Annotated in this window: 91 protein-coding genes and 1 pseudogene (2 of these 92 cut by a window edge); 54 read left to right on the top strand and 38 right to left on the bottom strand. The window is 60.1% G+C overall.

Annotated features, from left to right (window positions below; genetic code table 11):
- Together treS and BT204_RS18910 are read right to left on the bottom strand one after the other, a co-directional pair.
- Positions 1-930: the beginning of a maltose alpha-D-glucosyltransferase gene (treS, locus tag BT204_RS18915; RefSeq protein WP_072447872.1), read on the bottom strand. Its footprint begins 2,418 nt before the window's first position; the window shows 930 of its 3,348 coding nt (coding positions 1-930); the start codon lies at positions 928-930; its stop codon lies beyond the left edge, outside the window.
- Between the two features lie 166 nt (positions 931-1,096).
- Complete coding sequence (locus BT204_RS18910) at positions 1,097-3,085, bottom strand: alpha-1,4-glucan--maltose-1-phosphate maltosyltransferase (RefSeq protein WP_072447870.1); 1,989 nt, start codon at positions 3,083-3,085, stop codon at positions 1,097-1,099.
- 203 nt (positions 3,086-3,288) lie between these two features.
- On the opposite strand from BT204_RS18910, the gene BT204_RS27920 reads away from it, so the two are divergent.
- Together BT204_RS27920 and BT204_RS18905 are read left to right on the top strand one after the other, a co-directional pair.
- Complete coding sequence (locus tag BT204_RS27920) at positions 3,289-3,447, top strand: hypothetical protein (RefSeq protein ID WP_164919357.1); 159 nt, start codon at positions 3,289-3,291, stop codon at positions 3,445-3,447.
- A gap of 184 nt (positions 3,448-3,631) precedes the next feature.
- Positions 3,632-4,669 (top strand): M10 family metallopeptidase C-terminal domain-containing protein, encoded by a 1,038-nt coding sequence (locus BT204_RS18905; protein WP_072447868.1) that lies wholly within the window; start codon positions 3,632-3,634, stop codon positions 4,667-4,669.
- 6 nt (positions 4,670-4,675) lie between these two features.
- On the opposite strand, the gene BT204_RS18900 is transcribed toward BT204_RS18905, so the two are convergent.
- Positions 4,676-5,173 carry an MgtC/SapB family protein gene (locus BT204_RS18900; protein WP_034127637.1) on the bottom strand — a complete coding sequence of 166 codons (498 nt, stop codon included), beginning with the start codon at positions 5,171-5,173 and terminating at the stop codon, positions 4,676-4,678.
- A 123-nt stretch (positions 5,174-5,296) separates the two neighbouring features.
- Between BT204_RS18900 and BT204_RS18895 the strand changes: the two genes are divergently transcribed.
- The 3 genes from BT204_RS18895 (at position 5,297) to mapR (ending at position 8,699) form a co-directional block, all read left to right on the top strand.
- Positions 5,297-5,536 (top strand): DUF3203 family protein, encoded by a 240-nt coding sequence (locus BT204_RS18895; protein WP_054921427.1) that lies wholly within the window; start codon positions 5,297-5,299, stop codon positions 5,534-5,536.
- Between the two features lie 184 nt (positions 5,537-5,720).
- Complete coding sequence (gene ccoG / locus BT204_RS18890; protein ID WP_034127668.1) at positions 5,721-7,130, top strand: cytochrome c oxidase accessory protein CcoG; 1,410 nt, start codon at positions 5,721-5,723, stop codon at positions 7,128-7,130.
- A gap of 159 nt (positions 7,131-7,289) precedes the next feature.
- Entirely contained in the window at positions 7,290-8,699 is a 1,410-nt protein-coding gene (mapR, locus tag BT204_RS18885) for a GntR family transcriptional regulator MpaR (protein WP_054898710.1), read from the top strand.
- On the opposite strand, the gene BT204_RS18880 is transcribed toward mapR, so the two are convergent.
- The 7 genes from BT204_RS18880 to tpx all read right to left on the bottom strand — a co-directional run bounded on the left by BT204_RS18880 (position 8,696) and on the right by tpx (position 21,771).
- A complete protein-coding gene (locus BT204_RS18880) occupies positions 8,696-9,442 on the bottom strand; it encodes an SDR family oxidoreductase (protein WP_034127640.1) in 747 nt (248 codons plus the stop codon). The two genes, mapR and BT204_RS18880, sit on opposite strands and share 4 nt — an antisense overlap.
- A 54-nt stretch (positions 9,443-9,496) precedes the next feature.
- Positions 9,497-11,590: a putative bifunctional diguanylate cyclase/phosphodiesterase gene (locus tag BT204_RS18875; RefSeq protein WP_072447866.1), complete on the bottom strand. Its 2,094-nt coding sequence runs from the start codon at positions 11,588-11,590 to the stop codon at positions 9,497-9,499.
- A 368-nt stretch (positions 11,591-11,958) separates the two neighbouring features.
- The gene (locus tag BT204_RS18870; protein ID WP_057977224.1) at positions 11,959-13,386 is read right to left on the bottom strand and encodes an efflux transporter outer membrane subunit; all 1,428 of its coding nucleotides are present in this window, start codon (positions 13,384-13,386) and stop codon (positions 11,959-11,961) included.
- Between the two features lie 152 nt (positions 13,387-13,538).
- Positions 13,539-16,646 (bottom strand): efflux RND transporter permease subunit, encoded by a 3,108-nt coding sequence (locus tag BT204_RS18865; protein WP_072447864.1) that lies wholly within the window; start codon positions 16,644-16,646, stop codon positions 13,539-13,541.
- On the bottom strand, positions 16,643-19,744 hold the full coding sequence (locus BT204_RS18860; protein WP_014718694.1) for an MdtB/MuxB family multidrug efflux RND transporter permease subunit: 3,102 nt from the start codon (positions 19,742-19,744) through the stop codon (positions 16,643-16,645). The genes BT204_RS18865 and BT204_RS18860 overlap by 4 nt, the downstream gene beginning before the upstream one ends.
- Positions 19,741-21,039, bottom strand: a complete 1,299-nt coding sequence (locus BT204_RS18855; protein WP_054921437.1) for an MdtA/MuxA family multidrug efflux RND transporter periplasmic adaptor subunit — start codon at positions 21,037-21,039, stop codon at positions 19,741-19,743. The genes BT204_RS18860 and BT204_RS18855 overlap by 4 nt, the downstream gene beginning before the upstream one ends.
- Before the next feature lie 231 nt (positions 21,040-21,270).
- Entirely contained in the window at positions 21,271-21,771 is a 501-nt protein-coding gene (gene tpx / locus BT204_RS18850) for a thiol peroxidase (RefSeq protein ID WP_003190967.1), read from the bottom strand.
- A 159-nt stretch (positions 21,772-21,930) separates the two neighbouring features.
- Here tpx and BT204_RS18845 point away from each other — a divergent pair, with 159 nt between their 5' ends.
- From BT204_RS18845 to BT204_RS18790, 12 genes are all read left to right on the top strand, one after another.
- Complete coding sequence (locus BT204_RS18845; protein ID WP_072447861.1) at positions 21,931-23,220, top strand: glycosyltransferase; 1,290 nt, start codon at positions 21,931-21,933, stop codon at positions 23,218-23,220.
- Positions 23,221-23,292: 72 nt separating this feature from the next.
- Positions 23,293-24,222, top strand: coding sequence for an AraC family transcriptional regulator (locus BT204_RS18840; protein WP_034127646.1), 930 nt, complete (start codon positions 23,293-23,295; stop codon positions 24,220-24,222).
- Positions 24,223-24,553: 331 nt separating this feature from the next.
- Complete coding sequence (locus tag BT204_RS18835; RefSeq protein ID WP_139271530.1) at positions 24,554-28,732, top strand: dermonecrotic toxin domain-containing protein; 4,179 nt, start codon at positions 24,554-24,556, stop codon at positions 28,730-28,732.
- 146 nt (positions 28,733-28,878) lie between these two features.
- On the top strand, positions 28,879-29,313 hold the full coding sequence (locus BT204_RS18830) for a hypothetical protein (RefSeq protein WP_072447857.1): 435 nt from the start codon (positions 28,879-28,881) through the stop codon (positions 29,311-29,313).
- Positions 29,314-29,747: 434 nt separating this feature from the next.
- Entirely contained in the window at positions 29,748-31,070 is a 1,323-nt protein-coding gene (locus tag BT204_RS18825; protein ID WP_072447855.1) for an ABC transporter substrate-binding protein, read from the top strand.
- Positions 31,071-31,246: 176 nt separating this feature from the next.
- Entirely contained in the window at positions 31,247-32,137 is an 891-nt protein-coding gene (locus BT204_RS18820; protein WP_034127650.1) for a carbohydrate ABC transporter permease, read from the top strand.
- A gap of 10 nt (positions 32,138-32,147) precedes the next feature.
- The gene (locus tag BT204_RS18815) at positions 32,148-32,978 is read left to right on the top strand and encodes a carbohydrate ABC transporter permease (protein WP_005788583.1); all 831 of its coding nucleotides are present in this window, start codon (positions 32,148-32,150) and stop codon (positions 32,976-32,978) included.
- Positions 32,979-33,000: 22 nt separating this feature from the next.
- Complete coding sequence (gene ugpC / locus BT204_RS18810) at positions 33,001-34,104, top strand: ABC transporter ATP-binding protein (RefSeq protein ID WP_072447853.1); 1,104 nt, start codon at positions 33,001-33,003, stop codon at positions 34,102-34,104.
- An 18-nt stretch (positions 34,105-34,122) separates the two neighbouring features.
- Positions 34,123-35,604, top strand: a complete 1,482-nt coding sequence (locus BT204_RS18805) for a mannitol dehydrogenase family protein (RefSeq protein WP_072447851.1) — start codon at positions 34,123-34,125, stop codon at positions 35,602-35,604.
- 138 nt (positions 35,605-35,742) lie between these two features.
- Positions 35,743-37,224, top strand: a complete 1,482-nt coding sequence (gene xylB / locus BT204_RS18800) for a xylulokinase (RefSeq protein WP_072447849.1) — start codon at positions 35,743-35,745, stop codon at positions 37,222-37,224.
- A gap of 12 nt (positions 37,225-37,236) precedes the next feature.
- A complete protein-coding gene (locus tag BT204_RS18795) occupies positions 37,237-38,175 on the top strand; it encodes a carbohydrate kinase family protein (RefSeq protein ID WP_072447847.1) in 939 nt (312 codons plus the stop codon).
- Positions 38,176-38,318: 143 nt separating this feature from the next.
- On the top strand, positions 38,319-40,919 hold the full coding sequence (locus BT204_RS18790; RefSeq protein ID WP_072447845.1) for an autotransporter family protein: 2,601 nt from the start codon (positions 38,319-38,321) through the stop codon (positions 40,917-40,919).
- A 70-nt stretch (positions 40,920-40,989) separates the two neighbouring features.
- Here the strand turns inward: BT204_RS18790 and BT204_RS18785 are convergent, their stop codons facing one another.
- Positions 40,990-41,259 (bottom strand): DUF1652 domain-containing protein, encoded by a 270-nt coding sequence (locus BT204_RS18785; RefSeq protein ID WP_034127656.1) that lies wholly within the window; start codon positions 41,257-41,259, stop codon positions 40,990-40,992.
- A 368-nt stretch (positions 41,260-41,627) separates the two neighbouring features.
- On the opposite strand from BT204_RS18785, the gene BT204_RS18780 reads away from it, so the two are divergent.
- On the top strand, positions 41,628-41,828 hold the full coding sequence (locus BT204_RS18780) for a ParD-like family protein (protein ID WP_003190946.1): 201 nt from the start codon (positions 41,628-41,630) through the stop codon (positions 41,826-41,828).
- Entirely contained in the window at positions 41,828-42,598 is a 771-nt protein-coding gene (gene map, locus BT204_RS18775; RefSeq protein WP_072447843.1) for a type I methionyl aminopeptidase, read from the top strand. Before BT204_RS18780 ends, map begins: the two co-directional genes overlap by 1 nt.
- 37 nt (positions 42,599-42,635) lie before the next feature.
- On the opposite strand, the gene sfnG is transcribed toward map, so the two are convergent.
- Positions 42,636-43,760 carry a dimethylsulfone monooxygenase SfnG gene (gene sfnG, locus BT204_RS18770; RefSeq protein WP_054897460.1) on the bottom strand — a complete coding sequence of 375 codons (1,125 nt, stop codon included), beginning with the start codon at positions 43,758-43,760 and terminating at the stop codon, positions 42,636-42,638.
- Positions 43,761-44,423: 663 nt separating this feature from the next.
- A complete protein-coding gene (locus BT204_RS18760; protein ID WP_054921460.1) occupies positions 44,424-45,209 on the bottom strand; it encodes a sulfite exporter TauE/SafE family protein in 786 nt (261 codons plus the stop codon).
- Positions 45,210-45,402: 193 nt separating this feature from the next.
- Here BT204_RS18760 and BT204_RS18755 point away from each other — a divergent pair, with 193 nt between their 5' ends.
- From BT204_RS18755 to BT204_RS18745, 3 genes are all read left to right on the top strand, one after another.
- A complete protein-coding gene (locus tag BT204_RS18755; protein WP_054897462.1) occupies positions 45,403-45,924 on the top strand; it encodes a DUF3455 domain-containing protein in 522 nt (173 codons plus the stop codon).
- Between the two features lie 86 nt (positions 45,925-46,010).
- A complete protein-coding gene (locus BT204_RS18750; RefSeq protein ID WP_072447839.1) occupies positions 46,011-46,541 on the top strand; it encodes a sigma-70 family RNA polymerase sigma factor in 531 nt (176 codons plus the stop codon).
- Entirely contained in the window at positions 46,538-47,212 is a 675-nt protein-coding gene (locus BT204_RS18745) for an anti-sigma factor (protein ID WP_054897463.1), read from the top strand. Before BT204_RS18750 ends, BT204_RS18745 begins: the two co-directional genes overlap by 4 nt.
- Here BT204_RS18745 and BT204_RS18740 read toward each other — a convergent pair whose 3' ends face one another.
- Together BT204_RS18740 and BT204_RS18735 are read right to left on the bottom strand one after the other, a co-directional pair.
- Positions 47,213-48,514 carry an ATP-binding protein gene (locus tag BT204_RS18740; protein ID WP_072447837.1) on the bottom strand — a complete coding sequence of 434 codons (1,302 nt, stop codon included), beginning with the start codon at positions 48,512-48,514 and terminating at the stop codon, positions 47,213-47,215.
- 3 nt (positions 48,515-48,517) lie between these two features.
- Positions 48,518-49,219: a response regulator gene (locus tag BT204_RS18735; protein ID WP_003190934.1), complete on the bottom strand. Its 702-nt coding sequence runs from the start codon at positions 49,217-49,219 to the stop codon at positions 48,518-48,520.
- 171 nt (positions 49,220-49,390) lie between these two features.
- On the opposite strand from BT204_RS18735, the gene BT204_RS18730 reads away from it, so the two are divergent.
- From BT204_RS18730 to BT204_RS18715, 5 genes and pseudogenes are all read left to right on the top strand, one after another.
- Entirely contained in the window at positions 49,391-50,533 is a 1,143-nt protein-coding gene (locus BT204_RS18730; RefSeq protein WP_072447835.1) for an efflux RND transporter periplasmic adaptor subunit, read from the top strand.
- A 6-nt stretch (positions 50,534-50,539) separates the two neighbouring features.
- Positions 50,540-53,629 carry an efflux RND transporter permease subunit gene (locus BT204_RS18725; protein ID WP_072447833.1) on the top strand — a complete coding sequence of 1,030 codons (3,090 nt, stop codon included), beginning with the start codon at positions 50,540-50,542 and terminating at the stop codon, positions 53,627-53,629.
- A gap of 22 nt (positions 53,630-53,651) precedes the next feature.
- Positions 53,652-53,738: pseudogene (locus BT204_RS28185) on the top strand (outer membrane lipoprotein carrier protein LolA); the annotation flags it as partial.
- Positions 53,739-53,777: 39 nt separating this feature from the next.
- Positions 53,778-54,419, top strand: coding sequence for a DUF1345 domain-containing protein (locus BT204_RS18720; protein WP_072447831.1), 642 nt, complete (start codon positions 53,778-53,780; stop codon positions 54,417-54,419).
- Positions 54,420-54,558: 139 nt separating this feature from the next.
- Positions 54,559-55,902: a carbohydrate binding domain-containing protein gene (locus BT204_RS18715; protein ID WP_139271528.1), complete on the top strand. Its 1,344-nt coding sequence runs from the start codon at positions 54,559-54,561 to the stop codon at positions 55,900-55,902.
- Positions 55,903-55,977: 75 nt separating this feature from the next.
- On the opposite strand, the gene BT204_RS18710 is transcribed toward BT204_RS18715, so the two are convergent.
- From BT204_RS18710 to BT204_RS18700, 3 genes are all read right to left on the bottom strand, one after another.
- On the bottom strand, positions 55,978-58,233 hold the full coding sequence (locus tag BT204_RS18710) for an autotransporter outer membrane beta-barrel domain-containing protein (protein ID WP_345769713.1): 2,256 nt from the start codon (positions 58,231-58,233) through the stop codon (positions 55,978-55,980).
- A gap of 229 nt (positions 58,234-58,462) precedes the next feature.
- Entirely contained in the window at positions 58,463-60,457 is a 1,995-nt protein-coding gene (locus BT204_RS18705; protein ID WP_072447827.1) for a hypothetical protein, read from the bottom strand.
- A gap of 154 nt (positions 60,458-60,611) precedes the next feature.
- Positions 60,612-62,561: a hypothetical protein gene (locus BT204_RS18700; protein ID WP_072447825.1), complete on the bottom strand. Its 1,950-nt coding sequence runs from the start codon at positions 62,559-62,561 to the stop codon at positions 60,612-60,614.
- 247 nt (positions 62,562-62,808) lie between these two features.
- Between BT204_RS18700 and BT204_RS18695 the strand changes: the two genes are divergently transcribed.
- The 5 genes from BT204_RS18695 to BT204_RS18675 all read left to right on the top strand — a co-directional run bounded on the left by BT204_RS18695 (position 62,809) and on the right by BT204_RS18675 (position 68,012).
- Positions 62,809-63,888 carry a LacI family DNA-binding transcriptional regulator gene (locus BT204_RS18695; RefSeq protein ID WP_275668964.1) on the top strand — a complete coding sequence of 360 codons (1,080 nt, stop codon included), beginning with the start codon at positions 62,809-62,811 and terminating at the stop codon, positions 63,886-63,888.
- 95 nt (positions 63,889-63,983) lie between these two features.
- Positions 63,984-64,766: a sugar phosphate isomerase/epimerase family protein gene (locus BT204_RS18690; protein WP_054897472.1), complete on the top strand. Its 783-nt coding sequence runs from the start codon at positions 63,984-63,986 to the stop codon at positions 64,764-64,766.
- Positions 64,759-65,700 carry a sugar kinase gene (locus tag BT204_RS18685; RefSeq protein WP_054897473.1) on the top strand — a complete coding sequence of 314 codons (942 nt, stop codon included), beginning with the start codon at positions 64,759-64,761 and terminating at the stop codon, positions 65,698-65,700. The genes BT204_RS18690 and BT204_RS18685 overlap by 8 nt, the downstream gene beginning before the upstream one ends.
- Before the next feature lie 45 nt (positions 65,701-65,745).
- Positions 65,746-67,038 carry an MFS transporter gene (locus BT204_RS18680; RefSeq protein WP_034127684.1) on the top strand — a complete coding sequence of 431 codons (1,293 nt, stop codon included), beginning with the start codon at positions 65,746-65,748 and terminating at the stop codon, positions 67,036-67,038.
- Positions 67,035-68,012 (top strand): 2-hydroxyacid dehydrogenase, encoded by a 978-nt coding sequence (locus BT204_RS18675; protein ID WP_034127685.1) that lies wholly within the window; start codon positions 67,035-67,037, stop codon positions 68,010-68,012. The genes BT204_RS18680 and BT204_RS18675 overlap by 4 nt, the downstream gene beginning before the upstream one ends.
- A gap of 639 nt (positions 68,013-68,651) precedes the next feature.
- Here BT204_RS18675 and BT204_RS18665 read toward each other — a convergent pair.
- Positions 68,652-70,277, bottom strand: a complete 1,626-nt coding sequence (locus BT204_RS18665) for a methyl-accepting chemotaxis protein (RefSeq protein ID WP_020301098.1) — start codon at positions 70,275-70,277, stop codon at positions 68,652-68,654.
- A 233-nt stretch (positions 70,278-70,510) separates the two neighbouring features.
- Between BT204_RS18665 and BT204_RS18660 the strand changes: the two genes are divergently transcribed.
- Complete coding sequence (locus BT204_RS18660) at positions 70,511-71,941, top strand: nucleobase:cation symporter-2 family protein (RefSeq protein WP_072447824.1); 1,431 nt, start codon at positions 70,511-70,513, stop codon at positions 71,939-71,941.
- A gap of 12 nt (positions 71,942-71,953) precedes the next feature.
- A complete protein-coding gene (locus tag BT204_RS18655; RefSeq protein ID WP_003190908.1) occupies positions 71,954-72,415 on the top strand; it encodes an LEA/WHy family protein in 462 nt (153 codons plus the stop codon).
- Between the two features lie 117 nt (positions 72,416-72,532).
- Here the strand turns inward: BT204_RS18655 and BT204_RS18650 are convergent, their stop codons facing one another.
- Entirely contained in the window at positions 72,533-73,459 is a 927-nt protein-coding gene (locus BT204_RS18650) for a carbon-nitrogen hydrolase family protein (RefSeq protein ID WP_057977527.1), read from the bottom strand.
- Positions 73,460-73,550: 91 nt separating this feature from the next.
- On the opposite strand from BT204_RS18650, the gene BT204_RS18645 reads away from it, so the two are divergent.
- On the top strand, positions 73,551-74,471 hold the full coding sequence (locus tag BT204_RS18645; RefSeq protein WP_072447822.1) for a LysR family transcriptional regulator: 921 nt from the start codon (positions 73,551-73,553) through the stop codon (positions 74,469-74,471).
- Here the strand turns inward: BT204_RS18645 and BT204_RS18640 are convergent.
- On the bottom strand, positions 74,443-74,697 hold the full coding sequence (locus tag BT204_RS18640) for a hypothetical protein (protein WP_072447820.1): 255 nt from the start codon (positions 74,695-74,697) through the stop codon (positions 74,443-74,445). The two genes, BT204_RS18645 and BT204_RS18640, sit on opposite strands and share 29 nt — an antisense overlap.
- Positions 74,698-74,861: 164 nt before the next feature.
- Here BT204_RS18640 and BT204_RS18635 point away from each other — a divergent pair, with 164 nt between their 5' ends.
- The gene (locus BT204_RS18635) at positions 74,862-75,182 is read left to right on the top strand and encodes an ElaB/YgaM/YqjD family protein (RefSeq protein ID WP_019817806.1); all 321 of its coding nucleotides are present in this window, start codon (positions 74,862-74,864) and stop codon (positions 75,180-75,182) included.
- A 31-nt stretch (positions 75,183-75,213) separates the two neighbouring features.
- Here BT204_RS18635 and BT204_RS18630 read toward each other — a convergent pair whose 3' ends face one another.
- Entirely contained in the window at positions 75,214-76,248 is a 1,035-nt protein-coding gene (locus BT204_RS18630) for an Ldh family oxidoreductase (RefSeq protein ID WP_072447818.1), read from the bottom strand.
- Between the two features lie 170 nt (positions 76,249-76,418).
- Between BT204_RS18630 and BT204_RS18625 the strand changes: the two genes are divergently transcribed.
- Positions 76,419-81,560 carry a dermonecrotic toxin domain-containing protein gene (locus BT204_RS18625; protein ID WP_072447816.1) on the top strand — a complete coding sequence of 1,714 codons (5,142 nt, stop codon included), beginning with the start codon at positions 76,419-76,421 and terminating at the stop codon, positions 81,558-81,560.
- 19 nt (positions 81,561-81,579) lie between these two features.
- On the opposite strand, the gene BT204_RS18620 is transcribed toward BT204_RS18625, so the two are convergent.
- Positions 81,580-81,849, bottom strand: coding sequence for a PepSY domain-containing protein (locus tag BT204_RS18620; protein WP_014718736.1), 270 nt, complete (start codon positions 81,847-81,849; stop codon positions 81,580-81,582).
- Between the two features lie 148 nt (positions 81,850-81,997).
- Between BT204_RS18620 and BT204_RS18615 the strand changes: the two genes are divergently transcribed.
- The 7 genes from BT204_RS18615 to BT204_RS18585 all read left to right on the top strand — a co-directional run bounded on the left by BT204_RS18615 (position 81,998) and on the right by BT204_RS18585 (position 88,002).
- Entirely contained in the window at positions 81,998-82,996 is a 999-nt protein-coding gene (locus BT204_RS18615) for a FecR family protein (protein WP_072447814.1), read from the top strand.
- A gap of 314 nt (positions 82,997-83,310) precedes the next feature.
- Positions 83,311-83,769, top strand: a complete 459-nt coding sequence (locus BT204_RS18610) for a hypothetical protein (protein ID WP_054897482.1) — start codon at positions 83,311-83,313, stop codon at positions 83,767-83,769.
- Positions 83,769-84,320 carry a hypothetical protein gene (locus BT204_RS18605; protein ID WP_054897483.1) on the top strand — a complete coding sequence of 184 codons (552 nt, stop codon included), beginning with the start codon at positions 83,769-83,771 and terminating at the stop codon, positions 84,318-84,320. The genes BT204_RS18610 and BT204_RS18605 overlap by 1 nt, the downstream gene beginning before the upstream one ends.
- A 68-nt stretch (positions 84,321-84,388) precedes the next feature.
- Entirely contained in the window at positions 84,389-85,123 is a 735-nt protein-coding gene (locus tag BT204_RS18600; RefSeq protein WP_003190893.1) for a hypothetical protein, read from the top strand.
- A 60-nt stretch (positions 85,124-85,183) separates the two neighbouring features.
- On the top strand, positions 85,184-85,864 hold the full coding sequence (locus BT204_RS18595; RefSeq protein ID WP_019817800.1) for a C39 family peptidase: 681 nt from the start codon (positions 85,184-85,186) through the stop codon (positions 85,862-85,864).
- Positions 85,865-85,901: 37 nt separating this feature from the next.
- Positions 85,902-86,645 carry a hypothetical protein gene (locus tag BT204_RS18590; protein ID WP_034127715.1) on the top strand — a complete coding sequence of 248 codons (744 nt, stop codon included), beginning with the start codon at positions 85,902-85,904 and terminating at the stop codon, positions 86,643-86,645.
- A 49-nt stretch (positions 86,646-86,694) separates the two neighbouring features.
- Complete coding sequence (locus BT204_RS18585; RefSeq protein WP_034127716.1) at positions 86,695-88,002, top strand: hypothetical protein; 1,308 nt, start codon at positions 86,695-86,697, stop codon at positions 88,000-88,002.
- 277 nt (positions 88,003-88,279) lie between these two features.
- Here the strand turns inward: BT204_RS18585 and BT204_RS18580 are convergent, their stop codons facing one another.
- Positions 88,280-89,602: a sigma-54 dependent transcriptional regulator gene (locus BT204_RS18580; protein ID WP_072447812.1), complete on the bottom strand. Its 1,323-nt coding sequence runs from the start codon at positions 89,600-89,602 to the stop codon at positions 88,280-88,282.
- Between the two features lie 344 nt (positions 89,603-89,946).
- Between BT204_RS18580 and BT204_RS18575 the strand changes: the two genes are divergently transcribed.
- A complete protein-coding gene (locus tag BT204_RS18575; protein WP_034127718.1) occupies positions 89,947-90,207 on the top strand; it encodes a hypothetical protein in 261 nt (86 codons plus the stop codon).
- A 66-nt stretch (positions 90,208-90,273) separates the two neighbouring features.
- Here the strand turns inward: BT204_RS18575 and BT204_RS18570 are convergent, their stop codons facing one another.
- From BT204_RS18570 to gnd, 3 genes are read right to left on the bottom strand one after another with little or no spacing between them, the layout of a single operon-like run.
- Positions 90,274-91,098 (bottom strand): Cof-type HAD-IIB family hydrolase, encoded by an 825-nt coding sequence (locus BT204_RS18570; protein WP_057977519.1) that lies wholly within the window; start codon positions 91,096-91,098, stop codon positions 90,274-90,276.
- Complete coding sequence (gene zwf, locus BT204_RS18565) at positions 91,095-92,618, bottom strand: glucose-6-phosphate dehydrogenase (protein ID WP_034127720.1); 1,524 nt, start codon at positions 92,616-92,618, stop codon at positions 91,095-91,097. Before zwf ends, BT204_RS18570 begins: the two co-directional genes overlap by 4 nt.
- On the bottom strand, positions 92,615-93,598 hold the full coding sequence (gnd, locus tag BT204_RS18560; RefSeq protein WP_019817573.1) for a phosphogluconate dehydrogenase (NAD(+)-dependent, decarboxylating): 984 nt from the start codon (positions 93,596-93,598) through the stop codon (positions 92,615-92,617). Before gnd ends, zwf begins: the two co-directional genes overlap by 4 nt.
- 259 nt (positions 93,599-93,857) lie before the next feature.
- Between gnd and BT204_RS27915 the strand changes: the two genes are divergently transcribed.
- The 4 genes from BT204_RS27915 to BT204_RS18545 all read left to right on the top strand — a co-directional run bounded on the left by BT204_RS27915 (position 93,858) and on the right by BT204_RS18545 (position 98,653).
- Positions 93,858-94,034 carry a DUF6026 family protein gene (locus BT204_RS27915; RefSeq protein WP_254914296.1) on the top strand — a complete coding sequence of 59 codons (177 nt, stop codon included), beginning with the start codon at positions 93,858-93,860 and terminating at the stop codon, positions 94,032-94,034.
- A gap of 157 nt (positions 94,035-94,191) precedes the next feature.
- Entirely contained in the window at positions 94,192-95,934 is a 1,743-nt protein-coding gene (locus tag BT204_RS18555) for a phosphoethanolamine transferase CptA (RefSeq protein ID WP_032892095.1), read from the top strand.
- Positions 95,935-96,062: 128 nt separating this feature from the next.
- Positions 96,063-98,300, top strand: a complete 2,238-nt coding sequence (locus BT204_RS18550; protein ID WP_054897792.1) for a TonB-dependent siderophore receptor — start codon at positions 96,063-96,065, stop codon at positions 98,298-98,300.
- Positions 98,301-98,440: 140 nt separating this feature from the next.
- Positions 98,441-98,653, top strand: coding sequence for a hypothetical protein (locus BT204_RS18545; RefSeq protein ID WP_034127722.1), 213 nt, complete (start codon positions 98,441-98,443; stop codon positions 98,651-98,653).
- A gap of 101 nt (positions 98,654-98,754) precedes the next feature.
- On the opposite strand, the gene BT204_RS18540 is transcribed toward BT204_RS18545, so the two are convergent.
- From BT204_RS18540 to BT204_RS18515, 6 genes are all read right to left on the bottom strand, one after another.
- Positions 98,755-99,246, bottom strand: coding sequence for a GNAT family N-acetyltransferase (locus tag BT204_RS18540; RefSeq protein ID WP_034127723.1), 492 nt, complete (start codon positions 99,244-99,246; stop codon positions 98,755-98,757).
- Between the two features lie 165 nt (positions 99,247-99,411).
- Positions 99,412-100,518: a cell division protein ZapE gene (gene zapE / locus BT204_RS18535; RefSeq protein ID WP_072447890.1), complete on the bottom strand. Its 1,107-nt coding sequence runs from the start codon at positions 100,516-100,518 to the stop codon at positions 99,412-99,414.
- A gap of 429 nt (positions 100,519-100,947) precedes the next feature.
- Entirely contained in the window at positions 100,948-102,399 is a 1,452-nt protein-coding gene (locus BT204_RS18530; protein ID WP_072447810.1) for an efflux transporter outer membrane subunit, read from the bottom strand.
- Entirely contained in the window at positions 102,396-105,572 is a 3,177-nt protein-coding gene (locus tag BT204_RS18525; RefSeq protein WP_072447808.1) for an efflux RND transporter permease subunit, read from the bottom strand. Before BT204_RS18525 ends, BT204_RS18530 begins: the two co-directional genes overlap by 4 nt.
- Positions 105,569-106,735, bottom strand: coding sequence for an efflux RND transporter periplasmic adaptor subunit (locus BT204_RS18520; protein ID WP_072447806.1), 1,167 nt, complete (start codon positions 106,733-106,735; stop codon positions 105,569-105,571). The genes BT204_RS18525 and BT204_RS18520 overlap by 4 nt, the downstream gene beginning before the upstream one ends.
- A 317-nt stretch (positions 106,736-107,052) precedes the next feature.
- On the bottom strand, positions 107,053-107,490 hold the full coding sequence (locus BT204_RS18515) for a DUF3995 domain-containing protein (protein ID WP_034125683.1): 438 nt from the start codon (positions 107,488-107,490) through the stop codon (positions 107,053-107,055).
- Between the two features lie 93 nt (positions 107,491-107,583).
- On the opposite strand from BT204_RS18515, the gene BT204_RS18510 reads away from it, so the two are divergent.
- Entirely contained in the window at positions 107,584-107,973 is a 390-nt protein-coding gene (locus BT204_RS18510; protein WP_034125684.1) for a DUF2946 domain-containing protein, read from the top strand.
- A gap of 91 nt (positions 107,974-108,064) precedes the next feature.
- Positions 108,065-110,191 (top strand): TonB-dependent receptor, encoded by a 2,127-nt coding sequence (locus tag BT204_RS18505; RefSeq protein ID WP_072447805.1) that lies wholly within the window; start codon positions 108,065-108,067, stop codon positions 110,189-110,191.
- A gap of 157 nt (positions 110,192-110,348) precedes the next feature.
- Here the strand turns inward: BT204_RS18505 and BT204_RS18500 are convergent, their stop codons facing one another.
- Together BT204_RS18500 and BT204_RS18495 are read right to left on the bottom strand one after the other, a co-directional pair.
- Positions 110,349-111,356 (bottom strand): ABC transporter substrate-binding protein, encoded by a 1,008-nt coding sequence (locus BT204_RS18500; RefSeq protein WP_072447803.1) that lies wholly within the window; start codon positions 111,354-111,356, stop codon positions 110,349-110,351.
- 131 nt (positions 111,357-111,487) lie between these two features.
- On the bottom strand, positions 111,488-111,937 hold the full coding sequence (locus tag BT204_RS18495) for a hypothetical protein (RefSeq protein ID WP_052199932.1): 450 nt from the start codon (positions 111,935-111,937) through the stop codon (positions 111,488-111,490).
- Between the two features lie 394 nt (positions 111,938-112,331).
- On the opposite strand from BT204_RS18495, the gene BT204_RS18490 reads away from it, so the two are divergent.
- The 3 genes from BT204_RS18490 to BT204_RS18480 all read left to right on the top strand — a co-directional run bounded on the left by BT204_RS18490 (position 112,332) and on the right by BT204_RS18480 (position 113,259).
- Positions 112,332-112,607 carry a phospholipase A2 family protein gene (locus BT204_RS18490; protein WP_032872432.1) on the top strand — a complete coding sequence of 92 codons (276 nt, stop codon included), beginning with the start codon at positions 112,332-112,334 and terminating at the stop codon, positions 112,605-112,607.
- A 110-nt stretch (positions 112,608-112,717) separates the two neighbouring features.
- Complete coding sequence (locus BT204_RS18485) at positions 112,718-112,948, top strand: hypothetical protein (RefSeq protein ID WP_034125688.1); 231 nt, start codon at positions 112,718-112,720, stop codon at positions 112,946-112,948.
- Between the two features lie 68 nt (positions 112,949-113,016).
- On the top strand, positions 113,017-113,259 hold the full coding sequence (locus BT204_RS18480) for a DUF2789 domain-containing protein (RefSeq protein ID WP_034125689.1): 243 nt from the start codon (positions 113,017-113,019) through the stop codon (positions 113,257-113,259).
- Here BT204_RS18480 and BT204_RS18475 read toward each other — a convergent pair whose 3' ends face one another.
- From BT204_RS18475 to BT204_RS18465, 3 genes are all read right to left on the bottom strand, one after another.
- The gene (locus BT204_RS18475) at positions 113,260-113,463 is read right to left on the bottom strand and encodes a hypothetical protein (RefSeq protein ID WP_034125690.1); all 204 of its coding nucleotides are present in this window, start codon (positions 113,461-113,463) and stop codon (positions 113,260-113,262) included.
- A gap of 157 nt (positions 113,464-113,620) precedes the next feature.
- Positions 113,621-114,025, bottom strand: a complete 405-nt coding sequence (locus BT204_RS18470; RefSeq protein WP_003191666.1) for a TraR/DksA family transcriptional regulator — start codon at positions 114,023-114,025, stop codon at positions 113,621-113,623.
- Positions 114,026-114,458: 433 nt separating this feature from the next.
- Positions 114,459-115,343, bottom strand: the 3' portion of a protein-coding gene (locus BT204_RS18465; protein WP_003191668.1) for an ABC transporter permease. Its footprint extends 138 nt past the window's final position; 885 of the gene's 1,023 nt are visible here — the last part of the coding sequence; its start codon lies beyond the right edge, outside the window — the gene reads right to left on this strand; it ends in the stop codon at positions 114,459-114,461.

The following is a 115,343-nucleotide window of genomic DNA, read 5'->3' as shown; positions in this document are numbered from 1 at the left end:
CTCCGGGGTCTGGCGCAGAATGTCCGTGATGGGGAAGCGATCTTCCTGGGCCAACGCCATGTACATGCGCGGCATCAGTGGAAAGTGGAACGCCATGTGGCATTCATCGCCGTCATCACCCTTTCTGTCGCCAAAGTACAGCTGCGTGTCTTCGGGCCACTGGTTGGCTTCGGCCAGCAGCATGCGGTCGGGGTAATGGGCGTCGATCTCGGCGCGGATCTGCTTGAGGACGTCGTGGGTTTCCGCCAGGTTTTCGTTGTTGGTGCCGTCCCGTTCGATCAGGTAGGGAATGGCGTCCAGGCGCAGGCCGTCGATGCCCAGGTCGAGCCAATAGCGCATCACCGACAGCACCGCTTTCATGACCTGCGGGTTATCAAAGTTGAGGTCGGGTTGGTGCGAGTAAAAGCGGTGCCAGAAGTACTGGCCGGCCACCGGGTCCCAGGTCCAGTTGGACTTTTCGGTGTCGAGGAAAATAATGCGTGTGCCGTCGTATTTCTGGTCATCATCCGACCACACGTAGAAGTCCCGTGCGGCCGAGCCTGGCTTGGCCTTGCGCGCGCGTTGGAACCAGGGGTGCTGGTCGGAGGTGTGGTTGATCACCAGTTCAGTGATCACGCGCAACCCGCGTTGGTGGGCTTGGGCAATAAAGCGCTTGGCGTCGGCCATCGTCCCGTAGTCGCTGTGCACGCCGCGGTATTCGGCAATGTCGTAGCCGTCATCACGCCGGGGAGACGGGTAGAACGGCAGCAGCCAGATGGTGTTCACGCCGAGGTCGGCGATGTAGTCGAGCTTGGCGATCAGCCCGGCAAAGTCACCAATGCCGTCGTTGTTGGAGTCGAAATAGGATTTGACGTGAACCTGGTAGATCACCGCGTCTTTGTACCAGAGCGGGTCTTTGATAAAGGTGGCTGCCTTGGGTTTCTTGGCCATTGCAAACTCCTGAAAATACAAAGTTCTCGAGGATCGTTCCCACGCTCCGCGTAGGAACGCAGCCCCGGACGCTCCGCGTCCCAAGCGCGACGCAGAGCGTCAAGCGAGGCATTCCCACGCAGAGCGTCAAGTGAGACGTTCCCACGCAGAGCGTGGGAACGAGCACTCAGGATGTACTGATGCGCCAGATCCCGAACGGCATCTGCGGCTCCAGCCGGGTCCATTGGGTCTTGCCGTACCAGGTCCAGCGGTGGCCGTTCATCAAGTCTTCGCCCTGGGTCTGGGCATCGTCGGGCAAGCCCATCTCCCACAGCGGCAATTCAAAGTGGGCTTCCTGGACGTTGTGCGGGTCGAGATTGACGGCGACCAGAATGAAATTGCTGCCGTCTTCGCTGCGCTTGCCGAAATACAGAATGTTGTCGTTCCAGGCGTTGTAGAGCTTGAGCCCCAGGTGCGTGTGCAACGCCGGGTTCTGGCGGCGGATGCGGTTGAGCTGGGCGATCTCGGCGATGATGTTGCCCGGCGCGGTGAAGTCCCGAGGTCGGATTTCGTACTTCTCCGAGTCCAGGTATTCCTCTTTGCCCGGCACCGGCGCGGCTTCGCATAACTCGAAACCCGAATACATTCCCCACAGGCCCGAGCCCATCGTGGCCAGCGCAGCGCGGATCAGGAAGCCTGCGCGACCGGACTCATGCAGGAAACCCGGATTGATGTCCGGCGTATTGACGAAGAAGTTCGGGCGGTAGCACTCACGCCAGGGCGACTGGTTCAGTTGGGCAAGGTACTCGCTCAGCTCAGCCTTGGTGTTGCGCCAGGTGAAGTAGGTATAGCTCTGGGAATAGCCGACCTTGCCCAGGCGCGCCATCATCGCCGGTGTGGTGAAAGCTTCGGCGAGGAAGATCACCTCCGGGTACTTGGCACGCACGTCGCTGATCAGCCATTGCCAGAACGGCAGCGGCTTGGTGTGCGGGTTGTCGACGCGAAAGGTCTTCACGCCCTCTTCCACCCAGCCCACCACGATGTCACGCAGCTCGGTCCACAGGCTGGGGATGGCATCGGCCGCATAGAAATCGACGTTGACGATGTCCTGGTACTTTTTCGGCGGATTTTCCGCGTATTTGATCGTGCCGTCCGGGCGCCAGTTGAACCAACCCGGATGCTGTTTGAGCCACGGGTGGTCCTGGGAGCACTGGATGGCGAAATCCAGGGCGATTTCCAGGCCGTGGTCGGCAGCAGCCTTGACCAACCGGCGGAAATCATCGCGAGTGCCCAACTGAGGGTGAATAGCCTCGTGACCGCCCTCCTCACTGCCAATGGCGTAGGGGCTGCCAGGATCATCAGGGCCGGCGGTGAGTGAGTTGTTCTTGCCCTTGCGGTGGCTACGGCCGATGGGGTGGATCGGCGGGAAATACAGCACGTCGAAGCCCATGTCGTGAATCATCGGCAAGCGTGCGTGCACGTCGTTAAAGGTGCCGTGCCGCGCCGGATCGTCGGTGATCGAGCGGGGAAACAGCTCGTACCAGCTGGCAAATTGTGCGGCTTCACGTTCCACGTCAATCGGGTAGGCGGGGCTGACGCTCAAATAGGCGCGATGGTCGGCCTGGGTCATCAGGTGTGCACTGTCTTCGTGCAGGAACAACGCCACCTGCTCGGTTTCCAACAGGCCGGAAAGCTCATGGTGCAACAGCATCAAGCGGTCACGCAGTTCGTTGTCACTGCGTTCGGCGGCCTGCAGCACCAGGCTACGGCCCTCCTGCAACTCCAGGCTGACCGGCACGCCAGCTTCATGCTTCTTGCGCAGTTCGTAACAGAAGCTGGCAAAGGCGTCGATCCAGGCTTCGATGCAGTACTCATGGCGGCCTTGGTGGGCCACGGTAAACGCGCCCTCCCAACCGTTGTTGCCGATATCCAGCATGACTACGCTGTGCCAGCTTTCGTCTCCCAGGGCGCGCCAGCGGATCAACACCGCCAGTTTATCGTGGCCATCGGCGAACACTTTGCTGGTGACATGAACCCGCTGGCCCACCACCGCCTTGACGGCAAACTCCCCGTTGTCGATGACCGGCATGGTGCTTTCGATCGCGATCCTGGGTAGCAGCAGCGCCTGCGACAACGGCAGCACGGAGTCTTCTGGAACCAGTGTTTCGGCAGTCATCGAGCAGCTTCCCCTTACGCCCTTTGGACGCTCTTTGCTTGATACGAATTCAGGTACGGCGACGCTATCCTTGAGCTGGGCCGTTTAAAGTCCGAGCCTGGGCGCTGCCCAAAAGTTCAGGTGGATATACCACCCTTGGGCGGGAATCATTTCCAGCAGGCAATGGTCCACCGATAGAGCAAAGCACAAACGAGGCCATACCCATGAGCATCCCGACACCTCCTGAAACCGAAGATCCGAATATCGACGCCCCCCCATTGCCTCCGCCCGAACCGGAACGCGATCCTGAACAGGAGCCGCCTGAAAACCAGCCGCCACCGGTGCAGGAACCGCCCACGACGATGCCGCCGGTTATTGCCTGACTCACAGACACGCAAGCACTTGCCCGTGAAAGTATCGCGGGCAAGCGCTACTGAGCTTTCCTACTTCAATCACCGACAATACCGAGATCCCGCTCTTGATGAACAAGATAGATTCAGTCTCCCGTACGCTGCCTCGCCCCCTTGCCGGCCGCAGACTATCTTGTCCGTTAAGCGAGTACCTTCTATGCGCACCTCACTACTGCCCCCGTTCTCGGCTGTTCACGGCATCCAACAACCGCCAGTCAACGATCATCGGGAAAAACTGAACGATCTGTTCAGGGCCGGCCCAAGCGCAATCATGCGCAGGAAAGAGCCTGACACGCCCGCCTCCGCCCCTTCCAGGGCGCCGCAAACCTTTACCTTGCCCAACCCCGCCCCCTCTGCGAACGTAGAGCCGAAGACGGCCGGTGCCGACGCCACCCAGCTTGCCCAACTTCGTGCGCTGACCAGCCAGGAGAACATTACCAATATGCTGCGCGCGCCCAACTCACACGAGACCTCCGGGCAGGTGACCACGATTCGAAGCCTGTTAAGCAGGGAAAACGTCAAATCCTTGCTGCACGGCCCGGATGCAGACGAAGCGCGCAAACTGATTACCGATGTGAAGGAGCGTTTAGGTCAATCAAGCCTGCAGATGATTCATGACCGATCCTCACATATCGAGGACCCGGGCTTGAGCCTTGAAGAAATTCGCGAGCGCACCTCCACTCTTGATCCCGAGGCAGGTTTCAACTGCGCTATGCAAATCGAGCGTGATCTACGCATTGAGAAGCTTTCTGCCATACAGCGAATGCGGCAAAGTACGCCTCTGGCTTCAGCCCTCTTCGATATCGGCAAAGAGGCGGACCTCGGCAACCCGCCCCCTCAACCGGATAATCCACCGCCCCCGGCAGAAAGCCTCACACACAACAACAATGTCAGGAATGACAATGGTCAGACCTTCACCTTCCGTAATACCCGTGAATCAAGTTTCGACGCACCTGAGCAAGTGATGGATTTTGACCACCACAGAGACAAACTCGATGTATCGGCAATTAGAAATCAACTCGGCAACACGCCATTGAAATTGGTAGGAAACTTCTCGGGAGCCAGTAGCGAGGTACAGATTCACTATAGCCCGGCTCACAATACGAGCGTGGTGATGATCTCCGGCAACCCGGGAGAGTCGCCCTTTGTGGTGAAAGCCTTAGGTGAGGTGAGATACGGCAACCTCATCACTTGACCTCCTTCACTCATCCTTCTCCAGCAGCTTGACGATCCGTGGCATCACGCTGAATACCGCCAGGGCCAGCAGCGTACTGAGCACCGCCGTCGATTCACGCCCCATTCCCGCCGCAACCCCAATGGCGGCGGTCATCCACAACCCGGCCGCGGTGGTCAGGCCCTTTACATGCTGGCCCTCTTCGTCTTCCTTGCCCTTGAGGATGGTGCCAGCGCCGAGGAAGCCAATGCCCGCGATGACCCCTTGAACCACACGGCTCATGGCATCCGCCTGGCTGCCGGACATCTGCGGCACCAGCACAAATAGCGCGGCGCCAAGCGCCACCAGCATATGGGTGCGCACTCCGGCCGCCTTGCCCTTGTGTTCACGCTCAAACCCCAGGATGCCGCCGAGGATCGCCGCGATCAGCAGGCGCACGGTCACTTGGGTGAGTTGCCGGGCATCGCCAATGTCTGCGAATTCGGCTTGCAGGGTTTGCCACGCCAGATGCCACCAGGCCTCCATGGATGCGCTCCTTTTTACTATGGATAGATAAAGGATGGACAGCGCAGACCGCCAGTCAGTTGCCTGGAACCCGTGCGCATGGCGGCCGCCTAACGCTGCATAGCCCACAAAACGGAGATTGTCATGACCGTACGCATCGAAAATCATCTGTGCTACTTCACGCTCGACGACAATGGCCAGGAACAAAGCCTGCCAGCCACACGGGTGACCGTCCTGACCGATCACGACAAAGCCATGTCTTATCTGGAACTGGCAGGTTCGCGCATCTACATCACCGAAGCCGAGGCGGACGCGCTGACGGTTGAAGGCGCAACCGATGGCCGTGAGCATGTAAAGGCGGACCAACCTGGTTCGGTGATTTAATTGATCTGCATCATCAGACCCGCTCAACCCCTGCACCCCTATGCCCATGGGGTGCAGCAGATTGACGCACAAGAACGCTTCAAGCTGATCTGATCCGCTTTTTATCACCCCACCTGAGTCTGTTATGCAAACAGTCTGTCGCCCATAGTTCGTCGGCCTGATGGAGGCTGATGAGCGAATGACCATGAGCGAACGAATCCCAACCGTGGAAACCTTTGAGCCCATTCACCCCAAGAAAGTGAAGGCCAAATCCAGCGACAACCTGATCCATACCCGCAGCTTTACCGGCTTGTTTCGCACCCTGCGAGTGGGCGGTGCCGGCCTGCTGTTCCTGGCTTTTTTCGGCACCGTGTGGCTGAACTGGGGTGGGCGCCAAGCCGTACTGTGGGACCTGGCCGAGAGCAAGTTCCACATTTTTGGTGCGACGTTCTGGCCCCAGGACTTCATCCTGCTCTCGGCGCTGTTGATCATCTGCGCCTTCGGCCTCTTCGCGATCACGGTGTTTGCCGGCCGCGTATGGTGCGGCTACACCTGCCCGCAAAGCTCGTTCACCTGGCTGTTCATGTGGTGCGAGAAGGTGACCGAAGGTGAGCGCAACCAGCGCATCAAACTTCAGGCCGCCCCCTGGAGCCTGAATAAGCTGGCGAGGCGCTCGGCCAAGCACACATTGTGGCTGGGTATCAGTGTGTTGACCGGGCTGACGTTTGTGGGCTACTTCACCCCGATCCGCCCCTTGGCCGCCGAACTGTTGACGTGGCAGATCGGTGGGGTGAGCCTGTTCTGGGTGCTGTTTTTCACGGGCGCCACCTACATCAATGCCGGCTGGCTACGCGAAGCGGTGTGCATGCACATGTGCCCCTATGCACGGTTCCAGAGCGTAATGTTTGATAAGGACACCCTGACCATTTCCTACGACACCACCCGCGGCGAGCATCGGGGCCCGCGTAAACGTGACGTGCAGCCAGCCGAGGTTGGCCTTGGCGATTGCATCGATTGCCAGCTGTGCGTTCAGGTTTGCCCCACGGGAATCGACATCCGCGACGGCCTGCAAATGGAATGCATTGGTTGTGCGGCCTGCATCGACGCCTGTGATTCGATCATGGACAAAATGGGCTATGCCCGTGGCTTGGTCAGTTACACCAGTGAGCATCAATTGCAAGGTGGCAAGACCCACCTGCTCAGGCCGCGCCTGATCGGCTACAGTGCCGTGCTGCTGGTGATGATCGCGGCGTTGGTGGTGGCGCTGATTGAACGGCCGATGGTGTCGCTGGATGTGACCAAAGACCGAGGTATGTTCCGTGAAAACAGCCAGGGGTTGATCGAAAACATCTACAGCCTCAAGGTGATCAACAAGACCCAGCAGCGCCAGGACTACCGCCTGGAACTGGTGGATGCCGAGGGGTTCCAGCTGCAAGGCAAGACCCAGGTCAGTCTGGCTGCCGGGGAAATTGTCGATATACCGGTGTCGGTAGCGTTGCTGGCGGACACACCGGCCAGCAGCTCTCAAACCCTGCGTTTTAAAGTCACTGATGTGGATGAGCCTTGGATTTATACCGCTGCTGACAGCCGCTTCGTTGCGCCCTTGAATCGCTGAACAACGATAGAGATCAACTGTAGGAGCGAGCTTGCTCGCGAAAAACTCACCGTCGCCGCGTTCATTCAGGAAACACACGTTATCGTTGACGTTTTTCGCGAGCAAGCTCGCTCCTACAGTTCGCCCTGCATACACATTCAAAAAGCTAATCAGGCCGCCATGAAACGCTACGAAAAATTTGCCGACGACATCGCAGAACTGATCCGCTCCGGCGTCCTCGGCCCCGGCCAGCGCGTACCATCGGTACGCTATGCCAGCCAGGCCTACGGCGTCAGCCCGTCCACGGTATTCCAGGCCTATTACTTGCTGGAGCGTCGTGGCCTGATCAGGGCGCGCCCGCGTTCTGGCTACTTCGTCAACACCCACGCGCCGAGCCCGTTTTCCGAGCCGGTGGTGAGTGAGCAGGTGCATGAGTCCACCGATGTGGGTGTCAGTGAGCTGGTGTTCTCGGTACTGGACTCGATCAAAGACCCCAACACCGTGCCCTTCGGCTCGGCCTTCCCCAGCCCCATGCTGTTCCCGCTGCCGCGCCTGGCCCGCTCCCTGGCCAGTGCCAGCCGCGACATGGACCCCCGCCTGGTGGTCACCGACATGTCGCCAGGCAACCCACAACTGCGCCGCCAGATTGCCCTGCGCTATATGGTCGGCGGCCTGATGCTGCCGATGGAGGAGTTGCTGATCACCAACGGCGCCCTCGAAGCACTCAACCTGTGCCTGCAGGCCGTGACCGAACCGGGCGACCTGGTGGCCATCGAAGCGCCGGCGTTCTACGCCTGCTTGCAAGTGCTTGAACGCCTGAAGCTCAAGGCTGTGGAGATCCCGGTGCACCCGCGCGACGGTATTGACCTGAACGCCCTGGCCCAAAGCCTTGAGCGCTATCCGATCAAGGCCTGCTGGACCATGACCAGCTTCCAGAACCCCATGGGCGCCACGTTGCCTGAAGAGAAAAAACAGGCGCTGGTGGAACTGCTGCGCAGCCATCAAGTGCCTCTGATCGAAGATGACGTCTACGCCGAATTGTATTACGGGCAACAGGCCCCGAAACCGGCCAAGGCCTTCGACACCGAAGGGCTGGTGATGCACTGTGGCTCCTTTGCCAAGAGCCTGGCACCGGGTTACCGCGTGGGCTGGGTCGCCGCCGGGCGCTTCGCACAGAAGGTCGAGCGGCTGAAACTGATGACCTCACTGTGCCCGTCAATGCCGGCCCAGGCGGCGATTGCCGACTACCTGCAACACGGCGGCTATGACCGGCACCTGCGCAAACTGCGCTACGCCCTGGAAGAACAGCAAAGCGCCATGCTGGCGGCCATCGCTCGTTATTTTCCGGCGCAAACACGGGTCAGCCAGCCGGCGGGAGGCTATTTTCTGTGGTTGGAACTGCCGGAGCAGACCGACTCGCTGAAATTGTTCCAGATGGCTCTGGCCCAGGGCATCAGCATTGCGCCGGGGCCGATCTTTTCCGCCACTCAGCGGTTCAGAAACTGCATTCGCCTGAATTACGGAAGCCCTTGGAACGAGGCGTCGGAAAAGGCCATGGAGACACTAGGGCGGATCGTGCGCTCGTTTTAACGGCCGCCGCCCAAGTCGATAAACGTTCCGGTGGAATACGATGCCTTGTCCGACAGTAACCAGATAATCGCCTCTGCCACTTCATCCGGGCGCCCGCCACGCGCCATCGGGATACCGGATTCCAGCTTGCTGACCCGGTCCGGGTCGCCGCTCAGGGCATGGAAATCGGTAAAGATATAGCCAGGGCGCACGGCGTTGACGCGAATGCCCTCGCCCGCCACCTCCTTGGACAGCCCCAGGGTAAAGGTGTCCAGCGCCCCCTTGGAGGCCGCGTAGTCGACATACTCTCCCGGCGAGCCCAGCCGCGCCGCCACCGACGACACGTTGACGATACTGCCTCCCTGCCCTCCATGCCGGGGCGACATGCGCAATACCGCGTGTTTGGCACACAGGATCGGGCCCAGCACATTGGTCTTGAGGATTTTGAGGATACGAAACTCGGACATCTCATCGACCCGCGACTTATGCCCCACGGTGCCGGCGTTATTCACCAGCGCGGTGACCCGGCCCAGTTCCGTATCAACGCGATTGAACAGAGCGATCACTTCATCCTCGCTGCTGACATCGGCCCGCACGGCAATCGCCTGGGCACCCAGCGCGCGAACCTGATCCAGTACACGCAGGGCAGCGTCTTCATCAGACTGGTAGTTGATGCAGATGCGATAGCCTTGGCGAGCGGCGAGCAATGCCGTTTGGGCGCCAATGCCACGACTGCCCCCCGTGATGATGACGACTTTGTCCATGGCTGCGGCCTCCCGATTCAACCGGATGTTTAGGGTTGGATCCAAGAATACCCGTCACTGACTGCTTTTGTCAGGCGCCGGCTGTTCGGCGCCCCGGATATTCGCCATGAAGCTATCGGCCGGCAATGGATGCCCCAATAAGTAGCCTTGCAAGGAGTCACACCCCAGGCGGGTGAGGAAGTGCTGCTGCACATCGGTTTCCACCCCCTCGGCGACGATCCGCAGGCCCAGGGCCTGGCCGAGGGCCACGATGGCCGAGACGATGGCCGCGTCATCGCTGTCGTGTTCCAGGTCACGCACAAAACCGCGATCGATCTTCAGCTCGTTGGCCGGCAGGCGCTTGAGGTACATCAGGCTGGAGTAACCGGTGCCAAAGTCATCGATGGACAGGTCAACCCCCATGTCCGACAGTTGCTGCAATACCGTCATGCTCGCATCGGCATCGCTCATGGCGGTGGTCTCGGTGATTTCCAGCGTGAGGCTGTTGGCCGGCAATTGGTACCGTTCCAGTGCAGCCGCTACGCTGTTGACCAACCCGGCGTGGCAGAACTGCAACGCCGAGAGGTTCACGGCAATGCGCCAGTGCTCATAACCCTGTGCGTACCACTGACTCATCTGGCGACAAGCTTCATCGAGCACCCATTCGCCGATGGGAATGATCAGCCCGGTTTTCTCCGCCAGTGCAATAAACGTAGCGGGCATCAGCAAGCCCTGATGCGGATGCTCCCAGCGCAACAGCGCCTCGGCCCCCACGGCAAGACCACTGACGGCGTCGAACTTGGGTTGGTAATGCAAACGAAATTGCCCCTGCTCAAGGGCAATGCGCAGGTCCTGCAGCAATTGCAGTTGTTTGCGCGCATTGGTGTTCATCGACACATCGAAGAAGCTGTAGCCATTCTTGCCCATGCCCTTGGCGTGATACATCGCCGCGTCGGCGTTCATCAGCAGTTCCTGGGGGTTGCTACCGTTGCCCGGGAACATGGCGATGCCGATGCTGGCCGAGATCTGCAACTCATGCTCGGCCACCGTGAACGTGCGGTTGATCAGGCCCACCTGGCGCTCGGCCAAGCCCATCGCATCATCGGGCTGGGTGAGTTGCACCAGCAACACGAACTCATCGCCGCCGATGCGGGCCAAGGTATCCTGGCTGCGCAAGTCCTCGCGCAGGCGCAAGCCAACTTCGCGCAGCAACTGGTCGCCCAGGTGATGACCAAAGGCATCGTTGACCGGTTTGAAACCATCCAGGTCGATAAACATCAAGGCAAAGCAACCGCCCCGCTCGTGCACCGCCTGGATGCCTTGTTGTATGCGATCTGCCAGCAAGGTGCGATTGGGCAGGCCGGTGAGCATGTCATGCAGGGCCAGGTGGGTGAGTTCCTGGTTGGCCAGGGTCAGGGAATCGGCGAGTACGGCGGTGCGCGCTTCCAGGCGCGCATCCAGCACCGACGTCAACAGCGCAATGACCAATACCGCCAGCGAAGTGACCAAGACCAGGTTATCCAGGCCCTTGCCGCTCAGGCCCGTCAGTGCGGCACCGCAGAAGCTGTCATCGGCAAAGCGCGCCGCAGCCATCCCGGTGTAGTGCATCCCAACGATGGCCACGCCCATCACCACGGCTGCGCCGCCCCGAGCCAGACGCACATAAGGTGTGTTGCGCCGCAGGTTGAAGGCGATCCACAGCGCGGCGCCGGAAGCCACCACCGCGATCAACAACGAAGCGCCGAACAAGGCCGGGTCGTAGTCGATGCCCGGCGTCATGCGCATCGCGGCCATGCCGGTGTAATGCATGCTGGCGATACCGGCCCCCATCACCAGCGCGCCAAATGCCAGTTGCCAGGCCGGCAAGCGTGGCTGGCTGACCAGCCATAACGCGAAGCCACTGGAAAGCACCGCGATCAACAGCGAGAACAGGGTAATGCCCACGTCAAACCCGAGAGCAAACGGCAGGCGCAGGGCCAACATCCCGATAAAGTGCATGGACCAGATGCCGACGCCCATCGCCACTGCGCCACCCGTGATCCATAGGTAAACGGCACGCCCCTTGGCGGTCGCGATACGCCCGGCCAGGTCCAAGGCGGTGTAGGACGCCAGGATGGCCACGCACAGGGAAATCACGACAAGGGAGGTTGAATAGCTACCGATCAGCATGGGACGTCTCGCAGGCGACCGGCGCAAAAGCCCGTGCCGGGTGGCAAATCGGGCGATTGTAGCGAGTATGAATACAGGACAGGTGATTAATTAATCCATTGGCCATCACGCAATTTCTGGCGTCAATCGGCTGGCTTTATCTGGCTGTTTTCAACCACATCATGGACATCAAAATGTGCGGGGCTTGCGCAGATTTCCTGTGGGAGCGGGCTTGCCCGCGAAGGCGGTGTGTCAGTCACCGCATCTGCTACTGCACTAACGCTTTCGCAGGCAAGCCAGCTCCCCACAGGGTGCTGTGCTTGACTGACTGGCATTGGGGCAAGCCCACACATTTGATCTTGCTCCCACAGGATGCGCGGCGTATCCGGTTACTCCTTTTCGGCCAGGGAGGTCTGGCCATCCCAGCCTCCGCCCAATGCTGCGATCAACTGCACACTGGCCACCAGCCGCGACTGCAGCAAGGTCAATACCGTGCGCTCGTTGCTCAATGCCGTCGCCTGCACCGTGACCACATCCAGATAGGCAATCAACCCGGCCTTGTACTGGTTTTCGGTCAAGCGCAAGGATTCACGCGCGGCTTCCAGTGCTTCATTGCTGACCACCGCCTCATCGGCGAGCACCTTGAGCTGGACCATGTAGTTTTCCACCTCACGGAAACCGTCCAGTACGGTCTGGCGGTATTTGGCCACGGTCTCGTCATAGCTGGCCACGGTGCGGTCGACTTCCGCCGAGCGTTGGCCGCCATCGAACAGGGTCATCGCCAGTTTCGGCCCTACCGACCAGAAGCGGTTTGGCAGGCTGATCCAATCTTCATAGGTGCTGCTGGAGTAGCCCCCCGCCAAGCTCAAGGTCAGGTCGGGGTAATAGGCAGCCTTGGCCACGCCAATATTGGCGTTGGCGGCGATGACCGAGCGCTCGGCCGAGGCGATATCGGGGCGACGCTCCAGCAACTGGGACGGCAGGCTCACCGGTATCTGCGGCAGGGCCGGGATGTCTTTACTCACCGCCAAGTTGAAGTTGGCTGGCGCCTCACCGATCAGTACGGCGATGGCGTTTTCCAATTGGGCACGCTGCCAGATCAGATCGATCAGGCTGGCCTGAGTGGTCTTGAGCTGGGTTTGCGCCTGGGCGATGGCATCCTTGCCAGCCACACCGGCACGGTATTGGTTTTCGGTCATTTTCAATGAGCGCTGGTACGTGTCCAGCGTGGCTTGCAGCAAACGCGTCTGCTCGTCCATGACCCGCAGTTGCAGGTAGCTTTGCACCAGTTCGGACTGTTGGCTCAGGCGCATCGCGGCCAGGTCGGCCGAGCTCGCCTCGGCGCTGGCTTCGTTGGCCTCCAGGCCTCGGCGCAACTTGCCCCAGATATCGGCTTCCCAACTCACGCCCAACTGGGCGTTGAGGGTGTCGCGGATACCACTGCTGGAACTACTGAGGCTGGCACTGCTGCTGCCGGTGCCCTGGCTGGCGCGGGTCTTGCCGACGCTCAGGTCAACGCTGGGGTAAAAGGCCCCCCGTGAGCTGCGTACCAGCGCCTGTGCCTGGCGAAAACGCGCCTCGGCCTGGGCGACGGTCTGGTTGGACGTGTTAAGGCGCACCACCAGGTCATTGAGTTGTCGGTCACCGTACAGCTCCCACCAGGCGCCACGCGCCAGGGAGTCGCTCGGGTTAGCCTGGCGCCAGCCTTGGGCCTCCTTGAACTGCACCGGCTCGATGACGTCCGGGCGTTTGTAGTCAGGGCCGATGGCGCAGGCGCTGAGCAACACACCACACATCATCACGGCCAATAACTTCATGCCATTGCCGCCAGCTTTATTGTGGCGAGGGAGATTGCTTGCGCTGGAGGGCGAAGCACTCCCAGGCTTTTTGGGGGCCGCTTCGCAGCCCAGCGGAAGCAAGCTACCTCGCCACAGCAGGCCCGCAGCTACGAGGGATTGGGTTGAGTCGGTCATAGCGCAGTGTCCAGGGCAGCATCGGTACGCACGCCGCGCCAGGCGTTGAAGCGATGGCGCGCGCGGTCCAGGTAAAGGTAAACCACCGGGGTGGTGTAAAGGGTCAGAACCTGGCTGAACACCAGGCCGCCAATAATGGTCAGGCCCAACGGGTGGCGCATCTCCGCACCATCACCACTGCCGAGCAGCAACGGCAAGGCACCGAGGATCGCGGCCAGGGTGGTCATCAGGATCGGCCGCAGGCGCAACAGGCAGGCGCTGCGGATCGACTCCAGCGGGCTCATGCCATCGTTGCGCTCCAATTGCAGCGCCAGGTCGATCATCAGGATCGCGTTCTTCTTCACCACGCCGATCAACAGGAACAAACCCAGCAGCGAGATCAGGCTGAACTCGCCCCCCAGCAGGTAGATCGCCAACAACGCGCCGACACCGGCCGACGGCAGCGTAGACAGGATGGTCAGCGGGTGGATGTAGCTTTCATACAAGATACCCAGCACCAGGTACACCGCCACCAGCGCGCCGAGAATCATGAACGGCTGGCCTTTCTGGGTCGCGGCGAACGCATCGGCAGTGCCGGCCATCTTGGCGATCACATCCTCGGGCAACCCGACTTTGGCAATCGCACGCTCGATAGCCGCCGTGCCCTGCTCCACCGTGACCCCGGGCGCCATGTCGAAGGCGATATTCTCCGAAGCGAACTGGCCTTCATGGCTGACGCGGTCGTCGGCCAGGCTGTTCTCATAGTGGGCAATGGTCGACAACGGCACCCGTGCGCCGTCGGCCGTGATCACCTGCACCTGGTTGAGGGTGATCGGGTCCTGGGCGTATTTGGGGTTGACCTCCATCACCACCTGGTACTGGTTGAGGCTGTCGTAAATGGTGGAAATCTGCCGTTGGCTGTAGGCGTTGTTGAGCACCGCCGTGACCATGTCCATGTCGATGCCCAGGCGCTTGGCCTGGTCGCGGTCGACAATCAACGTCACCTGGGCCGCGCCGCGGCCTTCGCGGGCGTCGATGGCGGTCAGCTCCGGCAACTCACGCATCGCCGCCACCACTTTCGGGTACCACAGGCGCAACGCGGCCAGGTCGCCGCTTTGCAGGATGTAGGAATATTGCGCGCTGGTCTGGTCGCGGCCGCCCCCGAACTGCAGGTCCTGGTCGGCCATGAGGAACAAGCGCCCGCCCGGCACCAGCGGCACCTCCTTGCGCAGGCGCTCGATCACCGCCTGGGCGGAGATCTTGCGTTCGCCAAGCGGCTTGAGGCGCACCAGCATCACTGCGTTGTTAGTGCCTTGGTTGCCACCGATAAAGCCGGCCACACTGAGCACCGCCGGGTCCTTGAGCACCGCCTGGCGAAAAATCTCCATCTTCGGCTGCATGACGCTGAACGACAGGCCATCGTCACCGCGTACAAAGCCGATCAACTGGCCGGTGTCCTGCTGGGGCATGAAGGTTTTGGGCACCACCACGTACAGCGCAATATTCACGCCCACGGTGACCAACAGGCTGAGCAAGGTCAGGCGCCGATGGCGCAGCACCCAATCCAGGCTGGTGGCGTAGCCGGCGACCATGCGGTCGTTGACCTTCTGGCTCCAGCGCTGCAAACCGGTCTGCCGGTCCTTCGCATGCGGCTTGAGCCAGCGGGCGCACAGCATGGGCGTCAAGGTCAGCGAGACAATCAGCGAGACGATGATCGCCGCCGACAAGGTGATGGAAAACTCGCGGAACAGGTTGGTAACAATGCCGCCCATGAACAGGATCGACAGGAACACCGCCACCAGCGACACGTTCATCGACAGCAAGGTAAAGCCCACTTCCTGGGCGCCCAGGTAGGCGGCTTTCATCGGTGGCACGCCGTCGTCGATGTGCCGGGAAATGTTCTCCAGCACCACGATGGCATCGTCCACGACCAAACCGGTGGCGAGGATCAGCGCCATCAGCGAGAAGTTGTTCAGAGAAAACCCGTACAGGTACATCACCGCGAAGGTGCCCACCAGCGATACCGGCACCGCCAGGGTCGGGATCAGCGAAGCACGGAAGTTACCCAAGAACAGGTACACCACCAGGATCACCAGCCCCACGGCAATCAGCAGGGTCATTTCCGCCTCATGCAGGGTGGCAGTGATCACTGGCGAGCGGTCCATGGCCAGGCTGAGCTTGACGCTGGACGGCAACACCGCCTGCAACGCCGGCAACTGGGCCTTGATCTGCCGCACGGTTTCGATGATGTTGGCGCCGGACTGGCGGTTGATCACCAGCAACACCGCCGAATCATTGTTGAAGAAGCCGCTATTGTAGCGGTCTTCCACGCCATCAGTGATCTTCGCCACGTCCTTGAGGCGCAGGGCGGCGCCGTCCTGGTAGCGAATCAGCAGGGGCTCATAGTCCTTGGCTTTCTCCAACTGGTCGTTGGCCTGGATCTGCCAGTTGCGCTCGCTGTCTTCCAGTGAGCCTTTGGGCCGGCGCTGGTTGGCATTGGCGATGGTGTTGCGCACATCGTCCAGGGCGACGCCGTACTGATCGAGGGCCTTGGGTTCCAGTTCGATGCGCACCGCCGGCAGCGAACTGCCGCCGATCTGCACTTCGCCCACACCCGGCACCTGGGACAGGCTCTGGGACAGAATGGTCGAGGCCAGGTCGTACAACTGACCCTTCTGCAACACGTCGGAGGTCAGCGACAGCACCATGATCGGCGCCTGGGACGGGTTGATCTTCTTGTAGGTGGGCATGCTGCGCATGCCACTGGGCAGCAGGTTGCGCGACGCGTTGATGGCCGCCTGCACTTCCCGCGCCGCCCCGTTGATATCGCGGTCGGAATCGAACGCCAGAATCACCCGGGTAGAGCCCTGGCTCGACGAGCTGCTCATGGTGGTGATACCGGCAATCGCGCCGAATGAACGCTCCAGCGGCGTGGCCACCGTAGACGCCATCACCTCGGGGCTGGCGCCGGGCAAGCTGGCCGACACCACGATCACCGGAAAGTCGATCTGCGGCAATGGCGACACCGGCAACAAATTGAAGCTGACGCCACCGAGCAACATGATCGCCAGGCTCAGCAGCATGGTCGCGACCGGCCGGCGGATGAAAGGTCCGGACAGGTTCATGGCTCAACCGGCTCCAGGCGTTGTGGCTCTTTGCGCCAGCGCCGGCCAAGACGATCGAAGTACAGGTAGATCACCGGCGTGGTGAACAGCGTCAACACCTGGCTCACCAGCAACCCGCCGACCATCACCAGGCCCAGGGGCTGGCGCAGTTCGGCGCCGGAGCCGCTCGCTAGCATCAAAGGCACCGCGCCGAACAAGGCAGCCAGGGTGGTCATCAGGATTGGCCGGAAGCGCAACAGCGCGGCCTGGTAGATCGCGGTCTGCGGGTCCAGGCCCTGGTTGCGTTCGGCGTCGAGGGCGAAGTCGATCATCATGATCGCGTTCTTTTTCACGATACCGATCAGCAGGATGATGCCGATGATCGCGATCATGCCCAGGTCATTGCCACTGAGCAGCAACGCCAGCAAGGCCCCCACCGCCGCCGACGGCAAGGTCGATAGGATAGTGATCGGGTGGATGTAGCTCTCATAGAGCACACCGAGCACGATGTACATGGTGACCACCGCCGCCAGGATCAACAGCAAGGTGCTCGACAACGAGGCTTCGAACGCCTGGGCCGCGCCCTGGAACTGGGTTTGCACGCCCACCGGCATGCCGATGTCCTTCTGGGTCTGGTTGATCAGTTCCACGCCTTTGCCCAGCGCTACGCCGGGCGCCAGGTTGAACGACATCATCACCGCTGGGAACTGGCCGATATGGGCAATTGCCAATTGCGCCTGGCGCTGTTCCACATGGGCCAGGCTCGACAGCCGTACCTGACCACCGTCAGTGGTTTTCACATGGATCTGGTTGAGGGCCGCCGGGCCGAGGGTTTCGCCGGACTGGGCCTGCAACACCACTCGATACTGGCTGGCCTGGGTGTAGATGGTGGAGATCTGGCGCTGGCCGAAGGCGTCATACAGCGCATCGGTGATGGTCGAGACACTTACGCCCAGGCGCGAGGCCGCGTCGCGGTCGATCACCAGGTACACCTGCAAGCCTTTGTCCTGCAGGTCACTGGCCACGTCGGTGAGTTCCGGCAACTGGCTGAGGGCGTGTACCAGCTTGCCGCTCCATAACGCCAACAACTCGGCGTCCGGGGAGGACATGCTGAACTGGTACTGGGTACGGCTGACCCTGTCCTCGATGGTGAGGTCCTGCACCGGTTGCATGAACAGGCGGATACCCACCAGCTTGTCAATCTGCGGTTGCAGGCGGGTGATGACCTCGGCTGCGCTCAAGTCGCGCTGGCCGTGAGCCTTGAGGTTGATGAGCAAGCGGCCGCTGTTGAGGGTGGCGTTATCGCCATCCACGCCAATGTAGGACGACAGGCTCTCGACCGCAGGGTCGGCGAGAATGATCTTCGCCAGTTCCTGCTGGCGCTGGCTCATGGCCGCAAAGGAAATCGACTGCGGCGCCTCGGAAATACCCTGGATCACCCCTGTGTCCTGCACCGGGAAAAAACCCTTGGGCACCACCAGGTACAGCACCACCGTAAGCCCCAGGGTGGCGATCGCCACCAGCAACGTCAGCGGCTGGTGCTTGAGCACCCACTGCAACTTGCGGCCGTAGGCTTCGATCAGCCAATCAATCCAGGCGCCGCTGGCTTTGTAGAAGCGGCCCTGCTCTTCTTCCTTGGGTTCGCGCTTGAGCAGGCGCGCGCACATCATGGGCGTGAGGGTCAGGGACACTACCAGGGAAATCAGGATCGCCACTGCCAGGGTGATGGCGAACTCACGGAACAGCCGCCCGACCACGTCGGCCATGAACAGCAACGGGATCAATACCGCGATCAACGACAGCGTCAGGGACACCAGGGTGAAACCTATCTGCTTGGCGCCCTTGAGCGCGGCCGCCATCGGCGTCTCGCCTTCCTCGATATAGCGCGAAATGTTCTCCAGCATCACGATGGCGTCGTCCACCACAAACCCGGTGGCGATGGTCAGGGCCATCAGCGTCAGGTTATTGATGGAGAATCCGGCCAGGTACATCACACCAAAGGTGCCCACCAGGGACAGCGGCACGGCGATGGACGGGATGATCGTGGCGCTGACCCGGCGCAGGAACAGGAACGTCACCATGACCACCAGGGCAATGGCGATCAGAAGCTCGTGCTGTACGTCTTTGACCGAGGCGCGGATGGTCTGGGTGCGGTCGGTGAGCACCGTCACGTCCAGGCCGGCCGGCAGGTTGTCGGTGATGCTCGGCAGCAGGGCCTTGATACGGTCTACCACCTCGATCACGTTGGCGCCCGGCTGGCGCTGGATATTGAGCAACACGGCCTGGTTCTCGTTGGCCCAGGCGGCAAGGCGCTCGTTTTCGGCGCCGTCGACGATCTGCGCGACATCCTTGAGCCGCAGCGGAGCGCCATTGTTGTAGGCCAGGATCAGTTCGGCGTATTGCTCGGGCGAGACCAGTTGGTCGTTGGCGTCGAGCATCGAAACGCGGGTGGGGCCGTCAAAGTTACCTTTGGGCTGGTTGACGTTGGAGGCGGCGATCAGGGCGCGTACGTCCGAGAGGTTCAAGCCATTGGCCGCCAGGGCCTCGGGGTTGACCTTGATACGCACGGCCTGGCGCTGGCCACCGGCGATGCTGACCATGCCGACACCGCTGATCTGCGCGATTTTCTGCGCCATGCGTGTGTCGACCAAATCATTGAGCTTGGGCAGCAACATGGTCTTGGAGGTGATTGCCAGGGTCAGCACCGGGGTATCCGCCGGGTTGACCTTGTTGTACACCGGCGGCGCCGGCAGATCCTTGGGCAACAGGTTGGTGGCGGCGTTGATCGCGGCCTGCACCTGTTGCTCGGCCACATCCATATTGATGTCGAGGTTGAAACGCAGGGTCAGCACCGAGGCGCCGCCGGAACTGGTAGAGGCCATCTGGGTCAGCCCGGGCATCTGCCCGAACTGGCGCTCCAGCGGTGCGGTGACCGCGCTGGTCATCACATCGGGGCTGGCGCCGGGGTACAGGGTCATCACCCGGATAGTCGGGTAATCCACCTGGGGCAACGCCGACACCGGCAGCAGGCGGTACGAAATGATGCCGGCCAGGACAATGGCCAGCATGCTCAGCGTGGTGGCGACCGGGCGAAGGATGAACAGGCGCGACAGGTTCATGAACCGACCTTTTGCGCCTTGCCGGCGTCAGCCCCGGTCTCCCCTTTCGCTGCGGGCTTGCCTTGCAGGTGCTCGGTCGGCGTGGTCGGCACCTCGCTGCTGGCGTTGACCACTTCGATCTCGCTGCCGTCCTTGAGGCGGTCGGTGCCTTCCAGCACCACGCGGTCGCCAGCGACCAGGCCTTCCTTGATCACGGTGTTTTCGCCATCGGTGTCACCTACCACCAAGGGCTGGACCTTGACCTTCTTGTCGCCGTCGAGCTTGTAGACAAAGGTGCCATTGTTGCCGAACTGGATCGCCGCAGATGGCGCCAGCACCACGTTCTTCAAGGTATCAGCCAGCAGGTGCACATTGACGAACTGGTTGGGGAACAGCGCCTGGTCCTTGTTATCGAAACGCGCCTTGAACTTCAGCGTGCCGGTGGTGACGTCAATCTGGTTGTCCAGGCTTTGCAGTACACCGACCGCCTGCTTTTTCACGTCGCCACGGTCCCAGGCTTCCACGGGCAACTTGTTACCGGCGTGGTAACGAGCCAGCACGGTTTCCAGGGTATTTTCCGGCAGGGTGAAGGCCACGCTGATTGGCTGGGTCTGGGTGATTACCGCCAGGGCGGTGGTGTCGTTGGCGGCGACGAGGTTGCCGACGTCAAGCTGGCGCAAACCGACCCGGCCGCTGATGGGCGCGCGGATTTTGGTGAATTCCAGGTTGAGCTTTGCGTCGTCCACCGCGCCCTGGTTGGTCTTGACCGTGCCCTGGTACTGCAACACCAGCGCTTCGGCGGTGTCCAGGGTTTGCTTGGCGATACTGTCCTGGGCGTACAGGTCGCGATAACGCTGTACATCGACCTGGGCGTTCTTCAACTGGGCCTGGTTCTGCAGCAAGGTGCCCTGGGCCTGGAGCAAGGCGTTCTGGTAGCTGCGCGGGTCGATTTCTGCCAGCAGGTCACCGGCCTTGACCATTTGCCCTTCCTCGAAGGCGATCTTGACCAGCTCGCCGCCCACCCGGCTGCGCACATTAATGGTGTTCAGCGCCGTGACCGTACCCAGCGCCTTGTAGTACACCGGGAACTCACCCAGCACTGCAGGGGCCACGCGCACCGGCACTGGGCCAGTGGACCCGCCGAAGCCCGGGCGCGCCATGCCGGTTTTACCCGTGTGCCCGGCCGGAGCGTCTTTATGGGCCGCGCCGCTGGGCCAGAATTTCCAGCACAGGCCGGCGATAACCAGCAGCACGAGCAGGCCAAACAGCCAGCGGCGGGAGTTGCGGGGGGAGGATTGCATGGAGTGATCAACCATTGGGCGCGAGAGCTTCTACTTTGGGAGGCTGAAAGATAAGCACTGGGGGGCCTTAAGAAAAGCACCTTTACCGGCTATTTACTTTGGGCTTACAACGTTTAACTTCTGATCTTAGTCCACCGGCTATTTCGCTAAACCGCTGACGCTCAAATAAAAACGGCCTGGACTAGGCCAGGCCGCAATCATGCATCATACGTGTTACTGCCAAACGACAGTCATACGTAGAAACAGTTACTTCAACACAGCCAGGGCGGCGTCGTAGTTTGGCTCTTCAGCAATTTCCTTGACCAACTCGCTGTGCAGCACGTTGTCGTTTTCATCCAGCACCACGACAGCGCGAGCGGTCAGGCCCTGCAGCGGGCCGTCAGCGATGGAAACACCATAGTCAACGGCGAAGTCGGCATTGCGGAAATCCGACAGATTCTTAACGTTTTCCAGGCCTTCGGAGCCACAGAAACGCGCTTGGGCGAATGGCAGGTCGGAGGAGATGCACAGGACCACGGTGTTGGCCACATCGTTGGCCTGGGCATTGAACTTGCGCACGGAAGTGGCGCAGGTTGGGGTATCAACGCTTGGGAAGATGTTCAGCACTTTGCGCTTGCCGGCAAAGGTAGCCAGGGTGGCGTTGGACAGGTCGCCGGCGGTCAGGGTGAAGTCTGCAGCTTTGGCGCCGACTTTCGGCAGTTCGCCTTCAACCTGGACCGGGTTGCCTTTAAGGGTGACTTGAGCCATGAACGGAATCCTTATGCTGGTTTTTGGTTAAACAAATTCGAGAGGCGGAAGTTAACCACAAAGTGCCGACGCTACCTACCGCCAGACACAAATTGTCATGTCGTCAGGTTGTGGTTTAATTGCGCGCTTTTCGCCCGTCCTTCAAGGAAACCTTTGCCGATGAATCAGCCTGTCACCAAAGTCCTGGTCATTGGTTACGTCTGGCCGGAGCCCCGCTCCTCGGCCGCGGGCGGGCATATGATGCAAATCCTTGAGAGCTTTCTTACGCAAGGTTGGGACATTACCTTCAGCAGCCCGGCCACCATTGGCGAGCACAAGGCCGACTTGCCGGCACTCGGGATCGCCGAACGCACCATCGAACTGAATAACAGCAGTTTCGACGACTTTATTCGCGAACTGGCCCCGGATATCGTGCTGTTCGACCGTTTCATGATGGAAGAGCAATTCGGCTGGCGCGTAGAACAATGCTGCCCCGACGCCCTGCGCGTGCTGGAAACCTCCGACCTGCAAAGCCTGCGCGACGCCCGTCACCAGCGGCTCAAAGAGCAGGTGAAAGCCCAACCCGACAGCGACGACTTCAGCGCCCTGTTCGCGCCGGCGCTGGAAGACGAGTTCCAACGCATGGCCGACACCGACCTGGCCAAACGCGAAATCGCCGCCATTTACCGCTGTGACATTAGCTTGATGATCTCCGACGTGGAAATCCGCCTGCTCACCGAACAGTTCAAGGTGCCTGCCGCCCTGCTCCACTGGTGCCCCTTGATGCTGCAACCGCCCACCGACGCATTTGCGCCCTTTGAAGACCGTGCGCATTTCCTCAGCATCGGTAACTTCCGCCACGCGCCCAATTGGGATGCAGTGCTGTGGATGAAGCACCGCCTGTGGCCACTGATCCGCCAACAACTGCCAGGCGCCCAATTGCATATCTACGGCGCCTACACCCCACCCAAGGCCACCGCCCTGCACAATCAGGCCCAGGGTTTCCATGTAATGAACTGGGCCGAAGATGCGCTGCAAGTCATGACCGCCGCGCGCATCTGCCTGGCGCCGTTGCGCTTTGGCGCGGGCATCAAGGGCAAGTTGGTCGACGCCATGCTGTGCGGCACGCCCAGTGTCACGACCCCAATCGGCGCCGAGGCCATGGGCGATGACCAGCCCTGGCCCGGCGTGATTGCACAGGATGCGCCGGCCCTGGCTGCCGCTGCCGTGGCCCTTTATCAGGACCGTGAGCGCTGGACCCGGGCCCAGGAACACGGGCGCCAACTGCTGGCCCGGCGCTATGACCAGAACATCCACGGGGCCGCCTTGGTGGAATGCCTGGAACGCTGTCGCCGCAACCTCGCTGCCCATCGCAGGGACAACTTCACCGGCAGCATGCTGCGCCACCACGCGCATAAAAGTACCCAATATATGTCCCAGTGGATCGAGGCGAAAAACCGCACCCTGTAAACACTGCTGCTGGCGAGGACGTGCGTGACGGGGCATTATCCTACGCAGCGATCACAATAAAGCGACGGCAGCATGACCCGAGCAACGCGCATTACTGACCCTTCCTACGAGTTGATGGACGACCACAACGGCCTGTCCATCATCTATCGCCAACACGGCTTCCCCTGCCCGCTGGTGCGCTGGCACTTCCACAAGGAATACGAGCTGCACCTGATCGTCGCCAGCTCCGGCAAGGTGTTTATCGGTGACTACATCGGCAACTTCTACCCCGAAAGCCTGTTCCTCACCGGCCCCAACCTGCCCCATAACTGGATCAGCCAGGTGGAAGAAGACGAAGTGGTGCCCAAGCGTGACATGCTGGTGAACTTCACCGATGACCTGTTCGAGAGCGGCAGCCATATTTTTGCTGAACTCAAGAACCTCGCACCGCTGCTGGAGCGCGCGCAGTACGGCATCGAATTTCGCTGCAAAAAAACCATCACCCAGGCCATGACCTTGATGCAACACATCGAGGACGCCAAGGGCATGGCGCGCCTGGGGCAGTTTTTTATCTTGCTGGACGTGTTGAGCGTGTGCGAGGACTACCAATTGCTGTCCGGCGTAACCACGCCGCAATTGGCCGACGAGCACAGCATAGACCGCACCAACCGGGCAGTGGATTACATCTTTGCACATTACGCCCGCGAGCTGCCGCTGGAAGAAGTGGCGCAATACCTGGGGATGAAGCCGACCTACTTCTCGCGGGTGTTCAAGCAGGCGACCGGTCGCACCTTTATCGAATTCGTCAACCGGCTGCGCATCAGCAAGTCCTGCGAATTACTCGCGGACGGTGACAAGGCCGTCACGGATGTGTGCTTTGAGTCAGGCTTCAACAATATCTCCAACTTCAACCGACGCTTTCAGCAACTCAAGGGCATGACCCCTTCCCACTATCGACGGTTGGCGATGCAGCGGTTGACGGAGCAGAACCTGATGCCTGTAGACACCTCGCACTTCAGTTAAAAAACCGCAAGCTGACCATCTGGCGAACGCTCTCACGCCTGTCCCGATCACATCCCGTAATAGCTGGGGCGGAACGCCTCCCTGTGTATGACCAAAAAGCTACAAGTCAGTTGCTGACCACGCGCTTTCTTATCGTACCCATGAGGCCCCCATGAGCATTATTGCAACGCACTCGCCCTTACCCACCCCGCCCCGAAATTTGCCTCCATCCCCTGCAACAGTGGACGCGCAAACCAGCTTGATTCGGACCCCACGCAGCCCATCGGCCGGTGTAGTGACCCTGGAAGGCCGAAACACAGCCGAGCCGTTGGTGAGTCAGGCTGACGCGGACATGGCAGATAAACTCGCCACCGCTTTGATGGAGGAGGTCAATGTACACGCTACCAGCCGTTACATGCCGTCTTCCTTCGGCACAGTCCATGACATTCCAACTCACTCAACATTCGGGCAGCTTTGGTCACAGCTGACGCACGCACTCAAAAACGAGCCGTTCGCGACGTTTGCGAAGAATAACAACATCAACATTTCAAACCTGAAACTAACGCCTTCCGGATTTCTGGATGGCACCATTAACGGCAAACGCAGCAGTTTTTCCAAATACGACGATGGCTTCGAGGAAGCCGCTGTCAACGTCTTCGAGGTTGTGCGCAAACTCTCTACGAACAACGTCCCGATTGTGTATATCGGCGAACACACCGCCACCACCCATGCCGTCGGTGCTTTTTACGCCATGAGGGTTCCGACGACGAAGGCCGAGGCACTCGAGCAAATCCGGGTGTTGCAGGATATCAAGACATTCCCATCGCTACTTGCTCCTGAAGGCAATGCTGCGCGGCCCCACCGACAGGACGTTCAGCACGTCAGGCATATGCGGGATGAAGCCATACAGAACCTTGCGCTGCAGGTCATGCTTGAGCCTGGCAAGTTCCCCCAGGCACAACGCCCGGACGTCGTGCAGCCGCCGGCGCCGCCCGGCAGCGCAGAACCGGCCACCACACCGATCGGAACCTCGAGCGCCACCACTGACCCCGTCGCAGATATTGCCCGTCGCCAGTTTGCCGGTGAGCCCAACGTTTACTCGGTGGTCGCTCGAGTGCTCAGCGACAGGCTGAAGGAAGCCTCTCCAGGGCTGGATTTCGACATCAACCAGATTGCCATTGAAACGCCCGATCCGGACAATCCCTCCAAACCCAAGCGCACACAATTGATGGCACTTGCCTTCGACTACCTGACTGGCGGTGACGCCCCAGACTTCCTCGATTCCGCCAGGGCGTTTGACACGCGTCCCGATCGACTGGCACGCACGGGCACCGCTGCCGACACTCCGCTAGACCTCGACTTTTCAGCTCTGAGCGGCGTCATGGGTGCGCTGCCGGACCGACTGAACCAGGCCTATGAGGCAAATTTGCGTGAGTACTGGGCCAAACCTGCGTTCAACACGGGCATTGATACCGGTGCCGTTTTCAGCGGCAGTCACCGGACGTTGGTAAGCCGCATTCTGAAAAGCAACCTGCAGCTGGCCAGCCTTAAACAATCCGGCCTGGATGATGAACAGCGCAAGACCATCGACATGGTCGTGAGGCATCCCGAAGGCGCCACGCGCCCCGCCCCACTTGACCCCAACTCATCGGGCGCCACCGTCTACAGCCTGGCCGACTCCGCACCGAACATGGTGGTTCATCGCTACCTGGCGCAAGCCAATCGCGACATCCTGCTGCTGGTGGAGCCCAACGGCAAAATCACTCCCTTCAACAGTTGGGATGAGCTCGAAAGCCTGGGCGGTTCAAAGGAAGAGATGACCGGCAATCTGTTCGATGGCCAGGCCGACGTCCTCATCAATCGGCATCTCGGCAGCAGTCTGATTTCCCCTGCCTCCCCACGTGGCCCGGACAGTTCGGTGCAGGAGCCGCCCACACTGCCCGACTGGATGAGCAACGCAGGCGAGGCCGAGCGTTTCATCATGCATGAACTCAGCCTGGGACTGGCCAGTTTCAACCAACTGAACGAAGGCCGCAGCTACAACAGCGATATCAAGGACATCCACACGTTCGCCCAGCAGCAATTCGACTTTTTGCCCAGAAGCAAAAAACTCACGGCGCACCCCGCGGCTAAACTCGAGGTGGTCTTCAAAGTCGCTTATGGGGCACAGGGTACCGCCGGGGAAATCGTCCGCCAGACCATGAGCCTGACAGACATGCTCCTCAATAACTTGTCAGGATTACCCAGCGGCCAGATTGAGGTCTTTTACAATACAGGGCTCAAGTATAAAGGCTCTGACTTCAAAGTCAGGGTGCCGGAGCTGGAGAAAGAAGGCGTACTCAAGCAGTTGGTCGACGACCTTGATATCGGCAAAACCTACCCTGACTTGCTGAGGAAAAAACTGCTTGACGACCCAACCGAAAAAGCCCGGCGCCAGGCACTGTTCGCTCAGCAAGTACCGCTGGAGCTGCAGTTCAAGGCGCTGGAACTGAGCATCAAGGCAGAGTCCGGTTTCAACACCACGGGTTTTCGCTACGTTCAGGAGCTATTCAAGCCAGGCCCTGGCCCCAGGATCGTTGATGGCCAGGAAATCGTGATCCGACCGCTGGCGTTCGATAACCGGGCCAATGGGAAAACCGATGTGGTCGAAGGCGCCTATCTGATCGAACCCAAGGACAGCACGAACGGCCCGCACATCCTGTACCGCCCCCTGATGGGCGATGCGTCGTTGATGCAGTTTCCAACCCGCCAGGCGCTGCTGGAAGCCATACAGAACAAAGGCAAGCTGCAAAACGACATCCTCGCCTGGTTGCCTGACGAACAGACCCGCAACACCTACAGTGGCAACGGTTTCAAACATCCAAACCTGGTGATATTCGGTTTAAACCTGGGCTCTATCCCGATGAACAAAACTATTCCCTTGGCCATGGATACCCGCCTGCAACAGACGCTGCAGGCGGGAACATTGATGAACCACCTGTACGAAGCCAACGCCCGCAGCTTGATCACCTTGGCCGGACAGCAATCGACAGCCGACGCACAAAGCCGCTGGGCGAGCCTCAAGGAAGGTGGCTTCCTGTTGCTCAATTCTGTCCTGCCAGTATTGCGCGGGCCCGGTGCCATGCTCGGCTTGATGATGCAGTCCCAGGGCATAATCAATGACCTGGGCGTCCTGCTCGATGATGACGCGCAAAATAAAGAGGCGGCCCTGACGGACCTGCTGGTCAACCTGACGACGTTGCTCGCCCAGTTCAAGGAGCGCTCATTGTCGGAGCCTTCAGCCGTCACCTCAAACAGGTCGGCAACCAACACCAGCGTATTGATCGACGGCGATGCACGCCTTACCCCGCCGCCACAACGCTTTCGAATGGGAGGCCCGCTGGAAAAGATCACACCTGTGGACGGTGAGATCCAGACCAATGTAGATACTTACAATCGTAAAGGTGAGGAAGTTAAACGCTTGAATATCATCGGTCACGCGGCCAAGCCTGAAGGTGAGCAAGGAGCGCTGATTGTCGGGGAGAATGACAAAGTCTTTACGGCTGAAGACATCAATAATGAGCTTTTCGCCCGTGGCATTGACATCAGGAATTACCCGGAAGTGCGTTTGCTGGTCTGTTACTCCGCCAAGGGCGGTGATAACTCGCTGGCATCACAACTGCACGCGCTGACTGGCGTGCCGGTCAAAGGTTATGAAGGCCCAGTGGACGTGAGTTACACATCTGGTACGGGCATAGACCCTGAGGATATCTACAAAACTGCCCTTGCAAAATACAAGGCAAAGTACCCAAGATTTTCTAAAGCCGACATTATCGAATTGGCAGAGATGGAGTTAAACAAACAACTGAAAGACGTTGATATATTTACCCACGTGGAAAAACAGAGTGGCAAAAAAGTAAATGTTAACTGGGGCACTATTAAAAAACCTCTTTGGGAGGAGATCGAAGTCGATTACCGGCCCAAGCGCTTCGGCTCGTCCAAGAAACGAACAAGTGCGGCCCCTGCCGAAATTCAAAGCCCCTCGAAAGAACTCAACGCCCTGGGTGAGTACAAGGATTTCAAGGATCTACCCGAGCCTGAAAAAATCAAAAACAGTATTGCCTTTACCCCCTCTGAAGACGGCCAGTATGAGTACTTCCTGGATCGACCAGCGGGCAGTAATGAAATCCGATTAAACATCATTGGGCATGGCGACAAAGGTGGAGTGACCTTCAAAAGCGAATTGAAAAATGCGCAGTCTTATTCACCCGAAGCGTTCGTTGGACTGATCGCGCCCATGCTGGAAAAAACCAGCGCTACCCAAATCAGAATGATCAGTAGTAAATCCGGCAGTACAGGTTTCGCTGAAGAGTTATCCAAACGCTTGAACGTTCCCGTGAAGGCCCCCGTCGGTACTGTCACACAGTTCGAAGTCATGAAGGACAGGTATTGGATTTTGGAAAAGCTCCCCAACCCACGTCGACCCCATGACCATGAGTGGAAAATCTTTACTCCCCCCGCCTCCGCCAGCTCGCGAGCTTTGAGGTTATGAGCCCGCGCGCAGGGCGGCGCACCCGTTGACTGAGCAGAGCCTGGCTTGAGCAAGCGCCCACCCGTCTGAACTGGTAGATGTGACAGTTCCCTGGATCACGGCGATTGTGAACTCTGGCTCTGTGAATAGTCCATTGGAGCCCCGTCATGAAGAAAACAGCCACCCCTCGTGCAATCAATGAGTTCAGCCGCTTTGAAATACCCGGAGAGACCTTCGGCTGGACCGGCGAAGGCCAGATACATATCGACAATTACGACAAACAAAGTCGCTGGTTCTCGACATCGGTCAATAGAGACTGGGGCAAAGCGCTGACCGGGGCCGCCGACGTTGAAGTGGTCATCAGGCTGCGCGGCGAACAAGCCGGTGAAACACTCATCGGCGCTCATCCGGAAGGAACAGGACGGCTCAACGACATATCAGTCGAAAAGCCAAGCCTTTATCGGTTCTACATCAGGTCCACGGCGACTGGCGAGGTGTGGGTAAGCTTCAAATTTGACTCCAACCGGAAAATGGTGATCGAGAGCATCAGCGTGCTGGGGCCCGTTCGAAAAAAAACCACTAAAGCACCCATACACCCCTGACGGTCTGTTCACCACGCAAACTGGGCGAGCAATTTGCTCAGCAGGCCAATATGGCGCAAGGCATTCTGCGCTCCGGAGCCAACGAGCCGGTCGAACTCAATGCGGTATGCCAGAACGGTAGCTGGTATGCCTATGACGCGAAAGCACAGGCAGGTTATGGGCCTGTGCTGGAAGGCTTTGTATCGGATACATCGTCAGCCGTTTGGCTGGGGAGTGCCTATAAATAGCAAATAGGCATTACCCCTCTTCGGGTGCCTGATCCGCGCTCGAAGATTCTCAGTGCAAAAAAGTATCAGTCCCAGTGCTCCCAAGGATTTGTCACCGCCGCTTTTGAAGGCTGTAATCAACGCACACTCTTCCTGACTCCTTGTAGGAAGACACAACAACAATAACCGTCCTTCTGTAGCCCCCTGGGCGCGGAAATGGAGTGCGCGATGAAGTTCACAGTAAAAACCCTGCTTGCCTGTTCTTGCATGACTGCATGCATGACCCTCAGCGCCGTCAGCCTTGGCGCGCAAACCCTGACCATTGCCACCGTCAACAACAGCGACATGATCCGCATGCAGAAGCTCTCGAAAACCTTCGAGGCCGAGCACCCGGAGATCAAGCTGAACTGGGTGGTGCTCGAAGAAAACGTGTTGCGCCAACGGCTGACTACCGACATCGCTACCCAGGGCGGGCAGTTCGATGTATTGACCATCGGCATGTACGAAGCCGCACTGTGGGGCGCCAAGGGTTGGCTGGAGCCGATGAAAGACCTGCCGGCTTCCTATGACCTTGATGACGTGTTCCCTTCGGTGCGTGACGGTTTGTCCGTCAAAGGCTCCTTGTATGCCCTGCCGTTCTACGCCGAAAGCTCGATCACCTATTACCGCACCGACCTGTTCAAGGACGCCGGGCTGAGCATGCCTGAGCACCCGACCTGGAGCCAGATCGGCGAATTCGCCGCCAAGCTCACCGACAAGTCCAAAGAACAATATGGCCTGTGCCTGCGCGGCAAAGCCGGTTGGGGTGAGAACATGGCGCTGATCACCACACTGGCCAACGGCTTCGGCGCGCGCTGGTTCGATGAGAAGTGGCAGCCGGAATTCAACGGCCCCGAGTGGAAGAACGCGCTGAATTTCTACGTCGACAACATGAAGAAATCCGGCCCGCCGGGTGCTTCCAGCAACGGCTTCAACGAGAACCTGGCACTGTTCAACAGCGGCAAGTGCGCGATCTGGGTGGATGCCAGCGTGGCGGGCTCGTTTGTTACCGACAAGAGCCAGAGCAAGGTCGCCGAGCATGTCGGCTTCACGTTTGCGCCCCACGAGAAGACCGACAAGGGCACGTCATGGCTGTATTCCTGGAGCCTGGCGATCCCGACCAGCTCCAAAGCCAAGGATGCCGCCAAGGTATTCACCAGTTGGGCCACCTCCAAGGAATACGGCCAACTTGTGGCCAAGACCGATGGCATCGCCAACGTACCACCGGGCACACGCACCTCGACCTACAGCGAGGAGTACATGAAGGCCGCACCGTTCGCCAAGGTGACGCTGGAATCGCTGAAAGTGGCCGACCCCACCAAGCCGACCGAGAAACCGGTGCCGTATATCGGTATCCAGTTGGTGACCATTCCTGAATTCCAGGCGATTGGTACCCAGGTGGGCAAGTTCTTCTCGGGCGCGTTGACCGGTCAGCAGACCGTCGATGCTGCGTTGACCGCCGCGCAGACTACAACCGAGCGGGAAATGAAGCGGGCCGGTTACCCCAAATAACCCTGCCACACCACCGCACATGTAGGCGCTGGGCTTTTGTGGGAGCTGGCTTGCCTGCGATGCAAACAACTCGGTCTATCAGTAGCACCGAGGCGATGCCATCGCAGGCAAGCCAGCTCCCACAGTGACCGCGCTCCGACGCAGGTTCTGTAGGCATCTGACTGGTTCTGATCACCATGAATACACCTCCAAAAAACCGCCTGGCCAACCCCGGCTGGTTTCTCGTCAGCCCCTCGGTGGCCTTGCTGCTGCTGTGGATGATCGTGCCGCTGGGCATGACCCTGTACTTTTCGCTGATCCGCTACAACCTGCTCTACCCTGGCGAAAACCAATTCGTTGGGCTGGAAAACTTCAGCTACTTCATCACCGACTCGGGGTTCCTGCCTGGCGCCACCAATACCCTATTGCTGGTAGGCAGCGTATTGCTGATCAGCGTGGTGTTCGGCGTGTTGATCAGTGCGTTGCTGGAGGCCAGTGAGTTCCTGGGGCGCGGCATCGTGAGGGTGATGCTGATTTCGCCGTTCTTCATCATGCCCACCGTCGGCGCGTTGATCTGGAAGAACCTGATTTTCCACCCGGTGTCGGGGATTCTCGCCGCCGTGTGGAAGTTCTTCGGCGCCGAACCGGTGGACTGGCTGGCGCATTACCCGCTGCTGTCGATCATCATCATTGTGTCGTGGCAATGGCTGCCCTTTGCGATCCTGCTGCTGATGACCGCGATGCAGTCGCTAGACCAAGAGCAAAAGGAAGCGGCACGCCTGGACGGTGCCGGCGCCATTGCGATTTTCTGGCACCTGACCCTACCCCACCTGGCCCGCCCGATTGCCGTGGTGGTGATGATCGAAACCATCTTCCTGCTCTCGGTGTTCGCCGAAATCTTCACCACCACCAACGGTGGCCCCGGCTACGCCTCGACCAACCTCGCCTACCTGATCTACAACCAGGCGCTGGTGCAGTTCGACGTGGGCATGGCCTCGGCCGGCGGCTTGATTGCCGTGGTCATCGCCAATATCGCGGCGATCATCCTGGTGCGGATGATCGGCAAAAACCTGACTGACAAGCCTTGAGGGCCGCGCCATGACGCTTCAACAATCCCGCCGCCTGCAAAGCCTGTTGCTCGGCACGCTGGCCTGGGCCATTGCGATCCTGATTTTCTTCCCGATCTTCTGGATGGTGCTGACCAGTTTCAAGACCGAAATCGACGCCTTCGCCACGCCGCCGCAGTTCATCTTCACGCCGACGCTGGAGAACTACCTGCACATCAACGAGCGCAGCAACTACTTTGCCTACGCCTGGAACTCGGTGGTGATTTCGTTCAGCGCCACCGCCCTGTGCCTGCTGATTTCGGTACCGGCCGCCTACTCTATGGCGTTCTACGAAACCCAGCGCACCAAGGGCACGCTGCTGTGGATGCTGTCCACCAAGATGCTGCCGCCGGTGGGCGTACTGATGCCGATCTACCTGCTGGCCAAGAGCTTTGGCCTGTTGGATACGCGCATTGCGCTGATCATCATCTACACCCTGATCAACCTGCCGATTGTGGTGTGGATGGTGTACACCTACTTCAAGGACATCCCCAAGGACATCCTCGAAGCCGCCCGCCTGGACGGCGCCACCCTGTGGCAGGAAATGGTGCGCGTGCTGCTGCCAATCGCCAAGGGTGGCCTGGCGTCCACGGTACTGCTGTCGTTGATCCTGTGCTGGAACGAGGCGTTCTGGTCGCTGAACCTGACCTCCTCCAGCGCCGCGCCGTTGACCGCCTTGATCGCCTCCTACTCCAGCCCCGAAGGCTTGTTCTGGGCCAAGCTGTCCGCCGTCTCGACCCTGGCCTGCGCGCCGATCCTGATCTTTGGCTGGATCAGCCAGAAGCAGTTGGTACGCGGTTTGTCCTTTGGCGCCGTCAAATAATAATTCGAAAAGGAGGCCCATCATGGCCAACCTGAAAATCAAGAATCTGCAAAAAGGCTTCGAAGGTTTTTCCATCATCAAGGGCATCGACCTGGAAGTGAACGACAAGGAATTCGTGGTGTTCGTCGGCCCGTCGGGCTGTGGCAAATCCACCCTGCTGCGCCTGATCGCCGGCCTGGAAGAGGTCAGCGACGGTACCATCGAACTCGATGGCCGCGACATCACCGAAGTCACCCCGGCCAAGCGCGACCTGGCCATGGTGTTCCAGACCTACGCGCTGTACCCGCACATGAGCGTGCGCAAGAACATGTCGTTTGCCCTGGACCTGGCGGGTGTCGACAAGAAGCTGGTCGAGAGCAAAGTCAGCGAAGCGGCACGCATCCTTGAGCTGGGGCCTTTGCTGGAGCGCAAGCCCAAGCAACTCTCGGGTGGCCAGCGCCAGCGCGTGGCGATTGGCCGAGCGATTGTGCGTAACCCGAAGATCTTCCTGTTCGACGAACCGCTGTCCAACCTCGACGCCGCACTGCGCGTGCAGATGCGCCTGGAGCTGGCGCGCCTGCATAAAGAACTGCAAGCGACCATGATCTACGTGACCCACGACCAGGTCGAAGCCATGACCCTGGCCGACAAGGTGGTGGTGCTCAACAGTGGGCGCATCGAACAGGTCGGCTCGCCGCTGGAGCTGTACCACCAGCCAGCCAACCTGTTTGTGGCCGGTTTTCTCGGCACGCCGAAGATGGGTTTCCTCAAGGGCCAGGTCATCCGCGTCGACAGCCAAGGCTGCGAGGTGCAACTGGACGCCGGCACCCTGATCAGCCTGCCGTTGAGCGGCGCCACCCTGAGCGTGGGCAGCGCGGTAACCCTGGGCATTCGCCCGGAACATCTGGAAATCGCCGCGCCAGGGCAAACCACCCTGACCGTGACCGCTGACGTTGGCGAGCGCCTGGGCAGCGACACCTTCTGCCACGTCATCACCCGCAACGGCGAACCGCTGACCATGCGTATCCGTGGCGACATGGCCAGCCAATACGGCGAAACGCTGCAGTTGCACCTGGACCCGGCGCACTGCCATCTGTTCGACACCGATGGCGTAGCCGTGGCCCGTCCACTGCGCGCTGCCGCCTGATTCCGTGAGTATTTCCAGATGAAATTGAATAAAGCCAACCTCACCCAACTGGCGCCCGAAGTGCAGGTGCCGACCTACGCGCTTGCCGATATCCGCCAGGGCATCGCGCACATTGGCGTCGGCGGTTTCCACCGTGCGCACCAGGCGTTCTACACCGATGCCCTTATGAACACCGGCGAGGGCCTGGGCTGGGGCATCTGCGGCGTCGGCCTGCGCAGTGAAGACCGCAAGGCCCGCGATGACCTGGCCGGCCAGGATTATTTGTTCACCCTGTATGAACTGGGCGACACCGACGACACGCAAGTGCGCGTGATCGGCTCGATCAGCGACATGCTGCTGGCCGAAGACGGCGCCCAGGCGCTCATCGATAAACTTGCCAGCCCCCAGATCCGCATCGTCTCGCTGACCATCACCGAAGGCGGCTACTGCATCGATGACAGCAACGGCGAGTTCATGGCCCACCTGCCGCAGATCCAGCATGACCTGGCGCACCCGAGGGCACCGAAAACCGTGTTCGGCTTTATCTGCGCTGCGCTGACCCAGCGCCGCGCCGCTGGCACCCCGGCCTTTACGGTGATGTCCTGCGATAACCTGCCTCACAACGGCGCCGTCACCCGCAAGGCCTTGCTGGCCTTCGCCGCCCTGCACGACGCGGGCCTGCATGACTGGATCAAGGCCAACGTGAGCTTCCCGAATGCCATGGTTGACCGCATCACGCCAATGACCAGCACCGCCCACCGCCTGCAACTGCACGACCAGCACGGGATCGACGATGCCTGGCCGGTGGTGTGCGAGCCGTTTGTGCAGTGGGTGCTGGAAGACAAATTCGTCAACGGCCGCCCGGCCTGGGAAAAGGTCGGCGTGCAGTTCACCGATGACGTCACGCCTTATGAAGAAATGAAGATCGGCCTGCTCAACGGCAGCCACCTGGCCCTCACGTACCTGGGGTTCCTCAAGGGCTACCGGTTCGTTCACGAGACCATGAACGACCCCCTGTTCGTGGCGTATATGCGCGCCTACATGGACCTGGACGTCACGCCGAACCTGGCGCCGGTACCTGGTATCGACCTGACCGAATACAAGCAGACCCTGGTGGATCGCTTTTCCAACCAGGCGATTGCCGACCAGTTGGAGCGCGTATGCTCCGATGGTTCATCGAAGTTTCCCAAGTTCACCGTGCCGACCATCAACCGCCTGATTGCCGACGGCCGCGACACGGACCGTGCCGCCCTGGTGGCGGCGGCCTGGGCGCTGTATTTGAAAGGCGTGGATGAAAATGGCGCGCGCTACAGCATCCCGGACCCACGGGCAGCGTTCTGCCAGGAGCTGGTGAGCGATGACGCGCTGATCAGCCAGCGGTTGCTGGGGGTGGAAGAGATTTTTGGCACGGCTATTCCCAAGTCGGCGGCGTTTGTGGCAGCGTTCCAGCGTTGCTACGAAAGCCTGCGCGACAAAGGCGTCACAGCCACACTGCAAAACCTCCTGAACGAAGCGGATTAAACATGTGGGAGCTGGCTTGCCTGCGATAGCGGTGGTCCAGTCAACCCTGCGGTGACTGCCAGACCGCTATCGCAGGCAAGCCAGCTCCCACATTGACCGTATTTTCAATCCAACAATAAGACTGCTGAGCACTCCATCATGACCCAGCAAAACCTCTACCTCGGCATCGACTGCGGCACCCAGGGCACCAAGGCCATCGTCCTCGATGCGTCCAGCGGCAAGGTGCTGGGCCTGGGCGCCGCGGCGCACACCTTGATCAGCGGCGTCAATGGCCGTCGTGAACAACACACCCAGGAATGGCTGGACGCCTTCACCGCTGCCACCCATCGCGCCCTGCAACAGGCCGGCGTGGATGGCCAGGACATCCTCGGCATCGGCGTATCCGGCCAGCAACACGGCCTGGTGTTGCTGGATGATCAAGGCCAAGTGCTGCGCCCGGCCAAGCTGTGGTGCGACACCGAAACCACGCCGGAGAACGACCGGCTGCTGCACCATCTGGGCGGCGAACGCGGCTCTCTGGAGCGCCTGGGCGTGGCCATCGCACCAGGCTACACGGTGTCCAAGCTGCTCTGGACCCGCGAGCAGCACCCGGACGTTTTCGCGCGCATTGCCCATATCCTGCTGCCCCACGACTACCTCAACTACTGGCTCACCGGCCGCGCCTGCGCCGAGTATGGCGATGCGTCGGGTACCGGTTACTTCAACGTGCGCCGCCGCGAATGGGATGTGGCGTTGCTCCAGCACATCGACCCCAGTGGCCGCCTGCAAGCCGCTTTGCCGACACTGATCGAGGCCGACCAAGCGGTGGGCACGATCCTGCCGGCCATTGCCGAGCGCCTGGGGATCAACCCTGACGCGGTAGTGTCCAGTGGTGGCGGCGACAATATGATGGGCGCCATTGGCACCGGCAATATCGCCCCAGGCGTGATCACCATGAGCCTGGGCTCATCGGGCACCGTGTATGCCTTTGCCGACCAGCCAAACGTCAGCCCCCAAGCCTCGGTGGCGACCTTCTGCTCCTCCAGCGGCGGTTGGCTGCCGCTGATCTGCACCATGAATCTGACTAACGCCACCGGGGTGATTCGCGAGCTGTTCGAACTGGACCTCGACACCTTCAACGCCCTGGTCGAACAGGCACCCATCGGCGCCGATGGCGTGAGCATGCTGCCGTTCCTCAACGGCGAACGCGTACCCGCCCTGCCCCACGCCACCGGCAGCCTGCAGGGCCTGACCATGACCAACCTGACCCGCGCCAACCTGTGCCGCGCGGTGGTCGAAGGCACCACCTTCGGCCTGCGTTATGGCCTGGACCTGCTGCGCCAGACCGGCCTGCAAAGCCAGAGCATCCGCCTGATCGGTGGCGGCTCGAAAAGCCCGCTGTGGCGGCAGATGGTCGCCGATATCATGCACACCGAAGTGGTGTGTACCGAACAGAGCGAGGCCGCCGCCCTGGGCGCGGCGATCCAGGCGGCGTGGTGCCAGAGCGGCGAACCGCTGGCCAGCCTGTGCGACAAATGCGTGAGCATTGACCCGGCCAGCCGCACCTTACCCGTGGCCGCCAATGTCAGTGCCTATCAACAGGCGTATCAGCGTTATCAACAGCACGTGGCAACCCTTTAAGAGCGAGCAACTATGTATCTGGTGTGTGGTGAAGCGCTGTTTGATTTCTTCAGCGAGGAGGATGCCAGCGGGCAGGCCGCCAAGCTCAATTACAAGGCGATTGCCGGTGGCTCGCCGTTCAACGTCGCGGTGGGTTTGCGCCGCCTGGGGATCGAGTCGGGGTTCTTCGCCGGCCTGTCCACCGATTACCTTGGACGGCGCTTGCAGCAAGTACTGAAAGACGAAGGTATCAGCGAACGCTTTCTGGTTGAGTTCGACGCGCCGACCACCCTGGCGATGGTAGCCGTGGGCGCCAATGGCTCGCCGCAGTACAGCTTTCGCGGCGAAGGGTGTGCCGACCGGCAATTGCAACTGACCCACTTGCCACCTTTGGGCGACGAGATTCGCGGGCTGCATGTGGGCTCGTTTTCGCTGGTGGTGCAACCGATTGGTGACACACTGCTCAGCCTGGTCAAGCGTGAAAGCGGCAAGCGCTTGATCAGCCTCGACCCCAACGTGCGCCTTAACCCGCAGCCCGATATTCACCTGTGGCGCGCACGCGTCGCAGAGCTGGTGCAACACGCCGACCTGATCAAGGTCAGCGACGAAGACCTGCACCTGCTCTACCCCGACCAGACACCGGAAAGCGTGCTGCAAGGTTGGCTACACCACCGCTGCCAACTGGTGTTCCTCACCCGTGGTGGCGATGGTGCATCGGTGTACAGCCGCCAACATGGCACCTGGTCGCAACCTGCGGTCAAGGTGGTGATGGCCGATACGGTGGGCGCTGGTGATACCTTCCAGGCGGCGCTGATTGCGTGGCTCACGGAACAGCAGTTGGATTCGGTTGACGGGCTGCAAAGCCTCAGTCGCGAGCAGATCGACGCCATGCTGGGCTTCGCGATTCGGGCCGCCGCACTGACCTGCGGCAAGACCGGCCCAGACCTGCCCTATCGTCAACAACTGGCTTGAGCTGAGCGGCCAAAACTCAAAGTGCCATCACGCAGGCCACGTATTCCGTGGCCTGCGCGCCATGCATAAAAAATTGCGCTACTGGAAAACTGTGCTAAACCCAAAAACAGGAGCAGTTATTACAACAAACCCAGGACACACCCATGCAAAAGCCCAGTGGTTTCTCGACCCGGGCCGTTTTAGCTGTCGGCCTCATCTCACTGCAATACATGATCCCTCAACCCTCTCATGCCGCCTGCGTTCTCACCCCGGGAACCGGTAACGATACCTATACGTGCGACAGCGGCAGCAGTCCCGGCCTTACCGACCTTTCCGGGGATAACCATCTGACCCTCCCCGCAGGCGGCACCGGCACCATCAACGGTAATGTCACCTTTGGCCCTGGCGTGGATACGGTGCGCATAGAGTCCGGGCAGATCACCGGCGCGGTGCAACAAGGGGCTGGCATCGATGACTTCGTCATGCTCGGAGGGCAAATACAGGCGCTGTTCCAGGGCGATGGGCTCGACACCTTCAGGATGGAGGGAGGCACCATCGTCGATGCCTTTGAGGACGGCGATGTGGCCTACCAGAGCGGTGGCACCATTGGCCGAGTGAATATGAAGCTGGACAAGAACCTTTATGACATGTCCGGAGGCGCCATCCTGGGCAACCTGGTCACCGGTTTTGATACTGACACCATCATCATTTCCGCTGGCAGCATCGGCGGCAATATCAGCACCAGCGGTGGTGACGATAGCATTACCGTGAGTGGCGGCGTGATCAGTGGTGAGATCCGTGCCAGCGTCGGCAACGACACTTTCCGGTGGCTTGACGGTGGGCAGATCAAGTCCTCGGTGTTGATGGGCGATGGTGACGACACCGCCCTGCTGCGCGGCTTGAATGAAAGCCTGCTGGCCACCACACCCTCCGTCGATGGTGGCCTGGGCAACGATCAATTGACCTTCGACACAACGACATCCAGCACTGCGGCCCGCTATATCGGCTGGGAGACCGTCAACCTCACCAACCACTCACGCCTGGACCTGGCCGGGGATTTTTTCCTCGGTGACAGTGGCAGCAATACCGGCACGTTCAACATCGACAGCAGCAGTACCCTGGCCGTGACCCAAGGCAGCATCCGCCCCTACACCGCCGGGCAACTGGCGACGCTCAATAACGCCGGCACTGTCGACATGACCACCGACAACAGCGCGACCAGCGTATTGACGGTGCATGGCAACTACGTGGGCAACAACGGCCAGTTGCACCTGCAGACCGTACTGGGCGACGAAAACTCTGCCACCGACAAGCTGGTAGTGTCCGACGGCAACATCAGCGGTCACACCCAATTGAGCGTCAACAACCTCGGCGGTATCGGCGGGCTGACCCAGAACAACGGTATCGAAGTGGTCCAGGCGCTCAACGGCGCCGTCAGCACCAACGATGCGTTCGCCTTGAAGGGCTCGGTCTCCGCCGGAGCTTATGAATACCTGCTGTTCAAGGGCGGCACCACCGCCAATACAGAAAACAGCTGGTTCCTTCGTTCCTCGGTGGTGGCCGTGCAACCGCCCGCGGTCCCACCCGTACCGCCGACACCGCCCGTGGTGGTGCCGGTGCCGCCGGTCCCCGCCACTCCCCCTGTAGTGGATTCGGATGAACCCTCCGTGGAACCGCCCACTGCGCAACCGCAGCCCCCGATCGAGCCTGCCGCGCCACAGCCCAGCCAAGTCGCCGCGGCCACGTCGCCGCAATCGGCGGCGAGTAACCCTGTGCTTCCTACCGCCGTGGCAGGTGCCGCGCCGATTCCACTGTATCGCCTGGAAGTTCCGGTCTACTCCGTAGACATCCCCGCTGCGCAACTGATGACGTTGCAGGCTCTGGGCACCTTCCATGAACGCCAGGGCGAGCAAAGCCTGCTGACCGAGACCGGTGCAGTGCCGGCAGGTTGGGGCCGCGCCTATGGCAGTGATTTCAACAAAAGCTGGTCGGGCACCGTGGCGCCGAATTTTGACGGCACGGTCAAGGGCTATCAGGTTGGCCATGACCTTTACGCCGCCGAAACCAGCGGCGGGCAGACGCAACGCCTTGGCCTCTTTATCGGCCAGAGCCGCCTGCGCGGCGACGTGAAGGGCTTTGCAATGGGCTGGCAGAACCATCGCTCCGGGCGGGTCAAACTCGACGGCGACAACTTCGGCGCTTACTGGACACTCACCGATCCGACCGGTTGGTACGTCGACCTGGTGGCCATGGGTACCCGCCTGGATGGCGACAACAAGTCCGACCGAGGGGTGAAAATGGATACCAAGGGCCACGCCCTGGCGTTATCCGCCGAGGCCGGCTACCCGTTCAGGCTATCCGAGCATTGGGAGATGGAACCTCAGGCCCAGGTCATCGGCCAGAAGATCGATCTGGACAGTCAGCACGATGGCATTTCCAAGGTCTCTTTCGACTCCCAGGAGTATTGGACCGGCCGCATCGGCGCACGCCTCAAGGGCCGCTATCTGGTCAGCAACACACCCGTGGAGCCGTACCTACGGGCGAATGTCTGGCACACCTTCGGCGGTAGCGACACGGTGACGTTCGACAAGGTGGACCGGATCAAGAGCGATCACAAGTCCTCCACGGCTGATATTGGTGTCGGTGTTGTAGCTCAATTGTCATCCGCGTTCAGCGTTTATATGGAGGGTAACTATGGCACCCAACTGGACGACAACAACTTTGAGGGTGTCAGTGGCAATCTCGGCGTAAGAGTGCGCTGGTAAACAGGAAGGATGTCAACATTGGGCCTGGCAACTACCAGGCCCATGGGATCAACTTACACTCAAGCATCCGCTAGTGATAACCGCGCGCGCCGGCTCGTTGCAGTACCGGTGCGTGGCTTTGCTTGAGGTCCTCACGCAACCCGGTGATCAGGTTGCAAATCGCTCGACTGCTGTCGAGCTTGTCAGGGTGTATACCTTTGACTTCCAAATCCACCCGGTCCCGGTCGCGGTCGTCGTAGACCTTGATCGTCAACGAGGCATCTTCGGCTTTGGTGCATTCGCACCGTTTAGGCAGGAAACTTCCTTCAATGATGCTGCGAAGCTCTAGTTCTGAAAGCATGGCTAACCTCTCCTTTTTTGAGACTGCCAACAGTTATATGTATCCGACAGGCACTTGCCTGCCACGTCTTGCCAACCCTGGAAGACGCTTTCAATCAGTAAGCCTACTCGGCAAAAACCGTGGTGGTTGTAACCTTTCCTCATAAGCAAACCGCTTGCTCATATTAAAGAAAACGGCTTGTTTGGCATCCTCGTCGAACTACATCGATTAAACGTTTAACCCGCAGCGTGGGGACCGGCGTTTAGGTGGAGATCCTTTTTCGGCAACCTATCGCAACCCATCAACCCATCACCGTTTAGCCGAAGGAGGTTTGCGATCGACATACGAACCATATACGATTCGTATATCAATTAAACACAGTGAACCTTATGGGCATCGTCAAGATCACCGATCAGCTGCACGAACAACTGCGCCTGGCCAGCGCCGCCATGGACCGCTCCATCAACGCCCAGGCCGAGTTCTGGATCAAGATCGGCCTGCTCGCCGAACTCAACCCGCACCTGCCCTACAACGAGCTGATCAACAAGCTGTTGCTGGACAAACCCGACCTGATCCGAGGGCGCAGCTGATGATCAAGACTCCCGCACAGTTGGTCGTAATGCGTGAAGCCGGGCGCCTGTTGGCGCAAGTCTTCGACATGCTCGACGGTTTCGTCGCCGCCGGCCGCTCTACCCTGGAGCTGGACAGCGCCGTCGAAGCCTTCATCCGCAATGACCTCAAGGCCCGCCCTGCCAGCCTTGGGCAGTACGACTACCCCTTCTGCATCAACACCTCGATCAACGAAGTGGTGTGCCACGGCATGCCCAGCGCCAAGCAATTGCTCAAGGACGGCGACATCATCAACATCGACATCACCCTGGAAAAAGGCGGCTTCATTGCCGACTCCAGCAAGATGTACATGATCGGCAACGTGACGCCCAAGGCCAGGCGCCTGGTGGACATGACCTTCGAGGCGATGTGGGCCGGTATACGCCAGGTCAAGCCGGGCGCGCGCCTGGGCGATATCGGCCATGCCATCCAGAGCCACGCGCAAGCCAACGGCTACAGCGTGGTGCGCGAATACTGCGGCCACGGCATCGGCCGGCAAATGCACGAAGAACCGCAAATTCTGCACTTCGGCCGGCCTGGCACCGGCCTGGAACTGCGCGAAGGCATGGTGTTTACCATCGAACCGATGCTTAACCAGGGCAGCGCCAAAACCCGCAGCCTGAAAGACGGCTGGACGGTGGTCACCAAGGACAACAGCCTATCGGCGCAATGGGAACATACCGTGGCGGTGACGGCGGACGGGTTTGAAGTGCTGACCTTGCAAACCCCTCAAAACCTTCACACCCTGTAGGAGCGAGCTTGCTCGCGAAGGCCTCAAGGACTGCGCGTTAAACCAGGCTACCCACTTCTTCGTTGACGTTTTTCGCGAGCGAGCTCGCTCCTACAGTGGCCTTGGCTTCAAGCTCGCGCACCAGCGGCAATACACGTTTGCCGAAATACTCCACCTCTTCCTGGAAGTGCAGAAAGCCTGCCAGCACCAAGTCCACACCCACGGCCTTGAGTGCCACGATGCGCTCGGCGATCTGCTGCGGGGTGCCAATCAGGTTGGTCTTGAAGCCATCGTTGTATTGCACCAGGTCCTCAAAGCTGGACTTGGCCCAGTTCCCCTCGCCCTCCGGCGACGCCTTGCCCGCTTGCCTGGCCGCGTCACCAAAGGCGTTGACCGCCTCCGGGTCGGCTTGGTCGATAATCTGCGCCAGCACCGCCCGTGCCTCCTCCTCCGTGTCGCGGGCGATCACGAAGGCGTTCACGCCCACCTTCACCGAATGCTGGTTGGCAGCGGCCTTGGCACGGATATCATCGACCTGGGCCTTGACCCCTTCAGGCGTGTTGCCATTGGTGAAATACCAATCCGACACCCGCGCCGCCATGTCCCGAGCCGCCCGCGAACTGCCACCCTGGAAGATTTCCGGCTGGCCCAGGGGTTTGGGCTTGAGGGTGTATTGGTTGAACCGATAGAAATCGCCCTTGAAGGTGAAATCGTCCTGGGTCCAGATGCCTTTGAGAGCACGGATAAACTCTTCGGAACGCCGATAGCGCTCATCATGCTCCAACCAATGCTCGCCAATGGCCTGGAACTCGCCCTTGAACCAGCCACTGACGATATTCACCGCAATACGGCCATTGGTCAGTTGGTCGATGGTCGCCAATTGCTTGGCCGCCAACGCCGGTTGCCACGGCCCGGGCAGGATCGCAGCAATGACCTTGAGGGTGGTGGTCGCCGCCAGCAACGCATGGCTGAACGCCACAGACTCATGCTGGTTCTCGGCGCCGTAGCCTGCGGTGAAGCGAATCTGCGTCAAGCCATACTCAAAGCCCGCCGCCTCCGCCAGTTGCGCCAGTTTGCGGTTGTAATCAATACCCCAGTGGGTGCGTTGTTCAATCTTGCTGACGACCAACCCACCGCTGACGTTGGGCACCCAATAGGCAAATTTCACGGCTTGCTGACTCATCGGACGGTACCTCGTACAGGGGATTTACAAGGGCTTACGCAGCAAGCGTGCCAGGGGCAGGCAAATGCCCGTAGCCTGGGGGTTGCGGAAAAAAGGGGGATTGAAGCGATGGCTTGCCAGTGTCTGGGATCGCAGCAGTTTGTGGATCTGCTGTTGCTGGAGCAACAGTTGCGACCAGCACCAAGCGTAACCACGATGCGAAGCGAGTCGCTCTTGATCTTGCTCTTGATCTGCTTTTGATCTTAAGCGCCCCGTTAAACCACGCTGGCCGGAATTCGACAGGGATTTGGGGGGTAAACCGGCAGGGATGCCGGTTTAGCTGCCCCGCGCCATGGATGGCGCGTGGCGGCGGCCCCCCAAATCACTGGCGGATTACGGGCACACCGAGCCTAGGCGAGGTGCCGAGTGGTGGGGCAAGAGCCCTTTGGTTACTTTGGGGCTTTTCCAAAGTGACCCGCCGTCAGGGCGGAACCCTAAGTGGCCGTTACCGCAGGAATGGATATGTACACAATCCAGCTGCGTTGACTGTGAGGCCGCCTTCGCAGGCAAGCCAGCTCCCACAGTTGGAGCGTGGGGTGTCAGGTTAGCAGGCGTTGACTGTGAGGCCGTCATCGCAGGCAAGGCAGCTTCCACAGTTGGAGCGTGGGGTGTCAGGCCACGTGCTCAGAACGCCAACTTATAACCCACCGCCATCAACATCACCGCCAGGCACGGCCGCAGTACCCCGTCGGGAATCCTGCCGGTCATATGGCTGCCAACGTAGATCCCCGGCAGCGACCCCATCAGCAAAAAGCCCAGCAGATGCCAGTCCATGTTCCCCATGCTGGCATGGCCCAGGCCCGCCACCAAGGTCAGGGGCACGGCATGGGCGATCTCGGTGCCAACCAGGCGCCGCGTGGCCAGGAACGGGTACAGGATAAACAGCGCCACCGTGCCGAGGGCGCCGGCGCCGATCGAGGTCAGGGCCACCATGGTGCCAAGGATCGCACCTGTCACAACAGTGAGCGCATTCAGATTGCGCGGGCGCAGATGGTAGGAGTCGCCAGCATGACGCTGGGCAAAGGCCAACAGGCTTTTCTTGAACAGGATCGCCAGGGCCGTCAGCAGCAATACCACGCCAAGGGCCTGCTTGATCACCGCGTTCATCGCGCTGGGGTCGGTGTGCAGGCTGGCCAGGAACCATAACGTCAGCAACACCGCCGGCACGCTGCCCAGGGTGAGCCAGCCGGTGATGGTCCAGTCGATGTTCTTGTTCTTGCTGTGTACCAGCACACCACCGGACTTGGTGATCGCGGCGTACAGCAGGTCGGTGCCCACCGCAGTGGCTGGGTTGATGCCAAACCACAGCAGGATCGGGGTCATCAGCGAACCGCCGCCCACCCCCGTCATGCCCACGATAAAACCCACGATCAGGCCGGCAACCACGAAACCAATATTACCTACATCCATTCCAGCTACCCGAGGCCTTATAAATTTCTGGCCGCAGGATAGCGATTTTTCTTATAACCACTTATACCGATGCGATCTGAGTTTATGCTTTTTTGGAAATCTTCACTTTTTTCGCAAAGCCCTGCATCCAATGGGCGGGCCTGGGCCGTAGTCATCAACGTAACCCTGCTGTTCTACCCAATGGAGAAACACCATGAACGCTAAAACACTGCTGTGCCTGTCCAGCTTGCTCCTCGCCGCACCGTCGGCGTTTGCCCAGGCGGGCCTGCCGGACAGCATCAAGGTGCCGGATGGCCACAAGGTGGCGATGCAAACCACCGGGGTCGGCGAAATCACCTATGAATGCCGCGACAAGGCCAGCGCTGCCGGCCAGACCGAGTGGACCTTCGTCGGCCCCAAAGCCGTGTTGAACGACCGTAATGGTCAGCAGGTCGGCACCTACTTCGGCCCACCTGCCACGTGGCAGGCCAAGGACGGCTCGACCATCACCGGCACGCAATTGGCCGTGGCGCCGTCGAGCCCCGGTAACCTGCCCTATCAACTGGTCAAGGCCAACCCGGCCGAGGGAAAAGGTGCGATGAGTGGCGTGGCGTATATCCAGCGGGTTGCGCTCAAAGGCGGAGTCGCTCCCGCTACGCCATGCACCACCGCGAACAAAGGCGCAAAGGAAGTGGTGAAATACCAGGCGGACTACATCTTCTGGGCCGCCAACTGAGCAAACTCAGCTACGCTGGCCAGGTAGGCGCGAGCAACCTCGCGCCTACCACGCGTAGACGTCTCCTCAGTGGCAGGAATTCTGGTTTGGCTGAAATCATCTTTGATTATGAAGTGTGCCTGTTAGCCTGCGCCCGCGGCGATCATCGCGCCCTGCACCAACTCTATGAGCAGGACAGCAGCCGTTTGCTCGGTGTGGCGCTGCGCATTACCCGCAACAAGGCACTGGCCGAGGACATCGTGCATGACGCCTTTATCAAGATCTGGCACGGCGCACGCAGTTTCGACCCCCTGCGAGGCTCCGCACGGGGTTGGGTGTTCAGCGTGACTCGCCACCTGGCCCTGGACGTTGTACGCAGCGCCGGGCGTGACGTGCCACTGGACGATCAGTATGAACCGATGGCAGAGCCTGCCCAGACTTTTGAGTTTGCTGCACGCTCCGGGCAGATCCACCAGTGCCTGGAGCGGCTCGACCCGACACGCCGCACCTGCATCCTGCACGCCTATGTGGACGGTTACTCCCACAGCGAAATTGCGCAAAAACTCAGTACCCCGCTGGGTACCGTCAAAGCCTGGATCAAACGCAGCCTCGCCGCCTTGCGGGAGTGCATGGCATGAACGACAGCCTGGATGAACTGGCCAGTGAATACGTGCTGGGGACACTGCCCGCCGAACAGCGCGCAGAGGTGCAACAACGCCTGGCCCATGATGCGGCACTGCGTGCAGCGGTGGATGCCTGGGAGCAGCGTCTGTTGCCTCTGGTCGCGCTGGCACAACCGGTGCCGCCTTCGGCACAGCTGTGGCGGCGCATTGAACGCGGAATCAAAGCCCCCGAAACGAGCGTGGCGTGGTGGAACCTGCTGGCGTTCTGGCGCGGGCTTTCTGCCGCGGGCCTGATGGCAAGCGTGGTGCTGGCGGCTTTATTACTGACGCGCCCGCCCATGCCCGCACCCAGCTTCGTGGTGGTGTTGATGGCGCCACAAAGCCAGGCACCGGGCTGGGTGGTGCAGGCCAGTGATAATCAGCAGATCCAGTTGATTCCACTGGGGGTGATCGAGATTCCTGCCGACAAAGCCCTGGAGTTCTGGACCAAGGGCGATGGCTGGCAGGGGCCCGTATCACTGGGGCTGGTCAAACCGGGGCAGACCTTGTCGGTGCCGCTGGACAAGCTGCCGCCACTGGCGCCGAACCAGTTGTTTGAACTGACGCTGGAAGGGCCCAATGGCTCGCCCACCGGCAAACCCACCGGGCCGATTCACGGGATCGGCCGCGCAGTCAAAGTGCTTTGATCACGAAAGGTTAGGTAGCCACACACGAAACCGCGCCCCGCCCAAGGGAGACGCCAAGGCCGTCAAAGTGCCGCCCTGGGCCTCCAGGGCGCGCCGGCTGATCGCCAGGCCCAGGCCAAAGCCACCGGTTGCGCGATCGCGGCTACGGTCCAGGCGGTAGAACGGCTCGAAGATGCGCTCGCGCTGCTCCGCCGGTATGCCGATGCCATCGTCGTCCACCCAGATTTCACAGCCTTTGGGGCATACCCGCACGCCCACCTGGATGCGTTTGTCGCAGTAGCGCGTCGCATTGCGCAGCAGGTTCTGCAAGGCCCTGGCAGTCAGGCGCGGGTCGAGGCTGAAGCGCTCCACGGCACAATCGAGGACCACATCGATGACGATATCGGGGTTCTCCAGCTCATCGTCGACGCTGCCCAACACGCTGTCGATAAACTCGTCGAGCGCCACCTCTACCCGCTCGGGCAATTGCGCCGGGTTTTGCAGGCGGCTGTAAGACAGCAATTCCAGCACCAGCTCATCCAGCTCCCGAATATGCGCCACCAGGCTTTGCAGGCGCTCGCGGCTGGCCGGGGGCAAGTCTTCGGAAAGCGCCAGGGCCAGCCCGAAATCCAGGCGGGTGAGCGGTGTGCGCAGTTCATGGGAGACCGCATTGAGCAAATCGCGCTGCTGGTTCAAGAGGCGCTCGATATCGTCGGCCATGGTGTCGAATACCGCCGCCAGGCCGCCGATGCTGGAGCTGGGTGCGAGCCCCGTACGCGCCTCCAGATGGCCCTTGCCCAATAACGCGGCGGTACTTTTCAAACGCTCCAGGTCACGCCAGTGCGGACGCAGCCACACCAGCAGGCACGCCAGCAAGGCGGCACCGACCAGCACGTTCATCGACCAGTACAGCAGGTTCATGTCCAACGGGTCTGGCGGTACGGTCAGCTTGACCGCGAACTGCTGGTTGATCGGCGAACTGATTTCCTCCATCCAGCCCCATTCGCCCAGGCGGATCACTGGCTTGCCTTGCTCCAGCAGCTGTTCTTCCTCAGGGGTGTAGCGGGCGTCCTGGCGCAGCAACAGTTGCACTTTCAAGGGTGCAAAATCGCGGCTCAACTGGTCGGTCACCTGGGACCAGCGCTCCACCGGTGCGCGCTGGTACTGCTTGACCATGAGTTTTTGCAGGCCGCGGGACTGTTCGATGTTGTAGTCCATGTAGCGGTGTTCGAACAGCTGGATCACCAGCTTGGGAATCAGGTAAATCGCCGCACTGTAGGTGACGATGGTGATCAGGTAGAGGCGCAGCAGTACGCGAAACATGATTCAGCATTCCCACTCGGAACGGCTGAACAGATACCCCTTGCCCCACACTGTCTTGATCTTGCGCGCCTCGCCCGCATGGTCGTCGAACTTGCGTCGCAGCTTGGAGATGGCCACGTCCACCGAACGGTCGGTACCGTTGAACTCGATACCGCGCAGGCGTTGCAGGATCTGATCGCGGCTGAGCACTTCGCCGGCATGCCGGGCCAGCACCACCAGCAGGTTGTATTCACCACTGGACAGCTCGACCGCCTGTTCGCGCCAGGTCACGGTGCGTTCGGACAGATCAATGCAGAGGTTGCCCATGACGATCTGGTCGCTGGCCACCTGGGGTTCGGACAGGCTGCTGCGACGCAGCAATGTGCGCACCCGGGCCAGTAATACGCGCGGCTCGCAGGGTTTGGTCACGTAGTCGTCGGCGCCCATCTCAAGCCCCAGAACCTGATCGTGGCTGTCATCGCGGGCGGTCAGCATCAGGATCGGCAGCCCCGCCGAATCGGCGCGCAGCAAACGGCACACCTGCAGGCCGTCGAGGCCCGGCAGCATCAGGTCGAGGATCACCAGGTCCGGCGGGTTCAGGCGTGCGCGTTCACGGACATGGTCGCCGCGGCTGAGCACGCTGACGTGGTAGCCATTGCGTTCCAGGTAGCTGGCAATCAGCTCGGAGAGTGCGGCGTCGTCTTCCACCAGGAGGATGTTGGGCATGGTGTTTCCAAATAATGCTGTTTGTTGGTGTGTTGCAGGATTGTGCAAGGATATACGCCCCCGACGCCCTGCGCGCCGTACCTTACACTTCTTCACAGACCCGCTACACAGCTTCACAGCACCACGGCGCAGGTGCCCCTAGGATGCGCCAGTCAATATTGGGATAAGAGCATGTCGAAGAATCTGTTTGCGCCGTTTTGCCTGTTGGCCCTCACACTGGCGCTGAGCGCGTGTGGTCAGTCGGCAGACGAGGCGCCACAAATGCCCCTGGCCAAAGTGCGGATCGAAACCCTGCAGGCCAAGCCCCTCTCTATTACCAGCGAACTGAGCGGGCGCATCGCCGCACCGCGTATCGCCGAAGTACGCGCCCGGGTCGCCGGGGTGGTCATGCAGCGGGTGTTCAACGAAGGCCACGACGTCAAGCAAGGCGACGTGTTGTTCCGTATTGATCCGGCGCCGTTCAAGGCCGACCTGGACAGTGCCCAGGCCAACCTGAGCAAGGCCGAGGCCAATGCGTTCCAGGCGCGCCTGCAAGAACAGCGCTACAGCCAACTGGTCGAAGGCAACGCCATCAGCGGCCAGGAGTACGACAACGCCCGCGCCGCCCTGCGCCAGACCAACGCCGAAGTGGCCGCCAACAAGGCCGCCGTCGAGCGTGCCAGGCTGAACCTGGGCTATGCCACCGTGACCGCACCGATTTCCGGGCGCATTGGCCGCGCCCTGGTGACCGAAGGCGCGCTGGTCGGCCAGAACGAAGCCACGCCGCTGGCGATTATCCAGCAACTGGACCCGATCCACGCCGACCTCACTCAGTCCACCCGTGAGCTGAACGACCTGCGCCGCGCCTTTCGTGCCGGCAGCTTGAAGCAGGTCGGCCAGGACCAGGCCAAGGCCACCTTGATCCAGGACGACGGCAGCCTGTACCCGTTGCCAGGCAAATTGCTCTTCGCTGACATCAGCGTCGACCCGGGCACCGGGCAGATCATCCTGCGCAGCGAGTTCCCCAACCCGGACCTCGACCTGTTGCCCGGCAGCTTTGTGCGGGTGCGCGTGGAACAGGCCGTGGACAAAAAAGGTATCAGCGTGCCGCAACGCGCAATCACCCGTGACAGCGCTGGTATCCCGATGGTGTTGCTGCTGGACGCCGAACAGACCGTCAGCCAGCAACCGGTGGAGTTGGGTGCGGTGATCGACAACCGCTGGATCGTCACCAGCGGCCTCAAGCCCGGCGACCGCATTATCGTCGAGGGCGTGCAACACGCACGCCCCGGTGAAAAAGTTGAAGTGGACGACAGCCCGCTCGTAAAGGAATAACCCGTCATGCCGCAGTTCTTTATTGACCGCCCGATCTTCGCCTGGGTGGTGGCCCTGTTTATCCTGCTGGCGGGCTTCCTGGCGATCCCGCAATTGCCGGTGGCGCAATACCCCAACGTCGCGCCGCCCAAAGTGGAAATCTACGCGGTGTACCCCGGTGCCTCGGCCCAGACCCTGGATGAGAGCGTGGTCAGCCTGATCGAGCAAGAGCTCAACGGCGCCGATCACCTGCTGTATTTCGAATCCCAGAGCAGCCTGGGTTCGGCGACGATCACCGCCACGTTCCAGCCGGGCACCGACCCGGAAATGGCCCAGGTGGATGTGCAGAACCGCCTCAAGGTCGTCGAGCCGCGCCTGCCCCAGGCCGTGACTCAGCAAGGCTTGCAAGTGGAAAAAGTCTCCGCCGGCTTCCTGCTGCTGGTCACATTGACGTCCAACGACGGCAAGCTTGACGACGTGGCGCTCAGTGATTACCTGGCGCGCAACGTGATGAACGAGCTCAAGCGCCTGGACGGGGTCGGCAAGGCCCAGTTGTATGGCGCCGAGCGAGCGATGCGTATTTGGATTGACCCGCAGAAGCTGATCGGTTTCAACCTCACGCCGGCCGACGTCAACGCCGCGATCAGCGCCCAGAACGCCCAGGTCTCAGCGGGCAGCATCGGTGACTTGCCGGGCACCCACACCCAGGAGATCACCGCGGCGGTGCTGGTCAAGGGGCAACTGTCCACTCCGGCGGAGTTTGCCGACATCGTGCTCAAGGCCAACCCCGACGGCTCCACCGTGCGCATCGGCGATGTGGCACGGGTGGAAGTCGGCAGCCAGGAATACCAGTTCTCCACCCGCCTGAACGGCAAGCCGTCCACCGCCGTCAGCGTGCAACTGTCGCCCGGCGCTAATGCATTGAGTACCGCAACGCTGGTGCGGGCGAAAATGGACGAGTTGTCGCGCTACTTCCCTGCCAATGTGGAATACAAGATTCCCTACGACACTTCGCCCTTTGTCAAAGTCTCGATCACCAAGGTGATCTACACCTTGCTGGAGGCGATGGCGCTGGTGTTCGCGGTGATGTTCCTGTTCCTGCAGAACGTGCGCTACACCTTGATTCCCACGCTGGTGGTGCCGATCGCGCTGATGGGCACCTTCGCCACCATGTTGCTGCTGGGCTTCTCGATCAACGTGCTGACCATGTTCGGCATGGTATTGGCTATCGGCATCCTGGTGGACGATGCCATCGTGGTGGTGGAAAACGTCGAGCGCATCATGGCCACCGAAGGCCTGTCGCCCAAAGAGGCGACGAAGAAAGCCATGGGCCAGATCACCGGGGCCATCATCGGTATCACCCTGGTGCTGGTGGCGGTGTTCCTGCCGATGGCCTTCATGCCGGGTTCGGTGGGCGTGATCTACCAGCAGTTCTCACTGTCGATGGCCACCTCGATCCTGTTCTCCGCTTTCCTGGCCCTGACCTTGACCCCGGCACTGTGCACCACCTTGCTCAAGCCGATTGCCAAGGGCGAGCACCATGCCAAGGGTGGTTTCTTCGGCTGGTTCAACCAGCGCTTTGACCAACTCACCAACCGTTACGAAGGTTGGGTGGCCTATGCCCTCAAGCGCAGCGGCCGCTACCTGCTGATCTACCTGGTATTACTGGTGGGCATGGGCCTGTTGTTCAGCCGCCTGCCCTCCTCGTTCCTGCCGGTGGAAGACCAGGGCTACACCATCACTGATATCCAGTTGCCGCCGGGCGCCAGCAAGAACCGTACGGTGCAGGTGGCCGAACAGATCGAGGCACATAACGCAGGCGAGCCTGGGGTGGGTGATACCACCATGATCATGGGCTTCAGCTTCTCCGGTTCCGGGCAAAACGCCGCGCTGGCGTTTACCACGCTCAAGGACTGGTCAGAACGTGGCAGCGATGACTCCGCTTCCTCGATCGCCGATCGCGCGAACATAGCCTTCAGCGAGCTCAAGGACGCGATTGCCTATGCAATCCTGCCGCCACCGGTAGACGGCCTGGGCACTTCCAGTGGTTTCGAGTTCCGTTTGCAGGACCGCGGTGGCGTCGGCCACGCCGGGTTGATGGCCGCACGTACCGAATTGCTGGACGCTGCAGCGAAAAGCCCGATCCTGGCCAACGTGCGTGAAAGCGCCTTGGCTGAAGCACCACAAGTGCAGCTGGAAGTGGACCGCAAGCAGGCCAACGCCCTGGGTGTGTCGTTTGCCGACGTAGGCAACGTGCTGTCGTCGGCGATAGGTTCGGCGTATATCAACGACTTCCCCAACCAGGGCCGTATGCAGCGCGTGGTGGTGCAAGCCGAAGGCGACCAGCGCAGCCAGGTGGCCGACCTGATGAAAATCCACGTGCGCAACAACGCCGGGAAGATGGTGCCGCTCTCAGCCTTCGTCGAAGCCAAGTGGACCCAGGGCCCCACGCAGTTGACCCGTTACAACGGCTACCCGGCCATCGCCATCAGCGGCGAAGCGGCGCCGGGGCACAGCACTGGCGAGGCCATGAACGAAATCCAGCGCTTGGTCAGCCAACTGCCCGCCGGGCTGGGCCAGGAATGGACGGGCTTGTCGTTGCAGGAGCGCTTGTCCGGTTCCCAGGCCCCGCTGCTGTTGGGCCTGTCGCTGCTGATCGTGTTCCTGTGTCTGGCCGCGCTGTATGAAAGCTGGTCGATTCCCACCTCGGTGTTGCTGGTGGTGCCGCTGGGGGTACTGGGTGCGGTGTTGGCCGTGTCGCTACGCGGGATGCCCAACGACGTATTTTTCAAAGTCGGCTTGATCACCATCATCGGCCTGTCGGCGAAGAACGCGATCCTGATCATCGAGTTCGCCAAGGACCTGTATGACCAGGGCGAGGATTTGATCGACGCCACCTTGAAAGCGGCACGGTTGCGACTGCGCCCGATCATCATGACGTCCCTGGCATTCATCCTCGGCGTGGTGCCATTGGCGATTGCTACGGGGGCCAGCTCGGCCAGCCAGCAGGCGATTGGCACCGGTGTGATTGGCGGAATGATCACGGCGACATTGGCGGTGGTGTTTGTGCCGGTGTTCTTCGTGGTGGTGATGAAGCTGGTGCGCAAGCGCCAGTAATGCCCACACTGTAGGAGCGAGCTTGTTCGCGAAGATCGTCAACGATAACGCGGGCCGTCTGGATGCACGCGGTGTTTTGAAGTTTTTCGCGAGCACGCTCGCTCCTACAGGGATAGGCTATGGTTTCCAGCGTTCTTTGTGAGCCACCATGCCCTTCCTCGCCCGCACCCACCCTCGCCTCTCATCCGCCGCCGTACTGGGCCTTGCGGTCGGCCTCCTGGTGCCGGCCGACACCCTTGCCAGCAAAATCCTGATCGGCTGGAACGCCGGGGTCTGGACCTACCTGATACTGATGTTCTGGTTGACCATTCGCGCCAAGGCCGAAGACGTCAAGCGCATCGCCGAAGTCGAAGACGAGAACGCCGGCCTGGTGCTGTTCATGGTGTGCATCGCCGCCATCGCCAGCCTGGCCACCATCACCTTCGAACTGGTGGGCAGCAAGGACCTGGCCACTTCCGAACGTCTGCTGCATTACGCTTTTACCGGGCTGACAGTGATCGGCTCCTGGCTGCTGATCGGGGTGATTTTCAGCGTGCACTACGCCAGGCTCTATTACACCTGGCAAGGCAAGGAGCCGGCGCTGCGCTTTGCCGAGGGCTTGCTCACCCCCAATTATTGGGACTTCCTGTATTTCTCCTTCTCCATCGGCGTGGCCGTGCAGACATCGGACGTGGGTGTTGCCACCCGTAGCTTGCGTAAAGTGGTGCTGGGGCAATCGTTGATCGGGTTTCTGTTCAATACCGCGATCCTGGGGTTCTCAATCAATATTGCGGCAGGGTTGTTTGGCTAGGCCTGGCTAAGCGTATGGGTAAAGAAAAACCGACGAATGGACCGGCAAACCTGTTAGTTCTGACAGTTGTGCAGCGCGTGCTTATGGCGCTGAATTGAATCGCTCACAACCAACCCATCCAAGGGCACGGGGCTGATCCATGTCAACACAACCAATGAACAGTAACTTGGTGCTCAATGGCAACTTCGCCCATCGTGAACGCTATTGGAACGTTACTGCCACCGCTCCAGGCCGAGTTGATTTTTCCCGCCAGCATTGCGTGATCACGGGGCGAGGCCGGGCGGAACAAGACATATCGGTTTCCGATACCGCCTCCTACTCTTTCAGCCTGTACACGTTGATTACCTATAACGGCGCCGGGTCAGCCCGACTGGTATGGCAGCCCTCGGGGGCGACTGAAACAATCACGCTAACAGGGAACCATGGCTGGACCCATCATGTGAGCACCTTTCGCCCACCTACCGGCACCACCGGGCTGACGCTACAACTGATGGGTGATGCTGGCGACGTCTGGTTCGATAGCCTCCATCTGGTGGAAGACGGCGGCGTGGTCGTCCCTGTCGAGTTGATCCGTAACGGTGATTTCGCCGACAACGGCGATCATTGGATAGCCAACCGGCCAGTGGGCTCCTCCGTGACATTTTCCGACAACGAGTGCCAGGCAAACCTCGGGGGGTCCATCGAACAAGAGATCGCGGTCACACCCGGCCAGACCTATGATTTTTCCATCGATGCCATGACGCCAACCGAAGGGCACGGTTTCGCGATGTTCCATATTGCACCCGGTAACACGCCACAGATAGAACTTCGGGGGGGTGGCGACTGGGATAATTACACGTCGTCGCTGACCATCCCTGCAGGCGTGACTGAGATCACCTTAGAAGTGATAGGCACCACCTTCCTCGTGGTTGACAACCTGTCCCTGAAATCAGCTCCCGTGCCAACGATTAATCAAAACCGCCCTCATCGCACACACACGTACCGCCCATCGCAGGAGAACCGTACCATGAGCAATGCCAATGCCCGAAAAGCTGCCCGCCACGAATCCGCAGAACGTTTTTTTCAAGGTTCGATCGGAAGCGAAAACTTCAAGGCGGACTTTCGCAAACATGAATTGAAAAACAACTTCTGGCTGGCGGAAGGCGCCATGAAGATACCGCCCACAGAAACGTCAAGACAGGTGGTCATTTTCAAGTACCCCACTACCACGGACTCCGGCCGTTATCAGTTGGAGAAAGACAGTGACGAACATCAGTTAGCCGTCATCCTGATGACCATTAATGAAACGCCCCTCCCGGCTTATCAAGCACATCGAGGCACCGTCGAATTCTTTCATAATTCCGACGACCATACGGTCACAGGCGCACTCGACGTCTATCTTATGGACGTCAACAACCAAGAACTGCGTGTGCAAATGCTGTTCAGCCTCGATAGAACCACGCGGCGCAGACCTACCCGTGTCAATACCGTTCAACCTCGATAAACCCCGGCATGAAAGTCAACGCCCCGAACCTCGGGGCGTTTTCAAGCATCGTTGAAATCCAGTGGCACTGCCTGATTACCAGCTATATCGCACGCCGAAATTTGCCCCCCATGGCTGATCCACGTGCTTGCCTTGGCCGTAGTCAAAATCTGCATGCAATTGCATATTTTGGGACAGTGTCAGGGCGACACCCACGCCGACCTCGACACGAGACCCCGACAGATTATTGTCAAATGTCTGGTTATTGACCGACACCTTGTTGCTCTTGGCAAATTCGTGGGCAACGCCACCACGCAAGTAAGGCTGAAGCATACTGCCGTCATCCAACATAAAGTCGCGGCCTACTGTCACCCCCAACTTGCCCTGCACGGAGTCGGTGTGGCTACCCTTGGCTTTGAGACCATTGTCCAGGCTATAGCTCTTGCCTTGTACTGTAACCACGGACGCTTGGGCGAAAGGCTCGATAAAGAAATCATTATCCAGCTTGATATGACGGCCCGCTTCCACAGACGCACCCAAGGCATTTGTACTGTATTTGCCCTTCGCTTGCCTGCCGTCGCTCAAACCGACAGTGGAATCATTGTTCAAGCGGTTGGCTTTGATGACGCCGTCAAAATAGTAACCACTCTCCTCATCCAACCAAGTGGCATACAGACCTGCGTAGTAACTCTGCACACTACCCGAAGTACCCCGACTGAGATCCAGATCAGAAGTACTATGGCCCGCCATTACCCCCAGCAGCCATTGGCCTTCTCCCAAGGGGGTATCCGCCCCCAAGGAGAACCCGCGCTGGCTTTGTTCATAGGCACCCGCATCACCACCACTGACCTCATATTTATTGCCATAGGCACGCAACCAACCACCGGCTGCGGCGCCGTTATGCCGAATCTCTCCCATGCGGCTACGCAAAGATGTCATCTCGCCATACCACACGGTTGGTGCAGTGTTGAACAAGGCCAATACCGACCGGGTGCCTGGGCTGACAGTGCGATTATTCGGGTCAAGGAACCAATCATTACCGTCTTGCCGGAGGCCATAGGACCAGGCCCCAACATCCACATTACCGCCTACCAGCGCAAACTGTGCGTCACCGCCACCCGTGTGAACGATATGCACATCACCTGGGTTTACCGGTTCTGTACCGCTGCTGGTAAGCAACAGGTCGTGATGGCCGGTTGCGTCACCCGTAATATTCAGGAAGTCCGTCAGGCCCTGAGCGAAATCAGTGCCCATGACAAAAGTGCCTTGGCCCGACAAGCTCTTGAGGTCAAGTTGATAGAACGCATTGCTATCCCCAAACTTGACCGTGCTATCGGCAAGGCGCAAATCACCCACCTGGCTATTGCCGGTCATGACCCACATGGATTGCTCGCCAAGACTCAACGACGAAACGTTTTCCAGGCGGCCAGTCAATGAGGCGAGATCAGTGAGCTGAAGGTGAGCCTGGCTACCACTGCTGACAACGACATCGCCCTTGAGCTGGCTATTGGCGATATTCATATTCGCCGTCGAGCCGCCTTTGACTTCCAGCAAGTTGCCATTACCACCGGTGAGCGTCGAACCGTTGCGTACCTCGATATTCGCCACCGCACCCTGGCCCCGAGCACCGTCTACGAGCAACGCAGCACCTGTGGTACCGGTGACATGAGAATCGTCCAGGATAAGGGTATTAGGCCCGGGCGCATGCCGGTCAAACGACATTTCAATACCGTTACGTCCGCCTGAAATATTGCTCCCAGACGCCCGTGCCGCCGAGCTCTCCAACCTCAACCCAAAGCTGTCGGCGCCCGTGCCGATTGACTGACTGCGCACCAACTCCAACGCACTGCCACCAGTAACAACTGCACCACCGGTTGCTCCCACCAGGACACTGCCATTGACCGTCGCGGTGGATATATCGGTTGAGTTTGTAAATTTGCTCACCAGTAAACCATGGTAATCGGCACTGGAAATCATACTGTCGTTGATCTGCGCAGTGCTGCTGAGCAGCGTTACGCCAGTTTCGTAAGCCCCGGAAGCAGTGACACGACTGTTATCGACAGCCACATTAGAGCCGTTCTGAGCGACGACCGTCCCCAGGATCGTACTGTCCGCGCTGACATTCAGGTTCGAGGCATTAGCATAAATGGCCTGCGTCCAGCCCCGTATGACGTTAAGCGTGGCATTTTGCAATTCAAAGGTATCGATATAATCATCGTGCCGGATGGTTTCGGTGCCATTTTCGATCAACCGAGCATGAGCATTTGGCGCCAGAAGCAACAAGGTCACAACAGATGGCACCTGCATCATTGCAACCAAGGGTTTTAATTTAAAGTACGAATTGATCTTCACAAGACACCACTCATTTAACAGGCATTCCAGAACGGAACTGTTCGGCCTATTTCCAGAGGGGTGGAGCCAGGCCATTCAAGGCCGCAAAGTTACAGATCAGGCTTACCCTAATATGTAGGATTAATCCGAACATAAGGGTAGAGATGGGGAGATTAGCTGTGTGAAAGTGCAAAGCGCGTGCAGTGCAACCGAAGGGTGCCGAAGCACCCCGCAGTCCGCAGTCCGCAGTCTATTGTTCTACCAGGCCGTCTTCCAATGCAGTGGGTGGTTGCTCCTCGCAAAAAAACCCGTTCAAGTCGGTGAACCGTGTACGGGTCCAGGCTCTTACCGAAGGCTGCTCTCCTTCTCCCGGGATCGGCACAAAATAGTGAAAGTCCACCGAATTGCGCGCCGCTGGCCGAAGGGCCGTATAGGGGATCTTTATGTCGAAACCGTTGGAAACCATATCGGGCGTCAGCGGCAACGAGCTTAGGGCCAGTGTATTGCCCAACTGAGTGTCTCCGGTAATGTCACTGAATACGCGGAATTCGCATCGAACGACCATGTGCTCTTGGAAATACACTGTATTACCAGGAACCCTGACCGTCGCCTCGCGAGTCGCTCGATTGAGGTCGGTACACGCCAAAAATGCGGTCGCCTTGACGAACCTTGGCTCTTCCAATACGACTTTGTTGGCCGCCACAACTACATTCTGCGCAAGTGAGCGCTGGGTATTGTCATTAGTCGGCCATCCCAGCGTATAGAACACTGGGAGCGTTCTATTGCCGACTGCACGAATGATTGACCAAGGCACCGTTCGCGTAAGAGTGTCACCGCCCCCTTCGTTCGTCAGTGTCAACTCATCAAACTTGTGGGCTAGATCCCCCCAATACCATTTGATTATCGTACCCGGCGCGGGAAGAGGGGTGCTCCAAAGCACGGTCTCGATAGTCGCGTCCCTATTGAAGTCAGCGTCTGTGAGTTCATTTTCCTTAGTCGGGTCAACGCCGAAGACCCGCACGCGCGCGAGCAAACTGTTTTCCGGATCTTCACCCGGAGCAGGGCCAGGCGCAGAAAAATCGACATCAATAGTGTGAGTAGGCGCATCGGTTGATGTCCCATTGCGATCAACAAAATAGTCGATGGTCATGGGAATCTCGCCAGCACCTCCACCATAATGGGCCAAAAGAGTATCACTGCCGACAGGCAGCATTAACGGAAAAGGCAGATAAAGCTTAACGTCAAAACGTTCCGGAGCCTGCGTGCCGATGGTCAATTCGATCACGTCAATGTCGGTTAAATTATTTTCATATTCTGGAATAGCAATGAAAACCCCGTTCGGCTCATAAAGGTCTTGTAAATCAAGCAGCCCGTCACCAGGAAGAAGCGCCAACGGCACATAGGCTTCCTGCGGATCAGGGGCTGGTGTCAGGTTCAACTCAATTCGCGCAGGTACCGAGTCTTTGCTGACATTCCCTGCAAGATCCCACAGGCGGTAGAACAAGTAGTTCTGCCCTCCTTTATTACCAGTAATCAGGTTCCACGGCAGCGTAAAACTCAACGAGTCGTCCACAGGAAAGGTGTCAATAGGCTCAGACAGCTGTGAAGAAAATTCCGATGAAAAAAAGACTTCGATATCATCACCGGCGCGCCGAGAGATGGGATAGTCGCGAAATGTACATTCCATCCCGGCTGGGTGATCGTCCACATCCTGCTCAGTAATTTCACCTTTCGACTCCAAATAAGCAGGGAACAAGGGCGCTGCCGGGTGCCTGGGGTCTTCTGGCGGGGTAAGGTCGACCTCCAGGGGAGCACCTCTTAACAATCCCGTCTGCGAGTTACCTTCATGAATGACATAGCCGACCTCATGCTCCCCTTCCACCAAACGGGCCGCCGGAATATCACGGGTGAACGGTTGACCAATAGGCTCGTGGCCAGGAAAAGCTGGGTTAAAGTCTACAATGTACATCGGCGCCCCCCAGTTCGTTGCGCCTTTACCGCGCATATGAACTGCGAGTCTGGTGATTGCAGGGTCAAGACCTTCGTCCGCTGCAAACTGCGCAATATCGAAGGTTACAGTAAGCGGTTTCTTCGACGCCTCCTTAGTAATCAACCCATCATTATTCAACGCATCAAACGTGGGCAGGGGCATCGCCAGCACACCCGCCCTGCGCTGGCACAGCAGTTCTTTATTGGCCTTGCGCGATGCAATGGCGGCCTTTTGTTTCTTACTCAACGTTGCCATCTGTATTCTCCTTTTGCACTGAGTAACACCAAGACAATCGAACAAACACATGCCTTCGAAACAAGACACGTTTCAAATAGAACAACTGTTGCGCTGCCACTGCCAAACGCTGCAACTTACATCGACGACCAACTACTCAAGTCGGCTTATACCTCTAGTCTTCAGGGCCATCACCATTCGGCCCGCAATAGATATTGCCCACTCTTTTACGATCAATTTTTGCATAGCGTAATCTTGAGGAACCTATCACTCTGTTTTTGCGCCACAACGTATAGATAACCGACACCGAACTTCCCGGGCTCTGGGGATCTGGTGACTTGATGGGTTTAATCTTCTCGTCATAGTTGCGTTGTTCGAAGGTATAACCTTTTTTCGCCTCTTCTTCAGTCAGCCGATGCGTCAGGGTATCCGCAGTTGATGTAATCGCCTGTCCCCCTCCCGCAAACTCTTCATAGCCCTGCCACTCCACGACAAGATCGTCATCTTTGCGAAAGACCGTTTCCGGAAGAATCTGGACAGGTATGTGATCCCACATAGCCGGGTTAGCGTCACAGCCTATAAACATATTGCTATTGGCACTTGGAAACTCAACACGCCTTAATACCTGTGGAGGGACAACATCGACCATGACTTCAGTAAAATTGGAAAGCTGCTCATTAACGCCGTTGAATGTCGAGTAGTACACTCGTAGTTTTTCATCATTCCCTGCATCGACAATCACCTGCCAGGGAATATCACTGAACGTCACGCGTACGCCTTCAGCATCGCCACTACCGGTATCCACAATATAACTTGCCACCGGCTTATCCATACTGGGGAAGCCCCCCCAGAACAACTCCAACACCTCACCATCACGAGGCTGGTGATAAAGCAGGACGCTGGCATATACGCGCTGATCCTTATCACGTATATCAATATGGTTGTCCGTCTTCGAGCCCTCGCCAAACACAGTCACTGTTGGCAAGTCGAGGTTAAGCAACGCGGGGGCGTTGATATGGTCTTGCCCTGCCACCCTGAAGTCCCAACGGATTAACGTAGGGGGGCTGGGCAACGTGGGCGTATTGCTGCCGTACCGTGTAATGGTGTAGGTGGCCGAACCTTCTGCAAACCCCATGCCCATCGCTATCAACTTCGACCACGGGATACCGGCGCCGAACGGCATCTCGGTAACCTCCTGCGCATCAAGCAGGGTACTGCCCCACCGAATGGTGACAAGATCGCGAGCATTCCAGTTGTCATACTGAACGTTGGCCACCACACCAATCCGTGCATCGTGCCGATTGATCAAGCCACTTGCCATGGCAGGGATGACAAGAGGTTTGAGGTCTGAGGGTGCTTCCTTTAATCGGACTTCAACGGGCGACTGGTCGGACCTGGGGCCTCGATTACCGGAGCGATCTTGAAGGCGCAGGTGAACGTATTGAGGTCCGTTGCGGTACAGGCGAAACAAATCCACAAGAATGGGAATAACAAGTGGGCTATTTTCGTCGGGAAACTCTACATAGCCACTCGGAGCACTATCAGGTGGAGGACTTTGGTCCGAAATATAATAATAAACCCTGTCATAAGCCCGCCGGCCGAGGTAAGCAGACAATACCAAATCGACTGTGCGATGCCGGGCCGCGTAGTCCTCATCTATCGTACCCACCGGGAAGGCAGGCGTTGGCGGCGTAACGTTATTGTTTGGCGGCGTCCGGTCAATTACCAGGGTACGGAAGTCCGAGGTTGTGGGTATACCGGTTTCGTCGGTGATCCGATAAGCCAGCCGGACGGTACCGTCATTTTCCAGATAGTCGCGCGGCACGGTGACGGAAAAAGGGAAAGGCTTGGTAATGGGGCCATCCCACCGCTCCTTGAAAGGAGGGACACCTTCGCCTCCGCTGCGTGACCAAACGATTTCGACAATATTGAATTCACCGGCCTGCGCAGCGTCATCCCACAGTTGCGGAATGCGCACAACAAGATCGGTATCAAGATATTGATGAGGTATATAACCCTCAGGAATCGGCGGATTAGCATCATCCAGGATGGGCACCTCTATATCGACCAATCGGAAAATGCCGTTGCGTGAAAGTCTACTTCCAGTGGTTTTTTGAGCGCTCATCAGACTCTCCCGTCAGACCGCTTGTACCTACACCCCAAAGGCGTGCCTGTGACCAATTAAACGCGCAATCTGCGGGTCGAATACTGTCAGAACTAACAGGTAGGCACTGCCATTCGTCGCTTGGTAGCTGATTCCACCCACATCGGATGCTTGACGAAACGGTTGACTTGAGGTTTCCTGAAACCGGTTTCAGCCCGGGTATTCCCGACTGAGGCCCAGAAAACTCCAATAAGAAAGGCCCGCGACCGTGACTCCTTTTTCCGCCGCCCAGCGCACCCGTGTCACCATGCTCGACGTCGCCCAACGCGCCGGCGTGTCCAAAGCCAGCGTGTCGCGTTTTATCGGCGATGACCGCGCCCTGCTCTCCGACGCGATCGCGCTGCGCATCGAGCAAGCCATCGAACAGCTTGGCTACCGCCCCAACCAGATGGCCCGTGGTTTGAAACGTGGCCGCACCCGCCTGATCGGCATGCTGGTGGCCGATATCCGCAACCCCTATTCCATTGCCGTGATGCACGGCGTCGAAACCGCCTGCCGTCAGCACGGCTACAGCCTGGTGGTGTGCAACACCGACCGTGATGACGAGCAAGAGCGCCAACACCTGGCGGCGCTGCGTTCGTACAACATCGAAGGCTTGATCGTGAACACCCTGGGCCATCACCTCGACCAACTGCTGGAGCTGCAACAGGAAATGCCCCTTGTGCTGGTGGACCGCAAGGTCGCGCCGCTGCACAGCGACCTGGTGGGCCTGGATAACCCGGCGGCGGTGCGCATGGCGGTGGGACACCTGGAGCTGCAGGGTTACCGCGACGTGCTGCTCGTAAGCGAGACCACCGACGGCACCAGTTCACGTTTGGAGCGCCTGGAGAGTTTCAATCACGAAATTGCCAAGCGCCCGGCGTTGACAGGCGCCGTGGTTGAACTGGATGGCAACCTGGAAAAGCGTCTGCAAGCCTTTCTCGCCAAACCCGGCCCCAAGGCACTGTTTTGCGCCAACGGCGTGGCCGCACTGGCCTGCACCCGGGTGCTCAAGGCGCTGGGCTGCGACCTGTTCGGCGAGGTGGGCTTGATCGCCCTGGATGACCTGGACTGGTACCCGCTGGTGGGCAACGGCATCACCGCCCTCGCCCAACCGACGCAAGCGATTGGCGCCAGCGCCTTCGACTGTTTGCTCAAGCGCCTGCGCGGCGATACCGCCCCCACCCGCACCCTGGATTTTTTACCCGAGCTGATTATCCGCGGCTCGACGCCCCCTTATGACCCTGGCTTTACTGTGGCGAGGGAGCTTGCTCCCGCTGCGGTGCGAAGCGCCGCCAAGAGCCGGTGACTGCTGCGCAGTCAAACGGGAGCAAGCTCCCTCGCCACAAACAGTCAGTGTGTTCTTGTCGATAAAAATGAAACCGGTTTCAGAGGTAAACAACAATGCATAAATACCCCGTCTCCATCAGCCTTTCCAGCTACGGCGCCGACCTGGTTCGCCAGCAGGGCCAATTGAGTTTTGTCGCATTGCTTAGCGCTGCCGGTGCCCAGCGCATTGAATGGCGTGAGGAGCTGCTGACCGACGAACACCCCGCCACCCTGGCCCAGGCCGCTGCCGCGCAAGGCCTGGACAGCGTGTTTTCCTCGCCCCTGGAACTCTGGGTCGCCGGCCGTGCCCAGCCCAATGCCGAGCTGGCCGCTACCCTGGACCGCGCCCAGGCCTTTGGCTCGGGTTGGCTGAAGGTGTCCCTCGGTTACTTCACCGACACAAACGACTTGGAAAGCCTGCACGCCCTGCTCAACCGCCACCCGGTCAAGCTGCTGGTGGAAAACGACCAGACCCTGCACGGCGGGCGCATTGAACCGATGCAACGGTTTTTCACTGAAGTCGAACGTCTCGGCCTGCCGGTGAAAATGACCTTCGACATCGGTAACTGGCAGTGGCAAGACCAGTCCGCGCTCACTGCTGCGCGGTTGCTGGGCCGGCATGTGGATTACCTGCACTGCAAGGCCGTGGCCCGTCGCGCCGATGGCAAGCTCGTCGCCTTGCCGCCGGGCGCCACCGACCTGCATCTGTGGGAACAACTGCTTAAACACATGACTCAAGGTATTACCCGGGCAGTGGAATTTCCGTTGCAGGGCGATGACCTGACCGAAGTCACCGCGCAACAGGTCGCGACCCTGGCCCGCCTTGGCCAACCCCATGTGGAGAACGCCCATGTCTGAGCTCGATATCCTGTCGTTTGGCGAAACCATGGCGATGTTTGTCGCCGAACAGACCGGCGACCTGGCGCAGGTCGGGCAGTTTCACAAACGCATTGCCGGCGCCGACAGCAACGTCGCCATCGGCCTGTCGCGCCTGGGGTTCAACGTGGCCTGGCTGAGCCGCGTGGGTAACGACTCCCTCGGGCGTTTTGTGGTCGATACCCTGACTAAAGAAGGACTCGATTGCCACCATGTGGCCGTCGACCCGCTGAACCCCACCGGCTTTCAACTCAAATCCCGGGAAGAGGCCGGCGCCGACCCTCAAGTGGAGTACTTTCGCAGAGGCTCGGCGGCCAGCCACTTGTCCATCGATGCCATCCATCCGACGCTGCTGCAGGCCCGCCATCTGCACGCCACCGGCATTCCGCCAGCGCTGTCCGATGCCACTCGCGCACTGTCGTTCGAGCTGATGACCCAAATGCGCAAGGCCGGACGCAGTGTGTCGTTCGACCCGAACCTGCGCCCGTCCCTGTGGGCCAGCCAGGCGCAGATGATCCGCGAAATCAATGCGCTGGCTGCTTTGGCCGACTGGGTCCTGCCGGGCCTGGGCGAAGGTCGCCTGCTGACCGGTTTTGACGACCCGGAAGACATCGCCGCGTTCTATCTCGACCAGGGCGCCGAAGCCGTGGCGATCAAGCTCGGCGCCGAGGGCGCCTATTACCGCACCCATATGGACCAGGGTTTTGTCGCCGCCGTACCGGTGGCCAAGGTCGTGGATACCGTGGGCGCCGGCGATGGCTTTGCCGTGGGCATGATCAGCGCCCTGCTGGAAAACTTGAGCTTCCCCGAGGCCGTACAGCGCGGTAACTGGATCGGCAGCCGCGCCGTGCAGAGCCGTGGCGATATGGAAGGTTTGCCGACCCGCGCTGAATTACCCACCCGATCCGTTGCGTGACCCATTACCTGTTGCCACAACTACAACAAGCTCAGGAGCAACCCCATGGAAACCGTGAAACTCGCCACCCGTCGCTGGTGGTACATCATGCCTATCGTGTTTATCACCTACAGCCTGGCCTACCTCGACCGCGCCAACTACGGCTTCGCCGCCGCGTCCGGCATGGCCGAAGACCTGATGATCACGCCAGGCATGTCTTCGCTGCTCGGTGCGCTGTTTTTCCTTGGCTACTTTTTCTTCCAGGTGCCGGGGGCGATCTACGCGCAAAAGCGCAGCGTCAAGAAACTGATCTTCGTCAGCCTGATCCTCTGGGGCGGCTTGGCGACACTGACTGGCGTGGTGTCCAACGCCTACATGCTGATCGTCATCCGCTTCATGCTCGGGGTGGTCGAGGCCGCCGTGATGCCGGCCATGCTGGTGTACCTGTGCCACTGGTTCACCCGTGCCGAACGCTCACGGGCCAACACGTTCCTGATCCTCGGCAACCCGGTCACCATGCTGTGGATGTCGGTGGTGTCGGGCTACCTGGTGCAGCATTTCAGCTGGCGCTGGATGTTCATCATCGAGGGCCTGCCGGCGGTGTTGTGGGCGTTTATCTGGTGGAAGCTGGCCGATGAGCGTCCCAAGGATGCCAAGTGGCTGAGCGACGCCGAAAAGCACAGCCTGGAAACCGCCCTCGCCGCCGAGCAGGTGGGGATCAAGGCCGTGAAAAACTACGCCGAGGCGTTCCGTTCGCCCAAGGTGATCATTCTCGCGTTGCAGTTTTTCTGCTGGAGCATTGGCGTGTACGGCTTCGTGCTGTGGTTGCCATCAATCCTCAAGGCCGGTTTGCAGATGGACATGGTCGAAGCCGGCTGGCTCTCGGCCCTGCCCTATCTGGCGGCGGTGATTGGCATGCTCGTGGTGTCCTGGGGTTCGGACAAGCTGCAGAAACGTAAGCGTTTTGTCTGGCCGCCGCTATTGATTGCGTCGATTGCCTTCTACGCGTCCTACGTGCTGGGCGCCGAACACTTCTGGTGGTCCTACACACTGCTGGTGATCGCCGGGGCCTGCATGTATGCACCCTACGGCCCGTTTTTCGCCATCGTCCCGGAAATCCTCCCGGCCAACGTCGCCGGTGGTGCCATGGCGCTGATCAACAGCATGGGCGCCCTGGGCTCGTTCGGTGGCTCGTACCTGGTGGGCTACCTCAACAGCAGCACCGGCTCGCCCGGCGCTTCGTACCTGCTGATGAGCGGCGCGCTGCTGCTTTCCGTGGTGCTGACGATTTTCCTCAAGCCCGGCGCCAGTGACCGCTCGCCGACGCCAACCCTGGAGTTGAAGGTAAAAACCTCATGAAAAAATCTGTCGTGCTGTACAAAAAACTGTCCACGCCGCTCATGGCTCGCCTGCACGAGCAGGTCGATGTCACGCTGATTGACGCTCTGGATGAAACCGGCCTGGCCAACCTGCGCGATGCCCTCCCTAACGCCCACGGCCTGCTGGGGGCAAGCCTGCGCCTGGATGCCCAGTTGCTCGACCTGGCACCCAAGCTGGAAGCAGTGGCCAGCGTCTCGGTGGGCGTCGACAACTACGATATCGATTACCTGACCCAACGCGGCATCCTGCTCAGCAACACTCCAGACGTGCTCACCGAAACCACCGCCGACACCGGCTTTGCGCTGATCCTGGCCACCGCCCGGCGCGTGGTCGAGCTGGCCGACATGGTGCGCGCCGGCCAATGGAACAAAAATATCGGCCCGGCGCATTTTGGCAGCGATGTACATGGCAAGACCCTGGGCATTATCGGCATGGGCCGCATCGGCGAAGCCCTGGCCCAACGCGGGCATTGTGGCTTCGGCATGCCAGTGATCTACCACAGCCACTCACCCAAGCCGGCGGTTGAAGCGCGCTTTGGCGCGCAGTACCGCAGCTTGCAGGACTTGCTCAAAGAGGCTGATTTTGTCTGCCTGACCCTGCCGTTGACCGCTGAGACCGAGAAGTTGATTGGCGCCGAGGAATTCGCGCTGATGGGGCCGGAGACGATTTTTATCAATATCTCCCGAGGCAAGGTGGTGGACGAGGCGGCACTGGTGCAGGCGTTGCAGCAACGCACTATCCGCGCGGCGGGGTTGGATGTGTTTGAGAAGGAGCCGCTGGATCACGCGTCGCCGTTGTTGCGGTTGAACAATGTGGTAGCCACGCCGCATATCGGCTCGGCCACCCATGAGACGCGGGAGGCGATGGCCAAGTGTGCGGTGGAGAATCTCCTGGCGGCATTGGCTGGCGAAAAGCCGGTAAACCTGGTGAATCCAGGGGCATGGCGGCACTGACACGAGCAAAGGTGGAAGCTGGCTTGCCTGCGATAGCCATAGGTATCTACACAACTCTGAAGCGATCGACGGTAACCACGATGCTAAGCGAGCCGCTCTTGATCTGGCTTTTGATCTGAAGCGCCCCGTCAAACCACGCTGGCCGAACGCAGGCTTGAAGTCGTGGGCAACCCGGCAGGACGCCGGGTTAGCCGCCCCGCGCCATGGATGGCGCGTGGCGGCGGCCCACGACTTCAAGCCTGCGTTCGGGCACACCGAGCCTAGGCGAGGTGCCGAGTGGTGGGGCGAAGGCCTTTTGGTTACTTTTGGGCCTTTCCAAAAGTGACCCGCTGTAAGAGCGGAACCATCGGTGGCCGTTACCGCAGGAACGGATATGTACGCGGTCAGATCCAACATCCTGGTCGGCTGTAAGGCTGCCATCGCAGGCAAGCCAGCTCCCACATTTGGATTGCGGCGCGTCAGTTAGATCAGCGTCGGCTGTCAGTCCGTCACGGGAGCAAGCGCCCTCGCCACAGGTCCAGCACCGGCCCAAGTTGTGTAGATCCCTATGCTGCGATAGCGGTAAGCCAACCCATGATGTGCCGACTGTAAGATTGCTATCGCAGGCAAGCCAGCTCCCACAGGGTGTTGTGGCAGCAGTTAGACGACGAACCTGGCCACCATCCCATTCAAATCCACCGCCAGCCTCGACAGTTCATGGCTGGCCGCGCTGGTCTGGTTGGCGCCCGCCGCCGACTGGGTGGCCAGGTCGCGGATGTTGACCAGGTTGCGGTCCACCTCGCGGGAGACCTGGGCCTGTTCTTCCGAAGCGCTGGCAATCACCAGGTTGCGTTCGTTGATCAGGCTGATAGACGCAGTGATCTGCTCCAGTGAGGCGCCGGCTGCGCGTGCCATTTCCAGGGTGGTCTGGCTGCGCTGGTTGCTCTGTTGCATGGACTGCACCGCCTCCCCGGTACCGTTCTGGATGCCGGCGACCATTTTCTCGATTTCCTGGGTCGACTGCGCGGTGCGATGGGCCAGGGCGCGCACTTCATCGGCGACCACCGCAAATCCACGTCCGGCCTCGCCGGCACGGGCGGCTTCAATCGCTGCGTTGAGCGCCAGCAGGTTGGTTTGCTCGGCAATCGCGCGGATCACATCCAGCACCTTGCCGATATCCCGGCCCTGAGCGGCCAGGCCCTCGATCATCGCGGAGGTGTTCTGCACGTCCTGAGTCATGGTCTGGATCGCGCCGACAGTTTCCATCACCCGATCACGGCCTTCCCGCGCCGCCTGGTTGGACTGCCCGGACGCCTCGGAGGTGGAAACCGCGTTACGCGCCACCTCCTCCACTGCCGCCGTCATCTCATTGACGGCCGTGGCGGCCTGGTCGATTTCATTGTTCTGCTGTTGCAGGCCACGGGAGGCCTCCTCGGTGACCGCGCTCAGCTCTTCCGCCGCCGAAGCCAGTTGCGTGGCCGAACCCGCGATGTGCTGGATAGTCTGGCGCAGGCTGGCTTGCATGGTCGACAGCGCACTGAGCAACCGCGCCGGTTCGTCCTTGCCATCGTCCTCGATGGTTTTGCTGAGGTTGCCGGCGGCGATGGTCTCGGCCACTTCCACGGCCTTGCGCAGCGGGGTCACGATGCTGCGGGTCAACAACCAGGCCAGCAGCACGGTGAGCAATGCCGCCACCACGGAGACCGCCACCACGCCGGTGATCGCGCCCTCGTAGCTTTGCCCGGCATCCTCGTCGGCCTGCTTGGCGTCGGCCGCATTGATGGCGATCAGCTTGTTCAGTTGCTCGCCCATCTGGTCAGTGCCGTCCTTGATACGGCTGTTGATCAGAGCGCGCATCTCATCGACCTTGCCCTGCTTGGACAATGCCACCATCTCGGCCTGGGCTTTGAGGTAGTTGTCCAGGGTGACGCCGAAGGCTTTGTACAGCGCAGCCTCCTCCGCGCCTGCAGGCAGCGTGGCGTATTTGGCCTGGGCGGTCTTGACCTTGTCAGCCAGCACGCCAATGCGCGTCTCGGCTTCCTGCAGGGCGGCAGGCTCGCGGTTGACCAGCACGCGAAACGACAGGATGCGCATGCGCAGCACGTTTTCGGTGATGGTACCCAGGTGAGTCATGCTGGGCAGCTGGTTCGCGCTCATGTCCTGGGAGGATTGGCGCATCTGCGTCATACGGTTGACCGCAAACACGCCCAACAGCACCACTAGAACCGCAATGAAGGCAAAACCGATAAACGCGCGAGGGGCAATATTCAGGTGACGGAGGGACATAGGGCTGCTCTCAGAAGTAGTGTTTGCGTGCATCCTTGCCGCGAAACGATCCGTCAGCGTCAACGCGCTGCCCAGACCTTGGTCACCACTGTTGTCGTTGTAGTGTGGGCCTATGCTTGATATCGGCTGGGCCACGGCTTTAGCGCAGGGTTTTTATAAATATTTTTTTACACTTCAGGCGCCTGGTACTTTCTGGCATCCTGCGCCTCCATTTTCTGACCCGAGCCATCATTTTGTCTGACGCTCAAGCCCCCCGCCCGCGCTATAAATCCGACCTTATGTACGGCCTCGAAGACCGCCCGCACTTCACCGCCGCGATTTTTGCCGCGTTGCAGCATGTGTTGGCGAGTTTTGTCGGCATCATCACGCCCACCCTGATCGTCGGCGGCGTACTGGGGCTGGAAAGCGAAGTGCCGTACCTGGTGAGCATGGCGCTGTTTGTCTCGGGGCTTGGCACCTTTGTGCAGGCGCGCACTTTCGGGCCGGTGGGTTCGGGGCTGTTGTGCCTGCAAGGCACCAGTTTTTCCTTTATCAGCGTGATCTTGAGCGCTGGGTTCATGGTCAAGGCCCGGGGCGGCGGCACCGATGAAATCCTCTCGACGATCTTTGGCATCTGCTTTTTCGCGGCGTTTATCGAAGTGGTGCTCAGCCAGTTCATCGGCAAACTGCGCAAACTGATCACCCCGGTGGTGACCGGCACCATCATCAGTTTGATGGGCTTGTCACTGATCAAGGTGGCCGTCACCGACATGGCTGGCGGCTATGGCGCCAGCGACTTGGGCGCCGCAGGCAACATGGGCCTGGCGGCCTTGGTGCTGCTGACCATCGTGGTACTCAACCGCTTCAACAACCCGTTCCTGCGCCTGGGTTCGATCGTGATCGGCCTGACCCTGGGCTTCGTAGTGGCGTGGCTGCTGGGCCGCGTCGACATGGCCGCCCTGCCCCAGGTGCCGCTGATCAGCGTGCCGGTGCCGTTCAAGTACGGTTTCTCGTTCGACTGGGTGGCGTTTATCCCGGTGGCGGTGATCTTCCTGATTTCGCCCCTGGAAGCCGCCGGCGACCTGACCGCCAACTCGATGATTTCCCAGCAACCGGTCAAGGGCCCGCTGTATATCAAACGCATCAAGTCCGGCCTGCTGGCCGACGGCCTCAACTCCGCGATGGCCGCCACCTTCAACAGCCTGCCGATGGTGACCTTTGCCCAGAACAACGGCGTGATCCAATTGACCGGCGTGGCCAGCCGCTACGTGGCGTACTTCATTGCTGGCCTGCTGGTGCTGCTGGGGTTGTTCCCGATGATCGGCGCGGTGCTGCAACTGATGCCCAAGCCCGTATTGGGCGGCGCGACCCTGATCATGTTCGGCACCGTGGCCGTGGCCGGGATCAAGATCCTCGCCGAAGCGGGCCTGCATCGGCGTAATGTGCTGATCGTGGCAATTTCCCTAGGCATGGGCCTGGGCGTCGCCGCGGTGCCCGAAGTGCTGCGCGAGCTGCCCAAGGCGCTGCACAACATCTTCGAATCGCCGATCACCGTGGGTGCATTCTGTGCAATCCTGCTGAACATTTTCCTGCCCGAAGAGTTCATAGAGCTGGAAGAAGATGAATTCGAGCCGGAGTCCTCTACCCTCAAGGTCATGCAGGACCCGGACGTCACCCAAAAGTAGGAGCATTTCTTTATGCGCAAGCTCATGGTTCTATCGCTGTTGCTGCTGACCTTGAGCGCCTGCGCACTGTTTCCCAACCGCGACCCGGTGAACATCAATGTGGTGGGCATCGAGCCGCTGCAAAGCCAGGACCTGGAAGTGCGCTTTGCCGTGAAGCTGCGGGTGCAAAACCCCAATGAAGCGGCAATCGACTACAACGGCGTGGCCCTGGACCTGGAGGTCAATGGCCGGCCACTCGCTTCTGGCGTCAGCGATCAGGCTGGCAGCATCCCACGCTTTTCTGAAACCGTATTGATGGTGCCGGTCAGCGTTTCGGCGTTTTCGGTGTTGCGCCAGACCCTGGGCCTGAGCCAGACCCAAAGCCTGAACAACCTGCCCTACGTGCTGCGCGGCAAACTGGCGGGCGGACTGTTTGGCACCATGCGCTTTGTAGAGCGTGGCACCCTGGACTTGCCGAACACCGCCACCTGGTAAGTGGCTGAAAACCAAATGTGGGAGCTGGCTTGCCTGCGATGGCGGTGCGTCAGTAACTGATGAATTGAATGACACGCCGCTATCGCAGGCAAGTCAGCTCCCACAGGTTGATTGCGTTTAGTCAGTGATACAGCGAACGCCTGGCTTGGCGCGCTCGTCCACCACTAATTCAAAAATATCCGGCCGGGCGTAATGCCCCACTACGTCGTAGTCGTAGCGGGCCCGCACCAACTGATCAGTATCGATCTGCGCCGTCAACAACCCCGCCTCGCCCACTAACGGCCCCGCCAAAATATCGCCCATGGGCCCGACGATCACGCTGCCGCCGGCAATCAACGGACGGTCCACCGGCCAGTTGGCAACCTCCACACCCAAGGCCTCGGGCGATGCCTGCACCTGGCAGGCGCTGACCACAAAGCAACGCCCTTCATGGGCAATATGGCGCATGCTCACCTGCCACATGTCGCGCTCGTCCACGGTGGGTGCACACCACACCTGAACGCCCTTGGCATACATCGCGGTGCGCAGCAACGGCATCATGTTTTCCCAGCACACCGCGCCGCCGATACGCCCCACCGCGGTGTCGATCACCGGCAGGGTCGAGCCGTCGCCCTTGCCCCAGATAAGCCGCTCGGTGCCGGTCGGCATCAGCTTGCGGTGCTTGGCCACCAGGCCGCCCGAGGGTTCGAAATACAACACCGTGCAGTACAGCGTGCTGCCACTGCGTTCGATCACGCCCAGCACCAGGCTGGCACCGGTACGCGCCGACATCCCGGCCAGCGCCTCGGTTTCTGGCCCCGGCACGTCAATGGCATTGGCAAAATACCGTGCAAAGGCTTCCCGGCCCTCGGGCAGGCGATAACCCAATTGCGTGCCAAAGCTTTCGCCCTTGGGATAGCCGCCCAGCAACGCCTCGGGCATGACCACCAAGTGCGCGCCACTGCGCTGGATTTGATCCTCATAGGCCAGGATCTGCGCCAGGGTTTCAGCCTTGCCGCCAGGCAAGGCGCCGATTTGCAGGGCTGCGACAGTCGATACGGGCATCAGGCTCACTCCGATAGATAGGGGTTGCCCATTCTCCGGCCAGACTCGATCATGAATAAAGCCCACCTCAGTGCTAAATGATATGAGCCAAATGAATATCGCCCAGGTTGACCTGAACCTGCTCAAAACCTTCGAAGCCCTGCACGACGAGTCCAGTGCCAGCCGTGCGGCGCTGCGTTTGGGCGTGACGCAGTCGGCGATCAGCGCGGGCTTGCGGCGTTTGCGCGAGCTGTATGGTGACCCTTTGTTCGTGCGCACCGGACGCGGCCTGGCGCCCACATTGCGTGCCAACCAGTTGAAACCGGTGATCAGTGAGGCATTGGATCGCTGCCGCCAGAGCCTGGCGATGATCAGCCCGCAAAACCTGCACTACGAGGGCCGCTCGGTGGTGCTGGGGCTGTCAGATGACTTCGAGATTGCCTATGGCCGAAGCCTGATGGAGGCCATCGCACTGCGCCTGCCCAAGCTACGGGTGATCTTTCGCCAGACCTACAGCCAGATCGTCGCCGCCGCCCTGCTCGACCGCACGCTGGACCTGGCCATTACCGCCGGCGGTTTTACCGAGCGCAGGCTGAGCCGACAGGTGCTGGGGGAAGGTGACTATCGTTGCCTGGTAGACCCTCATAGCCTGGCGTCGGGCGAGGAGACTATCGACCTGCAGGGGTTTGTCACGCGGGAACATGTGTTGGTGTCGTCAGGCGGGTTTATCGGCATTACCGATGAAGGCTTGGCCGCCCACGGGCTGCGCCGCCACGTGTGCGCGTCCACCAGCCACTTTGCCGCGCTGCCGTATCTGCTCCAAGGCAGCACCGCCGTGGCAACCATTCCCGGGCATGCAGCCCACGCCATTGCGCAAATGACCGGCCTGCGCGTGCTGCCCTGCCCGCTGGCGCTACCGCATTACCCGGTGGAGTTGGGCTGGCGTACCCAGGCTCAGTTGGACCCGCTGTTGCTCAAGGTGCGCGAAGCGATTGTGGCGTGCTTTACTTTGCCGCCGCCATCAGCTTGTTGACTTCACTGCGCACCATGTTGGAAAACTCCGGCGGCGACATGCCGTCGAGTTCGGCACGCACCCATTCGGCCCACTTGCCCTTGCGCTTGGCGCGCTCACCGAACAAGCGCGCGGCTTCGCCCTTGGCCTTGCCCAGGTTGGTTTGCCACAGGTCGTAGAGGCGCGACTTTTCATCTTCCACCTCGGCGCGTTCGGCGAGGGTCTTGTTGGCGAGATTGAAGCTCATGTTGAATTACCTGCTGCACAAATAGGTGACATCTTACACTGTAGGCCCAAAGTTCCCGATCCGGATTTTGCCTCGGATGAGCGCGCCGGCAAAAAAACTGCAACTTTTGCCACCGCCCGATACTCCATTGTTCACTGCCACATCCACCTGCAAGGAGTCACTCAATGGCCCGCAAAACCGCCGCCCAAGCTGTCGAAGATCAAATCAAGGACCAAGCGTTCAGCGAACTGAGCGCATTGATCGAAGAATCGGACAAACTGCTCAAAAGCAGTGCATCCCTGGTGGGCGAGGAAGGTGAAACCCTGCGCGAGCAGGTTGCCATCAAACTCAAACAAGCCCTGGAATCGGTGTCCAACGTGCGTGAACGCAGCAAGCCGGTTGTGGATGCCACCGAGACTTACATCGGTGGGCACCCATGGCAGACCGTGGCCATTTCCGCAGGCTTTGGCCTGGTGGTCGGCCTGTTGCTGGGTCGCCGTAACTGATCCATTCAGGCTGCGCATCGCGCAGCCTGTTTCACCCCGCCGCCAACGCCCTCAACTCGCGCAACGCCTGCGCGTCCAGTTCGATCCCGGTTTCCTGCGACTTCGCCCGCGTCCGATGGCGTCGGTCCCCCGGCAATCGACGCAGCCCCGCCGCATGCATCTGCCGCACCAGCTCCTGGCTGCGTTGGGCGAAGCTTTGCCCTGCGGTTTTACTCGGGTCGATCACGATCAGAAGCTGGCCTGTCCACGGCGTACGCGCGCCTGGGTGGTCCGTCCAATCGAATTCAAAAGAGAAGTTGCCGCCCGTCAACGCTGCCGCCAGCAACTCGACCATCATCGACAGTGCCGAACCCTTGTGCCCGCCAAATGGCAACAGTGCGCCGCCTTCCAGAATGGCTTTAGGGTCCTGGGTCGGCTGACCGAGGCTATCGACGCCCATGCCCGGTGGCAACCGCTCGCCTTTGCGTGCGGCGATTTGCACGTCGCCATGGGCCATGGCGCTGGTGGCCAGGTCAAACACAATCGGCGCACCGTCGGCCCGTGGTGCCGCAAACGCGATGGGGTTGGTGCCGAACAACGGGCGATCCGCGCCGTGGGGCACCACACAGGTCATGCTGTTGACCACGCTGAGTGCCACCAGCCCCTCCTCGGCAAACGGCTCGACGTCCGGCCACAGGGCTGCAAAGTGATGGGAGTTATGGATCGCCAGCAACGCGATGCCGGCGCTGCGTGCCTTCTCCACCAGCAACGGGCGCGCCGCTGCCAGGGCCGGCTGGGCAAAACCATTGCCCGCGTCGACGCGCAAAAAGCCTGAGGCCACATCGGTCACGCTGGGGACGGCGGTGCCGTTGACCCATCCACTGGCCAGCGTCGAAAGGTAACCGGGGATGCGAAAAATACCGTGACTGTGGGCACCGTCACGCTCGGCACTTGCGCAGTTGTGCGCAAGAATCGCAGCAACCTGCGGCGATGTGCCGTGCCGGACGAAGACCTGTTGAAGTAACTCCACCAGTTCAGCAAAGCGGATCGAGGCACAAGCGGTGGCAACTGTCGACTGCGCAGACATTTGAAGCTCCGTTTTTATGATTGGAAGGGGCAACGAATGGGACATCCAGACCCTCGATTAAACACCACGCACTCTCTGCGTTGTCAACGTGCGCAGCGCTGAATATTTACCGCCTTGCACCACGGGCGCCTGCCTACCCTGTGCTTTTCCTGGCACGCCGGAGACAGGCTGTGGTTCGCTTAACCCCCCCGTATTTCTTCCCTGAGTTTCTCAAACCCCAAGGCAAAGCCTCGCCCACCGCTCGTGAACGCACGCTAGGGCTCACCGCCAAAGACCTTGACTGGCTGTACAACCTTTACCTGGCTACCGACGAGTCTCGGCAGGACACAAGCCGGCACGATCACCCCATGCGCGTTGAAAAGGTCCTGATCAACATTTCCGGCAAGCCCCCCATCCCCCTTGCCGGCGCGTTCGCGATCAGCCCGACACCCGACGCCGCCAAGGCGTTGCTCTACACCCCGGATAACGGCATACAGGTCTATGACAGCCACGCCGCCCTGCTGAGCGAGTTGATCGAGCAATTGGAAGACCCACTGCAGAGCGCCCCTTTGCTGAGCTACCTGTCGATGGACCAACGCAATGCGCTGGGCGCTGACACGCCCATGGTGTTGACCACTCAGCTCATCGAGGGTGAAGTCATGCCGGAGCAAGCACGCATGCTCCAGGCCTGCCAGCTGGATAACGTCAAGGCCATGCTCGACCACCTGCAAAAAACCCCGACCTTGCCTGACATGCTCGACACGCTGCTGAGCGTCATGGCCCGCCCCCATTTCAAACACCTGGATCAACGGGACACACGGGTCAATGTCTTCACCCGCGAAGCTGAGCAAGCAACGCCACGTTGGGTCAACTCGCTGACCTTGAGCGAAGCGCTGCTGCAATTTTATGTGCGCCATGGGTGGCCCAAAGGGCAGACACGCGAATACTCGAACCCAAAACATGACACCACTGGCTTCACCGCCTCCGAACGGGAAGAAGATCACCAGCGTTGGGAAGCCTTGATCGAACAAAGCTCCAGTACTTTCTCGAAGCTGTTGGAAAGCCTGCTGCAGACCTACTGGAATGAAGATATCGACAGCGGCACCTCGCGCGTGGATTTTTTTGCCCAGGTCGTGGCGCAGAAGTTTCGCCTCGATGTGTTGCTCAAGCGCCAGGCCGAGATAATTACCGCCGAGGAAAGCCACGCATTTCAGGCCCTGCTCCTCAGCGACCAAAGCGCCCGCAGCGCCCATGCCGAAAACCTCAGCGTGGAAAAGGTGCGCCTTTATGCCCCCCATCAACATTACGTTGAACCGGCGAGCACCTTGATGATCACCGAGCACCACGCGTACCTCTACACCCAATCGCGCGGGTTACAGGTGCTGGAAAACCTCGACGACCTCAAAGACCTGTTATTGAGCATGCTCAAGGCCGAAGGCTACGAGGACGAATGGCTCAACTTCCTCTCATTGGATGAGCGCGACACGCTGCTCGGCCTGGACCCGATCGCCGTCGCGGCAAGGCCGATACCCGGCAATGTGTTCGTGACCTTGGTACAAGACATTGCGCGCAAGCAAACGGAGAACCTTAACCACGCACTGGAAATCTACCGGCGCAGCGATGGCCAAGTGGACCTCGCAGCCCTGCTCGACAGTGCCCTGGACGTACGTGCCTTGCTGGACAATCAACTGGCCACACTGGAGACCAACGGGCGCTGGACCTTGCATCCGGTCACCCGCGGTAATGGCCGCCCTTCGACCGTCAAGGCCGAGCGCGCCCGGCTGCAGCTTCAGAACCTGCGGGCGATTGAGCGTGCGCTGGCGATGGAGCGCGCGCATCACCCGACCTTACGTAGCATCGTCGCTGACACGCTCAACGCTGAACTGCAACTGCAGCAACAGCCAGTCAAAGCCGAGGAGGTGTATATCAATACCTACGCCACGCGTGCCCAGGAGCGTGAAGAGCGTCCGGCAGTGCAGTCATTGAGCATGCTTGAGCACTTCATTGAACGCCTGGCCCAAGAGGCGCCTGCGGTGCCCTTCTCGTCCAGGACGAAGTTCTATACACGGGGCGAAGGCAATGTCTTCATGCAATTGCCAAGCATGACGCTCAAGACGTTCAACACCGTCATCGAGCGCGTCCTGCTGCTGTTTTCCAAGCACGCCATGCGCCAGCAACCCCATGAGTTTCTCGTCAAGACTCACGCCAAACACGCCCACTCGATGCTGGTGGGGTTACGCAGCGAAGCCGAGCTGAGGTCGCTGGATAAAACCCTGGCGCCCACAAGCCAGGCCATTCTCGACACGCTATTTCAGCCCGACAGTCTGTCGCGCTTGACACGCCATGGCCTTAACGGATTTTTGCCGGATGCCTATGGCTTGACGTTGGACTTGAACGCCGTCGATACGCCACAACCGCTGGCCAATACGTTCGTGATCACTGAGCGCGGCGGTATCGACCCGCAGCGCTCGGGCCAGGCGCTGCTCTGGACCCCGCGCCTGGGCTACGAAGTCTTTGCCTCGATCAACGCCCTGCGCGATGAAATCACCCAGCGCCTGGCGCACCCACTCAACAGCTTGAGCCTGCTGGAGAATCTGCCGTTCTGCTTGCGCGAGCCCCATCAGGCATTTAGCCAGGGCCCGCTGCAACGTATTGATCAGGACCTGTTGAATGACCGAGTAGACAGCTACAACGACGCGGTCATGGAAGGCGTGGATCACCTGCAATCCATGGGCCTGCGCGCCCGTGCCTTGCAGGACCGGTTGGACGCCGTCATCGAACAGCCTCCGCCCACCAACCTTGGCAGGGCAATCACACTGGCCGATACCATGGTCAACCAGCAGGCACTGCCACTGTGGCTGGGGATGGCGCCGGCCCAGGACCAAATCCACCAGGCCGAGCTTCTGGAGCAATACTGCAACAACGCCGACGATGAACACGACTACCTGCATGACATCCAACCCCTGCGTGCTTATGCCTTCACCACGCTGATGGCGCTGCTTGAGGCGCGCTTTCCCGGCCAGGCGCTCAACCCCGATCACATTCTGATCCCCACCGATGCAGTGCTCGATGTGAATGTCGACAACCTGACCGACTTTGCGTTGCGGCACTGGCCAGATCTGACCGTTCAACACATCCGCCCGCGTTCACGCACGGCAAAGCCATTACCGCAAGCCCTGGACGCAAGTGCCGTGATACAAATGGTGCGCCAGCTGGATCTCAAAAGCGCTTATCAGCAACAGGTGCGAAGCAACCTTGAGGCGCAAACCGATGATGCACGCCAACGCAGGCGTCTGTTTTGCCGTCAGTTGCCGTGGCAAGCGCTGCAACACGCCCACGAGCAAAGGTTGCAGGAGCAGCTTTCCACGCGAGCCTTGAGCCTGGTCCAGCAGATTTTCGATATGCCGGACGCCGTGGCCCGAGCTTCACTCAGCGGGTCCACGGCGACGATTCGACCGCTGGAACTGATCGCCACCGAAGGCGCCAGTACCGCCAAGGTGCTGGGTGTGTACCTGATCGGCCCGCAGTTTCCCGGCGAGGGTCCATGGGTGCTCTACGCGCCGTACAGCGAACAGCATGTGTTCAAGGAATACGCGGATGAAACGGACTTACTGGATGAGATACAAGGGCCAGGCGCCCTGCAGGACTGGGTGCTTATGCACCTGGAAGATCCGCATCAGGCCACTTACCGCCACTTGCTGAAAAACAACCAGCATAGCCCGCCCGATATCCGCCTAGCCGCTTCGGCAGTGACGGGCAATGTGCTGCATTACCTGTTCAGTGAAAACACATTGATGTTGCTCAAGGTGCTGGGCAGCCAATTCGAAGAAGGCGCCAAGACCCTGTGGGATCACGCAACGCGTCTGTTCGGCAAGGACATCCCGACGGCGGTGCAGTTCATGGCCGGCAAACTCGCCTATCCGCTGGTGGTATGGCGCAGCTACACCTTGTTCAAGCGCTCGGCCGAAGCCTTGCAGCTACACCAGTGGAAGGCTGCATTCAAGGATTTCGTCAGGGGCGTGGCGCAAATGGCCGCCCTGCGCAGTGCGCTGGACGGCACCGTCATTGCCCCACCCACTGAAAAGGAGCGCTCGCTGGCCGAGCTGACAGATGAGTCACTGCCCGCAGCCACCACCCTCGCCACCTGGCATATCACCTGCCCTTCGCGCACCCGGCTGCAGCCGTTCGAGGCACAGGATGTGGCGTTGCAAGACCTGAAAAAGAGCACGCTCAGCCAGGTGTATGAAGACCAGGAAAACTCGAAATACTATGTTCCGCTGGCCGGCAAGGTGTATAGCGTCAAGAAAGCCGCACAACACTGGCGCCTCGCCAACGACGAGCAGGTGGGGCCGTACATCGGCCGTAATGCGCAGGGCATATGGGTACTGGAGCTGGGCGGCCAGGAGCCGCGCTTCGGCAGGGCTCAGTCGTACCTCAAGACGTGGCGCAATGAAGTACGGGATATCAACATTGAAGCGGTCGGTATCCGCGATATTGGCGCGTTGACCTATTGGAAAGCCCAAGCCATCACTGAAGCGTTGAACTTTGCGACTTATTACGCGCTGAACTGCCGCCGCAACGTTGCGCAATTTGCTGTACAACGCGACCCCGACAGCCGGGTTGGGCGATTTTTAGGGGAAATGTTTGGTGTCGTCACACTGACCCCGGACCAGGTCTTGAGAGTCACAAAAATAATCGACGAGATCATCGATGAACTCACCGACCCCAGCTTGACCGGTCCGAACTCCATGCGCTTTGTCGCGGGCACCAGCCGACAGGATCCGGCGTCGGATTATGCATTCATGATTCCCGCCGACAGAGAACGCAAGCTGTATCTGCTGAGCCGATTCTTCGACCCCAATCTGGACGTCTACCAGAACCGTCTGCTGGAGAATGTGGCGTTCAACATATCGACGCACGCCAGGGCCAGCACGCTGATTCACGAATTATCGCACTTGAAGCTCGACACCGTGGACATTGCCTACCTGGACAGCATGCGACCCTTCCCAGACTTGATCAATGTCGCAAGGCCCGGCGCCGAAGTGCTTAAAACCACCTTGGAAGATTTGCGCAGCACCGCGTTATCGACGATGACGCCTGCAACGATGCTGTTCAAGACTCAAGACAGCCTCACCGAATTGTGGGAAGACTTTAAGCCTGGTTCTGCAATTGAAAAGAAAATTTTCAAGGCTACTGGCGCCAAGACCCTGCAGGACGCGAGGATCATTTTCATGTCAGTCCCTGATAAGCGTATTGACACCATCCTGGCCAACGCCGACTCGGTGACGTACCTGATCACCCATCTTGGCCGCCAGTTGGAGCCGGCGGCCTGAACGGCCCCCGGCGAGTGCATCAGTCTTTCTGGTCACGCAGCACGTTACCGGAAGCGCCGTCGATGCGCGCCTCATACACGATGCCATCGGACTTGCGACCTTTGACTTCCCAATAGCCATTGTCATCCGCTTCAGCGGCGTAGACCTCAATGTAGCCGGCCTTGGTTTTCGCCACCTCGATGGCTTTCTCAATGGTGATCCAGCCTGCACCCGGCTTGTCGGCCATGGCGGCGCCAGCGCTCAACAGCGCGGAAGTAGCACACAGGGCGATCAAGGTTTTCTTCAACATTTTCGTACTCCATAGTGGACGACAGGTTAATTCCTGATTTTTTAGGCGCACACAAACAAGAATAAGTTCCAATTGATGTGCAATCGCCATGATGCGGTTCTCGCCGTCTACCTTGGGAGGTTAGAATGTGGGAAATCAGGATGAGTTAATGAGCGAAAAGCCCCTTTCAGAAACCGAATATGACGCCATCACCGACGCCGCCGCGCATTGGTGCATGCGCCTGCATGCTGCAGATTGCACGGCGGACGAACGTCAGGCTTTTACCCAGTGGCACGACGGCCATCCGCTGCACGCCTTCGAATATGCAGCCATGCTCGAAATCTGGGACGTGGCCGACCACCTGCCCCGCGACAAGCCTGAGGCGGTGGTGGTCCCAATCAAGAAGCCGGCCAGCCGCTTGCGCACCTACGCGGTGGCCGCAGCGGTGTGCCTGGCGGCATTGCCGCTTGCCGCCCTCACCGGCTGGGAAGCGGGCTGGTTGCCCAGCTCATATGAACGGTTCGAAGCAGCCAATGGCTTGAAAAAAGTCACCCTGGGCGATGGCAGCCAAGTGGAGTTGAACCTGGGTACCGAATTGGTCTACAGCCATTACAAGGACCAGCGCCGTGTCACCCTGAAAAAGGGCGAAGCGTTCTTCAACGTCACGCACGACAGCAACCACCCGTTTATCGTGCGGGCCGGCGAAGGCCAGGTGCGAGTGACCGGCACGCAGTTCAATGTCTGGGAATATGAAGATCAGGTGCGGGTGATGTTACTGGAGGGCTCGGTGCAAATCTCCAGCGACGGCGAGCATGCCAGTGTGCCGCTTAGCCCAGGCATGCAAGCCAGTTTCCGCCAGGGTGACGCCACCCCGCAGGTCGCCGCTATCAATCCCGATGACACCGCGCTGGCATGGCGCCAGGGCAAGCTGGTGCTCGACAACCTGACCCTCACGGACGCCTTGCCCCTGATCAACCGCTACCTGAAAAAGCCGGTGATGCTTGCAGACGCCAGTACCGGTGCGATTCGCGTCGGCGGTATCTATAACATCAACGAGGTCAACAACCTCGTGCCCTCCCTGCCCAAGGTGTTGCCGGTCTACCTGACCCAAAACCAGGACGGCAACCCCGTGCTCAATTCCATTCCGCGTAAAACCCCCAAGGGCTGAGCCCGCTCGCACCAAGCGATACGTTTGGGCCGCGGGTGTCCATTTTTGAAACACCTCCCTCACCTGCATCGCCCGCCGTATGCGGATTCATGGTTCTGTCACAGGCAGTGTTACATGGCTGAGACGGCGTGAGGCGAGCACAGGCATATCTCAAGCGCTCAGGACTGTTTCAACGCTGAAACAGAGTTGCCATCACTTTGCCCCGACTTAATCCCAACCCCTTGAATATCAACATCTAATAAAAAGCGGCACGCCTTCTGCTCTTTCCCTGACAACGCTGTTTAGGGTCAGCGTTAAGAATAAGGACTGCCGCCGTGAACACACTCACACACACCTCGTCGATAAACGTACTGCTGATCGGTTGCGTGCTCAGTGCAGGTGTCAGCCTGACGAGCCAGGCGGGTGACGGTGTGATCGTGACCGGGCGTACGGTGCAGGGCCACATGTACGGGCGCACCTCCCTGCCCGACCCCTACCCCAATACCGCCAACGCCAACCCCAGCAAAGAGATCAACAGCGCCCTGACCGGCGAACTCAGTGACAGGGACATCGGCGGCATCAGCAGTGGTTCCAGCCTCGCCCGCTCCCTTCAGCCCAATGGCAGCTTGTCGGGCCTGGGCGCCACCCAAAACAGCATGTCGACACTTGGCGCTGGCGCAGCGGCCGGCCACGGTGCGGGCAGCGGCGGCAGCATGGGCGGGCAGATCAGCGACTCGGTCCAGCGTGGCATGGCGCCGCTCAACAACCTCGGCAGCATGATGGGGGGCAAGTGATGAAGCGCGCCCTGTTGATATTCGCCCTGCTGGGCAGCGCCTCGGCAATGGCCGACAACAGCGCGGTGATCAACCACAGCGGCCAGCAGTACGACGGTGTGCTGTCGATCAACCAGGCCGCCGGCACGGGGCAGCAGATGTCCAACAGCCGCGCCATCGCGCTCGGTGGCCAGGCCACCAACCTCGACATCCAGCGCGTCGACGGCAAGGTCGACCCGTCCCTGAACGCCAAGGCCGCGATCCAGGGCAACTCATTCAGCAGTGGCAACGGTGTGCTGGGCATCAACCAGTCTGCCGGGGCCAATAACCAATCCATCAACGCTGTGCGGATCAGCCTCAACCCTGGCCCGCAGAGCATCGATGACAGCGTCCTGTTGCAACAGAACACGACGACGCTGGCAACCGACTCAGGGCTCACCCCCACCACTGGCAGCCGCCAGGTCGTGACCAGCGACCAGGCCTTCACCGGCAGCCGAGGAGTGACACAGGTGAACCAGAGTGCCGGGGTGGGGAACCGAGTGGCTAACACCCTGGGCATCACTATCAAGTAACCGCTTGGTAGACGTTCGTTAGACCGTACCAACACTTAACCAACTAATTAGAAGCAAGGAGAAACACCATGAAACCTCAAATGGCTCTGAAACCAATGGTTTTCGCTCTCGCCGCACTCATGGCTGCTGCTGCTCAAGCGGGTGGCTGGCATCCAACCCCACAACCCACCGGTACCGTGGCCGCTGTCGTCACCGATGTGCAAAAAAGCGAACACAACAAATTCGATGACACCAACACCGAGAACAACGCATCAGCCGACAACTCGGTAAATAGCAACAGCGGTAATGTCGGGGTCAACGCACAATCAGGTTCCGGAAACCAGGCTGACAACGCCGGCGCCATCTCCAGTGCCAAAGGCGACTTCGCCACCGTGTTTGCCGTGATTGATGTCGACCAAGGCAGCTCGCATAACAACTTCGTCAACAAAGGCACGCAAAACAACGCCTCTCTGGACGGCTCCATCACCGGCAACTCCGGCAACGTGGGTTACAACGGCCAGGCTGGCCAGGGCAACCAGGGTAAAAACAACCTGGCCATCACCACCGCTGACGGCAAGAACATCGCAGCGGCCTCCAACACCGAGCAGAACTCGCTCAACAACAGCTACCTGAACACGGCCGCCAGCAGCCATGGTTATGGCAAGCCTCAGTACGTGTCCAACAACGCAAGCCTCGACAACTCGGTTAACCGCAACTCCGGCAACGTAGGTGTCAACCTGCAATCCGGTGCGGGCAACCAAGGCAGCAACAGCCTGTCGATCGGCCAAGGTTGCAGCGTCTGCGCCAGCGGCGTGCGCTTCTGATCCAACGGGGCCTTGGCGACAAGGCCCTTTTTATTTCAGTGTCCAACAGGTCATTCGATCATGCGTATCGCGACCCTCACCCTCCTGATGTTACTCACCGGCACGACCTGGGCAGGCACCATGGCGATTTCCGCCATGCCCGGCGGTGCGGTGATTTTCAAGAAGGTGGAGAGCATTCGCGAGCGCCGGTTCGCCAACCTGGTGGAACAGAAAACCGATTTCAGCTGCGGTGCCGCGGCACTTGCCACCATCCTGCGCCAGGCCTATTGGCTGGACGTCGACGAAGCACACATCATCAAAGGCATGCTGGTCACTGCCGACCAGGACCTGGTACGAACCCAGGGCTTTTCCATGCTGGATATGAAGCGCTACCTCGAAAGCATCGGCATGCGTGCCCGGGGCTACAAGATCGCGCCCGAGACCCTGTTGACCGTGAAAATCCCCGTGGTGGTGCTGCTGGAAATCCGCGGCTACAAGCACTTCGTGGTGTTGCAACGGGCCGACAAGGACTGGGTGTACATCGGTGACCCCGTATTGGGCCACAAGCGCTATTCCCATGACGATTTCGTCAAAGGCTGGAATGGCATTGTCTTCGCCGTACTGGGCGAGGGTTACGACAAGGCCAACGTCTTGCTCGACCCGCCCCTGCCGCTGACCGCCAAGAGCCAGATGAATGAGTTCCGGCCTGTGGGCGATGCCGAGCTGATGGATTTCGGTTTTATCCAGAGCGACTTCTTCTAGAAGCGCAATAAGGGGCAGGACGCCCCAGGAGCAGCAGATGAACACTTCCCGTTGGCTGACGGTCTTGTGTCTGGCCGCCTCAATGCCTGCTTATGCGTCCTCGGGGTTCAAACCCATCGAACTCAAGGACGCCGAAATGGCCGAGCTGCGTGGCCGTTACGTGATGCCGGGGCGCATCATCAGCTTTGGCATTGTCATGAGCAGCACCTGGACCAATGCCGTCGGTGACAACATCACGGGCACGGCCAACATGCACATCGACAAGACCACCATTACCCCACAGTTCTACGTGCAAACCACCGGCTCGACCGGTACAGGCACGCGCCCCAACACGGGCACCGGAAATGTGGTCGGTGGTGCCGGCCTCGGCAGCGGCCAGGGCGTGACCCAAAGTGTACGCGCCGCCGGCGATGGCAACGCCGCCTACAACAATGTGGGCATCAACGTCGAAAATGGGGTTAGCCCCGCCAATAACCTGCAGTCCGGCCAGGTGCTGGTGGCGGGCGGCACAGTGACCGGGGACAGCGCCGCGGGCCGTGTCAGCGTATCGGCCAACAGTGGCGGCGTGCAGATGGCCATCCAGGCCAATCACAACCAGGGCAACAGCCTGCAGCAGATCGGCGCGGGGAACGTGCTGCAGGGCACGGTATTGACCGGCGATAGCAACCTTGTCAGAAACATCACCCAGATCAACGTGGTGATGAACAATAACGGGCTGAACAACGCCGCGTTGAACTGCAACCTGGATCAACTCAAAGGCCTACGCACGCTCGGTTATTGAACTACGCTGACCCTCGACACTTACGCATTAGAAAAGGACGGCTTATTTCATGCATCGATCGTTATCGCTACGTGCGGTGGTTTGTTTGAGTACGCTCTTGCCCGCATCCGTGCTGTATGCCGCGCCAGACGCTGACATCGAAACCCTGAAGAAGGAACTCCTGGAACTCAAGCAACGCTACGACGTGCAGCAAAAAGCCTTGGCTGTGCTGGAACAACGTGTGCGTCAGGTCGAGGACCAACCGGCAACGCCCGCCCCCAGGCGCCTGGCCAAATCACCGGCTGACTTCAAGAACGGCGCTAACACTGTCGCGGCTAGTGGTACGGGCGCAGCCGCGGCATCCGGTGGCGCTGGCGGGGGTGGCAGCTCCTACGGCCAGTCCCTCAAGGACGACTCGGCCCCTGCGCAAAGTGTGAGCAACCTGTACAACGAAGCCAGCGGCTTTTTCGGCAATGGCAAGTTCAGCGTGGAAACCGGCATCACCTATGCCCGTTATGACGCGCGCCAGTTGACGCTCAATGGTTTCCTGGCGCTGGACTCGATTTTCCTCGGCAACATCAACCTGGACCGGATCAAATCCGACAGCTGGACCCTGGACCTTACCGGGCGCTACAACGTCGACAACCGCTGGCAGTTCGACCTGAACGTGCCGGTGGTGTACCGCGAGTCCACCTACCAGTCGGGCGGCGCCGGCAACGACGCCACCGCCACCTCCGAAGGTTCCGTGACCCGTGACCCGACCATCGGCGATGTCAACTTTGGCGTGGCGTACAAGTTCCTCGACGAAACCTCGACCTTGCCGGACGCGGTGGTATCCGTGCGCGTCAAGGCACCGACGGGCAAGGAGCCTTTTGGCATCAAACTGGTCCAGCAACCGAACAACGACAACCTCTACGTGCCCGAAAGCCTGCCCACGGGCAACGGGGTCTGGTCGGTCACGCCGGGCATCTCCCTGGTCAAGACCTTCGACCCGGCCGTGTTGTTCGGTTCGTTGTCGTACACCCATAACTTTGAAGACTCGTTCGATGACATCAGCAGTCAAGTCAATCAGAAGGTGGGAGGCAAGGTGCGCCTGGGCGACAGCTTCCAGTTCGGGGTCGGCGTCGCCTTTGCCCTGAACGAGAAGATGAGCATGTCGTTCTCGGTTTCCGACCTGGTGCAGCGCAAGAGCAAACTCAAGCCGGATGGCGGCGACTGGCAATCGGTGGTGTCCAGCGATGCCAACGCGGGCTACTTCAACGTGGGTATGACGATTGCCGCCTCGGATAACCTGACCATCGTGCCGAACCTGGCGATTGGCATGACCGATGATGCACCGGACTTTACGTTCAGCCTGAAATTCCCGTATTACTTCTAGCAATAAGAGGGACGCGGGGCGTCCGGTGATGCATTCCCACGCGGAGCGTGGGAACGATCATTGCCCGAAGGCGGTGTGTCAGTTGCTGTGTCTGTGAATGCACTACCGCTTTCGCAGGCAAGCCAGCTCCCACATTGGCCCTGTATTGCCCACAGAATCAGCGCCTGGCACAAGTCCCCTGTGGGCTTGCCCGCGATAGCGGTGTGCCAGTCACCCAATCTTCAACTGAACCACCGCTTTCGCAGGCAAGCCAGTTCCCACATTGGGTTTACCCGCCCTAGCGGATCTGGTGTTTGTGCAGCAACCGGTAGAACGTCGGCCGGGAAATCCCCAGCACGCGCGCCGCAACACTGAGGTTGTCGCTGTGCCGGTTGAGCACATCGCACAGCGCCTGACGTTCGGCACGGTGCTTGTAGTCTTCCAATGTCGCCATCGGCGCCGAAATGACTTGCTGGCCTTGCAGCCCCAGGTCAATCGCTTCGATCTGCCGCCCTTCGGCCAGCACCAGGCCGCGCCGCACGCGGTTGGCCAGTTCACGCACATTGCCCGGCCACGGGTGTTGCCCCATCGCCACCAAAGCCTCTTCGCTGAAACTGCGCGGGCGCCGTCCGGTTTCCTGGCTGTAGAAACGTGAAAAGTGGTTGGCCAGCATCGCCACGTCGCCATGGCGTTCGCGCAACGGCGCGGTGACCACTTGCAGCACATTCAGGCGGTAATACAGGTCTTCGCGAAAAGCGCCCTTCTCCACCGCGGCCTCGAGGTTGACGTGGGTGGCAGCCAACACGCGTACATCCACCGGGATCGGCTGGCTGCCGCCAACGCGTTCGATGTGTTTTTCCTGAAGAAAGCGCAACAAGTTGGCTTGCAGCTCCATCGGCAGATCGCCAATTTCATCGAGGAACAGGGTGCCGCCATTGGCCGCTTCAATACGTCCGATCTTGCGCTGGTGGGCGCCGGTGAACGCGCCTTTTTCGTGGCCGAACAACTCGGACTGGATCAGGTGTTCAGGGATGGCGCCGCAATTGATCGCGACGAACGGCTTGGCGTGCCGCTGGGATTGGCGGTGCAAAGTCTTGGCCACTAACTCTTTGCCCGTACCGCTGTCACCGCGGATCAACACCGGGGACTCAGTAGGCGCGAACTTGGACAACAATTTGCGCAACTCTCGGATGGGACGGCTTTCGCCCAGCAATTCATGGGGCTCATCCACCGGGGCGTAGCCCTTGCCACGCAGGCGCGCCATGCCGAACGCACGGCCCAGGGTCACCTGCACCCGGGATACATCGAAGGGCAAGGTGTGAAAGTCGAAAAACCATTCGCAGACAAAATCGCCGACGTTCTGCAAACGGAGTACATCCTGGCTGAGCACGGCGATCCACTCGGTGCCGCTGCGACCAATCAACTCCTTGACTGCTTCAGGGCGTTCCAGGTGATCGCGTTGCAAACGCAGCAGGCCCACATCGCAGGAGCGCTCACCTACCGCCTCCAAGGCACAGCTGTCCACTTCCCAGCCGGCGGTGCGTAAGCCGGGTAATAACCCGTGGCAATCGTCACAGGGGTCGACCACCAGTAAGCGGCGTTGGGCGGGTGTCGCAACCATGACTGTTCCTTGGCGCCAATATTGTTAAAGTTATTTAGAAACAACAGTTTGTGTCGACTGTTGGTAACCCTAGCAAGATCTTGACGCTTACCTTGTACCCTTTCGCTATAAGCGTGGGCAAAAAGCCATGCCTGTTTCGTAGCGCGCCAGAAGTTGCTCGCCAGTCAAAGGTTTATTGCGCTTTCAAAACAGCCGCTTACATGACGTCAATCAGGGAACGTTAAAATTTCTTGCCCTAGCATGTGACCCGCACCCCACCATCGTGCATCAGTACAAGTAACCCACCGCACGGTCCGCCCAACCGCCGGTACTCACTTGAATGGGCATACAGAGAGAAGACCCAAATGAACGCTCCGCTGCGCATCAACGAAGCTCTTTTGATTGCAGACCGTGCCTTCCAGCCTTTTCAATGCGTGGCCTGGCACGATGGCGTTGGCGCCCTCAGCCTGAGCGTCATCGACCGCACCAACACCCGTATCGGCAGCAAACAGTTGCCGTCGACTGCCTATACCGACCCGGCCCAACTTGAAAACCTGCTATTGCAGGCCCGTGCCGAGCTCGATAAAGATGGCCACCAGTTGCAACACTGGGCGATGCCAAAGTAATGCAATGCAGCAACTTCCAGCCCAAGTAAAACTTGAGCTGGAAGTTGTACAGTCATACTTGCACGCTTAACGTGCGGCGAGAATAAAGCGTTCGAACGCCTCGGCAGCGCCGTCTTCGACATTGCTGCCCGTGACCACATTGGCCTGGCGCTTGACGGTTTCTTCGGCCTGGCCCATGGCGATCGACAACCCCGCCACATGAAACATCGCCGGGTCATTGCCACCGTCTCCAATCGCAGCCGTTTGTGCAAGCGGTACGCCCAGGTGTTCAGCCAGGGTTTTCAAGGCTTCGCCTTTGTTGGCCAGCATCGCGGTCACGTCCAGATACACCGGCTGCGAACGCGACACCTGGGCCAACCCCTGCACTTTCGGCTGCAATTGCGCTTCCAGCTCCACCAACAACTGGGTGTTGTTGCTGGCGGCGACGATCTTGTCGACCCTGTCCAGGTAAGGCTCGAAACTCTCCACCACTACCGGCCCATAGCCCAAGCCATCGGCTTCGCGCTGCACCATGGGCCCGGGCGGATCACGGCGCAGCCAGTCGCCATCGGCAAACACCCAGACTTCCACGTCCGGCTCGGCGGAAAACAGCGCCAGGGTGATGAGTGCAGCTTCCGCCGGCAGATGATGAGCAACCAGGATGCTGCCATCCGGGTTGACCAACGTACCGCCATTAAAGCCAGCCACCGGCACATCGATGCCAAAGGTCTCGATCAAATGCCGCATGGCCTTGGGCGGACGCCCGCTGGCCAGGCTGAAAATCACCCCAGCCTCGCGCATAGCGCGAATGGCATCGGCGGTGCGTTGGCTGAGGCTGTGGTCGGGATGCAATAGCGTCCCGTCCACATCACTGAGGACAAACCGGACGGGATGAATCGTCACGTCACTCATCCGAGGCTATGCCAGGCGCGGCCATCGCGGGCCAGCAAGGCATCGGCCGCCGCTGGGCCATCTTCACCGGCCTTGTAGGCCTGGATACCATCATCTTCCTTCCACGCATCCAGGAACGGCTGAACCGCACGCCAACCGTTCTCGATGTTGTCGGCGCGCTGGAACAGGGTCTGATCGCCGGTCATGCAGTCGTAGATCAGGGTTTCGTAACCCGTCGACGGCTGCATCTCGAAGAAGTCCTTGTAGTCAAAGCCCAATTCGATATTGGCCATCTCCAGGGTCGGCCCAGGCTGCTTGGCCAACAGGTCGAACCACATGCCTTCGTTAGGCTGGATCTGGATTTTCAGGTAAGTGGGCTTGAGTTCATCGACTTCGGTATCGCGAAATTGTGCATAAGGCGCCTGCTTGAAGCAGATCACGATCTCGGTGTCGCGGATGCTCATGCGCTTGCCGGTACGCAAGTAAAACGGCACACCGACCCAACGCCAGTTATCAATCATCACTTTGAGCGCGACGAACGTCTCGGTGCTGCTGTCCGGCGCGACGTTGGCTTCTTCGCGATACCCGGGCAATGGCTTGCCAGCGATTTCGCCAGCGGTGTATTGGCCGCGCACCGAGTTGGCCCGCGCATCCTCCAGCGACCAGGGGCGGATCGCACCGACCACTTTGGCCTTCTCACCCCTCACCGCGTCGGCACCAAAGGCTGCCGGCGGCTCCATGGCGACCATTGCCAGCAGCTGGAACAGATGGTTGGGCACCATGTCGCGCAAGGTGCCGGTTTTTTCGAAAAAATTACCCCGGGTTTCAACGCCGACGGTTTCAGCGGCAGTAATTTGCACGTGATCGATGTAGTGGTTGTTCCAGAACGCTTCGAACAGCACGTTGGAGAAACGGCTGACCAGGATGTTCTGCACCGTCTCCTTGCCCAGGTAATGGTCAATGCGGTAGATCTGCTTCTCGCTCATCACCTTGAGCAGGCAGGCGTTGAGCGCCTCGGCGGTGGCCAGGTCGGAGCCGAACGGCTTCTCGATAACCACGCGCCGAAAGCCCTCGTCCGTTTCATTCAACAAACCGGCACTGCCCAGGCGCTGCACCACTTCACTGAAGAAGCGCGGTGCAGTGGCGAGATAGAACACCGCATTGCCGGTGCCGCTGTCAGCGATCTTGCTGGCGATATCGGCATAGGTGCTGTCGTCGAGGAAATCGCCCTCGACGTAGCTGATGCCCTTGGCCAGTTGCGCCCACAACGCGGGGTCGAGGGCGTTCTCGGCATTGCCCCTGACTTTGCTGGAGGCTTCGGTACGAATGAAGTCCTCGAGTTTCTTGGCAAAGTCCGCATCGCTGATGGCGTTGTGATCAACGCCGACGATACGCAGGCCATCACCGAGCAACCCGTCACGGCTGAGGTTGTACAGCGCCGGCATGAGCAAGCGCTTGACCAGGTCGCCATGGGCGCCAAACAGAAACAATGTGGTGGGTGGAGCAGGTTCGGCCTTGGGTTTCTTGCCGTTGGCGGTCATTTTTTGGAAGTCTCCACATGGCCGCCAAAGCCGAAGCGCATGGCAGACAGCATTTTGTCACCGTAGGTGCTCTGCTGACGGGAACGGAAACGCGCGAACAGCGAGGTCGACAACACCGGAACCGGTACCGCTTGCTCCATGGCTGCTTCGATGGTCCAACGGCCTTCACCGCTGTCGGCCACGGAGCCCGAGTAGCCGTCGAGTTTCGGGTCGGTGGCCAGGGCGTCGGCGGTCAGGTCCAACAGCCAGGACGACACTACGCTGCCACGACGCCAGACTTCGGCGATGTCGCCAACGTTGAGGTCAAAGCGCTGGTCTTCCGGCAGGTTTTCCGAGTTCTTGGTCTTGAGGATGTCAAAACCTTCGGCAAACGCCTGCATCATCCCGTACTCGATGCCGTTGTGGATCATCTTGACGAAGTGCCCGGAACCCGCTGGGCCGGCGTGAATGTAGCCCTGCTCGGCACGTGGGTCGGCAGAGGCCGAACGGTCCTTGGTGCGCGGAATGTTACCCAGGCCCGGCGCGAGGCTTTTGAAGATCGGGTCGAGGCGATTCACGGTCTCGGTGTCGCCACCGATCATCATGCAATAGCCCCGTTCCAGGCCCCAGACGCCGCCCGAGGTGCCCACGTCCACATAGTGCAGGCCCTTTTCAGCCAGGGCCTTGCCGCGACGCACGTCGTCCTTGTAGTTGGTGTTGCCGCCGTCGATGATCACATCGCCGTCTTCCAGCAATTCGCTCAGTGCGTTGATGGTGTCTTCGGTGGGCGCGCCCGCTGGCAACATGACCCAGACAGCACGGGGCTTTTGCAGGCCGGCCACCAGCGCTTTCAAGTCGGCGACGCCGGTGGCGCCCTCCTCGCTCAAGGCTTTGACGAAGGCTTCGTTACGGTCGTATACAACGGTGGTATGCCCATTGAGCATCAGGCGCCGCGCAATGTTACCGCCCATGCGGCCTAGTCCGATAATCCCCAGTTGCATGTGCTGATGCTCCTAACTTCTAAAAAATGTGTGACATAGTTTATAGCGCAATGAGGCTAATGAGGGTTAGTCCAGAGCGGATCCGTGTAGTTTCATGGCAAAAAAGTTGCCATCGTTTCACCATCACCCCGGCAAAAGTCACACGACCACCAAAAATAAAAAAGTTCCCTTGCTGCGAAAAAGAATTCAAACTTGCTTCCGACTGTTGCCAGAAACCTGTTTTGGCACCGCGATCTACCGGCTATTTGCGAGGTAAGCAATGAGCACAGCACAGATGACCCGTCCGCCACAGACCCTCTACGTCACCCTCCGTCGCGATGAACTGCGCCAGTTGAAAGACGAGCGCGATCAGTTGCAACAGGAAGTCCTGCGCCTGCGCTTGCACCTTCAAGCCCATCTCGATCAGCCGTCGGATGCCAAGCCAGCCCTGTGCTGATGCCCGTGCCGAACGCGTTGTAAGGCAATACCTACAGAAAACTCACAAAGTTTTCACATTCCCCTCTTGATACTCCCGTTCCGCGATGCCGCTCACTTCCTGGGCGGCCCGATGTTGCGCGCCTGCGCGCGACAATCTTTTTCTGATGGGGCGCTGGATGGCGATGTTCAAACGCAGCACGACGACTGCGAAAGGCTTTGATTGGGCCGGCCTTGGCTGGTTATTCCTGTTTTTCTGGTATTTCTCGGGTATTACCCAACTTCTTATCCAGCTGACCGGCACCTCCGGCTTCAGTGGCTTCCGCCAGGCCTTCTTCATGAGTGCGCTGTGGCTGGCGCCGATGCTGCTGTTTCCGCGTCGTACGCGCCTGCTCGCCGCCTTGATCGGCGTGGTGCTGTGGGCTTGCTCCATGGCGAGCCTGGGTTATTTCTTCATTTACCAGCAGGAATTCTCCCAGAGCGTCATCTTCATCATGTTCGAGTCGAACATCTCTGAAGCCGGCGAATACGCCACCCAATACTTTGCCTGGTGGATCGTGCTGGCGTTCATTGCCCACACCGCCTTCGCCATCTTCCTGTGGACGCGCTTGCGCCCGGTGTATCTGCCTCGCGGCCAGTCCATCGTGGCAGCCATTGCCATCGTCCTGGCGGTGGTGGGCTACCCACTGGTCAAGCAGATCGCCACCAGCGAAACCATGGAATTGGCCATCGATCGTTTCGAAACCCGCATCGAGCCTGCCGTGCCTTGGCAGATGATCGTCGCCTATCGTCGCTACACCGAGCAGTTGGACAACATGCAAGGCATGCTCACCAGTGCAAGCAAGATCCCGCCCTTGAACAACCTCAAGGACAGCATGGCCGGCCAGCCGTCCACACTTGTCTTGGTCATCGGCGAGTCGACCAACCGCCAGCGCATGAGCCTCTACGGCTACCCGCGCAACACCACGCCGGAGCTGGACAAGCTGCGCGACCAACTGGCCGTGTTCGATAACGTCATCACCCCGCGCCCCTACACCATTGAAGCGCTGCAACAGGTGCTGACCTTCGCTGACGAAGAAAACCCGGACCTGTACCTCAAGACACCGTCGATTGTCAGCGTGATGAAACAGGCTGGCTACAAGACCTTCTGGATCACCAACCAGCAGACCATGACCAAACGCAACACCATGCTCACGACCTTTTCCGAACAGGCCGACGAGCAGGTGTACCTGAACAACAACCGCAACCAGAACGCCCGTCAGTACGACGGCGATGTACTGGCGCCGTTTTCCAAGGCCCTGGCCGATACCGCCGAACGCAAGTTCATCGTGGTGCACCTGCTGGGCACCCACATGAGCTACCAGTACCGCTACCCGCAGACCTTCGACAAGTTCACCGACCGCCAGGGCGTGCCGGCGGGTGTCAGCGATGCGCAGTTGCCGACCTATAACAGCTATGACAACGCGGTGCTGTACAACGACTTCGTAGTCTCCAGCCTGATCAAGGACTACGCAAAGACCGACCCCAACGGCTTTTTGCTGTACCTCTCGGACCACGGCGAAGACGTGTTCGACTCGGCCGGCCACGACACTTTGGGCCGTAACGAAGGCAAGCCGACCGCGCCGATGTACACCATCCCGTTCATGGCCTACGCCTCGCCAAAATGGCGCGAAAGTCACGACTGGAGCTTCGCCGGCGACTTGCAGCGGCCTTACAGCAGTTCGCAGTTGATCCACACCTGGGCCGACATGGCAGGCTTGAGTTTCGATGAGCTGGACCACAGCAAGAGCCTGGTGAGCGACAGCTTCAAGCCACGCCCCCTGTTGATCGGCAACCCTTACGAGACCAAGCAGAAGGCACTGATCGACTTCAGCCTGATCAAGCCCAAGAAGGCCGACGGCGCCGAAGTGGTGGCCAAGTAAGCCAGGGCCTTGTAACAGAAAGATAACAATCATTCTCGTTTGAGCCTAAAGTTCCGCAGTTCCTTTCGTCTTTGAACCAAGCCCTCCCCGCCTGGGGAGGTATCAAAGACGACAAGGAGTCTGCAGCGATGTTTGCGCCCTTCACCCGTTCCATGACCTTCACCCTCGGCCTGTTCAGCCTGGCGCTGAGCCCGGATTCGCGGGCCGACCCCGCCCCCGATACAGCCCCCGCCAAAGCCCTGGAACTGGGCGCGACCACCATCAGCGCCGACGGCCTGGGCGCCACCACCGAGCACACCGGCGCCTACACTACTGGCTCGATGAGCACCGCCACGCGGCTGAACCTCTCCGTCAAGGAAACCCCGCAATCGATCTCGGTGATCACACGCCAGCAGATGGACGACTTCAATCTCAATACCCTGACGGATGTGTTGCGCCAGACCACGGGCGTCAACGTTCAGCATTACGACTCCGATCGTGTCTACTACTCCGCCCGAGGCTATGGCATCAGCAACTTCCAGGTTGACGGGATGCTCAACACTTTCGGCTACATGAAGACCGACGCCGACACCATCATCTACGACCGCATCGAAGTAGTGCGCGGCGCGACGGGCCTGACCACGGGCGCAGGCGACCCTTCGGCCACCGTCAACATGGTGCGCAAGCGCCCTACCGCCCAGTGGCAGGCCAAGACCGGCATCAGTGGCGCCAGCCATGACAACTACTACAGCTACGTTGACGTGGGCGGCCCGCTGGCGTTCGACGGCAAACTGCGCGGGCGTAGCGTGCTGGCTTACCGCGACAGCAAGTCTTTTCGTGACAACTATGGGCTGCAGCGGGCGGTGGGCTACGGCATTCTCGAGGCTGACCTTTCCGACGATACCGTGCTGGCCGCAGGCTTTGATTACCAGGACAAACAGGTGCAAGGCACGTCTTGGGGCACCGTGCCCTACTGGAACAGCCAGGGCGGCAAGGCCAGGCTACCCCGCTCCACCAACATGGCGGCGCACTGGAGTTCCTGGCCGCTGACCGACAAGACCACCTTCGCCACCCTCGACCATCGGCTCGGCGGCGACTGGCACCTGAAGGCCGCCTATACCCATCGCCAGAGCGACACCGATGGCAAGGTGTATTACGGCGGCGCCGGTTTCCCCAACCCCGACCGCAGCGGCATGACGGCTTGGGCCAGCCATATGCGCGGCACTTCGCGCATGGAGGCCATCGACCTCAACCTGGCCGGCAGCTACACGCTGCTGGGCCGCGAACACGCGCTGATGATGGGCTATGGCGAAGCCGCACAACGGGATGTCTCGCCCTTCATGCGCAGCGACCTGCCAGCCAGCTACTACCCCATTCAGGACTGGAAGCACATGGGCGGCATCAGCAAGTTCACCGACCAGGTGACCGATCTGAAAGGCGAGCACAGCAAGAAACAACAGAAAGCCGGTTACCTGGCCACAAGGCTGAGCCTCACGGACCGCTTGCACGCCGTACTGGGCAGCCGTTACGGCAGTTGGGAGCTGGAAAGCGCAGAGCCCAAATACGATGCCAACGACCAACTGACCGCTTCGGGCAAAACCAGCCAGACCCACAATGATATGTGGACGCCCTACGCCGGCCTGCTCTACGACATCACGCCGCAGTACACCGTCTACGCCAGCTATACCGACATCTTCAAACCCCAGGACTACCGTGATGCCAACAAGAAGTACCTGGAGCCCGTGGTCGGCAGTAACTACGAAGTGGGCCTCAAGGGCAGTGTGCTGAACGAGCGTTTGAACCTGGCCGCCGCGTACTTCTGGAGTACCCAGGACAACGTCGCCGAGCGGGATGACTCAGTCCCGCCCAACCCAGTCACGGGAGAGGAGTACTACAAATCCGGCGGCAAAGGTAACAAGGTCAACGGCTTCGAGCTGGAAGCCGCCGGTGAAATCACGCCGGACTGGAACCTGTCCGCCGGCTACACCTACACCCATTCGGTCAATGGCTCTGACAAACGCAACAACACCAGCCAACCCTTGAACCTGGTGAAGATCTCCAGCGCCTATCGCCTGCCGGGCGCCTGGCGCAAACTGACGGTGGGCGGCGCCGTGAACTGGCAGAGCGAAACCTACGACTTCAGCAACCGCCCGACCGGGCAGCGCAACAGCGAAGGCCGGCCAATAACCACACGGGCGAAAATCACGCAACAGGGCTACACCGTGGTCAACCTGATGTCGCGCTACCAATTCGACGAACAGGTTTCGGCGTCGGTCAACGTGAATAATCTCTTTGATAAGAAATATTACGAGCGCGTGGGTTTTTATAACGGGGTGTATTGGGGCGAGCCGCGTTCCGTCACGCTGGCGTTGGATTGGAAGTTATAGCCTCGCACGTTGAAGTTAACAAAACTGTTAACTTCAACGGCATCTCCCGTTAATTCCCACTTAATAAGATAACGCCATAGTCGCTCCATGATCTGATCACGAAGCGACCAGACACCTATCACTTTAATGGGGATACCACTATGAAACTCTCGACCTTGATGCTGGCCAGCCTGATGACCCTGACCTCTGCCGCTGCCTTTGCAGAGGGCGGCGCAGAGCGCTCCAAGGAGTTCTACAACAACTTCAGCTTCATTCAGGAAAAAACCCACGGCAAGGCTGAGCAACAAGTTGCCAGCGCCGATGGCAAGTCGGTCAAGGCCGACACGGTTGAACAGGCGCAACCGAACAGCTGAGTTAATGCTTACTTAATCCGTAGCACCCTGCGCCATTCTGCTCCGTTGGCAAAGGTTTATTGGGCGCCATTTAATGGCGCCTTTTTTTTGCCGGTTATTTATTACAACGGTTTATTCCAGAACAACATCCGCCCATGGGCCGGATCAAACACTGAGTCGTCAAAACCAAACTTGCGGTACGCGGCCTGCGCCAGAGTATTGCCTTCCAGCACTTCGAGGGTAATCTTGCAGCAACCGCGCTGCCGGGCGATTTCCTCGACCTTTTGCAGCATCTTCTGGCTCAACCCCAACCCCCGAAACTGCTCTTTCACCACCACATCATGGACATTGACCAAGGGCCGGCAGGCGAAGGTCGAAAAGCCCTCGAAACAATTGACCAATCCCGCTGGCTCCCCCCCGACGAACGCCAGCACACTGAACGCGTGTGGGCGCTTGGCCAGTTCGGCTGGCAACTGCTGCAAGAGATCGGCTGGCAGGCTGTGGCCGCCGCCCATCGGATCTTCAGCGTAATGGTTGAGCAACAGGCCAATGGCGTCGGCGTGCACGGCGTTGGTATAGCTGGCTTGCAGCACCAGGATGTCTGGGGTGTCCATTTCCTTCCTCGATAGCGACAACCAGGGAATCGTTTCCCTTTGAGAGCTGCGATTGTAAGCGTGGAGTCGGCAGTAGATGAAGGAGATAAGCGACAAATCGCTGACAGAAAATGCGAAGGTTGCGCGCATCAAAGCGTGCAAAGAGCTTTGGAGCGGCGATTTTTCCTAGGTGGCGAAGCGTTCCAGTTGCATCTCTTGCAGACGGCTCAGGGTGCGGCGGAAAGGAAACTCCAGGTAGCCTTCGGTGTACAGGCTGTGCAACGGCACCGCGGCGTCGATAAAGAGTGGCACTTTGCGGTCGTAGCATTCGTCCACTAACGCGATAAAACGCCGTACGCTGTCGTCATGCACCGACAACTGTGGCAACTCTCGATCCCCGGCCACCACGCGCTCGGCACCGTCTTCGGTGCCACGGGCAATCCGGCCCGGGCGTTTCTGTGCACTGAGGTTGGGGACGTCTCCCAGCAGAATGGCGTGGAAGCGATCACATAACAGCATGAAATCCATCGCGGCCAGGGGCTGCTCACACAGGTCGGCATAGCGACACCAAAGCACGGTGTCACTGGCCTGCACCGTCATGATGGTGCGGTACCCTACGCTTACCGCCACACTGTTCACGGCTTGGCCTTGGCTCAACTGTCGGAACACCGCCGCCAGTGCCTCGGGCTGATTCACCCAATAGCGCTGCATGCCCACGCCGGGATGCAAGCGATGATCTTCGCCACCGTCCACGGCCACCACCTGCATATGCTGCTTGAGCGCGTCGATACCCGGCAGGAAACGCTCACGGTTGAAGCCACCGGCATACAACTGGTCGGGCGGCTGGTTGGACGTGCACACCATCACCACACCCTCTTCGAACATCACCTGGAACAGGCGGCCGAGAATGATCGCGTCACCGATATCATTCACAAACAATTCATCGAAGCACAGCACGCGCACTGCCTGGCTCAGCTCCCTGGCCAACGCCTGCAAGGGGTCCTGGGTGCCCGTGAGCTGGAATAAGCGCTGGTGCACCCACGCCATGAAGTGGTGAAAATGCTGGCGCCGCGCAGGCACGCGCAAGCTTTGGTAGAACTGGTCCATCAACCAGGTCTTGCCACGCCCCACCGGGCCCCACAGGTAAACGCCGGCAATCGACGAACGCCCTTGATGCAAGGCCTCGTGACAGGCTTGCAAGGCTTGTACCGCCCGGCGCTGGGCGTCGTCGGCGACGAAACCTGGCTGGGCGATGGCATGTTGGTAAGCGGCGAGAGGCGAGTCGAAAGTCATGCTTGCCAGTATGACGGACGCAGAGCTGTCCAGGCGCGAAATCTTGCCTGCCAACGGTAACCACGATGCGAAGCGAGCCGCTCTTGATCTGCTTTTGATCTTAAGCGCCCCGTTAAACCACGCTGGCCGGAATTCGACAGGGATTTGGGGGTAAACCGGCAGGGATGCCGGTTTAGCCGCCCCGCGCCATGGATGGCGCGTGGCGGCGGCCCCCCAAATCACTGGCGGATTACGGGCACACCGAGCCTAAGCGAGGTGCCGAGTGGTGGGGCAAGAGCCTTTTGCTTACTTTTGGGCTCTTTTCAAAAGTGAGCCGCCGTCAGGGCGGAACCCTAAGTGGCCGTTACCGCAGGAATGGATATGTACACAATCCAGCTGTGTTGACTGCCAGGCCGCCTTCGCGAGCAAGCCCGCTCCCACAGGTCCACATTAGCGCAACACCGTAGCCCCCTTGCACGCCTGCCCCGCCCTCTCACAGATCTCCCACCCACCACCCAGCGCCTTATAGATCCCCACCACCGCCAAGCGCTGTTCCGTGCGCGCCGCCGTCAACGCCCGGCGGCTGGTGAAGTCCGCGCGCTCGGCCTCAAGCACATCCAGGTACACGCCCTCGCCTTGCGCAAACCGCTCGCGCGCAAAGCTGGCTGCCTCACGGTTGGCCGCCGCCTCCAACAGCCGCAAGCCCAGAGCGTTGCCGGCCGCACGGTTAGCCTGGAACGCATCATCGGTTTCCTGCAGGGCCCGCAACACGGTCTGGTCATAGGCGATCAACGCGGCTTGGGTACGTGCTTCGCTGGCGGCAATCCGCGCTCGTACGCGCCCGGTGTCCAGCAACGACCAGCGAATCACCGGCGCGATAAAGTTCGACTGCATGCCCGCATCGCCCAGGGCGCTGAGACTTCCGGCCAGCAAACCGATGGAACCCTGCACCTGGATATCCGGATACAAGCCAGCGGTTTCCACGCCAATCTGCGCGGTCGCAGCCGCCAGCGTGCGTTCGGCCGCGGCAATATCGGCACGGCGCGCCAGCAAGCCGGCCGGGTCTCCCACCTGCAACGTGCGCAGGTTCAAGGTTTCACGCCCAGGCCGGGCCAGCGGTGGCTTGAACCCCTGGGGCGCTTGCCCCAGCAGCACCGCCAGCGCGTTGGTTGACTTGGCGCGACGTCGCTCCAGGTCAGGCGCTACCGCCTCGACATTGCGCAACAAGGCCTCGGCACGCAGCCGGTCGAATTCGGTGGCGGCGCCGACGCTGACCATCTGCCCCACCAGGCCCAGGCTGTCGCGCTGGCTCTGGCTGATATCCGCGACCACCGCCTGTTCGGCTTCGATCCCTTGTAGCTCGAACCAGGTTGCCGCGACCGTCGCCGCGACGCTCGCTTGCACGCTGCGCAGCAACGCCTGACGCGACCCCGCCTGGGCCTGGGCCGCCTCCACCGAGCGACGCACGCGCCCAAACAAGTCGATTTCCCAGGCTGCATCCACCGCCGCACGGGTGGTTTCAATAGAGCGCTGCTCGCCGAAGGGAGTCTCGACCTCGCTGCGCTGGCGGTGCTCGTAGCCCAGGGCGGCGCCGCCGCTGGGCAGGAAGCCTTGACGGCTTTCGCGCAACAGCGCCTTGGCTTCGTCCAGGCGTGCGGCGGCGATGCCGATGTCGTGGTTGGCCGCCAGTGCCTGTTGGATCAATTGGCTCAATGCCGGCTCGTCAAACACTTGCCACCACTGCACTTCGACCTCGCCCGGACCAAGCCCGGCGATGGGCGCGCCGAAGCTCGTCGCCCGCTGCGCAGCGGGCAGCACTGGCGCGGAATAATCCGGCCCCACCGAGCCGCAACCGGCCAACAGGGTCAACGACAACAGAAAAGCTGGATACGCCTGTTTCATGATGCGCTCTCCTTTAGCTGCACCGTCGGACTCGCCCCCTGACGCTGCACGCGCAGCGCCAGGCTGCGCATCACCACATAGAAAACGGGCGTCAGGAACAGACCGAACAGCGTCACGCCCAACATCCCGGCAAACACCGCAACCCCCATGGCATGGCGCATCTCGGCCCCGGCGCCACTGGCAAACACCAACGGGACTACGCCGGCGATAAACGCCAGGGACGTCATCAAAATAGGGCGCAGGCGCAATTGGCAGGCGTGGATCACCGCTTCCAATGGGCTGGCGCCTTCGGCTTCAAGGCTGCGGGCAAACTCGACGATCAGGATGGCGTTCTTCGCAGCCAGGCCCACCAGCACCACCAACCCGATCTGCACGAACACGTTGTTGTCGCCCTCCACCAGCCACACGCCGAGGATTGCGCTGAGCAGGCACATGGGCACGATCAGCAACACCGCCAACGGCAGCAGCCAACTGTTGTACTGCGCGGCAAGGATCAGATAAGCCAGCAGCACACACAGCGGGAAAATAAACAGGGCCGATGACCCGGCGAGCTTTTGCTGGTAGGTCAAATCTGTCCATTCATAGGTCACGCCCTCGGGCAGTACCTCCTGGGCCAGGCGCTCCATGAGCGCAACCGCCTGCCCGGAGCTGACCCCTGGCATCGCGCCGCCAGAGATATCCGCCGAGGGATAGCCGTTGTAGTGAATCACCCGGTCAGGCCCGGAGCTCGGCGTGACCGTGACAAACGCTGATAACGGCAGCATGTCCCCGGCGGCATTGCGCACCTGCAGGCGGCCAATGGCTTCGGCCTGCATGCGATGGTCCGCGTCGGCCTGGGCCGTGACTTTGTAGGTGCGGCCAAACCGGTTGAAGTCGTTGACGTACAGCGACCCCAGATAGACCTGCAGCGACTCGAACACATCCGCCAGGCGCACGCCCTGGCTCTTGACCTGGGTGCGGTCGATGTCGACATTCAGTTGCGGCGCATTGACGTCCAGGCTGGTCATCAGCCCGGCTACCTGGCCTGACTCAGTGGCTTTGGTCATCAGTACCTGGGTCTGCTGCACCAGCGCCTCCAGCCCGACGCCGCCACGGTCCTCGACCTGCAGCTTGAAGCCCCCGGTTACCCCGAGCCCCGGCACCGGTGGCGGCGGGAACACGCCGAGGAAGCCGTCGGGGATGCTCGCAAACTTGGCCTGCAGACGCCCGGCGATGGCGACCGCCGCCATATCCGGCGAGGTGCGCTCTTTGAACGGATCAAGCATGACGAACATCACCGCCGCATTCGGAACGTTGACGAAGCCGTTGACCGACAGTCCCGGGAACGCCACGACACTCTCGACCCCCGGCTCATCCAGGGCGATTTTCGACATTTGCCGCACCACCGCATCGGTACGCTCCAACGAGGCCGCGTTCGGCAGCTGGGCGATACCGACCAGGTAGTACTTGTCTTGCATCGGCACGAAGCCGGCCGGTACCGCGTTGAAGCCGAACCAGGTCAATGCGAGCAAGCCGCCGTAAGCCAACAGCGCCACGCCACGACGGCCGACGACCTTGCGCACAGTGTTGCCATAGGCTTGCGGCGCACGCTGGAACGGCCGGCCCAGTACCTCCAACAGCCGTGCGGCACGACCACGCAGGCTGCGTGGGTCATGCACCACAGCGGCATGCCGTGGCCGCAGCAACAGGCCGGCCAGCGCCGGGCTGAGGGTCAACGAGTTGACCGCCGAGAGGATGGTGGAAATCGCGATGGTCAGCGCAAACTGCCGATAGAACTCGCCTTGCAGGCCACTGAGAAACGCGGTGGGAATGAACACGGCCGCCAGCACCGAGGTGATCGCAATGATAGGGCCGGTGACCTCGCTCATCGCCCGTCGCGCAGCCTGCATCGGCTCCTCGCCGTTCTCGATATGCCGCTCGACGTTTTCCACCACCACGATTGCATCGTCGACCACGATGCCGATCGACAACACCAGGCCGAACAGCGACAAGGTATTGAGAGAGAAGCCCATCAGGTGCATGACCGCAAAGGTGCCGATGATCGATACCGGCACGGCCATCAAGGGGATCAGCGACGCGCGCCAGTTGCGCAGGAACACCACCACCACGATCACCACCAGCAGGATCGCTTCCATCAGCGTGATGGCCACCGACTCCAGCGAAGCGCGCACAAACACCGTGGGGTCATAGGCAATCCGCGACACCAACCCCTCGGGGAAGTTGGTTTGCAGGCGCTGCATGGTATCGCGCACCGACTGCGCCACATCCAGCGCGTTCGCCCCCGGGCTCTGGATGATTTGCAACGCCACCGCAGGCTCGCCGTCCAACAGGCTGCGCAGCGCGTAGGCATCGGCCCCCATCTCGATACGTGCCACATCGCGCAAGCGCGTGACCTGGCCGTTATCGCCGGTGCGGATGATGATGTCGCCAAACTGCTCTTCATCCGTCAGGCGCCCCAGGGTATTGACCGTGACTTGGAAGGCCGCAGTGGAATCCGGTGCCTGGCCGACCGAGCCGGCCGCCACTTGCACGTTCTGCTCGCGCACGGCAGCAATCACATCACCGGCGGTCAAGCCACGGGCGGCGATCAGGTCCGGGTCGAGCCACAGGCGCATGCTGTATTCACCCGCGCCCCACACCAGCACATCGTTGATCCCCGGCAGGCGCGACAACTCATCGCGCACCTGCAGGTAGGCATAGTTGGAGATGTAGAGCGGGTCATAACGTTGGTCGGGGGACAGCAGGTGGACCACCATGAGGATGTCCGGCGAGGTTTTCTGCGTGACCACGCCCAGGCGCTGCACCTCTTCGGGCAAGCGCGGCAAAGCCCGCGAAACACGGTTCTGCACCTGGATTTGCGCCATGTCCGCATTGGTGCCCTGGGCGAACGTTGCGGTCAGGATCATGCGGCCATCGGTGGCCGACTGCGAGGTCATGTAAAGCATGCCCTCAACCCCGGTGATCACCTGTTCCAGCGGCGCCGCCACCGTCTCGGCAATCACCTGCGGGTTGGCCCCCGGATACGACGCCGTCACTTGCACCGTGGGCGGCGTGACGGCGGGATATTCGCTCAACGGTAGATGGAAGAAGGCCACGATGCCGCCGATCATCATCAACACCGACAGGACAATGGCGAAGATCGGTCGGTCAATGAAAAAGCGTGGGAAGCTCATTGCACGCCCCCCACCGCCAGCGGTGCTTCAAGCGGCTTGCCGTCAATACTGGCGGCCAGCGGTGTCACCTGCATGCCGGGGCGCACCAGCCCTTTGACGACAATGCGCTCGCCCGGTTGCAGGCCCTGTTCGATGACCCGCAGGCCGTCGACCACCGGGCCCAGTTCCACCGGGCGGTACTCGGTCTTGTCGCCCTCACCGACAACCAGCACATAACGGCGGCCCTGGTCGGTGCCGATGGAATGGTCGGCAATCAACACCCGGGGTTGCGCCGAGCCGGTATCCAGCTTGACCTTGGCGAACAGCCCCGGCGTCAAGCGCCCATCCCGGTTTTCCACCACCGCACGCACGCGCACCGTGCCAGTCTTGCGGTCAGCCGAGTTGGCCAGAAAATCCACGCGACCGGCCCGTGCATAGGTGGTGTCGTTGAGCATCGCCACCATGACCTTGGCGGCTTGGTCGCCCTTGGACCCGGCGTGCTGCCGCGTCGCCGCCAGCGAATGCAGGTAAGTGCGTTCGTCCACATCGAAATACACATGCAAGGGGTCGATGGAGACAATCGTGGTCAGGGGTGTTTCCCCGCGGGTCACATAGTTGCCTTCCGTCACCAATGCGCGGTCGATGCGCCCGCTGATAGGTGCGCTGACGCGGGTGTAACTCAGGTCCAGTTGGGCCGTATCCAACGCAGCCCTGGCGGCCTCCACCTGCGCTCTGCCGGCGTTCAACGAAGCAACGGCGGTGTCGAGACGATCACGTGCCACCACCTTCTTGGCATATAACTGCTCGGCACGGCCATGCTCGGCCTGGGCCAGCAACGCATTGGCTTCGGCCTCGCGCAGACGTGCCTTGGCTGCGTTCACTGCCGCCTGGAACATGCGCGGATCGATCACAAACAGTGGACTGCCCTTGGCCACGAACTGCCCTTCGGGCACGCTGACACTTTGCAGATAGCCACTGACTCGCGGTCGCAATTGAACCTGGTCGATGGCGGTCAACGAACCGGTGTACTCCACAAACGGCGTCACCGCACGCGCCACCACCTGGGCGACCGGCACGCCGGGTGGCTTGGCGGCTGCAGCTGGCGGCGCATTGTCCGAGCATCCGCCGAGCATCAATGCTACGGCCAACGCCCCGGTAATGAGGCTTACTGGTTTGGTGCACATCGTTCACCCTCCTTGGAATTTTCAAGACAAACCGACACGTGGGGTTTTTATCCGGCTTGCCATACTGGGAAGGTCAAGCGCTATAAAACCGGGGGGTGTGTTTTTGTCTGGGAAATACTTGGAGGTGAATCAAATGGCGGCCACAGGGGCTTGGTGGCGCTCGGGCTTACCTGTCGAGCGTGGTTGAAGGTGGGAGCTGGCTTGCCTGCGAAGGGATCAACCCGGTTTGGCTGGTAGACCGAGGTGTCTGCATCGCAGGCAAGCCAGCCCCCACATTTGGATTGCGCGGTGTCAGCCAGGTATCTGTGGGCTCAGGCTCAGCTCCACGCCACCACCAGCAAGCCGGCGCCCAACACCAGGCACAACGGCGAATAGAAATAGGTATCCAGGCGAGCAAACCTCGACCCGCCGACCTTCTTGAAAAACCCCACCAGCTCCGAATCCCCAATCGCTCGGGCAAACATCAGCACGGCAATCGCGCTGATACCCCACTGCAACGCCCCGTGGGACACCGGCGAGAAATACAGCCCGGCGCGCAGACACACGAGCAAGGCAATCGCCACCAGCCCCATCGCCACCAGAAAAGTACCCAGCGCCGACGGCTTGAACGCCGGTCGCGGCCCGCTGGCAAACTCTCCGGGCAGTTGCGGGATAGCGGCCAGGCTGCCGAGCTTGCCACCCGCAGCCCAATACAGATGCACCATGCTGATGAAGGTAAATACCCCGACGATCCATCGCGCAATCACAAAGCTCATGGTCGGCGCTCCACAAAAATGTGCGAATGAGGATAGCCGCCCTGAGCTTTTTTGCAGGCATTTCGTCGGTCGCTGATGATAAAGTGCCGCCCCATGAAACTCGCCCGTGCCGACCGCTCACTCATTGCCTGGACGCTCTACTGCTGCGTCCTGTTCAATGTGTTCGCCTGCAGCATTGGTCATGGGCAGATGGTGGGGATGCAGCTCAACGGCATCAGCGGCCAGTTCTGTACGGTGGACCCACGTACCCAGGCGCCGCTGCCCAGCAATTCTACGGATGAGAGCCTGCCAACGCTGTCGAAGGCGTTTGGTTGCCCGCTGTGCTCTACCGGCGGCATGGGCCCGGCGCTCAACTCCCACCTGAATGTGGCAGTCCTGCCGCAACCCCATGCGCCGCCCGCAGCGGTGGTGCTCGCCGCCGACATTCCCGCCCGCTTCACCTGGCCTGCGGCTAATCCGCGCGCGCCACCTGCCTTCGCCTGATCCCTGCGCGTTCTGATCTGCACCGCTTCGTTTCCGTAAGGAGTACGGGGAGCAGTGCGTTGTTTTCGAGCCAAGTTTTCAGGATTCAACCATGAAACATTTACCCCTGTTGGCGGGCCTGTTCGGCTGCCTGCCTGTTTGCGCCTCGGCCCTTGAGTTGGCGCCAACCACCATTGACGGCGAGCAAAGTGCCGAGCCTGGGCTGGCTCTGGACCAATCCAGCGGCATGGCCTCGCGCCTGGGCCTGAGCGTGCGGGAAACCCCGGCGTCGGTGGCCATTGCTAACCGCAACGATATCGAGCGCCACGGCGCCAAGACCTTCCGCGATGCGGCCAATACCCTGCCCGGCGTCAACGCCAGCGCGCCGCCTGGGTTTGGCGGGTTTGTCTCCTACCGAGGGTTTACCAGCAGCCAGATTACCCAGATGTTCAACGGTATCAATGTCGCCACAGGCCTGGCGCGGCCGGTGGATGCGTGGATCTATGACCGCGTCGAACTGGTAGGCGGCCCCTCCTCCCTGATCAACGGCGCAGGCTCAGTGGGTGGCTCGCTGAACTACGTGACCAAGCTGGCAAGCCGCGAGGAACAGGCCATCGAGGGCCAACTGAGCTATGGCAGTTACGACACCGCCGGTATGGCGTTCGGCCTCAACCATGCGCTGACCGAACCCGGCGCCGAGGTGCAGCACTACGCCCGGCTGGATGTGAGCCGCAACACCAATCACAGCTACATCGACCGCGACCAGCGCGATGCCTGGAGCGTGGCGTTTTCCCTGCTCAGCGACCTCACCCCGAACCTGTCCCACACCCTGGCGCTGGAGTATCAGGACGAGCATGAAGACAGCCCGTATTGGGGCACGCCGGTGCTCAACCCCAAGGCCGGTGAGCTGAAGATCGACAAGCACAACCGCTTCAATAACTACAACGTAGCCGACGGCCGTTATGAGCAACGTACGATCTGGGCACGCTCGATCATCGACTACCGGATCAACGACAGCACCACACTGAAAAATACCCTCTACCACCTCGACAGCCAGCGCGACTACCGCAACCTGGAGACCTACCAATACAACGCCGACAACAGCGTGGTGAACCGCTCGACGGCCTATCAGGTGCGGCATCAGGGCGAGCAGAACGGCAACCAGTTCGAACTGCGCCATGACACGAGCGTCTTCGGCCTCGCCACCACCTGGTCCGGGGGTTTTGAGTACAAGATCAACAGCACCACTAACAGCCCGTTGAACGTGCCGGGCAAAAGTACCGTAGACCCAAACCACTACGACCCGGGGCACTTCTATGATATTCCCGGTACCCGGCCAGGTTTCGTCAAGGACAAGACCAACCAGGTGACGACCAAAGCACTGTTCGTGGAAAACCGTCTGGGACTGACGGATAAGCTCTCGCTGCTGACCGGCCTGCGCTATGACGCCATTGATCTGGACGTGACCAACCATCGTATGATCACCGCCACCAACCCGCGACACTTCAAGCGCAGTTGGGAGCCGGTAACGGGCCGGGTGGGCCTGACCTATCAGTTCATGCCCTCCGCCAACGTCTATGTGCAATACAGCACCGCCGTCGAACAGCCCAACACCACTACCCAGGTGTTCGACGTGTCCACCGGCAAGCAATGGGAAATCGGCAGCAAGTTCGATTACCTGGAAGGCCGCGGTTCCGCCACGGTCGCCGCGTACAGGATCGAACGCAAGGACTTCGCCGTCACCGACCCGCTGGACCCGACCAGCAGCATCCCGGTGGGCGCGCAGTCGTCCAAGGGCATCGAACTGGCCAGTTCGTTGCGCATCACGCCGAGGCTATTGGCCGAAGGCAACTTCGCCTGGGTGGACGCGCAGTACGATGAGTTCAACGAGAAAATCGCCAGCGGCGCCGTGGTGTCGCGCAAGGGCAATACGCCAACCAACGTGCCCAAGCGCGTGGGCAACCTGTGGTTGACCTATGACTTTGCCGAGGATTGGCAAGGCGGGGTGGATGCGCGCTATGTCGCTCAGGTGTATGCCGACAATGCCAACACCCAGACCGTACCGGCCTATACGCTGTTCGGCACCTTCCTGCGCTATAAGGTGGATGCGCATACCTCGATAACCGGGCGCGTACGCAACCTGACTAACGAGGTGTATGCCGAGTTTGCCCATGTGTCGCCGGCGTATTATCTGGGATCACCGAGGACCTTTGAGCTGGCCGTACAGACCAAGTTCTAACGCTGCAACGACCGTTGACTTGAAATGCAATTGAATGTGAGAGCTGGCTTGCCTGCGATAGCGGTGGGTCAGCATAAAAATATGTTGTCTGACACTCAGTCATCGCAGGCAAGCCAGCTCCCACATCTTGATCTTCACTCGATACAAAGACCGCCGGTTACTGGAGGCTCGCCTCGACCTTCTGCGCCACATCTTCCGTCAACCAGGCCTTCCACACCTGCGGATGTTCCTTGAGAAACGCCTGGGCCACCTCCCGAGGCGCCGTGTGGTGCTCGCTCATCGTCGCCAAGGCTTTGTTAAGCGGCTCGATGGGAAACTCGACCTTCTCGAAGAACTGGGCAATCTGTGGATGTTCCTGCTGGAACGGCGTCGACACGCCAATGCTCAGCTTGGAAGCCAATGAGCGTGTCGGCTTCGGGTTCGGGTTGTCTGCGTCAGTCAGGGTCTTCCACGCAGCTGCATCAAATGGCGGTTCTTCCAGCTGGATCAATTTATAGCGCCCCATCAACGGGGTCGGCGACCAGTAATAGAACAGCACGGGCTTGCCCCGGCGAATCGACGAGGCAATCTCCGCATCCAGCGCCGCCCCCGAACCGCTGCGGAAGTTCACGTAGCTGTCGTCCAGGCCATAAGCCTTGAGTTTCTGTTTGTTGACCACTTCGGAGGTCCAGCCAATGGGGCTGTTGAGAAAGCGCCCCTTGCCCGGAGACTCAGGGTCTTTGAACACGTCCTTGTAGCGCGCCAGGTCCTGTACGCTTTTGAGGTCTGGAGCCAGGGGTTTTAGCCCTTTGGAGGGGTCACCCTTGACCACGTATTCCGGCACCCACCAGCCTTCGGTCGCACCTTTGACGATATCGCCCAGGCCCGCCACCTTGCCTTCGGCTTCAGCCTTGACCCACACCGGGCTGCGGCCTGCCCATTCCTCGCCGATCACCTGGATGTCATTCTTGGCCAGGGCGGTTTCCAGGGTAATGGTGGTACCAGGCAAGGTGTCGGTGGGCAGGTCATAGCCCTTCTCGACGATAAAACGCAGTACTTCAGTGATCAGGCTGCCGCTTTCCCAGTTCAGGTCGGCAAAATGCACCGGTGCCTGGGCAGCCGATACCGGCAATGACAGACTCAGGGTCGTCAGGCCCGCCGCCAGCAGTGACTTCAATCCTTTCATGCCTGTGCACCTCGCGTTTTCGCAGTCATGGCGAACGGCTTTGCTGCGAATGCGCGAAGCCTCTGAATAGTTAAGTCAACTCAACTGTAGTAGAGGTTCCAAAAGACAAAGATGCACAGCGTATTTATCGCCTACTCGCTGGCCTTGAAGGTCACCAGTTCACCCTTGCGCCATTTGGCGGCTTTGCCAGTCACGGCCTTCAGGGTCTTGGTCAACCCTTCCTGCAATTGCTCATGGGCGGCGAATACCAACATCACACTGTGGCCTTCCTTGAACACAATACCCTGGCCTTCGTTCGACGACACAAAGGCATAGTCGCCGAGGCCGTAGACGGTCAACTTGATATCGCGAAACCTCAATTCGAACTTGCCACCTTCGCGGCTGGGCAATACCGCTGCGCGAAAATGGTCACCTACTTTGAGTTCCAGACGTGGCTTGTCATCCACGACCAGCGCCGTTTCGGTATCGATTTCGGCGATATAAATACCTTCCGGCGTCTGTTCGGTGACGTAGACAAACCGAGATTGAAACTGCTTGACCAACTTTGCGCGCAAATCACCCAGCACGAATAACGCGTGCATATCCAGATTACTGACTGCCAAGGAAACGCCCCCACATCAAAAAAGCACTGGCCGCCAAAGCGAACAGCACAAAAAATGGCCGTTACGACACGATACAGAGTCATTAAAAAACTGAAGAGAACTCGTAAGGCTAGTACAAACCTCAACGGCGGACCTCATGGGAAGTCAACCGCGATACAGCAAATCACAGGTTCAACGACCCGAGAATACGGGTCTGCCGACTTCAGAGAATAACCCAATTAAAAATGCAGTTTTCCGACACCCCAACACAAAAAAACATCTGGGCATGGAACCAGTCACGAACTACCGACGACAATACTAGAACAGCAACCAGGGTGAAAACCACCCGAAACAACGCAGACAAGCTAACCGGATCGATCGACAGGAGCTGAGCATGCAACGACGTCAACACGACGCTACGTCTTTCCACACTCGTTCACCATGTCCCGACGAACAGCAATACTACTGCCTGCTGAACCTGAATGGGTACTCCAATTCGGTGCTTTACCAAGTTGTACCCGCAGGAAAGAACTTTTTTCATATTCTTGAAGTGCCCAGCGGCAAGATCAAGGGGTTTCGCAGCGATCACATCAAAGCCTGCGAACTGGCCAAGTCCCTTGAAGCCAAGCTATACGCCTCAGGCGGCGGAATCGTTTCGTCGCCTGGATGACTTTACCGCGCCACTGCCCCTCAACAACTGCCATACTGGCCTGTCCATGGAAGTTTGCCCCCCGCGGGTCAGGTTTCATCAACGCAGTTACCTTGAAGGGAAAGCCATACGTGACGGAATTTGATATTGGCGAATTTATTATCCACGGCGATGCGAGGGAAGTAGACGGTGAGTTTCAAGCGGTCATCATCATGCGAGCCAAACCACCGCTGAACAAGGTCACCGCGCACCAGGTGGAGAAAGACCGCTGGTTCAAAACCGCCGACGCAGCGGCCGTGGCTGGCAAAGAGGCGGCCAAGGCACTGAAAACCGCCGTGGATTGCGGCGCGCTCAATACCTGACAATCCGATAGAACTCTGGCGTGCCCTGCCCCTCACATGCATGACGATAAGCCCGCATGGAGAACGCTATGGACACCACCACCCCAACTCTTGAAACCCTGTTCGAACAACTGGGGCTGGATTCCAGCCAGGAAGCCATCGAACGTTTTACCGCCGAACATCGACTGCCCGATGATGTAAAACTCATCGACGCGCCATTCTGGAGCGAACAGCAGGCGAACTTCCTCAGGGAACAATTGCAGGTCGACGCAGAATGGGCTCCCGCAGTGGATGACCTCAATGCGCTGCTGCATGAGCCTCCCCGCGCTTGATCAATGCAGGCTGTCTGACGCTTCCCTGCGCAATAGCGCTTGCCAGGCAGCCTGGCATTCCTGCGCCTCGTCCCGGCTGGCGAATGCAGTGCCGCGCTGCTCACCGTTGAGCAACACCACCCAGCAAGCTCGCTGGCCCAAGGCACGCAGGGTTTGGGGTACGCCACTGCCGATCATTACGGCCACATCGACTTTGTTTTGCATGGAGCTTCTCCGCAGCATTAGTTAGCTGGCTAACAATGTTGGCCATGCTACGGCTTTATTCCAGTTGGAAAAAGCTATCCACGGAATAGCTTCATTGCATAAACAGCAACAATGCCGATCCAGGGCGGCCAGCTAGAGAGCCGCCCCCTTCACCGCATCAGGCTTGACGCTGGTGCTTGTCGATCTGCTCGTGGCGCTCTTGCGCTTCGATGCAGTACTTGGTGGTAGGACTGATCAGCAGGCGCTTGAGGCCGATAGGCTCGCCGCTGTCGTCACACCAGCCAAAGGAATCTTCCTTGATGCGTTCCAGAGCACGCTCAAGTTGCGGCAGCATGCGCTGGTCGCGGTCAATGGCGTTTACCAGCCAGGTGCGCTCTTCTTCGACAGAAGCCGCGTCAGCCGGGTCGGCCGGGGTGTCCAGGCTCTCAATGGCGATACGGTTCTGCTCAATGCGCTCGTGGTGCTCCACCTTCATGTCTTGCAGCAACTTCTCGAAAAAAGCGTGCTGTTCGGCATTCATGTAGTCATCCGCCGGCATGGCCAGCAACTTTTCCTTTGTCATTGATTTCTCTATAAAAAATACGTGCATTAAGGCGAATTAGGGAGCGTTCCGGCCGACCTGTGCAGGTCTCGGAAGGGCGCCATCCATTCCAAGCGCCACCCGGCACTCAATTTACGAGGGGCGGCAGTCTAAGGCCGACTTGAGGGCGCAGCAACTGAAAAGAAAGGCATTTTTTCCCGATCAACCCCCAAAAGCACCAGGACGGGCTTGGCGAACGGTCATCGGAGTGCGTTTATAGCAAGAAATTCAGTGTTGTGGAGCTATATAGAAGACAAACGGTTGAAAGTGCCTGATCCCCTGTAGGCGCGAGCTTGCTGTGGCGAGGGAGCTTGCTCCCGCCGACTGCGCAGCAGTCTCCGGCTTTTTGGGGGGGCTTCGCCCGCCGCAAGCAAGCTTGCTCGCCACACAAGCTCGCTCCTACAAGGGCAGGTACTCAGCGCTTGAGCTTGCGCTTGTTGCGGTATTGATCGATCACCACCGCCACCACAATGATCAGGCCCTTGATGATGTCCTGGATATACGCATCCACCCCGACAAAGGTAAACCCGCTGGCCATGACGCCGAGGATCAGCGCGCCGATCACCGTGCCGGTGATGCGCCCTACTCCACCGGCCAGGCTGGTGCCGCCGATCACTGCGGCGGCAATCGCGTCCAGCTCGTAGGACATGCCCATGCCGGCCTGCCCCGTCGCTGCACGTGCCGAGGCCACCACGCCGGCCAGGCCCGCCAGGAGACCGGCGATGCTATAGACGATGATCAGGTGACGCTTGACGTTAATCCCCGAAGTACGCGCCGCCTGCATATTGCCGCCGATGGCATAGGTGTACTTGCCATACTTGGTGTAACGCAGGGCAATGTGGAAGATTACCGCCACCACCAGGAAGATAATCACCGGCATCGCGCCATGGCCGATCGCTGTGTAGGAGTCCGAGAGCATGCTCACCGGCTGGCCTTCGGTGTAATAGCGTGCCAGGCCACGGGCCGAGACCATCATGCCCAGGGTTGCGATAAACGGCGGGATGCCGGTGACCGCGATAATGCTGCCGTTGATTGCCCCCGCTAAAAGCCCTACGCCCAAACCCATCGCCACCGGGATCCACACCGGCAAGTCGGTGAGGGACGGAAACACCGCCCGGGAAAAGTCGGAGGTCTGCGCCAGGCTGGCGGCGATCATCGCTGACAAGGCCAGCACCGAGCCGGACGACAAGTCGATGCCCGTGGTGATGATCACCTGGGTCACACCGATGGCCAGCAGGCCGATGATCGACACCTGTAGGATCATCAGCACCAGACGCTGGGAGTTCATCAGAAAGCTCTG

This window comes from Pseudomonas sp. NFPP02 (assembly GCF_900119355.1).
Classification (GTDB): Bacteria; Pseudomonadota; Gammaproteobacteria; order Pseudomonadales; family Pseudomonadaceae; genus Aquipseudomonas; species Aquipseudomonas paracarnis.
Note: the sequence above shows the minus strand (reverse complement) of the source record. Positions and strands in the feature narration are given on the sequence as shown.

Excerpts from the sequence above, each read along its gene's own strand:
- BT204_RS18910 (WP_072447870.1), bottom strand. The coding sequence starts at position 3,085 with ATGACTGCCGAAACACTGGTTCCAGAAGACTCCGTGCTGCCGTTGTCG.
- BT204_RS27920 (WP_164919357.1), top strand. The coding sequence starts at position 3,289 with ATGAGCATCCCGACACCTCCTGAAACCGAAGATCCGAATATCGACGCC.
- BT204_RS18905 (WP_072447868.1), top strand. The coding sequence starts at position 3,632 with ATGCGCACCTCACTACTGCCCCCGTTCTCGGCTGTTCACGGCATCCAA.
- BT204_RS18900 (WP_034127637.1), bottom strand. The coding sequence starts at position 5,173 with ATGGAGGCCTGGTGGCATCTGGCGTGGCAAACCCTGCAAGCCGAATTC.
- BT204_RS18895 (WP_054921427.1), top strand. The coding sequence starts at position 5,297 with ATGACCGTACGCATCGAAAATCATCTGTGCTACTTCACGCTCGACGAC.
- ccoG (WP_034127668.1), top strand. The coding sequence starts at position 5,721 with ATGAGCGAACGAATCCCAACCGTGGAAACCTTTGAGCCCATTCACCCC.
- mapR (WP_054898710.1), top strand. The coding sequence starts at position 7,290 with ATGAAACGCTACGAAAAATTTGCCGACGACATCGCAGAACTGATCCGC.
- BT204_RS18880 (WP_034127640.1), bottom strand. The coding sequence starts at position 9,442 with ATGGACAAAGTCGTCATCATCACGGGGGGCAGTCGTGGCATTGGCGCC.
- BT204_RS18875 (WP_072447866.1), bottom strand. The coding sequence starts at position 11,590 with ATGCTGATCGGTAGCTATTCAACCTCCCTTGTCGTGATTTCCCTGTGC.
- BT204_RS18870 (WP_057977224.1), bottom strand. The coding sequence starts at position 13,386 with ATGAAGTTATTGGCCGTGATGATGTGTGGTGTGTTGCTCAGCGCCTGC.
- BT204_RS18865 (WP_072447864.1), bottom strand. The coding sequence starts at position 16,646 with ATGAACCTGTCCGGACCTTTCATCCGCCGGCCGGTCGCGACCATGCTG.
- BT204_RS18860 (WP_014718694.1), bottom strand. The coding sequence starts at position 19,744 with ATGAACCTGTCGCGCCTGTTCATCCTTCGCCCGGTCGCCACCACGCTG.
- BT204_RS18855 (WP_054921437.1), bottom strand. The coding sequence starts at position 21,039 with ATGGTTGATCACTCCATGCAATCCTCCCCCCGCAACTCCCGCCGCTGG.
- tpx (WP_003190967.1), bottom strand. The coding sequence starts at position 21,771 with ATGGCTCAAGTCACCCTTAAAGGCAACCCGGTCCAGGTTGAAGGCGAA.
- BT204_RS18845 (WP_072447861.1), top strand. The coding sequence starts at position 21,931 with ATGAATCAGCCTGTCACCAAAGTCCTGGTCATTGGTTACGTCTGGCCG.
- BT204_RS18840 (WP_034127646.1), top strand. The coding sequence starts at position 23,293 with ATGACCCGAGCAACGCGCATTACTGACCCTTCCTACGAGTTGATGGAC.
- BT204_RS18835 (WP_139271530.1), top strand. The coding sequence starts at position 24,554 with ATGGCAGATAAACTCGCCACCGCTTTGATGGAGGAGGTCAATGTACAC.
- BT204_RS18830 (WP_072447857.1), top strand. The coding sequence starts at position 28,879 with ATGAAGAAAACAGCCACCCCTCGTGCAATCAATGAGTTCAGCCGCTTT.
- BT204_RS18825 (WP_072447855.1), top strand. The coding sequence starts at position 29,748 with ATGAAGTTCACAGTAAAAACCCTGCTTGCCTGTTCTTGCATGACTGCA.
- BT204_RS18820 (WP_034127650.1), top strand. The coding sequence starts at position 31,247 with ATGAATACACCTCCAAAAAACCGCCTGGCCAACCCCGGCTGGTTTCTC.
- BT204_RS18815 (WP_005788583.1), top strand. The coding sequence starts at position 32,148 with ATGACGCTTCAACAATCCCGCCGCCTGCAAAGCCTGTTGCTCGGCACG.
- ugpC (WP_072447853.1), top strand. The coding sequence starts at position 33,001 with ATGGCCAACCTGAAAATCAAGAATCTGCAAAAAGGCTTCGAAGGTTTT.
- BT204_RS18805 (WP_072447851.1), top strand. The coding sequence starts at position 34,123 with ATGAAATTGAATAAAGCCAACCTCACCCAACTGGCGCCCGAAGTGCAG.
- xylB (WP_072447849.1), top strand. The coding sequence starts at position 35,743 with ATGACCCAGCAAAACCTCTACCTCGGCATCGACTGCGGCACCCAGGGC.
- BT204_RS18795 (WP_072447847.1), top strand. The coding sequence starts at position 37,237 with ATGTATCTGGTGTGTGGTGAAGCGCTGTTTGATTTCTTCAGCGAGGAG.
- BT204_RS18790 (WP_072447845.1), top strand. The coding sequence starts at position 38,319 with ATGCAAAAGCCCAGTGGTTTCTCGACCCGGGCCGTTTTAGCTGTCGGC.
- BT204_RS18785 (WP_034127656.1), bottom strand. The coding sequence starts at position 41,259 with ATGCTTTCAGAACTAGAGCTTCGCAGCATCATTGAAGGAAGTTTCCTG.
- BT204_RS18780 (WP_003190946.1), top strand. The coding sequence starts at position 41,628 with ATGGGCATCGTCAAGATCACCGATCAGCTGCACGAACAACTGCGCCTG.
- map (WP_072447843.1), top strand. The coding sequence starts at position 41,828 with ATGATCAAGACTCCCGCACAGTTGGTCGTAATGCGTGAAGCCGGGCGC.
- sfnG (WP_054897460.1), bottom strand. The coding sequence starts at position 43,760 with ATGAGTCAGCAAGCCGTGAAATTTGCCTATTGGGTGCCCAACGTCAGC.
- BT204_RS18760 (WP_054921460.1), bottom strand. The coding sequence starts at position 45,209 with ATGGATGTAGGTAATATTGGTTTCGTGGTTGCCGGCCTGATCGTGGGT.
- BT204_RS18755 (WP_054897462.1), top strand. The coding sequence starts at position 45,403 with ATGAACGCTAAAACACTGCTGTGCCTGTCCAGCTTGCTCCTCGCCGCA.
- BT204_RS18745 (WP_054897463.1), top strand. The coding sequence starts at position 46,538 with ATGAACGACAGCCTGGATGAACTGGCCAGTGAATACGTGCTGGGGACA.
- BT204_RS18740 (WP_072447837.1), bottom strand. The coding sequence starts at position 48,514 with ATGTTTCGCGTACTGCTGCGCCTCTACCTGATCACCATCGTCACCTAC.
- BT204_RS18735 (WP_003190934.1), bottom strand. The coding sequence starts at position 49,219 with ATGCCCAACATCCTCCTGGTGGAAGACGACGCCGCACTCTCCGAGCTG.
- BT204_RS18730 (WP_072447835.1), top strand. The coding sequence starts at position 49,391 with ATGTCGAAGAATCTGTTTGCGCCGTTTTGCCTGTTGGCCCTCACACTG.
- BT204_RS18725 (WP_072447833.1), top strand. The coding sequence starts at position 50,540 with ATGCCGCAGTTCTTTATTGACCGCCCGATCTTCGCCTGGGTGGTGGCC.
- BT204_RS18720 (WP_072447831.1), top strand. The coding sequence starts at position 53,778 with ATGCCCTTCCTCGCCCGCACCCACCCTCGCCTCTCATCCGCCGCCGTA.
- BT204_RS18715 (WP_139271528.1), top strand. The coding sequence starts at position 54,559 with ATGTCAACACAACCAATGAACAGTAACTTGGTGCTCAATGGCAACTTC.
- BT204_RS18705 (WP_072447827.1), bottom strand. The coding sequence starts at position 60,457 with ATGGCAACGTTGAGTAAGAAACAAAAGGCCGCCATTGCATCGCGCAAG.
- BT204_RS18700 (WP_072447825.1), bottom strand. The coding sequence starts at position 62,561 with ATGAGCGCTCAAAAAACCACTGGAAGTAGACTTTCACGCAACGGCATT.
- BT204_RS18690 (WP_054897472.1), top strand. The coding sequence starts at position 63,984 with ATGCATAAATACCCCGTCTCCATCAGCCTTTCCAGCTACGGCGCCGAC.
- BT204_RS18685 (WP_054897473.1), top strand. The coding sequence starts at position 64,759 with ATGTCTGAGCTCGATATCCTGTCGTTTGGCGAAACCATGGCGATGTTT.
- BT204_RS18680 (WP_034127684.1), top strand. The coding sequence starts at position 65,746 with ATGGAAACCGTGAAACTCGCCACCCGTCGCTGGTGGTACATCATGCCT.
- BT204_RS18675 (WP_034127685.1), top strand. The coding sequence starts at position 67,035 with ATGAAAAAATCTGTCGTGCTGTACAAAAAACTGTCCACGCCGCTCATG.
- BT204_RS18665 (WP_020301098.1), bottom strand. The coding sequence starts at position 70,277 with ATGTCCCTCCGTCACCTGAATATTGCCCCTCGCGCGTTTATCGGTTTT.
- BT204_RS18655 (WP_003190908.1), top strand. The coding sequence starts at position 71,954 with ATGCGCAAGCTCATGGTTCTATCGCTGTTGCTGCTGACCTTGAGCGCC.
- BT204_RS18650 (WP_057977527.1), bottom strand. The coding sequence starts at position 73,459 with ATGCCCGTATCGACTGTCGCAGCCCTGCAAATCGGCGCCTTGCCTGGC.
- BT204_RS18645 (WP_072447822.1), top strand. The coding sequence starts at position 73,551 with ATGAATATCGCCCAGGTTGACCTGAACCTGCTCAAAACCTTCGAAGCC.
- BT204_RS18640 (WP_072447820.1), bottom strand. The coding sequence starts at position 74,697 with ATGAGCTTCAATCTCGCCAACAAGACCCTCGCCGAACGCGCCGAGGTG.
- BT204_RS18635 (WP_019817806.1), top strand. The coding sequence starts at position 74,862 with ATGGCCCGCAAAACCGCCGCCCAAGCTGTCGAAGATCAAATCAAGGAC.
- BT204_RS18630 (WP_072447818.1), bottom strand. The coding sequence starts at position 76,248 with ATGTCTGCGCAGTCGACAGTTGCCACCGCTTGTGCCTCGATCCGCTTT.
- BT204_RS18620 (WP_014718736.1), bottom strand. The coding sequence starts at position 81,849 with ATGTTGAAGAAAACCTTGATCGCCCTGTGTGCTACTTCCGCGCTGTTG.
- BT204_RS18615 (WP_072447814.1), top strand. The coding sequence starts at position 81,998 with ATGAGCGAAAAGCCCCTTTCAGAAACCGAATATGACGCCATCACCGAC.
- BT204_RS18605 (WP_054897483.1), top strand. The coding sequence starts at position 83,769 with ATGAAGCGCGCCCTGTTGATATTCGCCCTGCTGGGCAGCGCCTCGGCA.
- BT204_RS18600 (WP_003190893.1), top strand. The coding sequence starts at position 84,389 with ATGAAACCTCAAATGGCTCTGAAACCAATGGTTTTCGCTCTCGCCGCA.
- BT204_RS18595 (WP_019817800.1), top strand. The coding sequence starts at position 85,184 with ATGCGTATCGCGACCCTCACCCTCCTGATGTTACTCACCGGCACGACC.
- BT204_RS18590 (WP_034127715.1), top strand. The coding sequence starts at position 85,902 with ATGAACACTTCCCGTTGGCTGACGGTCTTGTGTCTGGCCGCCTCAATG.
- BT204_RS18585 (WP_034127716.1), top strand. The coding sequence starts at position 86,695 with ATGCATCGATCGTTATCGCTACGTGCGGTGGTTTGTTTGAGTACGCTC.
- BT204_RS18580 (WP_072447812.1), bottom strand. The coding sequence starts at position 89,602 with ATGGTTGCGACACCCGCCCAACGCCGCTTACTGGTGGTCGACCCCTGT.
- BT204_RS18575 (WP_034127718.1), top strand. The coding sequence starts at position 89,947 with ATGAACGCTCCGCTGCGCATCAACGAAGCTCTTTTGATTGCAGACCGT.
- BT204_RS18570 (WP_057977519.1), bottom strand. The coding sequence starts at position 91,098 with ATGAGTGACGTGACGATTCATCCCGTCCGGTTTGTCCTCAGTGATGTG.
- zwf (WP_034127720.1), bottom strand. The coding sequence starts at position 92,618 with ATGACCGCCAACGGCAAGAAACCCAAGGCCGAACCTGCTCCACCCACC.
- gnd (WP_019817573.1), bottom strand. The coding sequence starts at position 93,598 with ATGCAACTGGGGATTATCGGACTAGGCCGCATGGGCGGTAACATTGCG.
- BT204_RS27915 (WP_254914296.1), top strand. The coding sequence starts at position 93,858 with ATGAGCACAGCACAGATGACCCGTCCGCCACAGACCCTCTACGTCACC.
- BT204_RS18555 (WP_032892095.1), top strand. The coding sequence starts at position 94,192 with ATGGCGATGTTCAAACGCAGCACGACGACTGCGAAAGGCTTTGATTGG.
- BT204_RS18550 (WP_054897792.1), top strand. The coding sequence starts at position 96,063 with ATGTTTGCGCCCTTCACCCGTTCCATGACCTTCACCCTCGGCCTGTTC.
- BT204_RS18545 (WP_034127722.1), top strand. The coding sequence starts at position 98,441 with ATGAAACTCTCGACCTTGATGCTGGCCAGCCTGATGACCCTGACCTCT.
- BT204_RS18540 (WP_034127723.1), bottom strand. The coding sequence starts at position 99,246 with ATGGACACCCCAGACATCCTGGTGCTGCAAGCCAGCTATACCAACGCC.
- zapE (WP_072447890.1), bottom strand. The coding sequence starts at position 100,518 with ATGACTTTCGACTCGCCTCTCGCCGCTTACCAACATGCCATCGCCCAG.
- BT204_RS18530 (WP_072447810.1), bottom strand. The coding sequence starts at position 102,399 with ATGAAACAGGCGTATCCAGCTTTTCTGTTGTCGTTGACCCTGTTGGCC.
- BT204_RS18525 (WP_072447808.1), bottom strand. The coding sequence starts at position 105,572 with ATGAGCTTCCCACGCTTTTTCATTGACCGACCGATCTTCGCCATTGTC.
- BT204_RS18520 (WP_072447806.1), bottom strand. The coding sequence starts at position 106,735 with ATGTGCACCAAACCAGTAAGCCTCATTACCGGGGCGTTGGCCGTAGCA.
- BT204_RS18515 (WP_034125683.1), bottom strand. The coding sequence starts at position 107,490 with ATGAGCTTTGTGATTGCGCGATGGATCGTCGGGGTATTTACCTTCATC.
- BT204_RS18510 (WP_034125684.1), top strand. The coding sequence starts at position 107,584 with ATGAAACTCGCCCGTGCCGACCGCTCACTCATTGCCTGGACGCTCTAC.
- BT204_RS18505 (WP_072447805.1), top strand. The coding sequence starts at position 108,065 with ATGAAACATTTACCCCTGTTGGCGGGCCTGTTCGGCTGCCTGCCTGTT.
- BT204_RS18500 (WP_072447803.1), bottom strand. The coding sequence starts at position 111,356 with ATGAAAGGATTGAAGTCACTGCTGGCGGCGGGCCTGACGACCCTGAGT.
- BT204_RS18495 (WP_052199932.1), bottom strand. The coding sequence starts at position 111,937 with ATGCACGCGTTATTCGTGCTGGGTGATTTGCGCGCAAAGTTGGTCAAG.
- BT204_RS18490 (WP_032872432.1), top strand. The coding sequence starts at position 112,332 with ATGCAACGACGTCAACACGACGCTACGTCTTTCCACACTCGTTCACCA.
- BT204_RS18480 (WP_034125689.1), top strand. The coding sequence starts at position 113,017 with ATGGACACCACCACCCCAACTCTTGAAACCCTGTTCGAACAACTGGGG.
- BT204_RS18475 (WP_034125690.1), bottom strand. The coding sequence starts at position 113,463 with ATGCAAAACAAAGTCGATGTGGCCGTAATGATCGGCAGTGGCGTACCC.
- BT204_RS18470 (WP_003191666.1), bottom strand. The coding sequence starts at position 114,025 with ATGACAAAGGAAAAGTTGCTGGCCATGCCGGCGGATGACTACATGAAT.